Origin of the sequence: Fictibacillus phosphorivorans (assembly GCF_023715845.1) — a bacterium.
GTDB lineage: Bacteria > Bacillota > Bacilli > Bacillales > Fictibacillaceae > Fictibacillus > Fictibacillus phosphorivorans_D.
In genome coordinates this window covers 1-82,683 of record NZ_JAMBOR010000017.1, presented here as the reverse complement: position 1 = coordinate 82,683, position 82,683 = coordinate 1, and the positions used below count along the sequence as shown (strand labels likewise).

The 82,683-nt window shown below is 42.5% G+C and carries 70 protein-coding genes; 23 read left to right on the top strand and 47 right to left on the bottom strand.

The features are described from left to right. Window positions 1-344 precede the first annotated feature (344 nt). From M3206_RS13600 to M3206_RS13580, 5 genes are read right to left on the bottom strand one after another with little or no spacing between them, the layout of a single operon-like run. On the bottom strand, window positions 345-1,406 hold the full coding sequence (locus tag M3206_RS13600; RefSeq protein ID WP_251313077.1) for a BtaManbiosPhlase: 1,062 nt from the start codon (window positions 1,404-1,406) through the stop codon (window positions 345-347). Window positions 1,407-1,420: 14 nt separating this feature from the next. Next, window positions 1,421-2,344 (bottom strand): MTP-1 family protein, encoded by a 924-nt coding sequence (locus M3206_RS13595; protein WP_251313076.1) that lies wholly within the window; start codon window positions 2,342-2,344, stop codon window positions 1,421-1,423. Window positions 2,345-2,361: 17 nt separating this feature from the next. Then, window positions 2,362-3,189, bottom strand: coding sequence for a carbohydrate ABC transporter permease (locus M3206_RS13590; RefSeq protein ID WP_251313075.1), 828 nt, complete (start codon window positions 3,187-3,189; stop codon window positions 2,362-2,364). Then, the gene (locus M3206_RS13585) at window positions 3,176-4,048 is read right to left on the bottom strand and encodes a carbohydrate ABC transporter permease (protein WP_425590737.1); all 873 of its coding nucleotides are present in this window, start codon (window positions 4,046-4,048) and stop codon (window positions 3,176-3,178) included. Before M3206_RS13585 ends, M3206_RS13590 begins: the two co-directional genes overlap by 14 nt. After that, window positions 4,045-5,364, bottom strand: coding sequence for an ABC transporter substrate-binding protein (locus M3206_RS13580; RefSeq protein ID WP_251313074.1), 1,320 nt, complete (start codon window positions 5,362-5,364; stop codon window positions 4,045-4,047). Before M3206_RS13580 ends, M3206_RS13585 begins: the two co-directional genes overlap by 4 nt. Before the next feature lie 356 nt (window positions 5,365-5,720). Between M3206_RS13580 and M3206_RS13575 the strand changes: the two genes are divergently transcribed. After that, entirely contained in the window at window positions 5,721-6,734 is a 1,014-nt protein-coding gene (locus M3206_RS13575; RefSeq protein ID WP_251313073.1) for a substrate-binding domain-containing protein, read from the top strand. Between the two features lie 310 nt (window positions 6,735-7,044). After that, a complete protein-coding gene (locus tag M3206_RS13570; protein WP_251313072.1) occupies window positions 7,045-8,013 on the top strand; it encodes a nuclease-related domain-containing protein in 969 nt (322 codons plus the stop codon). Between the two features lie 208 nt (window positions 8,014-8,221). Here M3206_RS13570 and manA read toward each other — a convergent pair whose 3' ends face one another. After that, on the bottom strand, window positions 8,222-9,181 hold the full coding sequence (manA, locus tag M3206_RS13565) for a mannose-6-phosphate isomerase, class I (protein ID WP_251313071.1): 960 nt from the start codon (window positions 9,179-9,181) through the stop codon (window positions 8,222-8,224). Window positions 9,182-9,395: 214 nt separating this feature from the next. On the opposite strand from manA, the gene pxpB reads away from it, so the two are divergent. From pxpB to M3206_RS13545, 4 genes are read left to right on the top strand one after another with little or no spacing between them, the layout of a single operon-like run. Continuing rightward, window positions 9,396-10,100, top strand: coding sequence for a 5-oxoprolinase subunit PxpB (gene pxpB, locus M3206_RS13560; RefSeq protein WP_251313070.1), 705 nt, complete (start codon window positions 9,396-9,398; stop codon window positions 10,098-10,100). Then, the gene (locus tag M3206_RS13555) at window positions 10,093-11,106 is read left to right on the top strand and encodes a biotin-dependent carboxyltransferase family protein (protein WP_285876972.1); all 1,014 of its coding nucleotides are present in this window, start codon (window positions 10,093-10,095) and stop codon (window positions 11,104-11,106) included. The genes pxpB and M3206_RS13555 overlap by 8 nt, the downstream gene beginning before the upstream one ends. A 15-nt stretch (window positions 11,107-11,121) precedes the next feature. Next, window positions 11,122-12,312, top strand: coding sequence for an NRAMP family divalent metal transporter (locus M3206_RS13550; protein WP_251313069.1), 1,191 nt, complete (start codon window positions 11,122-11,124; stop codon window positions 12,310-12,312). 23 nt (window positions 12,313-12,335) lie between these two features. Then, complete coding sequence (locus M3206_RS13545; protein WP_251313068.1) at window positions 12,336-13,127, top strand: putative hydro-lyase; 792 nt, start codon at window positions 12,336-12,338, stop codon at window positions 13,125-13,127. Window positions 13,128-13,271: 144 nt separating this feature from the next. Here M3206_RS13545 and M3206_RS13540 read toward each other — a convergent pair whose 3' ends face one another. From M3206_RS13540 to M3206_RS13530, 3 genes are all read right to left on the bottom strand, one after another. Continuing rightward, window positions 13,272-14,072, bottom strand: a complete 801-nt coding sequence (locus tag M3206_RS13540; protein ID WP_251313067.1) for a YihY/virulence factor BrkB family protein — start codon at window positions 14,070-14,072, stop codon at window positions 13,272-13,274. 464 nt (window positions 14,073-14,536) lie between these two features. Continuing rightward, window positions 14,537-15,832 carry a hypothetical protein gene (locus tag M3206_RS13535; protein ID WP_251313066.1) on the bottom strand — a complete coding sequence of 432 codons (1,296 nt, stop codon included), beginning with the start codon at window positions 15,830-15,832 and terminating at the stop codon, window positions 14,537-14,539. 119 nt (window positions 15,833-15,951) lie between these two features. Further along, window positions 15,952-16,146, bottom strand: a complete 195-nt coding sequence (locus M3206_RS13530; protein WP_251313065.1) for a hypothetical protein — start codon at window positions 16,144-16,146, stop codon at window positions 15,952-15,954. Window positions 16,147-16,257: 111 nt separating this feature from the next. Between M3206_RS13530 and M3206_RS13525 the strand changes: the two genes are divergently transcribed. Beyond that, on the top strand, window positions 16,258-17,667 hold the full coding sequence (locus M3206_RS13525) for a DHA2 family efflux MFS transporter permease subunit (RefSeq protein WP_251313064.1): 1,410 nt from the start codon (window positions 16,258-16,260) through the stop codon (window positions 17,665-17,667). Between the two features lie 399 nt (window positions 17,668-18,066). Here the strand turns inward: M3206_RS13525 and M3206_RS13520 are convergent, their stop codons facing one another. From M3206_RS13520 to M3206_RS13450, 15 genes are all read right to left on the bottom strand, one after another. Then, window positions 18,067-19,440, bottom strand: coding sequence for a GntP family permease (locus M3206_RS13520; RefSeq protein WP_251313063.1), 1,374 nt, complete (start codon window positions 19,438-19,440; stop codon window positions 18,067-18,069). Between the two features lie 84 nt (window positions 19,441-19,524). Beyond that, window positions 19,525-20,547: a 4-hydroxythreonine-4-phosphate dehydrogenase PdxA gene (gene pdxA / locus M3206_RS13515; protein WP_251313062.1), complete on the bottom strand. Its 1,023-nt coding sequence runs from the start codon at window positions 20,545-20,547 to the stop codon at window positions 19,525-19,527. Between the two features lie 37 nt (window positions 20,548-20,584). Next, the gene (locus M3206_RS13510) at window positions 20,585-21,892 is read right to left on the bottom strand and encodes a four-carbon acid sugar kinase family protein (RefSeq protein WP_251313061.1); all 1,308 of its coding nucleotides are present in this window, start codon (window positions 21,890-21,892) and stop codon (window positions 20,585-20,587) included. A 2-nt stretch (window positions 21,893-21,894) separates the two neighbouring features. Beyond that, window positions 21,895-22,659: a DeoR/GlpR family DNA-binding transcription regulator gene (locus tag M3206_RS13505; protein WP_251313060.1), complete on the bottom strand. Its 765-nt coding sequence runs from the start codon at window positions 22,657-22,659 to the stop codon at window positions 21,895-21,897. Between the two features lie 191 nt (window positions 22,660-22,850). Continuing rightward, a complete protein-coding gene (locus tag M3206_RS13500) occupies window positions 22,851-23,618 on the bottom strand; it encodes a LamB/YcsF family protein (RefSeq protein WP_251313059.1) in 768 nt (255 codons plus the stop codon). Window positions 23,619-23,786: 168 nt separating this feature from the next. Then, complete coding sequence (locus tag M3206_RS13495) at window positions 23,787-24,653, bottom strand: carbon-nitrogen hydrolase family protein (protein WP_251313058.1); 867 nt, start codon at window positions 24,651-24,653, stop codon at window positions 23,787-23,789. Window positions 24,654-24,696: 43 nt separating this feature from the next. Then, a complete protein-coding gene (locus tag M3206_RS13490) occupies window positions 24,697-26,670 on the bottom strand; it encodes a BglG family transcription antiterminator (protein WP_251313057.1) in 1,974 nt (657 codons plus the stop codon). Window positions 26,671-26,738: 68 nt separating this feature from the next. Continuing rightward, a complete protein-coding gene (locus M3206_RS13485; RefSeq protein ID WP_251313056.1) occupies window positions 26,739-29,375 on the bottom strand; it encodes a glycoside hydrolase family 38 C-terminal domain-containing protein in 2,637 nt (878 codons plus the stop codon). Window positions 29,376-29,467: 92 nt separating this feature from the next. Then, window positions 29,468-30,487 (bottom strand): PTS fructose transporter subunit IIC, encoded by a 1,020-nt coding sequence (locus M3206_RS13480; protein ID WP_251313055.1) that lies wholly within the window; start codon window positions 30,485-30,487, stop codon window positions 29,468-29,470. Between the two features lie 27 nt (window positions 30,488-30,514). Next, complete coding sequence (locus M3206_RS13475) at window positions 30,515-30,826, bottom strand: PTS fructose transporter subunit IIB (protein ID WP_251313054.1); 312 nt, start codon at window positions 30,824-30,826, stop codon at window positions 30,515-30,517. Window positions 30,827-30,845: 19 nt separating this feature from the next. After that, window positions 30,846-31,316 (bottom strand): PTS sugar transporter subunit IIA, encoded by a 471-nt coding sequence (locus M3206_RS13470; RefSeq protein WP_251313053.1) that lies wholly within the window; start codon window positions 31,314-31,316, stop codon window positions 30,846-30,848. A 225-nt stretch (window positions 31,317-31,541) separates the two neighbouring features. Then, complete coding sequence (locus tag M3206_RS13465; protein ID WP_251313052.1) at window positions 31,542-32,684, bottom strand: glycerate kinase; 1,143 nt, start codon at window positions 32,682-32,684, stop codon at window positions 31,542-31,544. Between the two features lie 24 nt (window positions 32,685-32,708). After that, the gene (locus M3206_RS13460) at window positions 32,709-34,382 is read right to left on the bottom strand and encodes an alpha-amylase family glycosyl hydrolase (protein WP_251313051.1); all 1,674 of its coding nucleotides are present in this window, start codon (window positions 34,380-34,382) and stop codon (window positions 32,709-32,711) included. Further along, on the bottom strand, window positions 34,383-37,040 hold the full coding sequence (locus M3206_RS13455; RefSeq protein WP_251313050.1) for a glycoside hydrolase family 38 C-terminal domain-containing protein: 2,658 nt from the start codon (window positions 37,038-37,040) through the stop codon (window positions 34,383-34,385). Window positions 37,041-37,273: 233 nt separating this feature from the next. Further along, window positions 37,274-39,235 (bottom strand): fructose-specific PTS transporter subunit EIIC, encoded by a 1,962-nt coding sequence (locus tag M3206_RS13450; RefSeq protein ID WP_251313049.1) that lies wholly within the window; start codon window positions 39,233-39,235, stop codon window positions 37,274-37,276. 166 nt (window positions 39,236-39,401) lie between these two features. Between M3206_RS13450 and M3206_RS13445 the strand changes: the two genes are divergently transcribed. The 11 genes from M3206_RS13445 (at window position 39,402) to M3206_RS13395 (ending at window position 51,685) form a co-directional block, all read left to right on the top strand. Beyond that, window positions 39,402-40,148, top strand: a complete 747-nt coding sequence (locus M3206_RS13445) for a MurR/RpiR family transcriptional regulator (RefSeq protein ID WP_251313048.1) — start codon at window positions 39,402-39,404, stop codon at window positions 40,146-40,148. 165 nt (window positions 40,149-40,313) lie between these two features. Continuing rightward, window positions 40,314-40,976 (top strand): hypothetical protein, encoded by a 663-nt coding sequence (locus tag M3206_RS13440; protein WP_251313047.1) that lies wholly within the window; start codon window positions 40,314-40,316, stop codon window positions 40,974-40,976. 198 nt (window positions 40,977-41,174) lie between these two features. Continuing rightward, complete coding sequence (gene pssA, locus M3206_RS13435) at window positions 41,175-41,903, top strand: CDP-diacylglycerol--serine O-phosphatidyltransferase (protein ID WP_251313046.1); 729 nt, start codon at window positions 41,175-41,177, stop codon at window positions 41,901-41,903. A gap of 128 nt (window positions 41,904-42,031) precedes the next feature. Then, window positions 42,032-43,234 (top strand): M20 metallopeptidase family protein, encoded by a 1,203-nt coding sequence (locus tag M3206_RS13430; protein ID WP_251313045.1) that lies wholly within the window; start codon window positions 42,032-42,034, stop codon window positions 43,232-43,234. A gap of 238 nt (window positions 43,235-43,472) precedes the next feature. Then, entirely contained in the window at window positions 43,473-45,035 is a 1,563-nt protein-coding gene (locus M3206_RS13425) for a histidine kinase N-terminal domain-containing protein (protein WP_251313044.1), read from the top strand. Then, window positions 45,032-45,610, top strand: coding sequence for an ANTAR domain-containing response regulator (locus M3206_RS13420; protein ID WP_251313043.1), 579 nt, complete (start codon window positions 45,032-45,034; stop codon window positions 45,608-45,610). Before M3206_RS13425 ends, M3206_RS13420 begins: the two co-directional genes overlap by 4 nt. Before the next feature lie 117 nt (window positions 45,611-45,727). Beyond that, entirely contained in the window at window positions 45,728-47,191 is a 1,464-nt protein-coding gene (locus M3206_RS13415) for an NAD-dependent succinate-semialdehyde dehydrogenase (protein WP_251313042.1), read from the top strand. Between the two features lies 1 nt (window position 47,192). Beyond that, window positions 47,193-48,614: a glutamine synthetase family protein gene (locus M3206_RS13410; RefSeq protein WP_251313041.1), complete on the top strand. Its 1,422-nt coding sequence runs from the start codon at window positions 47,193-47,195 to the stop codon at window positions 48,612-48,614. Between the two features lie 31 nt (window positions 48,615-48,645). Continuing rightward, entirely contained in the window at window positions 48,646-49,413 is a 768-nt protein-coding gene (locus M3206_RS13405) for an SDR family NAD(P)-dependent oxidoreductase (RefSeq protein WP_251313040.1), read from the top strand. A 117-nt stretch (window positions 49,414-49,530) separates the two neighbouring features. Continuing rightward, the gene (gene eat / locus M3206_RS13400) at window positions 49,531-50,880 is read left to right on the top strand and encodes an ethanolamine permease (RefSeq protein WP_251313079.1); all 1,350 of its coding nucleotides are present in this window, start codon (window positions 49,531-49,533) and stop codon (window positions 50,878-50,880) included. A 475-nt stretch (window positions 50,881-51,355) separates the two neighbouring features. Then, window positions 51,356-51,685 carry a hypothetical protein gene (locus tag M3206_RS13395; protein ID WP_251313039.1) on the top strand — a complete coding sequence of 110 codons (330 nt, stop codon included), beginning with the start codon at window positions 51,356-51,358 and terminating at the stop codon, window positions 51,683-51,685. A 232-nt stretch (window positions 51,686-51,917) separates the two neighbouring features. On the opposite strand, the gene M3206_RS13390 is transcribed toward M3206_RS13395, so the two are convergent. Further along, a complete protein-coding gene (locus M3206_RS13390; protein ID WP_251313038.1) occupies window positions 51,918-52,079 on the bottom strand; it encodes a hypothetical protein in 162 nt (53 codons plus the stop codon). A 194-nt stretch (window positions 52,080-52,273) separates the two neighbouring features. On the opposite strand from M3206_RS13390, the gene M3206_RS13385 reads away from it, so the two are divergent. The 4 genes from M3206_RS13385 to M3206_RS13370 all read left to right on the top strand — a co-directional run bounded on the left by M3206_RS13385 (window position 52,274) and on the right by M3206_RS13370 (window position 56,567). After that, entirely contained in the window at window positions 52,274-52,630 is a 357-nt protein-coding gene (locus M3206_RS13385; protein ID WP_251313037.1) for a tetratricopeptide repeat protein, read from the top strand. A gap of 376 nt (window positions 52,631-53,006) precedes the next feature. Next, window positions 53,007-54,404, top strand: coding sequence for a spore germination protein (locus M3206_RS13380; RefSeq protein WP_251313036.1), 1,398 nt, complete (start codon window positions 53,007-53,009; stop codon window positions 54,402-54,404). Beyond that, window positions 54,391-55,452: a GerAB/ArcD/ProY family transporter gene (locus M3206_RS13375; protein ID WP_251313035.1), complete on the top strand. Its 1,062-nt coding sequence runs from the start codon at window positions 54,391-54,393 to the stop codon at window positions 55,450-55,452. Before M3206_RS13380 ends, M3206_RS13375 begins: the two co-directional genes overlap by 14 nt. Further along, window positions 55,449-56,567, top strand: a complete 1,119-nt coding sequence (locus M3206_RS13370; RefSeq protein ID WP_251313034.1) for a Ger(x)C family spore germination protein — start codon at window positions 55,449-55,451, stop codon at window positions 56,565-56,567. The genes M3206_RS13375 and M3206_RS13370 overlap by 4 nt, the downstream gene beginning before the upstream one ends. A 367-nt stretch (window positions 56,568-56,934) precedes the next feature. Here M3206_RS13370 and M3206_RS13365 read toward each other — a convergent pair whose 3' ends face one another. The 21 genes from M3206_RS13365 to M3206_RS13265 all read right to left on the bottom strand — a co-directional run bounded on the left by M3206_RS13365 (window position 56,935) and on the right by M3206_RS13265 (window position 80,825). Beyond that, window positions 56,935-58,068, bottom strand: a complete 1,134-nt coding sequence (locus tag M3206_RS13365) for a Gfo/Idh/MocA family protein (protein ID WP_251313033.1) — start codon at window positions 58,066-58,068, stop codon at window positions 56,935-56,937. A gap of 19 nt (window positions 58,069-58,087) precedes the next feature. After that, entirely contained in the window at window positions 58,088-59,113 is a 1,026-nt protein-coding gene (locus M3206_RS13360; RefSeq protein ID WP_251313032.1) for a Gfo/Idh/MocA family protein, read from the bottom strand. A gap of 105 nt (window positions 59,114-59,218) precedes the next feature. Continuing rightward, on the bottom strand, window positions 59,219-59,995 hold the full coding sequence (locus tag M3206_RS13355) for a sugar phosphate isomerase/epimerase family protein (protein WP_251313031.1): 777 nt from the start codon (window positions 59,993-59,995) through the stop codon (window positions 59,219-59,221). Between the two features lie 31 nt (window positions 59,996-60,026). Then, window positions 60,027-61,115, bottom strand: a complete 1,089-nt coding sequence (locus M3206_RS13350; protein WP_251313030.1) for a Gfo/Idh/MocA family protein — start codon at window positions 61,113-61,115, stop codon at window positions 60,027-60,029. Between the two features lie 24 nt (window positions 61,116-61,139). After that, window positions 61,140-61,760, bottom strand: a complete 621-nt coding sequence (locus M3206_RS13345) for a ThuA domain-containing protein (protein ID WP_251313029.1) — start codon at window positions 61,758-61,760, stop codon at window positions 61,140-61,142. Window positions 61,761-61,770: 10 nt separating this feature from the next. Next, window positions 61,771-62,754 carry an ROK family protein gene (locus M3206_RS13340; RefSeq protein WP_251313028.1) on the bottom strand — a complete coding sequence of 328 codons (984 nt, stop codon included), beginning with the start codon at window positions 62,752-62,754 and terminating at the stop codon, window positions 61,771-61,773. After that, the gene (locus M3206_RS13335; protein ID WP_251313027.1) at window positions 62,751-63,386 is read right to left on the bottom strand and encodes a D-sedoheptulose-7-phosphate isomerase; all 636 of its coding nucleotides are present in this window, start codon (window positions 63,384-63,386) and stop codon (window positions 62,751-62,753) included. The genes M3206_RS13340 and M3206_RS13335 overlap by 4 nt, the downstream gene beginning before the upstream one ends. A gap of 11 nt (window positions 63,387-63,397) precedes the next feature. Next, window positions 63,398-64,186 carry a DeoR/GlpR family DNA-binding transcription regulator gene (locus tag M3206_RS13330; protein WP_251313026.1) on the bottom strand — a complete coding sequence of 263 codons (789 nt, stop codon included), beginning with the start codon at window positions 64,184-64,186 and terminating at the stop codon, window positions 63,398-63,400. A gap of 33 nt (window positions 64,187-64,219) precedes the next feature. Then, window positions 64,220-65,509 (bottom strand): four-carbon acid sugar kinase family protein, encoded by a 1,290-nt coding sequence (locus M3206_RS13325; protein WP_251313025.1) that lies wholly within the window; start codon window positions 65,507-65,509, stop codon window positions 64,220-64,222. After that, a complete protein-coding gene (locus tag M3206_RS13320; protein WP_251313024.1) occupies window positions 65,506-66,168 on the bottom strand; it encodes a class II aldolase/adducin family protein in 663 nt (220 codons plus the stop codon). The genes M3206_RS13325 and M3206_RS13320 overlap by 4 nt, the downstream gene beginning before the upstream one ends. A 12-nt stretch (window positions 66,169-66,180) precedes the next feature. Next, window positions 66,181-68,646 carry an alpha-mannosidase gene (locus M3206_RS13315; protein WP_251313023.1) on the bottom strand — a complete coding sequence of 822 codons (2,466 nt, stop codon included), beginning with the start codon at window positions 68,644-68,646 and terminating at the stop codon, window positions 66,181-66,183. A 28-nt stretch (window positions 68,647-68,674) separates the two neighbouring features. Then, complete coding sequence (locus M3206_RS13310; RefSeq protein WP_251313022.1) at window positions 68,675-70,465, bottom strand: MBL fold metallo-hydrolase; 1,791 nt, start codon at window positions 70,463-70,465, stop codon at window positions 68,675-68,677. A gap of 44 nt (window positions 70,466-70,509) precedes the next feature. After that, window positions 70,510-71,424: a class II fructose-bisphosphate aldolase gene (locus M3206_RS13305; RefSeq protein WP_251313021.1), complete on the bottom strand. Its 915-nt coding sequence runs from the start codon at window positions 71,422-71,424 to the stop codon at window positions 70,510-70,512. A 14-nt stretch (window positions 71,425-71,438) separates the two neighbouring features. After that, a complete protein-coding gene (locus M3206_RS13300) occupies window positions 71,439-72,935 on the bottom strand; it encodes an FGGY-family carbohydrate kinase (RefSeq protein WP_251313020.1) in 1,497 nt (498 codons plus the stop codon). Next, window positions 72,936-73,601: an aspartate/glutamate racemase family protein gene (locus tag M3206_RS13295; RefSeq protein WP_251313019.1), complete on the bottom strand. Its 666-nt coding sequence runs from the start codon at window positions 73,599-73,601 to the stop codon at window positions 72,936-72,938. A gap of 16 nt (window positions 73,602-73,617) precedes the next feature. Beyond that, the gene (locus M3206_RS13290; RefSeq protein ID WP_251313018.1) at window positions 73,618-74,514 is read right to left on the bottom strand and encodes a carbohydrate ABC transporter permease; all 897 of its coding nucleotides are present in this window, start codon (window positions 74,512-74,514) and stop codon (window positions 73,618-73,620) included. Further along, window positions 74,511-75,473, bottom strand: a complete 963-nt coding sequence (locus M3206_RS13285) for a carbohydrate ABC transporter permease (RefSeq protein ID WP_285876969.1) — start codon at window positions 75,471-75,473, stop codon at window positions 74,511-74,513. The genes M3206_RS13290 and M3206_RS13285 overlap by 4 nt, the downstream gene beginning before the upstream one ends. Window positions 75,474-75,543: 70 nt before the next feature. After that, window positions 75,544-76,875, bottom strand: a complete 1,332-nt coding sequence (locus M3206_RS13280; protein ID WP_251313017.1) for an ABC transporter substrate-binding protein — start codon at window positions 76,873-76,875, stop codon at window positions 75,544-75,546. A gap of 260 nt (window positions 76,876-77,135) precedes the next feature. Next, complete coding sequence (locus M3206_RS13275) at window positions 77,136-77,714, bottom strand: YesL family protein (protein WP_251313016.1); 579 nt, start codon at window positions 77,712-77,714, stop codon at window positions 77,136-77,138. Between the two features lie 36 nt (window positions 77,715-77,750). Further along, entirely contained in the window at window positions 77,751-79,874 is a 2,124-nt protein-coding gene (locus M3206_RS13270; RefSeq protein WP_251313015.1) for a Sip1-related alpha-galactosidase, read from the bottom strand. A 75-nt stretch (window positions 79,875-79,949) separates the two neighbouring features. Continuing rightward, window positions 79,950-80,825 carry an AraC family transcriptional regulator gene (locus M3206_RS13265; RefSeq protein WP_251313014.1) on the bottom strand — a complete coding sequence of 292 codons (876 nt, stop codon included), beginning with the start codon at window positions 80,823-80,825 and terminating at the stop codon, window positions 79,950-79,952. Window positions 80,826-80,975: 150 nt separating this feature from the next. Between M3206_RS13265 and M3206_RS13260 the strand changes: the two genes are divergently transcribed. Beyond that, window positions 80,976-81,773, top strand: a complete 798-nt coding sequence (locus tag M3206_RS13260; protein ID WP_251313013.1) for a phytanoyl-CoA dioxygenase family protein — start codon at window positions 80,976-80,978, stop codon at window positions 81,771-81,773. Between the two features lie 90 nt (window positions 81,774-81,863). Here M3206_RS13260 and M3206_RS13255 read toward each other — a convergent pair. Further along, window positions 81,864-82,683, bottom strand: an 820-nt coding sequence (locus M3206_RS13255; protein ID WP_251313012.1) for an IS3 family transposase, incomplete at its 5' end; no start/stop codon positions are given.

Genomic DNA, 82,683 nt, shown 5'->3' with positions numbered 1-82,683 from the left:
ATAAAGCGCCCATAATAAAAAGCCTCTGTGAAGAGGCTCATTGAGGTTCATATGAAAATCCCTTAAGAATGGGACTCAATTGAATATTTCTCACAAAATTTATCTCCACTTTATTGACAGAAGTCCAGCCTTCTTGTTTTACGGTACGTGTTTTTTTATTTTGTTACACGTTCGCTCAAAAAGTTCGAGCTACGCTCAGAATAGGCCGTTTTCGCTCAAAAACGCTCACCTACGCTCAACTTTTCCGATCTTCGCTCAAAATGCCCCTGGCTCAGAACATCTCGTTACTCATCATTTTCCTATTAAAAAGAAGCCAAAACGTATGGTTTTGGCTCCCTTATCCCTTATACATACGTCAGCGAGTCCAAAATCTCCTGTAAACTGAGCTCTGCGCATGCCATTGATGTATCTGCTACGCCATAATACATCTTCACAACATCGCCTTCTACAAGAACGCCGCATGAAAACACGACATTGCCAAAGAATCCGTCCACTTCATAATCGGCTTCAGGCTCTAGAATCGGTGTTTCAGATCGGGCGATCACTTTTGCCGGATTCTCTAAATCTAGCAAAACGGCCCCCATGCAATAACGGTCTTCCTTTGATGCGCCATGATAGAGTTCCAGCCAGCCCTTTTCCGTTTTGATCGGTACCGCGCCGCCACCGATCCTGCCGTTATCCCACATGCCATCACGTAGTCCGATCAAATGCTTGTGATTGCCCCAATGAAGGAGGTTCGTAGACTCAGCTACCCAGATCTCCGGTGCGCCCGTGCTTTTTGGAACCGGGCGGTGCAACGCATAATAAAGTCCGTTAATTTTTTCCGGAAAAATTAACACGTCTTTGTTCTCCGGGCAGAAGATCATACCGTTATGCTCCACCTCAACAAAATCTTTCGTAGAAACGAGCGACTCCCCTACACCTGCCGGAGAAACGGCACTGTAGTAGATATAATACGTATCCCCGATCTGAGTTACGCGCGGGTCTTCGATTCCAAACGTCTCGAGTTCATTGGATGGATAGATGAAAGGCTCATCCTCGATCGTGAAGTTTCGGCCGTCCGTACTGCGCGCTAAACGAATATAGGAAAGCGACGTTAAATAAGAAAAGCGTTTGCCGTTTTTCTTCTCACAGATCACACGCGGATCAGAGAAATCATAACGTTCATCGTCTAAGTTAAACGAAAGAATCTCTAGTTCTTTCGTCTTCACATTGTAAACAGGCGCTTTTACCACATTGGGATCATCACTAATCGGGCGCTCTGCCACACGGAGTAGCATGATGACTTCGTCGTTATATGTTGCGATTCCGGCGTTAAACGCTCCGATCACTTCAAAATCGTCACGGTGCGGCTTCACGTCACGAGGCGTAACGAGTGGGTTTTCTTCATATCGATACACATTCATGCTAACATGTCCCCTTATTTTTCAAATTGATTGAACGGATCATTGATTGTAATCTTATGGGCTTCAGCGTCACTGATCCCTGCGTAAAAATCAGCAGTTCCATCCATCTTCCGAACAAGTCCGCCGCTGAACACCACGTCCACTAGATCTGGACGTTTAGAAGCTCCGGCTAAAAAGTCATCGCGGATCGCGATAAGCTGAATTTCTGAATGCTTACCTGTTTCTGGCTCTAGCGCAAACACCATCGGATAATAATGACGGTTTCCTTCTTCATCAAAACTTGCGATGTGGCCAAGGACGCCGAGCAGTCCGTTACGGAGAAGATGAAGCTCGTTCGCACCGCCCCATTCGCCTTCTGCAAACTGACCATCTAAAAGGGGCGCTTCTTCAACCACGTCTATCGTTAATTCTTTTAATGAAGGAAGGTGTGCGAATCCAATTTTTCCGCGACCTCCTTTTTCTCCTTGAGGACGGGTGAGAACTGCAACACTTTCGTCTTTTAATTCTGCCAATCGTAAATCTTTCATCCCGTCTGGACCTTTGAAGAACGGCTGTAACGTTTTTACAGAAGAGCCTTTATAGAAGCCAGTACGCCAGCCAAGTGCTCCTTCTTCCGTCGGATGCGGGAAAATCTCCACTCCACCGAGCACGAGCTCTCCAGCGATTCTTGTTACGAACGGATCCTGAAGTTCAAGTACAGGTGCCCCTTCTCTTGGGGTCCAAACCCCATCACGGTTCACGAAAAAGTAAACCTCTGAATGCTCGGTGTCACGAGCTTCAACTCGCCCTGCGATTACCAACTCTCCTTCGTCTTCAAACGGTGCGGTGATGTTGTAAACATCCCGTTCTCCCACACCTGTAAACGTTAGTTTTTCAGGATTTTCCGGGTGGTCTTTTTCTAAATAAATCTCCACTAATTCTCTACATGTTTTTGTCATAAAGTATCTCCTTAAAGCTATTTAAGCGTAAACTGCATACCTTCTTTGAACTGTTTTGAAAAGAACAAGAACAAGATGATAATCGGAACGGTTAGTAGAACGGACGCTGCGTACATCGGACCTGGGTATCCGCCATATGGTCCAAACATTTGAGATAAAAGTACGTTCAGTGTCAGCAAGCCGTCACTTCTGACCACGATCATATCCCACAATAATTCTGTCCATCTTTCCATGAATAGAAAGAGAAAAACAACGGTTGTGATCGATTTTGACATCGGCAACACGATTTTATATAAAATTTGAAAGTTTGAAGCCCCGTCTAGCTTAGCAGCTTCAATAAAGGTATCCGGGATCGCCCTGAAAAAGTTCGTGTACATGAAGACAGCCCATAGACTCATGGCTTTCGGCAGGATCATTGCCGTATAAGTGTCATAAAGTCCAGCGTTTTGGATGATTAAAAACGTTGGGATCAACAAGATGATCGCTGGGAAGAACATTTGGAACAAGACGGCGTTATTGATGAAGTCCCGTCCTTTAAAGTTCATTTTCGCCAGTGCGAAAGCGACCATTGCGCCTGTTACCATCATGAGTGCGGTCGATGCGGTTGAAACGATCACGCTGTTGAAGAAAGCCTTCAGCCACGGTCTCGCAATTCCAGCCTCTCCGCCTGAGAACAGCCACTCGTACGATCTCATCGTGAACTCCGTCGGCACTAACTTATTATCAACTTGCGTCCAGTCGGCAAACGAGTTCAGCACCATATAGAGATATGGAAAGACCATAACGATCAGCAGTGCAAAAGCGATTAAATATCGAAATGTTAATCCTTTTTTAGACCCAACCATTACGTTTCCCCCACATCTCTAGTAATTTTCTGATGACTAAGATGGATGCGAACGTTACAACAGAAGCGATAATCGCAACAGCTGACGCGTAACCTGCGCTTAAGTTTGTAAACGCTTGTTTAAAAATCTCCATCTGCCATGTGTTTGTAGCATAGTTTGGTCCACCGCCTGTCAGCTGGTAAACCTCGGTGAAAATTCCGAACGAAACACCGATCGATAAGATCAACACGGTAAACAATGCTGGATAAAGCAAAGGTAACGTGATTTTCCAAAAACGCTGTGATGGTGTTACTCCATCGATTGCAGCGGCTTCATACACATCTTTACTGATGCTTTCAAAGCCAGCCGTCAAAATAAGTGCATAGTAGCCGGTGAACTTCCAAGCGATAATGGCCGCAACTACCAAGAGTGCGGATAACGGTGTGCTCAACCAGTCGACCTCGATCCCAAACTTTCTTAAAAAGACGTTGAACGCACTGTTATGTGACAGCAATCCTTTTACGATAAGGGATGAAACAACCCCTGATGCCAAATAAGGAAGGAAGAATCCGATTAGAAACAGTCCTTTAAACTTCGGCAGTCCGTGGATGACGAGCGCTACCAAAAGAGAGGATGCGATAACCATCGGGACGAACGCGGCCATAAACTTGAACGTTACGAAAAAGGCGGCCTGTACACCTGGATGTTTAACCGCTTCTATGAAATTATCAAATCCTTTAAAGTAGTAGACTGGCGAAATTAAGTTCCAGTCCGTAAACGATAGATACATTGACCAGATCAGCGGTATGGCGAAGAAAATCACCGCATATAAAAGGTAAGGACTGGCGAATAGCCAGCCCGTCCCGTTTCTCTTCATCATTTTTTAAGTTCCTCCTTTATGGCCTTCTTCATTTCTTTCCAGCCTTTTTCAGGATCAACTTCTCCCTTCACGATAGGGTTTACAGCGTAACGGCCAATATGTGTTTGAAGCTCATTGTATTTTGCGTTATCAATAGAAGGAATAGCATTCGGAATTGCATCTGCATAAGGCTTCAGCTCAGGATTTTTTTCAAAGAACGCTTTGAACGATTCGTTTGATGAAAGGTCATCACGTGCTGGCGGAAGTTTCGTTGTTTCCAGCCACTTCAGGTCGTTTTCTGGATTCGAATAAACGAAATTCATAAACTCCATCGCAGCTTTTCGCTCTTCTTTAGTTGCTGACGCATAAATGACGATTCCTTTTGTATCAGAAAAAGTGTTCACGTTTTCTGTATCAGCACCATCTGGAACAGGAGGAAGCGAGAGTCCAAACGTTTCGTTGTACTTCATTTCAGGGAACTTTTCTTCCCAATAGCTGAACGTCCAAGGTCCGAGATCCGTAAAGATTCCAAGACCGCTTTCAAAAATATCTGTCGCTTGCTTCGTTAAAATAGCATCTTCTTTTTTGAGGTCACTCATAAGTGTTAACGCGTTTATACCAGCTTCATCATCGGCTACAAACTTATCACCTTCGATAAAATGGTTGCCGCCGGATGCTGCGTCATAAAGCATGAAGAAGTCAAACCATCTTAAGTGTGCCGTCGGGTCTGCAAGTTCAGGTTTTGCCCAAACGTACTTATCAGGATATTTTGCTTTTAGCTTTTTCGCTGCATCGAGCACTTCACTATACGTGGCAGGCATCTTATCCACGCCTGCTTCTTTTAAGATGTCGATTCTCCATCCAAAGAGCATGGGGTTCGAGTAGATCGGCATAACATACTGATTATCATCCGAGAATTTCCAAGTTTTAATCGTGTCCGTCATGCTGCGGTTTTTTATTAGCTCATCCCAGCCGTCTACCTCGTTTAGCGGGACAAGCGCTTTACTCTCAGCAAGCTGAGCGGCGAACCCACGATTAATGTTCTCAGACATGGTTGGAGCACTCTTTCCTGCGATCGCAGATTGGATGCTCGCTTCTGAAGTTGGGCTTTCTTTCATGGGACTCACTTTAACGTCAATCTTCGGGTTTTCCTTTTCGAATTTTTCCGCCATCTCTTTCCAATACACTTGCTGCGTCGGATTTGGCGCTGCCCAGAATTCGATTGTTGTTTTTCCGTCAGCCGATTTCCCTCCGCCGTTTCCGGTTGAACAGCCGGCTAATGCAGACGCTGCGATTGTTGCGGTTAAGAAAAGTGATGCTACCTTTTTCATTCTCATCAGAATATCCCCCTTGTTTTTAGTGATGCGTGGTAATTACATACTCAAATTACGGGCCTGAAATGGTAGCGCTATCATTTCAGGTATTAAAAAAAGCGTGGAACTTCATTACAAAGTACTGGTATGTCATTTTAGTAATTGTTTTGTAACTTTATGTAATGTGATTATTACATGTAAATGTAATGTTGTCAATTGATTTATCAGAATATTTTATGAGAATAAATTCCTTTGTTGGATCAAGAGTGGAGAGGTATTTTGAATTTCTTTTTTTGTTTTTATTTACTTAATCTACCTTTTCGTTTATATTTAAATTTGTAACGTGACAAAAATCACTTTTCGGAAGGTTTGTTTAACTTATGGCGAAAAAAGTATCCATGCAAGACATTGCGGATCATCTAAATATCTCAAAAAACTCCGTGTCACAGGCCCTCTCTGGAAAACCAGGTGTGAGCCCTAGTACGCGTAAAAAAATTGAAGAAACAGCAAAGCAATTAGGTTATCAATACAAGAGGACTCCAGCTAAATCAGAGGTCAAAGGTACGGGCAACATCGGACTGATCGCTTCAGACTTCGCTTTTTCGATGCAGAGCTTTTTTGGCAAGATCTACTTAAGTGTGGAAAAAGAGGCGACGAATAAGGGATTGAATATCCTGATCCAGTCTGTTAGTAATGAGGCGAAGGAGAACCTGACCCTCCCTTCTTTTATAGAGAACAAACAAGTCGATGGTGTACTTATCTTGTCTCACATCAGCACGGAATATATCAACAAAGTCATCGAAACCGGCATTCCAACAGTAACGATCGACCATCATCACCCGCTCATTCAGGCTGATGCCATCCTGACGAATAACCGTTTCGCCGCCTATACGGCTGTGAAGCATCTGATCGATCTGGGTCATGAGAAGATCGCATTTGTTGGGGATACCCGCTATTCCCCGAGTTATCAGGAACGGCTTGAAGGATATTTACTTGCGTTTCAGGAACACGAGCTGGAAGTGGATCAGGACATGATCTTTTCATCTGTCGAGGAAAATGAGAACAATGTTCGTGATTTGGTGGATATGGTTGAGGCACAGCCGACTGCTTGGTTCTGTGTAAACGACGGGCTCGGATTTTTCGTTCAGTCTGCCCTCCAGCAAAAAGGGTTGCGTGTGCCCGACGATGTTTCCGTGTGCAGCTTTGATAACGGGCAGCTCTCAAGGTTAGCGAACCCGAAGATCACAACGATGGATATTGATCTCGAGCTGTATGGCAGAAAAGCGATCGAACAGCTCGTTTGGCGGATGGAGCACACAGATGACCCGATTACAGAACTGCTTTTGCCAGCAAAACTACTAAAGCGTGAATCTACTTCGAAAGTGAATAAATAATAAGATGAGGCCCCTTGGTTACAAGGGGCTTTCATTATGATGCGAAGTTTACGGTACGTGGACTTATTGAGGATTGGCCGGTTTTACGGTACGTGTTTTTATAATCTGTTACACGTTCGCTCAAGAAACGCTCACTACGCTCAGAATCGGCGACCTTCGCTCAGAATGCCTCACTTTTCGCTCAAACGGCCCTTCGTTTCGCTCAAAACCACCGAGTTTCGCTCAAGATTTCCTTAAATGCTATGAAACTCACCTCTAGTGAAGGACTCAGACGCCCTCTAAACGAACTTTTAGTAGAAGGAGTGATGTTATGATCATTAAAGAAGCAGCGGAATCTAGTAAAATAAAAAAATTGAGGCTTTTACATAAGCGTTTTTCACCCGAGCACCCTGTAGCATCCGAAATTGAAGGAGAACTGATGAGGAGCGTTGCCGGTTATAAAGGTGAAAAATCCCTCGATTTTCATTTAGATCTACTACCAAAGGACGAAACTTTCATTTTCCACGATGTCCGTCTCCCCTTTGGCTCCAGCCATTTTCAAATCGATGTCCTCATATTAACTTCATCATTTTTTCTGATTATCGAAGTAAAGCATATTTCTGGCACTCTTCTCTTTGATCAAGAATTCCATCAACTTATCCGCACGTATAAAGATATCGAGGAAGTCTTCCCTGACCCCATTTCCCAACTTTATCGGCAAACTCATTTGTTCAAAGAATGGTTGAGCCTCCATAAATTCGCACCGGTTCCGATTGAATCCATCGTGATCATCAGTAACCCCCATTCCAAAATTATGTCCTTGCCGAATGAGAGGAATATCTCCAAGTTTGTCACCCATAGCACGAACCTGCTTGCTAGATTCCACACCTACCAAAATCAGTATTCCAATGAAGTGATTCATAAAAAAGACATCAAGAAGTTAACAAGGCTTCTGCTTAAACATCATAATCAAACCGATCAAGATCTTTTTTCCAAATTCATGATTACGCCGAATAATCTGATTAAAGGCGTGGCTTGTCCCGCATGTAGTAAAATTCCCATGATCCGTGTGAGAAGAAAGTGGTTCTGTTTGAGTTGCGGACATTATTGCAATCGTGCACACATCGAAACGTTGAAAGAATATGCCCTGTTAATTAGCCCAACACTATCCATTCATGAGTGCTGCGACTTCCTTCAGATCTCTTCCCGCCACTTGGCTAAACATCTTTTGAATGACCTCCATATTTCAGCAACGAAACTTGGAAAGTATAAGGTATATCATCTGAATGAGTTAGAGTAGCTATTTTTACGGTACGTGTTTTTATAATCTGTTACACGTTCGCTCAAGAAACGCTCGCTACGCTCAGAATCGGCGATCTTCGCTCAGAATTTCGATTCTTCGCTCAAAACCCCTTCCGTTTCGCTCAAAATCCCGGAGTTTCGCTCAAACCAAACCCCAAACACAAAAAAACAACCGGAATCACACAAGAATCCCGGTTGTTTTCCTATTAAATCGTTGGATGAGACACGATAAACTTCGCATTGCCGTTCATTCCGAAGTTTTTCACAGTAGACGGCACGATAAAGTGATCGCCTTTTTTAAATGTGGAAGAAGATTGACCTTCAATCTTCAACTCTCCTTCTCCTTCTAGCACGCTTACTAAAAGATATGAAGGATTTTCTACAGTGCTTACTGAACCTTCAAGATTCCAGTGGTATACCGTAAAGTAGTTCTCTTTGATCAGTTTCTCGATCTTCAACCCTTCGTTCGCTGATAAAACGGGTTCGAAGTCGGCATCTTGATGCGGAATCATCGCAACTTCGATTGATTTTTCGATATGAAGTTCGCGTGTGTTTCCAGCATCATCTGTGCGGTCATAGTCATACACGCGGTATGTGATGTCAGAGCTTTGCTGCGTCTCAAGAATCATTGTCCCCGCGCCGATCGCATGGATCGTCCCGTTTGGTACATAGACGAAATCGCCTGGTTTTATAGCCACTTTACGTAACAGATCGTTCCAGCGGCCCTCTGCAACCATCTCTTCAAACTGCAGCTTTGAACTAGCATGATGACCGTACACCAATTCTGCGCCTGGCTCGCAATCGATCACGTACCAGCATTCTGTTTTACCGAATGCCTCTCCTTCTTCTTCGCGCGCATATTCGTCATCCGGATGCACTTGAACAGATAAATCTGTCTTCGCGTCTAAAATTTTCACCAATAAAGGAAAGTCTTCTCCCTCTTGATCTGCGAAAAGTTCGCGATGCTCGTCCCACACTTGATCAAGTGTTTTTCCTTTTAATGGTCCGTTCACGACTTCACTTGGTCCGTTGGAGTGAGCCGAAATTCCCCAGCACTCTCCTGTTGTTTCAGACGGAATATCATAGCCGAACTCTTCTCGGAGCTTTGTTCCGCCCCAGATTCGGTCTTTGAATACAGGTTTTAGAAAAATTGGTTCTTTATACACTTTTACAACACTCCCTATCTGGGTTTACTATTCCCCATTTTAAACGTTTGTTCAATGATAAGCCACCTGTATCGAAAATTCGAGACTAGAAATAATTACTATCGGGAAACAATGGGTATGGAGGTTTGACATTAAAGCGTTTTCCTTTATACTAAACCTTTATAAATATCCAAATATTCTGATTTATTTACATATATAGACAGGGGAGAAGATGATGGAATTTAACTTGCAACCTTTAGGTGACAACAGTGTAATCATCGAGCTCGGTGAAGACATCAGCCGGGACATTCAGCAAAAAGTAAAGAAAGTCTCCTCTTTTTTAGAGCAACAGTCCTTTGACTGGATGGTCGAGTACGTTCCTGGGTTTACAACGGTAGCCGTTTTTTATGACCCTTGTAAAATCGAAGCAAAAACGCTTCCTTATGATGAAGTGTGCGAAGAATTGAGCGCACATCTAGAAAAACTAGCCGTAGAAGAAGGAGCAGAACCGCGAATTGTTGAGATTCCTGTCTGCTATGGCGGAGAATTCGGACCGGATCTAGAAGAAGTAGCCGAACGAAACGATTTAACGCCTGAAGAAGTGATCGACATTCATTCAAACGGTGAGTACATCGTTTATATGATTGGTTTCGCCCCTGGCTTCCCTTATATCGGCGGGATGGATGAGCGGATCGCTGCGCCAAGACGAAAGAATCCGAGGCTTAAGATTCCAGCAGGGTCTGTAGGGATTGCAGGCAAACAAACCGGAGTCTATCCGATCGAAACACCTGGCGGATGGCAGCTGATCGGGAAAACACCACGCAAGCTTTTTCTTCCGGAAGGCGAAACCCCAAGTCTACTACAAGCCGGAGACCAGATAAAATTCGTACCCATTTCAGTAGAAGAGTTTCAAAGTTGGGAGGAGAAAGAGAATGATTAAGATTACAAAACCTGGCCTCCTTACTAGTGTTCAAGATTTTGGCCGGTACGGCTTTCAAAAGTACGGTGTGATCGCGAGTGGTGTCATGGACTCAACCGCTCACCGGATAGCAAATCTTTTAGTTGGCAATGATGAAAATGAAGCAACACTAGAGCTTACACTACTCGGACCTGACATGACCTTTACAGAAGACACATTAATTTCGATCTGCGGTGGAAACCTCTCTCCTTCTGTTGATGGAAAGCCCGTAAAGTTGTGGCGATCTGTTTTAGTGAAAGCCGGGAGCAAGCTGAAATTCGGAGGATGTAAAACAGGCTGCCGTGCCTATTTAGCAGTCGCGGGCGGTTTTGATCTGCCTGAAGTGATGAACAGCAAATCAACATACATACGAGCTGGAATCGGCGGGTTTAACGGAAAGCCGCTTCAAACCGATGATGAGCTTCAACTCGGAAAGCCAAGTGAATTCGCGGATCAGATTACAAAAGGACTTGCGGCTGAATTAGATGGCCAAAAATTTGCGGAGATGCAATGGACGATCGCATCCGAATTTACGTCAACAGCTGCTTCAAAACCGAAAGTACGCGTGATGAAAGGCAGACAGTACGACTGGTTCACGCACGAAAGCCAGATGAAGCTTTTTACCGAATCATTTGAGGTAACATCACAATCCGACCGGATGGGTTACCGCTTGAAAGGACCTGAACTTCAACTCGAAAAAGAACAAGAAATGCTTTCAGAAGCGGTGAATTTCGGGACGATTCAAGTGCCGTCTGAAGGGAATCCGATTGTGCTACTAGCAGACCGACAAACGACTGGCGGTTATCCGAAAATCGGGCAGATCGCAACGGTCGACCTTCCGATCATGGCGCAGTTGAAGCCTGGCGACAAAGTACAGTTTACCGAAGTTTCACACGAAGTCGCTCAACAGCTCTATTTAGACCGTGAAAAACAACTCCATCAATTGAAACAAGGAATCTCACTAAAAATCAAACAAGAATTGAAGTAATTTAGGAGGAAAAGGATGAAGAAAGAATCAAAAGCTAGTATACTGCTTGGCGCTGCGTTTTTGATGGCGACGTCAGCTATTGGACCTGGATTTTTAACACAAACGACGCATTTTACGTCCATCCTCGCCGCCAGTTTTGGGTTTGTTATTTTAACATCCATCATTATTGATATTGGTGCGCAGATGAACGTATGGCGGATTATCGCCGTTTCTGAAAAAAGAGCACAAGATATCGCAAACGAAGTCCTGCCAGGACTAGGTATATTCTTGGCGATTTTAATCATCATTGGCGGTCTTGCCTTTAATATCGGTAACATCGCTGGAGCTGGTCTTGGGGTAAACGTGCTGTTTGGTGTCTCACCTGAAATGGGTGCGTTGTTAAGCGGTGTGATCGCGATCTTGGTTTTTGTTGTAAGGGAAGCCGGAAAAGCGATGGACCGCTTCACACAAGTGGCCGGTTTTGTCATGATCGCGTTAACTATTTATGTTATGTTTACCGCTCAGCCACCTGTTGGAGAAGCAGTTGTTAAAACATTCGTTCCTGACACGATTGATATCCTTGCGATCGTAACCTTAGTTGGTGGAACAGTCGGCGGATACATCACATTTGCGGGTGCCCACCGTTTGCTTGATGCAGGAATCAAAGGAAAAGAAAGTTTAGGCGAGGTTACGAGAGGATCTGTTACAGCGATTGGGATCGCGTCAATCATGCGTATCTTTTTATTCCTAGCGGCATTCGGTATCATAGCGCAAGGTTTAACCCTTGATCCAAAGAACCCGCCAGCTTCCGTGTTCCAGTTAGCTGCTGGAAATATTGGATATAAAATGTTCGGTGTCGTCATGTGGGCCGCGGCGATTACTTCTGTAGTAGGTGCTGCATACACGTCCGTCTCATTCATTCGTACGTTGAACCCGATGATTGAAAAATACCATAAGTGGGTCATCATCGGATTTATCGTCATATCCACGATTGTTTTTGTGAGTGTTGGAAAACCCGTTAAAATTCTGATCTTAGTTGGTGCGTTGAACGGACTCATCTTACCGATCTCACTTGGTGTTATGCTCATTGCCGCATACCGTCCGAAGATTGTCGGCGACTATAAGCATCCGAAGTGGATGACAGCTTTCGGCGTACTGATCGTCGTTATGATGGCCGCGATGAGTGTTTATACCCTATACAACGAACTTCCAAAGCTGTTTGCTTAATTTCATAAAAAAGGGGAGTTTTGATGAGCGTTATTAACAAATATAGTCCAGCCGAAGCACGTGAGATGATAAGAAACAAAGAGTGGCGTAAACCGACGAGCGGACTCGCTAATGGTTATACGCAAGGAAATTTGGTCGTTTTGCCAAAAGATTTAGCCTTTGAATTTCTATTGTTCTGTCAGCGAAACCCGAAACCTTGTCCTGTGCTGGATGTGACGGAACCTGGTTCAGCGGTTCCAGCTCTTGTCGCTCCTGATGCAGATTTACGAGTGGATATTCCGAAATACCGCGTTTACCGTCGAGGTCAGTTAGTTGAGGAACGGGAAGACATCACTGACCTTTGGGATGACGAAATGGTCGGCTTTCTGCTCGGCTGCAGCTTCACGTTTGAACATGCGTTGATGAATAACGACATACCGGTTCGTCACATCGAGCGTGGATGCAATGTTCCGATGTTTAAAACGAACATCGAATGCGTTGAAGCCGGTCGATTTAAAGGTCCGATGGTCGTGAGCATGCGGCCGATTCCTGAAAAAGACGTCGTTCGGGCCGTTCAAGTCACAAGCCGCTTCCCTTCTGTTCACGGTGCCCCCGTTCATATCGGAAATCCCGAAAACATCGGGATCTTTGATTTATATCAGCCCGATTTCGGCGATCCCGTACAGATCCATGAAGGCGAAGTTCCGGTGTTTTGGGCATGCGGGGTAACTCCTCAAGCGGTTGCGATGCATGTGAAGCCAGAAATTATGATCACCCACGCACCTGGGCACATGTTTATTACCGATGTGCGTGATGAGAAGTATGGCGTCTTATAAAAAATGTATAAAAGTGTCCCCGAAAAGGTGGCACTTTTTCGTTTTGCGCGAAAAGCAGGGCATCTTGCGCGAACGTGTAACAGATTAAAAGAACACGTACCTTAAAATCCATTTTTTGCTTTTAGTGTGCTTCCTTCATGAGCTTCATTCCGGATACACCACCGAATTCAGCAGCCCGCCCACAATTATGATCATCGCTGACAAGTAAAACCATAGCATCAGCACGACTAAACTTGCCACTTGCCCGTAAAGCGCTGAATAATTACTACCGCTCACATAGGAAGCGAATCCCATCGAGACGAGCTGCCAGCAGATGGTTGCAAAGAACGCGCCTGGAACGGCTTTTCTAAATCCAAGCTTGATGCTCGGTGCGAATGAATAGAGCACGAGGAAAAAGACCAGCAAAAAGATAGTCCCAATCCCCCACTGCACGACGATCCACACCCTTTGGAGCTCCACAATCGAAAAAATATCATCTAAATAAACCCTCAGCACTTTTTCAAAAACCGGAACAATCACCGAAAACAACACCGCGATCATAAAGCCGATTGTCAACATGAGACTTTCGAATAGTTGTTTAACCACATTTTCATTATTTCGAACCTCATACGCATCATTCAATATGCGTTTCATACACTGCAAGCCCATCGAAGACAGCCACAATGTCACCACTAAGCTGAGCGAAAGGAGATTTCCCTCTTGCCTTCTCACCGTATAAGATAGTGTCTTCTCGATCAGCGCGTATGTCGCATCAGGAGCATAAGGCTGGATCAGTTCCAAAATATTGCCCTCATTCAGTGGCAGATACGTCATCAACGAATAGATCACCAACAGAAATGGAAAAACGGACATTAGAAAATAATAAGCCATCTGAGCAGATAAATCGTACACTCTCATCTTAAAAAAACGGTCGCTCAAATGATTTAGGATCTCGACGATATTCATGATGCAGCACCTCTCATCTCATGTAAGCCAGTCCGTAACACTTCTATTCTAGAATACGCAGAGAGCTGTCCGTTTAGGTCACTTTTTTATAGAAAGACAGGTTTCTATGTTACTATTTTGAGAGGAAACATTTTCAAAAGGAGATCACAAAATGTAGAAACTTTACATCCTTTCACTTCTGTTATGGAGGGTTTTTTACTGTTATGGAGCGTTTTTTACTCGATTTCACTCTACCGCTACGCTCAAGGAACCGGTTAAAGGAACAACACCATCCTGTTGTCCTTAAGTTTTTACATACTTGCAATCTTTCTCAACAAAGGCTTTAATAAACCATTAATCAGCGTCGCCTTAGTACATGTGATCTTTATCTTAGATTTTCTCGGTCGATTTTTACCTAAATAGATTGCTAGTCTAGGATCAGAAATTAAAAAGAGGGCCTCCATCAGAGGCCCTCTCTTATCCTATTATTCTATTCCTCGAGCAGCTGCTTTTACTAGCTCAACCGTCTGATCAACCGTGTTTTTACGGAAATTCTTAAACTCATCCGTGATGTAAACGGATTTGTCTTCCGGATAAAACTCCTGCTCTGCGATGTGCAGGTGGCCACCCGGGATATCGGTAGCACCTAGACCGAGTCGCACGCGGTTGGAACGGTACATGCTTTCGTTTGATAAGTAGCTGCCTCCACCGCCTGCTCTTGCTTTTGAACCGGGAGTCGGACCGCCGTCATGACAAACGGCAGGATCATCAAAGTTCGGCGGCAGCCATTCACAAACTTCATCGTTTCGCAGCACCTGCCATGGCCCTGTTCCTGCTGCAATCATCTCTTCATATGGAAGGGTGGTTTCGATGAATTCCGGAAGTGGATCTGGCATCGGCCAATGAGAAACGACCGGAGTTACCTCGGCCCGTTCTTCCAGCTTGTTGTCAGCTCCAGTGTGCCAACGGCCGGCATATCCTTCGATCGCCATTTTACGTGGTCCGCCCTGACTGATCGTCATGATCAAGTCCACGCGCTTTGGCCCTTCTTTTAAAAACGGACCGAACGTATCTTCAACGATTCCCTCTTCAAAATCGTCCCATCGCACCGGAAAATTCGCTGCTTGGATCACTGCTAGTCCATCATCCGTCCATACTAAACGACCATCCAGCTGTAATCCGCTTGCGCCTGAAGGGTTCGAACGCCGAGGTTCCTGCTCCAATCGATACGGATCAAAACCGCTCACGAGAACACGCTTCACTCGTTCACCCTTCGGAAAATGAACGGTTGTGATCCCACGTGATGTGTATTCAAGATTTTTCATTAGCTGTTCGCGTTTTTCTTCATCTACTTTAAAATCAGGATCCCATTGTCTTAGTGCACTGGTCATGCTGAGTCTCGCCCAGTATAACGGACGATCATCATATGTATCGAGCTCTCCTAGATCAGGCCGCTTCCCCTGAGCACGGTCGACCGCTGTATTCCATAGCTTCGTTCCGTGTCTCTCGATTAACTTCTCCGCTTGTTTTTCACTTTTTGCCGAACAAAGATCTTTCTTAAACCTATCGACGTATGGAGTAAACTCGCTTTCTTCTAAAATCTGCTGCGGAATCGGCTTCCCATCCAGAAGCCGTTGTTCCTCTGGAGTTAATGGAACACTTGCATCATAACAGCTTGTCTTGTCTTTTCCTTTTGCCTCTGCGGTTTGAGAACTGAAAACTATCATACTGCACAAAAACGTTATCCCTACAATAAGTAATCGATCAGCTTGTATCCTCACAATAGCCCTCCTCTTTCAACTTATTGTAGAATAACAATAAAATCGTTTAAATAGTATGAATTGTTTAAAAACGATGAAGTGACGATTCGTTCTCCGTCCTCATGCCCGGGTACAATTGATTATATTCCTCCTCCCACGCTCAGCAAGATGACCAATAAAATAAATGCTACCCTTATCAAACGATCTTCCGTTACCGTTTTTAACAAACCTAACAACACAACTCCCGTCACGGGATCTTTATCCACCAATAAAATCACCATGAAATCCAATAAAAGCAGCGCGTTTTCGATTGAAGGCAATTGTTGTTCATCCATGTCATCACCTAAGTTTTTAACTAGTGTATTTCAGCAGGCACTTTTATGTGATTTTCCATTTAAATCATGTAAGCTGTACACATCATAATTTTTGACAGGGATGAGATGTGAATGGAAGCTACACAAAATTATAAACAGTCTACGATCGTAACACTGCTTCTTGCCGGAACATTTATTGCAATATTAAACCAAACGCTGATGATCACCGCGATACCGCCGATCATGGAAGAGATGAAAATCACCGCGAACAGTGCACAATGGCTGACAACGGTGTTTATGCTAGTCAACGGGATCATGATTCCGGTCAGTGCGTTTTTATTAGAGCGCTTCACGACAAGACAGCTATTTCTCTCTGCTATGAGCGTATTCGCTTTTGGAACATTAGTTGCCGGGTTGGCTCCAAACTTTGAGATGCTTCTATTAGGAAGGGTCATCCAATCAAGCGGAGCTGGCGTCATGCTGCCGTTGATGCAGACCGTCTTCCTTATGATTTTCCCCGTGAACAAACGCGGATCTGCGATGGGCTTAGTCGGTCTAGTGATCTCCTTTGCGCCAGCGATCGGCCCCGCTTTATCAGGCTGGGTGACGTCGCATTACTCGTGGCGTTTATTATTTTTCATTATTCTGCCGATCGCAATCATTGATATCGTCATCGCTTATTTTGCTTTAAAAAATGTGACAGAGACAGCTAAAACGAGGGTTGATGTTTTATCCATCATCTTGTCATCGTTCGGTTTCGGGGGACTTCTTTACGGATTTACGTGTGCAGGAAACCTAGGATGGACAGCTTCAAGCACCTTATTGTGGCTCGCGATCGGAGTGGTGGCGCTTGTCATTTTCATCATAAGACAGCTTCGATTAAAGCATCCGATGCTCGAGTTCCGTGTTTTTGCTAATTCCGTCTTTCCGCTTACCGTCGCGATTGGGATGATCACGTTCATGGGACTGATCGGAGCCGAGACGATTATTCCGCTCTTTATGCAGAACATGAGGGATTTTACAGCGTTTGAAGCAGGTTTGGCACTGCTCCCAGGCGCACTGATCACGGGGCTTTTATCCCCGATCACGGGACGCCTCTTTGATAAATTCGGTGCGAGGTGGCTTGCATTTACTGGCTTGACCATTATCACGGGCTCATCTTTTGCATTCGCGACACTCAGTCCATCTACATCCTTTACGTTCATCACGGTTATGTACAGCATCCGGATGCTCGGACTTGGGATGGTGATGATGCCTGTGGCGACCGCTGGTTTAAACCGTTTACCGAAACGATTGATCCCACATGGCGCAGCGATGGATAATACGATGAAAATGATTGCCGCCTCAGTTGGGACGGCGATCTTAGTAACGGTCATGACAACCGTTGCAAATAACGCCGAAAATAACCCTGAAGTTTCTTATCCGGATATGTACGGGGCAAACATGGCGTTCATTGTGGTTGCTGTTTTATCCTTACTCGGACTGATTACTTCGTTTTTTATTAAGAATGAAAAGGCGGAGGAAGAGTCTGCGGAGTCTTGAATCAATTGATTAGGAGGGCTGACAAAAGTCAGCCTTCTTTTTTTGGATGAATGGAGATTTTACGGTACGTGTTTTTTTATTCTGTTACACGTTCGCGCAAGATGACCCACTTTTCGCTCAAAAACCTCGAGTACCGCTCAGAATCGCTGAGCTACGCTCAAGATTCCTGATCTTCGCTCAAAATGGGTGGGTTTTCGCTCAAACTTGCTGTTTCGTAGCTTACTTACCACTTAAAAACACCTTGATACGCGGTCATTTCGCTTGGAGTTCGTAACTTAAATCTAGTTTTGATTCATCAAAACGTCCTTTTTCTCTTGTTTGATATAAAAAGAGGCTTGAACTCTCAAAAGCTTTTGAGGAGTCAGCCCCTATCGTTATGGCAATAACACTAACAATCTTTTAAAAAATCGCATTCGCAACAAGAAGTGAAACCAGCCCGACGAACCAACAGATGGTGGTCGGTACAGACCATACCATGATTTGTTCTTTTACATCTTTTATGCCTAGCATTCTGTTAACAACCCAGAATAGACTATCGTTAAAATAAGAGAAGACCATTGAACCCATTGCGGCAGCTTGTGCGGCTAATGCCATGTTTACGTCAAGCTGTGAAAGGATCGGTGCTGAAATGGATGCTGCTGTGATCATCGCTACGGTTCCGCTTCCTTGAACAAGTCGTACGATCGTCGCTACAAAGAATGGGATTAGAATGGCTGGTAACGTTAAATCAGCGATACTTTTAGCGATATAATCACCTGCTCCACTTTCACGAAGTACATTCCCAAGTGCACCACCTGCACCTGTTACGAGAAGGATGATACCTGCTGTTTGGATCCCCTCTTCCATTCGATTAATAGAATCACTACGGCTTAAATTGCCAGCTAATAAATAGATGGCTGCAAGTAAACCAATGCTGACTGCAATAATCGGTTTTCCTAAGTAAATGAGAATACCATAAAAGCCTGAAGTTAGTTCGAGAGCGGTTAATGTCGTATTTAGAAAGATTAATAGAATAGGCACAACAATCGGCATAAGCGAGCGACCTAGTGAAGGAAGTTCAGTCTCTCTTGTACTCGCTAATTCGACAAATTCTTGATATGCCGCTTGTTTATCTGGTCTCGTAAAACCAAGTTCAGTATCATCTGGAACTTGGTAGATTCTTTTGCCTAGCCATTTTGCATAAAGGACACCCGCAATCATAGTCGGTACAGCAAAAACAAGCCCGAGACCAATCATTAAGCCAATATCCACCCCGAAGATACCTGCTACTCCAAGAGGGCCGGGTGTAGGTGGTACTAAAGAGTGTGTGATGACAAGACCTACTGCTAATGCAACACCTAACGAAATCACGGATTTTCCTGTCTTTTTAGAAAGTGCTTTTACAAGTGGATTTAAAATAACAAACGCTGAATCTACAAAAATAGGAATGGACACAAGATAACCCGCTATCGCCATGGCCCATTCTTCTTTTTTCCTGCCGACAAATTTGATTAATGAGTAAGCTAATGTTTCCGCAGCTCCTGAAACCTCAAGAATTCGTCCGATCATGACACCTAGACCAATGACGATACCAATGGATGCTAACGTGCTTCCGAATCCGGCAGAGATGGTATCCGCCACTTTCCCTGGCTCCATGCCGCCTACGATTCCTGCGATGGAAGCTGCAATAATCAAAGCTAGAAACGCATGTACTTTCGTTTTTAATACAAAAAAGATTAATGCAATAACACCAAGAACTAAACCAGCTACCATTTGTGCTCCTGAAACTTCCATGTTAGTGCCCCCTATTTTGTAAGCGCTTTTATTTCACTTAATAAATAGTGAAGGGCAAAACTGCACCCTTCACCTTATGCATTTTTATAAGCTGTTCGCTGTAAACTTTGGTGCGTATTGAGCGGCAAGCTTGATGCATTGCTCCATACTCGTACTTTCTGCAATGTTCTTACCTGCGATATCAAACGCCGTTCCATGATCTACAGATGTTCGTAGGAAAGGTAAACCGTTTGTGATTGAAATCGTTCCATGGAAATCTGTCATCTTCGCTGCGATATGACCTTGATCATGATAGAGAGATAGAACAGCATCATATTTTCCGTTTAGTGCTTGGAAGAATACAGAGTCAGCCGGAACGGGACCTACTACGTTGATTCCGTCTGCAGCAGCCAGTTCGATACCTGGTCGAATCTGTTCTACTTCTTCCCAGCCGAACAATCCGCCTTCCCCGCCATGAGGATTCAAGCCAGCAACCGCCCATCTTCGGTTCTCAACACCAAGTCGAGCCAGTGCTCTGTCACAGCGGATCAAATAATCATGTACGCGTTCTTTCGTCATCGCGTCAATCGCATCTTTTAATGACAAATGACGGGTTAAGAAGAAAATTCTCATCCCTCTTACTTCAAACATCGTTAACGGGTCGTTTGAACCAGCTAACGCTTCTAGCATTTCTGTATGTCCGATATAAGGAACATTAGCGGCCTTTAGTGATTCTTTATTGATTGGAGTTGTAGCAAGTGCTTTTACTTCTCCTGCCATAGCAAGTTCAACTGATTTTTTGATATATTCAAAAGCTCCCTGGCCGCCTTGTGCCGACACCTGACCGTATTGAAGCTGATCCATATCAATATTGTTTAAGTTGATAACATCAACGGTTCCTAACTCATACTTTCCTTCTTGAGGTGAACTTACTTCATTTATCGTTAGATCTGCTCCAACAATTGCAATGGATTTTTCTAAAACATCTGCATCCCCGATGACCAGTGGTTTACTTACATCATAGATCTCTTTTTTCGTAAGAGACTTCATGGTGATTTCAGGTCCGATACCTGCAGGATCACCCATTGGAATAGCAATGATTGCTCTTTCGTTTGTTGTTGTCGTCATGTTTAGTTCCTCCTCGAAATTTATCTATCTTTTCGTTTTAAAAAACTTGTTTGGTTGATTTTTGATTGGTTAATAGATGCTTAATGATCGTATGGATCGCTTTTTTATCGCCAACCATACCACCCTTTGTGGCTATTGGGAGGCCATCAAAATACCCTCCCATGAACTCTCCATAAGCAACGAGTGGAAGGATCTCGTCTTTTAGTTTGATTCCTTCCGCTCTTCCCACTGAACATAGGGAAGCGGTAACATCTCCTCCACTTGAGAAGCATCCGCCGATTTCATATGAAGTAGATTGAATAACGACGCGCGTAACCTTTCCTAATCCATCCGCGATTCGTTTTGCCAGTTGGTCTTGACTCACACCTTGTTCTGCAGATAAACGTTTAAGATCTAATCGTTCAGCTGCAGGCGAATTGGTCGTGATCACAAGAATATCTTGCAATTGAATTTGTGCTAAAGCTTCTTGTACCACCCGATCCACTTCGGTTTCCCAGCTTTCTGAAAGGCTTGCTAGTTTATGTGCATCTACATAAATAGGTATCGCATCCGTTTTATTGATCAAGTAATCCAGTTGCTCTGCGCTTAACGACGTCACACTCCCAACGGTTACGATAACCTTTTTGCTTTGTGTGTGCTGACTTGTAAAAGCGTTTGAATAGTAGGCAGTTAGCGGTCCCGGGTCGACCGGTACGAGCTGATAATCCTCTATTAAAGCCATGGCATGTGCGATATCTTCAATCTCTTCGTCGGTCACCGCATCCATAACGATAATTCTGTTCCCTTCTTGAATCTGTTTCTTCAGATCTTGTAGGATGACATCTTTGCCTTGAAGGACCGTTTCAAGACCAAGATGAGCTACAGGATGTTCACTTTGTTTTTTTATAATAGAAGGAACATACGATTCAGTCAGCGGTGTTACCGGATCATTTGCTACATCAGTCGCTTGAACAGGTACACCGTTCACAAGAAGATAACCGCCGGATGTGATACGGCTTGAATCAGGAAACGATGCTACAACGATGGCAATTGATTTTTCCCCAAGTTCGTTTAGAACCTTGTCTACTTCAATTCCGATGTTTCCTCTTACCGTACTGTCGATGCGTTTACAGATCACATCTGCTCCCCAAATTTTTAGGTTCTCGATTGACTTTTTGATCCGCATTTCTGCCACATCTTTTCTGGCATATCGACTATCTGTATCAATACAAACGGCGTTATAGCTTCCTGATCCAAGAGGCTGATCATAATAAACCATCGTCGCCGCCTCAAAACCTTGTTTCACAAGTTTAACTCCCGTCGCGTTCGCACCGGTTAAATCATCCGCAATGACACCGACTTTCATGATTACTCACCACCTTCAACGGTTACAACATCGAGATATTCACTCAATTTCTCTTTTAAATCATGTGTAAGACTGTAATCCGTAATGACACCTGAGATCTGTTGTAAATCACATGCTTTTGTAAGAGATTTTTGATCAAACTTGCTTGAATCAGCGACTAGCCATGTTTTTTCAGAGGCTTCGATCATAAGCTTTTTTATGGAAGCCTTTTCAAAAGTAGGTGCGGTCACTCCTGCTTTAACGTCAATCGCATGAGCACCTAGGAAAAAGAGATCAACATGGATGTGTTTCAGTATTTGTTCAGTCACGGGGCCGAATAGGGTTCCAACTTTATTCTGCAATTCGCCGCCTGTCACAATCACCTTTACATTCGAATCGATCAGCTCCGCTGCAATTTTTATATCATTGGTGATCACTGTGATTGTCTTTTTTTCTTTAAGCAATTTTGCGATTTCCAAAGTTGTGGTCCCTGAATCCAAAAGAATGGTTGAATGCTCTTGTATCAATTCAACCGCTTTTTGAGCGATCCATTTCTTTTGCGCATTGAACTTCCCTTCCTTGGAGGCAAATGATGATTCAACAACGAGCGGTTTATTTAAGATCGCACCACCGTGTGTCCGAATAATCTTGTTGTTTTCTTCTAGATAAGCAAGATCCCGCCGAACCGTCATCGCGGAAACATTTAGTTCACGTACAAGATCTTCAATATCTATTTTTCCTTTAGCATTCAATTGTTTAAGAATTTCATTTCGACGCTCTTTAGGCATCTTCATCATCACCTTTGTTTATTTCAAACATTTCTTAATTATTATATTGTTCTAAATGAACATAATTGTCAACTTTTTTTAGAGCGTTTGTTCAAAAGTAACATTAAAGTGTTATTTTTGATTATTTTTTCAAACAAAAAAGCTGGTCTATCGCGTCATTTTCAAACACTTTGGAACCAGCTATCATTATTTTATAGACTTTCGCCAATTTTACGAACCGTAATTTCTGAATCCTCAAGCGTCTGCCTGATTTTTTTTGCGAATGATAGCGCATGAGCTCCGTCTCCGTGGATACAAACGGTATCTGCTTTGATATCTGCGTCGACATTCTGCTGGGTCATGACTTTCCCCTCTTTTACCATGCGGATGACTTGAGCGACTGCCTCGTCGTCATCTTCAATCATACAGTTCGGCAGCTTTCGGGAGGTCAATGTACAATCCTGCTGATACGTTCGATCTGCAAAAACCTCTGATGCTGTTCGAAGTCCTGCTTTCTCACCCGCTTTTACAAGCTCGCCACCAGCAAGTCCGAACAAGATCAAATCTGGATTCACCTTATAAACCGCTTCTGCAATAGCTTCTGACAGGTCGCGATTCACCGCGGCCATGTTGTAAAGTGCTCCATGCGGCTTCACATGCTGGATGGTCCCGCCTTCTGCCTGAACGAACGCCCATAACGAACCAATCTGATACACGACCATCTCATAGGCTTCTTGAGGTGAGACATCAATATTACGGCGGCCAAAACCAGCCAGGTCAGGTAATCCAGGGTGAACACCGATTCCCACGCCATGCTCAAGAGCCAGCTTCACCGTTTTTCTCATAGTCGCTGGATCACCAGCATGAAAGCCGCACGCAATGTTAGCTGACGTTACATACTTTAAAATCTTTTCGTCCGTTCCGAGTTTGTAAGCCCCAAAACTCTCGCCCATATCGCAGTTAATATCAATAACACTCATGCAAAAACCTCCTCGAATTTAAACACATGCTTAATTACCCCAACTGTACGACAAGTTTTATGTATTGTAAAATGATTCGAAACGTACTGATTTGAATCATAAGGTTTCCCATATAGAACGGAGACAAAAACAGAAAAGCTCCTTGATAGCAAGGAGCTTTTCATGAATTCATGTCATTTTACGATGTAATTCTGCAAGCTGGTCATACATTCTTGTTGTTAAGTCTCTTAAAACGGGGAAGTAAGGACGTATTTTATGGTGACGCTGGATATCTATCTCTCCTACCGTGATACATTCTCCTTCATATGGAGCTTTACATACAATCGGTGTTCCTGGTATTTTGGTTTCTTTATCCCCAGCACCGATTATACAGCCTCCACCCCAATACTCGGTATCCCCTTCATTACCAACTAAGTTCGTATAAACAAAATTAACCGTGTTCTCCATAGCTCTGACCTTTACAATGGGTTCAAAAATATCTTTTTCAAAAGAGGGAGAACCTGAAATGCCAACAATGATATCTGCTCCTTTTAAAGTCAGCATTCGAGCCAATTCCGGAAAGAAAATATCATAACAGATCAGTAGACCGATTCTGCCGATTGAAGTATCAAAAACAGGAAGATCTTCTCCCGCTTTAAAATATCTTCGATCAGGGAATGCACCCGGTCCCGTCTGGTCTGTTGCATGTCCCGGCAATGTATTCTTTCTCCACTTTCCTACATATCCTTTTGGACCTACAAGGGCTGCAGCATTATAAAGAACACTGCTTAAACTTCTCTCAGGCATACCCCAAGTAATATAAATATTATATTGAATCGCTAACTTTTCAAAAAAACGTGTGGCATCTCCTGGTATCTCTTCCGCAACTTCAAAAAAATCATCCCCGCAATTGTAACCAGTCAATGCAAGTTCAGGAAACGCTATTAATTTAGCTCCCTTTTCAGCTGCTTCTATTGTAAATTGTTTCATTTTTTCAAGGTTAACTCTCTTATTACTCGTTTCAGGTGTAATCTGACCAATCGCTATTTTAACCATGTTTAACCTCTCCCTGTTCAAACAAAGTCTAGATTCACTCAAATTATTTGATTTTTTCTAGCCTCGTAATGATCTCATTAAAATTAGCCGCCTTACAAAGCTCTGCCACTAACTTTTTATCCTGAACAAGCTTCCAGATTCGATCGAAAAGAGAATTGAATTCATTTTTATCCTTTTCGTTCAATGCAAGAAGCAGTACGAGCTGGACCTTATGTTCTCCCCATTTTATTGGTTTTTTCAAAATACCGATCGCTATACAGGAATCGAGTGCATTTTGTTTTATGGGATGAGGAATCGCTACTAGATTACCGATCGATGTGGGCGATATTTTTTCCCTATCAAGTACTGAATCTACATAGGAATCATCTACAAAGCCTTTGGTATTAAGGGTATATGACATTGATTTTATAACGCCGATCGAATCCTTATTATCGATTTCTGTAAAAAATAATTCCTCATGAAAGAAATTCTGTAGTTTTTCAAAAGATTTTTTTTGATCTTCATTCAAATATTTACTGGATATATAAGCATTAACTTTTTCCACATCATCTTCAGATAAAAGTGCATTTATTTCAAGAACAGGTACAGCACTATCCTCACTCACCGGCACCGTACTTAAGATCAAATCAACTTCTTCCTTTTTAATATCTTTTAAAGAATAGGAAGGATAGGTCCCGACAATTGTTAATCCCGGAAACTTACTCTCAATGCTTGCTGCAAGCAACTTCGCTGTTCCTAAACCTGAAGAACAAACCACGGCAACCCTTCTGACCTGCCTCTTCATCCTATTCTTCATCCGTTCAATCGCAGCTTCAAGATGAACAGCAATATAACCGATCTCATCTTCATTAATAACAATGTTTTGTTTTTGTTGAATAATATCAGATGCAACGATGGCAAGTTCAAATGAAAAAGGATACTTGGATTTTATCTCTTTCAACATAGGATTTTGAAGGTTCATTCCATATTTCATTCGATTCATGGCTGACCTTAAATGCAACCCTAATCCGTATATGAATTCTTTATCTTCCACAAGATCAATCCGGTATATTCGTTTGATTTCAGCCAAGAATTCGAGGATTAGCTCATAATTACTTTCACCGATCATTTCAATAAAATCCTCTTGTTGGAGCTTTCCGTCTTGAAAACGTTTAGCACCCATCAAATGAATCGTAATATAAGCGATCTCTTCATTTGGAATTTGAATAGAAAACGCTGCTTCAATTGAAAAAACGATTTGTGAAGCAACAATATACTCCTGTTGATCTTGTATATGTTTAAGTTCAAGCTTATCAAGTTTTATACTTTTTCCTTTTTCAATGCGCTTAATGCCTATCGCTATATGCATGATCAGGTTATTTAACGGCAGATCAGCAATCTTAAAAGGCAGTTGTTTGATATGCTGCTTCGTGATTTTACTGATTAAGTCAATGTCTAATTCTTCTACAAATGGCTGACTATCATTTTCTTGAAGTGAATGTCCTTTTTTAAAATCCGAAAGGGAAGCAGATAAACAAAAACGAATGTTCATCTCATTGCCCACTAATTTGATTCCGTAATTCGGTTTTTTAAACAGTGATACGTTAAATTTCTTTAATAACGTTTCCACCTGTTTCAAATCATTATCAACAGTTGATTTACTTACAAACAATTCATTTGCCATTTGTTCAATGGTGATAAAGTCATCAGCCATAATAATATTTTTCAATATATAAAGGACCCTTTCTTCAGGTAAAACAGGAAGGCCATTACCAGAGGTGTCATGTAATTGAAACAACTCTTCGATTAATTCCTTAATTTCCTGATCTGGTTTTGGTTCGAGAAAATACCCGACTCCTCTTTGTGCATCAATTTTCACACCGATCTTACCTAATTCTTGATTTAACAACGTAATGTCATTTCTGATCGTGCGAGATGTGACTCCTAGGAATTTAGATAAATATTCGCTTGTGACCGGCTCCTCATAGACTAGGAATTCTTTTATAATCTCTTTTAAACGATTGTTTAATAAAACCAATAGAATGACCTCCCTTCCTTAAAGAATAAAATGTCCTTATTTATCTAATTGTTATCCCTGTTCAAAAGTTATCGGCTTAATTTAAGGGTTATAATTTCGTTGCTCTTGATATCCTTCAATTCAATACGATCATTGTCCCTTATAATTCTTTCATTAGTATGTGATAGGACGTTCTCATTTAAATCGACCATCTCAATATCATTAAAGAAATCCGTGTTAAACTGTGCCTCTATTAAAGGTATTTCACAATCTGTTGTATTATAGATTCGGATAATTAAACTGTCATCATTCTCACATTTCTTTACAGCACTAATTCCGATATCCGCATGGTTTAATTGGAAAAAACGGTTATGATCAGCGAATTCTGATTGAACTGTGCGTGTATTCACTTGAACTGCTGTCAACGAAGTTATATATTCATTCGCTTTTAATCCTACTTTTGCATCTACCACATTTCCGGAATGCGGATGGATTGAATACTCCATCTCATGGATTCCGATCAAACTACTATCTGGCGTTTCAACATGAAGGCCTGATCTTCTGCCTGGTCTGTCAACGAGGTCCTGTTTACCCATATAATCCGTTCCACTTAATAATGTAAGAGCAATGGTTGGTTGCTCGTTATGGAGAATCTCATACTGAGGAAGACCTTTATTAAGGATCGCCAATCCTCTGTTCTGATCAGATACATCTACATATTTCTGCTGAGGATAGATGGGATAGTATTTTTCTTCCCATTTTTCTTCTTCCCAGTATTCGACTTGCGGCAAGTAATTTTCACGTTGGATCAATCCAAACTGTTGATCTGCTGCATGCTTACTTGTTTTAAGTCCTGTTTCAAAAAGTGTACGAATCCTATGATTTTTTACTGTATTATGAATCTTAGTCTTTATATCGATGCGATCTTCATGGCGACTAACGGTAACGAATGTATCTATCATCATTGATTCGTATTCCTTAGTTCGTCCATTCACATCGGTATCCACAGGCACTTCTAGTTCATGCGTAATTTTTACAGTAGCAAATATCGGTCCATTATTAACAACCGAAATAGAAGGAACTGAATCTTTTGTAGTGACGATCACATCTTCTCTTGGAGGAGAAAAGTCATACTCGTCACCAGCATTTCCGCCTTCCTCAAACAGATTTAAATTTTTATATTCTTTGTCGGACAGATGGTCCTTAACCGTTAACGATCCATTTGATTGAATCTCAACTTGGAAGAGATCATTTGAAAATACACCGTCTTGATAAACAAAGGAATCTTCAGTTGAATGTTGGTTACGATCCGTCATATAAAATGTTTTGTATCCTAACCCCTCAACATCAGCCAAGAATTTAATCTTTGAGGTCCAAACAAACTGATCTTCGTTTTTCACTCCGATTTCAATCTGTTTATCGTTTAAGTTTTCGCGGTTCGATTCAATCACTTGGTATGGAATCTCGACGCCATTTTGGTCAATAAGACTAAAACTCTCACTTTTCAACTGCACTGTAGCTTCAACGAGATTGCTTCTTTTATGTCCTAATGTGTTAAATACAATCAACGGAAGTCCTTTATCGTAATCAAAGTTAATTTTTTCTATTAACTCATTCGTTGCGCTGTTTTGAAGTGTTTCACCGATTTGCTTCGCATATTGATAGCGCAACTCCATTTCCTTATGTGTTGCGTCTGTACACACATTACAGATCGAGTCATGTGCATGATTTTGCAGCGTATACTTCCACCCTTGGTTGATCATCGCATTATCATAGGTATTCCCAAGCAAATGGGACATGGCATTTATAGGTTCCAAGTAATTTTCATATAAATTTTGGACTTCGAAATTCAGCTTCTTTAAATCCAACCTAGTAGATGCAATACTTACATGCACACGCATGTTTTTCCCTTTTCTAAATTCACCCTTTAATACTTCTAGGTTTTCAGATTCCCGTTTGACTTCATCGAAATAATCCTGTAGTTTGCTGATCTTTATCGAATACTCATTTTTCTCTGAAGAAAAATGAGCGTTCAGTTCATCCACGATTTCAGGCAGTTCTTTGATCGCACTCCTTTGGTCAAATCCGCACATTAACAGCATATTAGAGGATGTTGTTATCTCTTTTAATTCGCTGATATTTTTATCAATTACTTTTAAATTTTGATCAAGTTTTGTTGAGAGAACTCCATTTCCATACCCTAAAGGTAAATGAGTGGTTAACACTCGAGAGCCATCTGATCCTTCCCACCAGAATTCGGTTTTCTCAGTCTCTTCATTTGTGATACCACGCCAAAAAAGTGCGTTTTTCATTCCGAAGCCATTTAGTACCTGAGGAATCTGAGCTGCCTGTCCAAAAGAGTCGGGAAGATAGCCGATCTGCATGGATGGACCGAAATCCTTAGCGATTTTCTGTCCGATCAAAAGATTTCTGACGAGGGATTCGCCACTTGGAATAAATTCATCAGGCTGGATATACCAAGGGCCAATTAAAAGCCTCTCTTTCTGAACCAGCTTAGCAATCGCTTCTTTCTTATGAGGCTTGATCTCCAGGTAATCTTCCAATACGATTGTTTGTCCATCTAACATGAAAGAAGTATAGGAAGGGGTATTTTCTAACAGTTCGATAAGTTCATCCATAAAACGAACTAGTTTAACGCGATATTGTTGATAGGTTTGATGCCACTCCCGATCCCAATGCGTATGTGATATAACATGAAAATTCATTTTAGAAGCCTCCAAATCTACAAAAAAATTCGTATCTAATGAACAGGAGGGAACTAAAATTAGATCCCTCCCATCATTCTATTTCTATGATGTTAAGCCTCTTCCGTTATCGGCATTTCTTCATCTACTTTTTTCTTCAAAACAGAAGCAGTTATTGCCGTTACAACAATACCAATTACAAATGCAACTACGAACATGACCGGCTTAATGAAGAATGGTACTACAAATATTCCACCGCTTGGAACTGGCGCCTGTGCACCAAAAGCCAAGGCTAGTGCTCCTCCTACTGCAGAACCTATCACAATAGAAGGAATAACACGAAGCGGATCAGTTACCGCAAATGGTATCGCGCCTTCTGTAATACCTGTAGCTCCCATGAAGGTCGTTGGTAGTGCACTCTGTCTTTCGGCTATCGTAAATTTCTTAGGAGCAATTCTAGTAGCTAGTGCAAGTCCGATCGGCGGTGTCATTATTCCAATCCAACAAGCAGCCATAGGTGCGTAGATTTCCTGATTTAACATTCCTACACAGAAAGCAAATGCCACTTTATTAACAGGACCACCCATATCAAATGCCATCATGGCACCGATAATCATTCCAAGAACAATGAGGTTACCTCCGCTTAATGATTTCAACCATGCTTCTAAGCCTTCTGAAAGGGCTGCAATGGGCTGTCCAATAATATACATCAGTAACGCTACAGCACCAGCACCGAGTAAAGGTATAATAATAATCGGTTTTAATTGTACAAAATATCGGTGTACCGGAATCGTTTTGATACCGTTTACAATGTAACCTGCAAGAAATCCGGCCACAATTCCTCCTAAAAATCCTGCTCCGATCTCATTTGCGACCATTCCACCAACCATACCAGGTGCTATACCAGGCCTGTCGGCAATAGAAAACGCCATGTAACCAGCCATTACGGGAACCATTAGTTTGAAAATAAGGACACCTGTATCAACTGTTTTTTTTGCAAATCCTGCTTCTTGCTCCCCACCGCCGAGCAATAAACCGACCGTAAGCAATAATCCGCCGGCCACAACAAATGGCAGCATATAAGATACACCTGTCATAAGGTGTGTTTTGGCTTCTTCAAGAACTTTCTTCATAAGAATTCAACTCCTTATTTTAGTGCATTATTTCTTCGCGAGTTCAATGGCTTGATCGATCAAGCCTTGGGGATTCTTAACCGCTTCTGCAACGGATACTTTCACAGTCGGGATACCATCGAATCGCTCTGATTTTGCTATAGCTGTATCAACTGCTAGGATCAGTGCTTTTGCTTCCGTTACTTCTTTGTCTTTAATCTTGTTTTCAATACCCATTGCACCTTGCTTTTCTACCTTAATCTTTACGCCTGATTTTTTAGCTGATGCTTCTAAAGCCGCCGCAGCCATATGTGTATGTGCAACACCTGCTGGACAAGCTGTAACCGCGATAATATTCATAATAAAATCTCTCCCTTTGTTAGTTGTTATTTTCTATCACACAATCATTTAATAAATGAAGTACGTCTTCTTTTTCATTCGTACTCATTAAACGGTTGCGAAAATCTTCATCAATAAGTTTTCCAGACAGTTTGGAAAGGATTTGAAGATGCGTCGTACCTGCTTCAGTTTCTGGTATTGCTAGCATGATCACAAAATGGACATCATGATCGTCCATTGCCTTCCAATCCACTCCGTTAGCCATTTTTCCGATAACAATGCTCGCTTGCTTAACGGTTCCACTCTTACAATGCGGGATAGCGATCCCATTGCCAAAACCAGTAGTGAAATGTGCTTCTCTTTCTAATACTCCTTCAATAAAAGAGGACTTAGAATCAAGTCGATCTTGCTTAACAAGTAAAGAAGCCAACTCATCGATTACTCCCAGTTGGTCCGATGATTTTAAATCAAGATCGATCAAATCACGATTGATCATAGTTGTTATTTCCAAAGTCTCACCCTCTATCTCTCTGTAGTCTTTTACTATTTAATCCGGATTATTTTATGAAAGCGACAATAGGTGTTTGCCCTTGTTATAAGTATAGAACTACACCATCCGTAATAAAAATTAACTCTTTTCCTAAAGGCTTAGGAAACGCTTACACATTGCTTTTCTCAATAAAAAAAGCGTTGCTGCCATTGACAGAACGCTTTACCTTTTATAAATATTGTTAGGCTATTTTACTTTCAAATTAAGAGTCCGAGCAATATTCTCCGCTGTCTTCTCAACGTTCACTGCTCCGTTCGCGAGTGCTTCTTCCAATGTCACGACACCGTTCACTACACTGAACACCGCATCTATGCCATGTTCGAACACCGCTTCATAATCAGGACCGATGCTGCCTGCAATTGTAATAACAGGAACTTCAGGAGAAACAGCTTTTGCTCGTTTCGCTACACCAACCGGCGCTTTTCCATGAACCGTCTGCGAATCAATCCGGCCTTCACCCGTGATGACGAGATCCGCATCCCGAACGGTCTCTTCAAACTGGATCACATCGAGAACAAGATCGATTCCGCTTTGCAGGTTTCCGTCTAAAAACGCGACAACGCCTGAGCCTAATCCACCGGCCGCTCCGGCTCCTGGTAGCTCATCCACTTGCAGGCCAAGATTTCGCTCGATGACTTCAGCGTATCTTTTTAAACTCGCATCTAAAACACCGACCATCTCAGGTGTCGCACCCTTTTGCGGTCCAAAGACAGCAGATGCTCCAAGTGGACCGGTCAAAGGATTCGTCACATCAGAGGCGACATCTACTTTTACCGATTTCAAACGCGGATCTAAACCTGATACGTCAATCGTAAGCAATTCACTTAGAGACTCACCGCCAGGACGAAGCTCTTCACCATTCACATCTAAAAACTTCGCGCCAAGAGCGGCAGCCATCCCTGCACCGCCGTCATTCGTCGCCGATCCGCCAAGACCGATCACGATGCGTTCTACTTTTTTATCGAGTGCATCTAAGATGAGTTCGCCTGTTCCATAAGTCGTTGTTACTAAAGGGTTTCGCTGTTCTCTTGGGACAAGGTGGAGTCCGGAAGCAGCCGCCATCTCGATAACAGCTGTTTGACCATCACCTGTAATCCCATAAAAAGCATCTACTTTTTCCCCAAGCGGGCCAGTTGCCGTCACGTTAACGATCTCCCCATCCGTTGCATCCACGACAGACTGAACGGTTCCTTCTCCACCATCTCCAACGGGAGCATGACGATATTCAATATCCCCAAATACTTTTTTAAATCCAGCTTCAACAGCGGCACAAACTTCGGCCGCTGTCATGCTTTCTTTAAACGAATCGGGAGCGATGACTATTTTCATTGCGTCCACCTTCTTCTCGTTTCTCTATTTTTTGATCCACATAAATTGATACGGTGCGAGTTCCACAGATTCTCCTACTGTTTCTCCGCTCCATAAGTCTTGTCCGCCAAACGGAAGCTCAACGTTAACCGTGTCATATGCTGCGTTCACGACAAACAACACCGTATCGCCTGTTTCTTCATTTCTTCGCACGAGTGCAAATACCTGCTCGCCAAGCTCTAAGATCAATTGAGCCGCAAAAGGATTAAACGCACTCTCACTCTGACGGGTACGAATCAATTTCTTTAATCCAGTAAAAACTTTCTGTCTGCGCGTTGACGTTTCGAGCTGACCCACGAGATCTTCAAAATCGAATTTTTCACGGTTGATCCGGCGGTTGATGCCTGACGATTCCAAGCCTTCATAGTCATTTTCAGAGCCGAGAAGCGAGTGATAATACACGGCCGGAACACCCATTACTGAAAACAGAACAGAATGAGCAGCAAGCATCTTCTGAACTTGCACATCTTCACTCACGTCTTCGTCCTTGTTGATAAGCGCGTCCATGTAATTGATGTTCAACTCATAAGGGGATTCTGTTCCATCCGGATTACTCTTATAAGAAACTCGGCCACCGTTCTCGAGTACTTTTTCAGCTAAAACTGTACGCTCTTCTTCTGTTAAGATTCCTTCTGTCGGGCGCATGCCGATTCCGTCATGACTTGCTAAGAAGTTGAAATACGTCGCAGAATCTGACACTTTTTCAATCGTTTTCGCCCAACCTGTCAGCTTCGATGCATCATGTGTCGTTAACGTATGAAGCACAAGTGGTGGCAGTGAGAACTGATACACCATGTGCGCTTCGTTCTCTCCGTTTCCAAAATAGCTGATATTCTCTTTGTGAGGGACGTTCGTTTCTGTAATCAGCAGCGTGTTTAGCTCCAGCTCTTCTAAAATCTCACGCCATAATTGAATGATCGCATGCGTCTGTGGCAAGTGGATACACGTTGTGCCTGATTCTTTCCACATAAAACCGATCGCATCGAGACGAATGCTCGTTCCGCCACGGTTCGCGTACTCAAAAAGAATATCTGTCATTTCTTTTAACGCCGGAAAATGTTTGAAGTTCACATCCACCTGGTCTTCAGAGAACGTTGTCCAAGCAGTCTTCCCGCCTTCGTACTCATGGAAAAGAGGTGACGTACGGGGACGAACTACTTTCGATGTGTCGAACCCTTCTTCACGCGGAATGAAATAATCAACGTACTCCGGATCACCTTTCAAATAACCTTGGAACCACTTACTCGATTTGGACATATGATTCGCCACAAAATCAAACATGAGACGGTAATCCTTTGAAAAACGATCAATATCTGACCAGTCGCCAAGCTCTGGATGGATCTCACGGTAATCTACTACAGAGAACCCATCATCAGACGTGTAAGGAAACATTGGCAATAAATGAACATCGGTGATCTCATTTTTTGCGTATTCGTTGATGAACTTGTTCAATGTCTTTAACGTCGGCTGACCTTCTTCTTTAATGATATCGCCATACGTGATCAAATACACGTTTTTTTCAGAAAGGGGAGCTGTTTCACTCCACTCTTTCTGTTTCCACGCCTCAACAAGGTTTAAAAGCTCGTCTTTATATGCAGGTGAAAATTCTTCACCGTAGATCGTTTTTAACAGGTTCTCAACTTTTTCTGGAAAACTCATCTATACATTCTCCTTCATTACCAGTTTCAGTGTCACGTATCCTTTTGGTCGAACGGTTACTTCATCTTTAACATCGATCACACTTTTTTCGTTCAGTTTCGTCTGTGAAACGGATTGGATGTGCTCACTCGATAACACGACGGTTTGTTCTTCTTCACTCGGGTTAAACAAGCGTAGAATAACAGAATGATCATCGTGTGCTTTTTTCAGCGTGCTCAAGAAAACGTCTCCTGTAGATTCGAACAAGCTAAAGCTAGCTGGCAGAATATCAACTGGATACGGGATCTCGAAACGATCCAGACGCTCTTCGAATGTGTTCAGGGATTGCTTTTGATAGCTTAAGGAATGACCGCGATATTCGTCCACGAATTTAAACAACTGTTTAACATCATGACCTTTTCCAACATGAATCGCGTACTCGAACGTCAGCTTTTCCTGCATCTGAGCATCCGGTGTGTATACGACTTTGTTATTGATTCCAGACGCTCGTCCTGGTCTCCAAGCCAAGTTGTCGCGGCCAAGCAGCCCAACACTTCTGAACAATGTTAGCGCCATCTCACCGGTTTCCTTGATCAGCTCATATTCTTTGATTCCTTTTGTCAGGAAAGCAGCCGTACGTTCACCATTCGTCGCACCTGCCACGTTTTCCAACGGGTAGATCGGTACAGGAGCTTCTGCAAACTTCTCTTCACGCCAGTTCTCCATATACGGATTAACCGTTGGTCTTTGAATCAAGCTAAAGCCTTGGTCTCCGAATGAATAGTCAGGTGATTCGATTGATGTTTGAAGCAGCACGCGAACGCGGTGATCCTTCACATCATTGTCGATGTCATGCGTAACCCGGATAAAATCTTCACCCTTACGAAGCTCAAATCGTGTTACAACCTCTAATCCTTTGTTCACGTCGCCCGATTTTCTGTCTTCTAAGTCTCCAGGAACGTTCAATACATGAACGACTTCCATAAATTCAGTTCCAGCACTCGCTTGAACAGATACAGAGAGCACTTTTTTGGAATAGATCGGTGCATCGCCTTCTAGTGGTGAGAAGTCATAAGAATCCCCAGCATCTGCAACATCTTCAAAACGGATAAAATCAGAAATGGTCTGTTCTGATGCTTTTACTTCAAGGTTCAGTACGCCGTTCTCTTCAAGAATACGGAAATGTTCGTTCTCGATTTCATGACTGTTACCTTTTTGAGAAAGAAGGTCGTTCTCTCCGCCCTCAATGACTTCAAACGTTTCATAGCCCATCGCCGGAAGCTTCACGTCACGAAGAAGAACTTCGTTTCTGTAATAACCAGGCGCTTCTACTTCTTTCTCGCCTTCAGCTGTAACAACGATCGTCTTCCCGCCAGAGATATATTCTTGGTTCAACACATCAAGTGCAACCGGATTTCCATTAAGATCACGTACGTTAAATGCATTTCCTCTCGTGAATAGAACGACTTTTTGAGAACCTTTGAATGCTTTCGGAAGCATGTGGAACACGACAAAGATAGAATCTTTTCCTAGCTTACGGCTCACCGCTTCAGTCATCTGCTTTTTCAATAGGTTCAAGCAGCCGTCAGCTATGCGGATGACTTTCGTTAATCGGTTCACGATCTCTTGGTTCGTGTCATCTGAGTTACAGCCGCCGATGCTGTCATGGGCATGGACGTCAAAGAGCATCTTCCACATCTCATCCAGCCACTTCTGTGGATACTTGAACCCGATCGTGCTTGCTAGACTCGCTAGTGGTTCGAGTTCATAGATCACTTTTTCTTCTGCGATATCGTTCAGCTTTTTAATGTCATAGCGCTGAGAACGGATCGTGTTATGGATTCGGGATTTTTGAGTTGCGATCATTTCCCCTTCGATCTCGTTGTCAAAGTTTCCAGTCTCCCACGTGTCTTTCATGAACGTTTCATAATCTGAAAGGACATACTCATGTTTCGTATCGATCTCGTTCAGTTTTTTAACGGTTTCCGGGAAATGTTCGCGGACTAAGACCTGGTCACCACCCGCTGGCAGCAAGAGGTTATCCGTATTTTTGTTTAAATCCGCGATTTTTTCTAAGATCGGAAGCAAACGTTCTTCCATATACTCGTCATCAGCCGCTAAAAACTTCCCAGGGCCGTAGCCGAAATAGATGTTGTTCGCCTTCACTGTTTCTCCGTCTGGAGATCTCCATGTAAAGTTCAGGTCACCATTCAGCTGATCTGTATAAATACCGCGTTGAAGCACGCTATAGTCGATGTCGAACTCTTTGAACATAGACGGAAGATACGTATTCTGACCGAAAATATCAGGCAGATAACCGACATTCATGGAATGCCCCATCTTTTCAGCGATTCTTGTACCGTACATCAAGTTACGAATCAATGACTCCCGGTTTACTAACAACGAATCGGCTTGTGTGTACCAAGGCCCGACGAAGATGCGCTTGTCTGCGATCAACTGTGCTAAACGATCTTTCTCCTCAGGACGGATCTTCAAATATTCATCAAGGATCGAACTTTGCGCGTCAAACACATACCCTGTATATTCCGGGTCGTTCTCCATAACGTCCAGTAAACGGTCCATATTTTCAACGAGTAAAAGGTTTGAATCTTCTATTGTAAAGTACCACTCACGATCCCAGTGAGAATGTGGTACGACATATACTTTTTTCTGTTTCATGCTGATTTCCCTCCCATGATGCTCCACTCATATTTCAAGTTTTAAAAGAAAGAGGGGTCACCTTTTTCAAGATGCGCCCCTTTAAGTTATTGTTTTTAAAAAGTTGTTAACCTCCGTTGCAGATGCACGCTTTCCCGCGGGGCGGGCGGTGATCCTCTTGACGCTTTTCGCCTAAAGGAGTCTCACCTGTCCCGCTCGTCCCGCATCATCCACTTCGGTTAATCAAATCTAATCTATGCTTGTCTCTCTTGTTTCTTTAAGATGCCGAATCGGATAAAGATATTCGCAAAGGCGATGAATGCTGCACCTACTGCTAAACCAAGGAGATACGCCCATAGGTTTTCAACGAGCGGCCAGCCCCAGATTGCCGGTAGCGGCAGCCATTGAACAGCACCTAACAGGACAGCTGTACTTGTACCAAGAATCGCACCGATGATGTTGATCGGTATCGTGATCAATGGGTTACGAAGCATGAACGGAATCGCACCTTCAGAGATCGCAAGGAATCCTAATAATAATGATGTGTTACCTGCGATGCGAAGGTCTGCCGGGAATACACGGCGTCCTACTACATATTTGTCGATGATAACGGCTAGTCCTAGCCCGATCGGCGGAATAACGATTGCCAATACACGAGCGGTTAACGGATATACTTCATCAGCTGCAAGTCCGATCGCGATCGCACCAGCTGCTTTGTTGATCGGTCCACCTAAGTCAAACGCTGTTGCAGACGCGATGATGGATGCTAACACAACATCTCCTGTACCTTGTGCTGCTTCAATCCAGTTACGAAGAACAACATTCAGACCGCCAAACACAGGGTCTACGATATAAAAGTTTAAGAAGAAAATCGATAGAACAGAGACTGCTGGGATGATAAACATCGGTTTCATCGCAGCCAAGTTTTTATTTAACTGTATCTTTTGGTTCAAGAAGCGTGCGATGTAACCCGCTGCTAAACCAAGAATTAATGCACCTAAGAATCCAGACGGAATACCTTCAGGGTTGTCCCAGAACGTATAGTGAAGTCCGCCCGCAAAAGCTCCTCCGATAAATCCAGCTACTAAACCAACACGGTCAGCTAGTGAATAAGCGACGAAGGCAGCAAATATCGGATACATAAACTTAAAGATCAGTCCGCCAAACTTATCTAAGTGATGCAGAATAACAAAAAGTTCATTTGAATGTGTCGCATATTTCGGGTCACCCAGTTCATTTACAAGACCAAACGGCATCGCACCAAGCTTCGCGATCCCCATCATAAGACCACCAGCAACGATAACTGGAATCATGTATGAGATCCCTGTCATTACGGCTTGTACCATGTCTTTGAAGAAGCCGCCACTGTTTGAAGTGGATGAAGATGACTCGTCTTCTTCACCTGCTTCAACGACTCCATCCGGGTTTTCGAGTGATTTTTGGATCAATTCTTTCCCGCGTCTTAGCGGTTCAGCAACACGTGTTGCTACATATTCTTTTCCTGCAAAACGTTCTTTTCTTTTTGGAGCGATGTCTGTTGCGAAAATGACTGCGTCTGCGTTTTTAATCACGTCAGCCGAGAGTTCATCCTCGATTCCGTTTGCTCCTTGTTTTTCAACGAGTACTTTAACGCCAAGTTCACGTCCCGCTTTTTCTAGAGCTTCTGCTGACATGTACGTATGCGCGATTCCTGTTGCACAAGCTGTAACCGCAACAACCATCTTTGTGAACTCTTTTTCAGCTGGAGCTTCTGTTTTTTCTTCCATATCCAGTCTGTTTAAAAATTCTTCAGATGTTTCTGCCGCCATTAACCCCTCTAAGTAGCCATCTTTCATTAAGTTCGTGCTTAATGTAGACAATACTTTCAAGTGGGTTGTACCTGCTTCACTCTCTGGAATCGCGATTAGGAATACGAGCTGAACTTTGTTGTTCGGATCGATGCTTTCCCAATCTTCAAGTGGTGTCTTTAAACGTGCTACAGCGAATACGGCTTTTTTAACCGTAGAAGATTTACCATGCGGAATCGCAAGACCTTTCTCCATTCCTGTAGGGGATTGCTCCTCACGTTTTAGAACCGCTTCCAATAAGGCGTTTTCTGATTCTATATAATCTTGTTCTTTAATTTTTGAAATTAGCTGACGAATGACTTGCTCTTTATTTTGAGCGTCAACATCGAACAACACTAAATTCGGATGGGTCATGTTTCTAAGTTGCATGACATTCACTCCTATCTTTCTTTAGTATGAAAGCACTTCCAACTTCCTATACTTATGTTTTAACACAAAAGTAAGCGGTATCTCTGTACAGTCGCTGTACATTTGTACAGAATAAAAAATGGGCTATACTAGAGGAAAGACATGTGCGGAAAAGAGGAAGTTACGAATGGGGAAAGTCTTAGATCAGTTCGGCAGCAGTCTCGCGGAACTCACACCAACGGAAAAACAAGTGCTTTATTATATTGATGGAAATTTAGAGGAGGCGAAGAAACACTCTCTGACCGAGATCGCAAAAGTAAACAATGTGAGCACCACGACGATCGTCAGGATGTCTCATAAACTCGGATTAGAAGGCTTTTCGGAGCTGAAATATATTCTGAGGACGATCGAGAGCCAGCAATTACTCCTCGATGACAACCCTGTCGACCGCTATAAAGAAGAGTTCGTCTCAGCTTTTGAAACGATTCCGACGGCCGAACTGGAAAAGTTAAGTGAGAAAATGGTGAACGCGAAACGGGTCATCGTGGTCGGAGTCGGTTTGTCTAAGATGATCGCCGAATATTTCAGCAAGCTATTGATGCAGACGAACAAACAGACCCACTATACGTATGAATCACACATGATCGACCTGATGCCGAATATGGTAGAGCCGAACGATCTTGTGTTCTTCATCTCATCAAGCGGTGAAACGAAAACGCTGGTGCAGGCCGCGGAAAAGCTATCGTATAAGGTTGTTGACACTGCCGCGATCACAAACTCGTCCGATTCCACGCTAGGCAAGATGGTGAAGACGAATCTAAGCATGACGGTAGGCCGCGTGCAGTTTGCCGGCTATGATATTACCGCAAGATCCACATTGATGCTGCTGATCGATCTGCTGTTTGAGAGCTATTTGAAAAAAAGTGTTAAATAAGAAGGGACTGGTTTTTGAGCCAGTTCCTTCTTTTACATTTTACGAACTACTTTATTCCGAAACAGGTAGGAAACAGACAGGGTTAGAAAGAAGATAGATGGTATTCGGTTTATTGTCGTATATAAGGTCATGTTTTACCTATTAAAATCATGGAGGTATAAAACGATGAGCAACTATACGTACACGGAACCACGCGGACCTAGACTGTCTGTAATCAAAACATCCCCGAATAACATCATCTTAAAAGAGATCAACAAGAACATCGGATCCGGAACAGATTCTGGAATTAACGGCGGATACTTCTACAGTGGTCAACTACTCTCTATTGCAGTGAACAACGATATCCCAGCTTGTGGAGCCAAAGGCGGATATGGATCAGGGTGGTACAATGAAAAATACGCTCGCGGGACGCTCGTATGGGATAAATCGGCTGGTGTGTACAGCGTTCAAGTAGTGAGAAGTGCAGCGGAATTGAAAGTATCAAACCGTAACAATTATTGGGCACAGGGCGGAATTAGTATGAGCCTAAAAGATGACGCTAATTGGGAAAAGATCGCTATTGCTCAAGGTATACCTGACCTGAAAGGAAGCACATACAGGACCGGCCTCGTATGGAACAGTGGTTTTAACATCTGGCTTGTGATCTCCGAAGAAGCTTGCACAGCAAAAGCATTTCGTGGGGCTGTGAAGTATCTCGTTGGCTCCGGGACTGTTGTGGACGGAATCTTCTTGGATGCTGGGGGCTCCACACAGATGAAATGTAAGGAGAATACGTTCCGTGGCGATGGACGGGCGATTGTCCAGATGATTGCTCTTAAAACACCATAATCCCTATCATAGAAAAGTCCGCTAGTTTCCTTAAGAAATTAGGAACTAGCGGACTTGCTTTTAGAATCAGATGAATACCCGTCGCCTTTTCTCACCTTCAAAACTCTGTTATGATAAGCATTTAACAAAAAAATTAACGTTTTGATAAAAAATGGATTATTATATAAATAGATTACCTACTTTTTAAGGACGTGTACAATGATAAAACATATTCCGAATCTACTAACTTTAGGGAACTTGTTCTGCGGTTTTCTTTCCATAGGATATGCCGCACATGGCGACTTTCGAAATGCAGCGATGCTTATTTTTATCGCGATGATGCTCGATGCCGTTGACGGGAGAGCAGCCCGGATTCTCGGTGTTTCCGGAAATCTCGGCAAGGAACTCGATTCTTTGGCAGATGTGGTTTCATTCGGGGTGGCTCCAGCCTTTATCGCGGCAAACTCCTATTTTGCTGATTTAGGCATGTGGGGTTACGTTCTAGCAGGCTTATTCCCGCTATTTGGCGCTTTTCGTCTAGCTCGTTTCAACATTACGGACCCCAATGAATCCATGAAATACTTTAGAGGCATACCGATTCCGCCAGCTGGTGGTATCGTGGTTTTCTTAGTCTTTTTTGTAAACCTGATTCCGCTATGGATTTTCGTCTTAATCTTTTACGGAGTAGCTGTAATGATGGTCAGCACCATTAAGATTCCGAGTTTAAAGGACATTCCACTCCCAAGATACGGAACGATCATCACGCTGTTTTTATTCTATATGTTCTATCTGGTTGCTAGGAACAAGTTCGAAAGTGTACCGATTTTCTTTTATGTCGCACTTATAACGTATATTTTATTTATCAGTGTAAGGTTCATTAAAGTAAAAGAGATCAAGATCATGAGAAGAAGAAAACGGAAGCCTCGTAACAAGAGAAGAAGGTTTTAAATTGACGAATCATTCAACATCCGATACATTTATGAAAAAGTAAATACAATCAGCAAAGGAGCTTTCCATTGCTATACTCCGGGTCGGGTATAGATGGCAGCTCCTTTTTTGTTCAGGAGGGATAAACCGTGTCTTTTTTACAGTTGGCAGAATCCATCAAACACCGAATCATCGAATACCGCCGTCACCTGCATCAATTTCCAGAACTGAGTTTTAACGAATTCCAAACTGCTGATTTTGTTGCAGACATTTTAGAAGAAAACAACATCGAGGTGTTAAGAAATGTAGCTGAAACAGGTGTTGTCGGACTCATTAAAGGAGACACACCTGGCAGAACCATCGCACTTCGGGCCGATATGGACGCCCTTCCGATCCAAGAACAAACCAATCTCAAATTCAGCTCCAAAAATCCTGGCGTCATGCATGCTTGCGGACATGATTTTCACACTTCCATCCTTCTTGGTGCAGCAATTCTTCTTAACCAGCACCGCCATTTGATCAACGGAACCATCAAACTCATCTTCCAGCCTGGTGAAGAGAAATTAACAGGCGCTAAAAAAATGATCGAAAAAGGAGTGCTGACAAATCCCGATGTGGATGCGATCGTTGCCCTGCACTGTTGGCCGGACCTTCCTGCTGGAAAAATTGGGATAAGAAAAGGGCCGATCACCGCCGCTGCAGTTTTTATTGAGATTACGATTCACGGAAAAGCAGGTCACGCTGCTCATCCGCATAAATGTGTCGATCCGATCGTCATAGCCGGACAAGTGGTTTCGACCTTGCAAACCGTTATTTCACGTGAGGTTGCCCCTACCGACCCTGCCGTTCTGACCATCGGAAAAATAAACGGCGGTACAGCACCGAACGTAATTCCATCAAGTGTGCAACTATCAGGCATGATTCGTACTGTAAGCCCTGACTTACAAAAAAGGATGCCCGACATCATTAACCGGGTGGTTACTAAAACAGCCGAGAGCATGAACGGCGAGGCTGAAGTGTCCTACACGATGGCCACTCCCCCGCTGATCAGCGACGACTCGATGGTTGAACTCATTGATCGGGTTGTAACAGAAACGCTCGGAGAAGACAGCCTCGTCTATCTCGAAAACCCGTCTTTAGGCTCTGAAGACTTTTCGTTCTACGCCGAACAAGTGCCTGGCGTTCTCTTTCGATTAGGGACACATAATGAATCGGAAGCATCCAAACTTTCACTGCACCATGCCGGTGTCCTCTTTGAAGAAGATGCCCTAACAACCGGGGTCTCCGTCATGTGTGAAGCCGCCGTTCACTATTTAAACAGTGAGACCAAAACACGTTCTGGAAATGTTTAATTATTGACAGAATATTAACATTATTTTAGAATCAGTTTATAAGTGAACAGTACGTAAGCAAAGGGGCTATGGATGGGTATTCCTGCAAGGAGCGGGAGTATTTGTGCCGCCTCTTTTTGTTTTTTAATAGGTTATTTTCTAGGAGATTTTAGACTTTTGGATGTTTTTCTTTTTTAAAAATGCCACTTGCAAGTTGATGGAGCGGAAGATGCGAAACTCCTGCGGGACGAGCGGTCAGATGGAGACTGCTAAAGGCGCAAAGCGGCAGGAGGCTCACCGCACGCCCCGCGGAAAGCGAGCATCTGGAGCGGAGATCAACCTACTATCGGAGCAACCTTTTAAAACAAGAGTCAACCTTCATAAATGCGTGAGAAAGGAGACAGCCATGCACCGGACCATTCAAGAACTTTGCACGCAATACACCAACCTAACCCGTTCAGATATTGAAATCATAATTGAAAAATCAAAGTCCCTTCAACTCACTGCCGACCTAACCCAAGCAAACCTTTTTATCGATTGTCCAGCTAAAGACGGTAAGCACGCGATCGTCGTCGCTGAAGCAAAACCTGCCCATGCTCCTTCTCTTTACTCAAAATCTGTTGTTGGAAAGTACGCTTATGCGTCCTTTGAGCCCGCCGTTGCTTTTACCCATAAAACCGGCAAGCCGATGCAACGAATGCGCGCCATCACGCAAGAAGCGAAATACGTGAAACAAAGTGTGGTCCCGATTCAAAATGAACAGGGTGAAACGATCGGTTCACTCATCATGGAAGAGGACGTAAGCGAACAAGTCCAACACGAAAATAAAGTAAAAACTCTTTCCGAAACGAACGAACAGTTGAGTCAGACCTTAATCGGACTAACCGATCAAGACTCCATCATTTCCAACATGATTCAGGAATCCCTTCTGCTCCTCGATCCAAAAGGCAGAATCCTGTATTACAATTCATGTGCAGGTTGCCTGATCAAAGAACTGGCTGGCAAAACGGAGATGCTTGGAACATCGATCCATGATCACCTCCCTTTTATAAAAAATGTGTATGAAGAAACAGAAAGTATCCTGCAGCAAGAAGTAACGGTCGGAAAAAAAGTGCTCGAAGTGAAGCAGATCATACTCGTTACCCAGCGGCAGATTACAGGGATTCTTGTTGTAATCCGCGACTTAACGGAGCTACGGGAAAAAGAACGCCAGCTGATGGTAAAATCAGCGGTCATCCAGGAAATTCATCATCGTGTAAAAAACAACCTGCAAACGGTATCCAGTCTTCTGCGGCTACAGATGAAGCGCGGCGGCGGTCCAGAGGGCATCCAGCAAAGTCTGAATCGCATCTCCAGCATTGCGGCCGTTCACGAAGAACTGCTCGAAAGCTCCAAGATCGATGAAGTCGAGATTAAACAGCTGATCGAGCGCATTGGCCAGATGTCGATCCAAAGCCGGATGTGTGCTGATGCTGAAGTGTCCATCGCGTTTCATGGCGGAGAGATGTATTTGAAGTCAGATGTAGCCGTTTCATTAGCGCTTACCATCAACGAACTCATTCAAAACGGTTTGAAGCACGCTTTTCAACAGCGAACTCAAGGAAATATCCATATTCATTTTTCAGAGGTACAGGGCCATTTTGAAGTGGTGGTCGAGGACGATGGTGTTGGTTATTCAGCCTCTTCCCCATCATCGCTCGGTCTAGATATCGTAAACACGATCGTCTGTCACGACTTAGCCGGAACGTTCAATATCCAAAAAACGCGTTCCGGAACAAAAGCAATCATCACTTTTCCGTTGAAAGAGGTGGAAGCCGTTTGAAACCAAGAATCATTGTGATTGAAGACGAAGCGATCCTGCGGATGGACTTAAAGGAAATCCTCACCGATGCAGGCTATGAGGTAATCGCTGAAGGTGATAATGGTGAAAAAGCCATCGAGCTCGCTTACCAGCTGAATCCTGATCTGATGATCATGGATATTAAGATGCCGAAGATGGATGGGTTAAAAGCAAGCAAGATCATCAAGAAACAAAGCAAAACTCCTATTCTCATGCTCACTGCCTTTAGCCAAAAAGAATTTGTGGAAGAAGCGAAGGAAGCGAATGTGCTCGGCTATCTAGTGAAACCGATCTCTGAAGCGAACTTGATACCAGCCGTTGAAATCGCCCTCTCCCAAGCTGAAAAACGTGCACAATATGAGGATGAACTTTTACAAAAAGAGCAAAAAATGAATGCCCGAAAGCAGATTGAACGTGCTAAAGGTGTTCTCATGAAAGTGATGAAACTGAACGAACAAGCGGCGTATGAGAAGATGCGGAAATTCAGTATGAAACAGCAAGTCTCGCTTGAACGCACAGCGCATGCCATCTTGAAAAAATACGCAAATGACATGTAAATAAATTCCGGCAAAGACGCCTAAGAAATACATCAATCATGTATGTCCTTGGGCGTCTTTTGTCTTTTTTCATAAAGCCAGACACTCTATAAAACTATCTTTTCAGGAGGTATGAAGATGGAAAAGACGACACTGAACTACCTATGGATCAAAGGCGAAAAGGTCAGCACCACGGAGACAATCGATGTTGTGAACCCAGCGACTGGCGAAGTCATCGATCAAGTGCCGAACGGGGGTAAAAAAGAAACGAAGCTTGCGATCAACGCAGCCTATGAAGCTCTAAAACCATGGAAGAAGCTCACTCCCGAGAAACGGGAGTCGTACTTAGTGAAGTGGGCTGATAATTTACTAGAAAACCGTGATGAACTAGCGGCTATTTTAACGGAAGAACAAGGAAAACCATTAAGCGAATCGCGAGGTGAAATTGAAGGATGTGCAACGTTCATCAGATGGTACGCCGAGGAAGGAAAACGTGTTTATGGAGAAGTAATCACGGGCTCGAAAGAAAATCAGCGCATCTCCGTGATCAAACAGCCCGTTGGAGTATGCGGGCTGATCACACCTTGGAACTTCCCTGGCGCGATGGTCGCCCGGAAAACTGCTCCTGCTCTTGCGGCTGGCTGTACGGTCGTTGTGAAACCTGCGAGTGAAACACCGAGGATCGCCATCGCCATTTTTGAACAGCTCATGAAAACCGGTATCCCCGCAGGTGTTGCCAACCTTGTGACAGGTAAAGCTTCTGTCATCGGTGAGACGTTGTTTGAAGATCGACGCGTAAAGAAGATTTCGTTTACCGGTTCAACGGAGATCGGAAAACAGCTCATGAAGCGCGCGGCGGATCAAGTGAAACGAATCTCGCTGGAACTTGGCGGGAACGCACCGGCAATCGTCTTTCCTGACGCGGACCTTGATCTCGCTGCAAAAGCGATCGTCGACAACAAGTTCGAAAACTGCGGACAGATGTGTAACGGCATAAACGTCATTTATGCCCATGGAGAAATCAAGGAAAAGCTCACTGAAAAGATCGTAAATCTAGCAAAAGAGCTAAAAGTAGGCTTGGGGTCTGACCCCGGGACAGACCCCATACAAATCGGACCTCTGGTCAACGAAGCAGCACTCAAGAACGTGGAACACCTTCTTCAAGATGCGAAAGAAAAAGGAGCTAAAGTGGAAACAGGCGGCGAACGAACGGGTGACGCTACCGGCTACTTCTTCCAGCCGACCGTACTCAGCATTGTCACGCTCGATATGAAACTCACACAAGAAGAAATTTTTGGTCCAGTCGCTCCGATCCTCTCTTTCCAAAAAGAACAAGAGGTTGTGGAATTCACCGAGAACAGCCCTTATGGATTGGCCGCTTACTTCTTCACACGTGATGTAAACCGCGTCTACCGCATGGCTGAAGAACTCGATTCCGGCATGATCGGTGTGAACGGAACATCGCTAAGTGTTCCTCAGGCTCCGTTCGGCGGGATCAAGGAAAGCGGCATCGGCCGTGAAGGAGGATTTTACGGATTAGAAGAGTTTCTTGAACTGAAATACATCTCACTCTCGCTCGAAAATGATGAAGGAGGTTATTAAAATGAGCCAAAACACAATCGCGAATCCATCCCAAAAGGAAGAGTCAAAGAAAACAGGATTGATCTCAAAAGAAACCTTGCTTTCCTTATTAGAAGACGGATCGATCGATACGGTGAATCTAGCAATCTGCGATATGCAGGGGCGCCTGATGGGAAAACGTCTGACGGCTGCTTATTGTTTAGAAAACAACCTCGATAAAGGGACACATTTTTGCAACTACTTACTTGGTACGGATTTTGAGATGAACACGCCTGACGGCTACGAAATGATGAACTGGGAGAACGGCTACGGCGACTGGCTCGCCCTTCCCGACTGGTCAACGCTCCGTATCGTGCCTTGGGCAGACCGTACAGCTATCGTTTTCTGTGATGTGTACGATGAGAAGACAGGTGATCCTATCCCGATCGCGCCTCGTACCCTTTTGAAGAACCAGATTGAAAAGGCTGCAACTAAAGGATTCGAACTCTTCATGGCAAGTGAACTGGAATTTTACCTGTTCAAAGAATCATTTGAGGACCTTCATCAAAAGGGCTATGAGGATGTTGAGACAGCGGGACATATCAACGAAGATTACAACCTTCTTCAAGGGACCCGAAATGAACCGTTTTATCAAAAGATCCGCCGAAACATGGCCAAAGCGGATATCCCGATTGAGTCGTCAAAGGGTGAGGCGTTTAAAGGACAGCACGAGATCAACATGCGCTACTCCGACGCACTGAACGCGGCTGATAACCACATCATGTTCAAACACGGCATGAAAGAGATCTGCATGCAGGACAATCTTTCGGTCACGTTCATGGCTAAGCCGAACCACCAATGGACAGGCTCGAGCGGTCACATCCATCTGAGCCTTTGGGACAAGCGTGCGGGCGAGAACGTTTTTTATGATCCAGATAGTGGCAACCATAACATGTCGAAAACGATGCAGCACTTTTTAGCCGGTGTCTTAAAATACTCACGTGACTTTGCTTTGTTTTTCGCGCCTTACGTCAATTCCTATAAACGGTACGCTCAAGAGAGCTGGGCACCCGTCAACATCATCTGGAGTCATGACAACCGTTCATCCGGCTACCGAATCGTCGGTGACGGAAAGAGTCTTCGTATGGAAACACGCATTCCTGGCGCAGATATGAATCCATATCTCGCTTACACAGCCTTGATCGGAGCTGGGCTTCAAGGCATTGAAGAGGAATTAGAGCTCGAACCAGAATTCAAAGGAAACGCTTATAAGGACAAAAACATTCCGCGTATTCCAGGTTCGCTATATGAGGCGATCCAGTGCTGGGAAGATAGTGAAGTCGTTCAAAAAGTATTAGGCGAAAAAGCGGCCTCCCACTACCTTTTCACCGCAAAACTGGAACAAAAACAGTTCGATCGCATCGTAACCAAATGGGAGCGCCAGCGTTATTTCGAGCAGTGCTAATCGATTTTTTGAACTAGAGGAGGAACTTTAGATGAGACTAAAAGACAAAGTATGCATCATAACAGGGGCCGGCGGCGGAATGGGAAGAACCGCTGCTGAAATGTTCGCAAAGGAAGGCGCAAAAGTTGCCGTTTTTGAGATGAATGAAAAAAGTGGTACAGAAGCCGCTGAAGCCATTCGTCAAGCAGGCGGCGACGCAACTTACTTCAATTGCAACGTCACTAACGAAAAAAGTGTCAAAAAAGCAGTCGATGATACCGTAGAAAAATACGGAAGAATCGATGTCCTCTATAACAACGCCGGCGTTATGATCGCTGAGGACCACTCTGTGATCGATACACCCGAAGAGGCGTGGGATCTGGTCATGAACGTGAACGTAAAAGGCATCTATTTTATGTGCAAGTATGTGATTCCGGAAATGCAGAAGAACCAGTCAGGATCGATCATCAACATCGCGAGCTTTGTTGCATTCCTCGGCTGCAGTGTTCCACAAGACGCCTATACCGCTTCAAAGGGTGCAGTTAATGCTCTAACAAAATCACTTGCGATCCAGTTCCGCCCGGAAGGTATCCGAACGAATTCGATCTGCCCGGGACCGATCGAAACGCCTCTATTGATGGAATGGTTGGTAAAAGATGAGGAAGCTAAGAAAGTACGCTTATCTCGTCAGCCGGCTGGCCGATTCGGAAAACCAGAAGATATCGTGTACGCGGCGATCTATTTAGCATCTGACGAATCCGATTGGACAAACGGAGCACTCTTGAACATCGACGGCGGGATCACGTCTAACTATTTTTAATGTCCGATAAAGAACTTAAATTTGAAAGGAGTGTTTAGATTGGGGGAAGTTAATCACGATAAGCAACGCCTTCAAAAAGCGTTAAAGCCGATTCATCTGTGGGCGATCGCCGTGGGTATGGTCATCTCAGGTCAGTACTTCGGCTGGAACTACGGGTTCGAGCAAGGCGGAACGCTCGGTTTAATGGGTGCCGCCATCTTCATCACGATCTTTTACACGGCTTTTATTTTCAGCTATTCTGAGCTTTCGACCTCCATCCCCCATGCCGGCGGGCCTTCCGCTTATGCCAGGCGGGCGATGGGACCCTATGCTGGTTTTATGACGGGGATCTCGGTGCTCATCGAGTTTGTGTTCGCTCCACCCGCCATCGCCGTTGCGACCGGGGCGTACATCAACTTTCTCATTCCGGCGATCAACCCGGTGTATGCGACGGTGGCTGTGTTTGTTTTCTTCATTTTAATCAACATGATCGGTGTAAAAGGTGCCGCGTTGATCGAGTTAGTAGCCACCATTATCGCTCTTGTTGGGCTCGCTATTTATTATGCGGCCGGATCCACACACGTAAAGCTAGATTATATTTTTAACGAGAATGCCCTACCGAACGGTTTGACCGGGATCTGGATGGCGATTCCCTTTGCGATCTGGTTCTATCTCGCAGTTGAAGGCGGTGCAATGGCGGCTGAAGAAGTACGTAATCCAAAAAGAGACATCCCGAAAGGCTTCATCGCCGGCATTTTAACACTTGCCATATGTACGGTCGGAACACTCTTCATCACGGCCGGACTTGGCGGCGGTGTCGGACAGCCTGCCGATAACCCGCTTCCACAAGCGCTCGCTTCCGTCTATGGTGAAGGTCACTACCTTCCTAAGTTAGTCGCGATTATTGGACTTGCCGGGTTGATCGCCAGTCTTCACGGCATCATCATCGGCTATTCTCGCCAGACGTTCGCTCTGTCTCGCGCTGGGTACCTGCCGAAATTTTTATCACGATTATCAAAGCGCCATATTCCAACGTGGGGACTTCTCCTCCCTGGGGGAATCGGTGTCATTGCAGCAGCAAACGCCACATTTGCCGACATGCTCATCGTTCTAGCGGTATTTGGTGCTGCGATGATGTATTGCTTAAGCTTGGTTTCTCTGTTTATCTTAAGAAAAAAAGAACCCAACCTGCACCGTCCCTTTAAAGTATATTACCCGCTCGTCCCTGGGGTAGCGATCGTTCTCGGTGTGATCTCGCTTTTCTGCGTGATCTATTACACCGTGTTAAATCAATCCTTGCCGCTATTTGGAATGGAAGTGCCTCTACTCGGCGTACTGCTCTTCATTTATGGGGCGGGAACGGTTTATTATTTCGCGGTCGGACGACACAAACTTCTTCCGATCGAAGAGGAGTTCGGCGTGTTTGATGAACTGGAGGCAGAACCCGATCGTGAAGATGAAGGTTTAAAAAAGAAGATAGGAATCTAGGTTAAGCTAGAAAGCCAGATGCCGCTGCTGCTCCAAGAAAATAATAGAAAAAACTGACTTCAAAGGTGATTGAACTGTATCCCGAATACCGGGATACAGTTCAAGGTGATATGCTCATCAAGAGTCAGTTTTTTCTTTTTTACAGATGGTTTTTTAACCCTCTCCTATGAAAATGAAGGATTCTGAGCGAAGATAAGGTAATTTGAGCGAAAGTGGGGGTATTCTGAGCGTAGAATTGAATTTTTGAGCGTAGCTCGACGTTTTTGAGCGTAACTCAAAGATTCTGAGCGAACGTGTAACAAATAAAAGAACACGTACCGTAAAACCCACATCACGCTATAAAAAATAGGCTCCCCTTTCCAAATCCTCCTATCATCATCCTCCCTTTCCCTGCATACAATGAGTTAATACAAGAAATATGGTTAAGCCATTACCGAAAGAAATGGACAAATCATGTTTTGAAGGGAGAGAGCATATGAGCGGATATCCGAACATGAGGGAGTTTTACCAGAAGGGTCTCATTCTTATCGGAGAGAATGACAGAGCAGCTCTTTTGCAGAAAGCAGGAGAAAATGCTTCAGTCGAAGAATCCACACACTGGCTTATCGCGATGGAAGGCTCAGAAAAGCAGCCGGACGTTTACCACTGGAAAGTTCTCATTTATCCATCTGATTCTAAAAAAGTAAACTGCTACACGTCACCCTACTTCTCGTCACAGCACTTTGCATCCATACATGACGCCATCAATTATTCAAACGAACTGAGCCAAAAGGCACGCGAAGATCAACTGAACACCCTCGAGTAAACACATAGAAAAAATAGATTACTAGCTTCACCTTTGGTTTTCTTTTTACCCTGGATTGTGAAAAAGTGTACATAAGCCCTGCCAAATGAATAGCACCCTCGCACAATGAAGTGGACCAGATGCCAGTTCATTTTTATTATGTTTTTTGACGGTATAGTGGAAAAAACAAATAAGAGAACAACCTTTTCCAGGTCATCCTCTACCTTTTCCAGCTGTTATAAATTTGTAGAGATTATTCGTGTGGTTCGGTCACTTTCGACTTGTGCACCAAAATCACACGCGAAATAAACCTTTCCCCTACTTTTCTGATTTCTACATAATCGGATGTATACACGTGAACAATCATATGAGGTTCATTCTCATAGTTCACAATATTTCCTTTTTCAATATGCATGATTATCACCTTAGCTGTTCGTTGTCATCGATAATTATACCTAAAAGAAGTGCTAAGAAAATTGGGAAACATTGCGGATAAACGGGTCCTAATTCTGTGAAAATGGTCATTGTTTCCCAACATCGAATGATAATTGCTTCCTTATTAACTATTACCGCTTTGCAAACACGTTTAATGACCATGTTTTACACGATGTGATCTATCACAACTTAGGAAGCGTCGCCACTCAAAAAGGAGACACAGAGCAAGCGATCGAACTCTATTCCAAGAGTTTGGCTGCAAATGAAGAAGACCCTCTTTCCGGAAAAATCATGACAATCTTTGCACTTATAAAGGCATATGAAAAGGCCGATCAACCTGAAAAAGGGTTAGCACTCATCGATTCGTGGCTGGACCAAGTTCAAGCTGACTCGCTAAACCGCGGATTCGAGCTTCATTTCCTGAATGGATTCACCTCGCCGACTATTATCCGATTCTCGCAAAACACTTTGAGAACCAGCAAAAGTACAAACAAGCGAGCCAGTATTATGCACTGGCGTTTGAGGTACTAAAGAATATGCATCAAGTCGGGGTAACCTACATATAAGATGGGACAACTAAATCATTTTTAGTTGTTCTTTTTTTATGTGATGTTTGTTTTTTGATTGAACCTCTGTTGCGTATTACGTTTTTACGGTACGTGTTTTTTTAATCTGTTACACGTTCGCTCAAAAATCTCCAGCTACGCTCAGAATCACCGATCTTCGCTCAGAATTCCCGAGTACCGCTCAAAATCCGCGAGTTACGCTCAAAACACCCTTTTTTCGCTCAAACACGTCCAAAAAGGTGCTCCTCCAGTGGCATTCTCCCCTTTTTGAATCGAATATTCACCTGGATTCACGTCTATACTGCATACTATCGACTTTTATAGAAAGAAGATGGTTGCCAATGGCTGAATCTCATGATGAATTTCTCAGTTCTGACCTAACGGAAAACTTAAAAATAATAGATGAAAAAATGAAGCTGACGGCGGACCTCAAACGAAGAAAGTTAATGTTTCATGATAAAACGTTGTTCATTCTGTATTTGGATACGATCACGGATAAAGAATCCATTGAACTTCATATTATCAATCCGATCAACAAACAAGAATCCGATAGTATTGAGAAAACGCTGGGGGCTATCCAATTTTCGATCATGACCACGTTTAAAGACATCAGCACCTCGCTCGCGGAAGGGAACTCCATTCTACTGACGGAAAACAGCAACATCGCCTATTCCATTACGACATCAGCGGATGAAAACCGCTCTGTTGAGGAATCAGTGAATGAAAAAGTAACGATGGGTGCGCATGATAGCTTTGTAGAAAGCGCAGCTACGAATATCTCGTTGCTTCGGAAACGTCTCCGTACACCTGACTTCAAAGTGGAGTATCACACGTATGGACCGGAAACGAATGTCCAAGTTGCAATTTGTTATTTGGATTCAAAAGTAAATCCGAATGTTCTTCAATCGATTAAGAGCAGGCTAGATAAAATAAAGGATAATGATCTCCTTAACTCCCGACAGATCCAAGAGACGCTTGAAGATTTCCCCTATTCACCCTTTCCGCAATCGTTACGAACGGAAAGACCGGATCGGGCAGTCTTTAATCTCTTGAATGGGAATACGGTGATTTTCCTGAACCATGAACCTTCTGCGTTAGTTACACCGATCTCCTTTTATTCATTTTTACGAAGTCCAGAAGATTATAACTCGCGCTGGTTTGTGAACTTTTTCTATTATTGCTTACGATTGCTGGCTTTTATCTTGTCGGTCACACTACCGGCGTTTTATATCGCTGTTAATGCGTATCATTCCTCGATCTTGCCGGTTAGTACATTTTATACACTGAAGCTCTCTGTACTGAATGTCCCGTTTCATCCTTTTGTTGAAGCAATCATGATGCAGATTGTGTTGGAACTTCTGAAGGAAGCATCGGTCAGGCTGCCGTCAGCTGTTGCCCAAACAATTGGTACGGTAGGGGCGATCGTCATCGGTTCTGCGATTGTTCAGACGAATTTCATTTCTAACACGATGGTCGTCGTCATTGCGATCACAGCAGTCTCATCCTTTATCATTCCGAACGGAGAAATGAGTACAAGCATGAGGCTCATGAGCTTCCCTTTAATTTTCTTAGCCGCCATGTTTGGTTTTATTGGAATTGCGTTCGGTTTGATGGTGTACACGACACACCTTGTGAAGCTGACTTCTGCCGGGAAAGCTTATGTGGAGGCACCAAATATCATTCAATCATTTTTCTCGAGAAAAAACGGAAAGGGTCAGGATGCGAATGCTCTCGAATAAGAATTTATTTTTCTTAATCATACAAGCGCAAGTCGGGATCGGAATTCTTGGCCTGCCTTATATCCTATACAACGATGTCCAGCAGGACGGCTGGATGTCCCTGCTCGTCGCGGGTGTTTTGGCACAGGGAATCTTGATTATCCTTGTCGCATTAAGCAGAACGTCACCGAAGGAAACGTTCTATGAACTCAACCATAGATTGCTCGGAACTTTTTTAGGAAAAATCGTAAACATTCTGTATATCCTGTATTTTATTTCGTTTTCCCTATTGCTCATGATCCTTGTTTCCGATGTGATCAACACCTGGATCCTTCACCGGACACCAAAATGGGCGATTATCTTATTGCTTCTGATCGCCACAACTTATATTGCGAAAGAACAGATCCTTACGATTTCAAGAACGTTTCTCTTTTTTTCCATTTTGTTTATCGGCCTGATTATTTTGCTATTCATGGTCTATCCACAAGATAATCACTTTGGAAGAATGCTGCCTATGGGGTCAAAAGATTTTACAGAGATCGTAAAAGCAAGCCCTGACGCATTCGTTTCACTCATTGGCTTCGAGATCATCCTATTCATCATGCCATTCATCAAAAATCCGAAAAAAAGTTTACTGGTTCTCACGTTTGCCAATCTATTCACCGTTCTGCTGTATGTATTCCTATTTATCACGTGTGTCATTACTTTCAGCGGCGCGCAATTCAGCTTGATCCAAGAGCCATTGTTGTACCTGTTTCGCGGTCTTTCCTTTCATTTCGTCGAAAGGATCGATATTATCTTCCTTTCCTTTTGGATCGTGCCAATATCCACCACACTTGTCGTTCAGCTCTATAATGCAAGCCTTGGCGTACAGAATTTATTTGCTATCCAGAGGAATAAATGCGTGTATCTCCTTGCGGGCATTTTGTTAGGCTTATGTTTACTGCCTGTAAGCTATTCGATAAAAGAATCTCTTTCTAGTTTCATGATCTATTTAAATATTATCTTTGTCTTTATCTTTCCGGCTTTGCTGCTCATCATCGCAAAGGTAAGGGGGATCAAAGCATGAAGAAGGTTACTAGAAAAATAAGCGTATTGCTGGTCATTCTTCCTCTATTAACAGGCTGCTGGGATCAAAGGTTAATTGTGGAACAAGAAGTGGTGAACGGGTTAAGTTTTGATCTAGAAGATAAGAAGATTAAGTCCACCATGGTCGTGCTGAACATCATCCCAAAAGGCACAGGTTTTTTTGACTTTAAAAATCAGATCTCTTCTGCTACCGGCAATTCGTTAGAAGATACCTACCGGGAACTAAGGGCGTATTATACTGGGCCATTGACCGCATCCAAATCCCGCATCGTGCTGTTCGGCGAAAGTTTTGCAAAGAAAAACTTAGATGCCTATCTCGATCTTTTCTTTAGACTGCCTGATCCTTATCTGGGGAGCAAAGTTGCCATTGTAAAGGGCAGCGAAGCGGGTGAACTCTTTACGTTAAAAGAGATCGGAACAAACCCGATCGCCTTTGGCTTGTATGAAATCATCGAAGCGGCAGAAAGCAACTCCACCGTACCAATAGGAAACTTGAACATCCTATTTACTTATTTTAATGAAGAAGGCAAAGATTTCATCCTCCCAGTCATTGAGAAAAAAGGAGAGAAGGTCGCAGTTTCAGGAGCTGGTTTGATCAGTGATAATTCCTATTCTGGAAAGATGATTTCACTAAAATCTAGTTCCTTGCTTCTGTTGTTTATGGATAAGTATGGAGAACGTGTAGATCTAGAAACCTATTTAGATGACAAAAAGAAACTAAACAATCAAGTTGGCTATCGCGTGGTGAAGGCAAAGCGGAAGATGGATTTGAAGAAAGATGGTTCAGGGTTGCCTGTGGTTGATCTTCATCTTGATCTTAAAGTCATGATTCATCAGTACCCGAGAACGGAGAAAATAAGCGATCAGCGGATGGAAGAGTTAGAAACATTAATCTCACGGGATTTAACGAAAAAATCCAAAGCGATCATGAAACAAACACAAGAAGCGAACTGTGATGTGTTAGGAATCGGTCGAAAGTTAAAGGAAACTGATCCGGAAGCTTGGAAAGCTATCGATTGGAGAGAGGCGTATCCAGAGATCAAGATTAATACGAAAGTTGACGTCGCCATTGAGAAGACGGGGATTCTTCAGTGAATTTGGGGTGTTTTGTTGGTGAGTACTGATGCAGAGTGGGTGAACAGCTATCGATGAGCAGGAAACCCCGCTGTGAACCATTTTACGGTACGTGTTTTTTTAATCTGTTACACGTTCGCTCGGAATCTTTGAGTTACGCTCAAAAATGCCGAGTTTCGCTCAAAAATGCCGAGTTTCGCTCAGAATCTTCGAGTACCGCTCAAAACACCCTTCGTTCCGCTCAAAATCCTTCTTTTTCGCTCAGAAGACCTCTAGCTGACCTTGATGAAGCTGCTCTAAGTTATAAAACCCACCACTAATGGAAAAGCACGCGCAGACGTGCTTTTCCATTTTGAATTTAATAATTTTCATTCTAAGATTACGTTTTTTAACTTAATACTTCATTTTCCTTTGTCTCGGAGTGGATCACATCATCTTGCTCGGTGAAATAAACAGCTTGGCCGGTTTTTGCAGATTGATAGATCGCTTCTAGTATTTGGGTTACAACCAAAGCTTCTTCTGGTTTGACTACAGGTTCTGTGTCGTTCTGGATACTTCCAATCCACAGTCTTGCTTCCAGATCGGCATCGCTTTCCTTTTTACCATCATAAAATGCTACCCCACCTGTATTTAAGTCTATTTGATTGGTGTACAGTCTGCCCCGATTCTCACCATTAATACGCAGGCCATCTTTCATGTCTGCACCGCCCTCTGTACCGCTTAAGGAACACTTCGCTTCATCGACTTCTAACGAGTTTAGTGCCCAGCTCGACTCTAAAAGGATTGTTGCTCCGTTTTCCATTTTAATAAAACCAAAAGCAGAATCTTCTACAGTGAATTTTTCCGGATCCCATGGTCCCCAAGCGTTTGCAGCATTTTCTTTTTGCCCGAGCTTATGGTACGCGCTTCCTAAAACCACTCTCGGCTTATAATTGTTCATCATCCAAAGGGTCAAATCCAACGCATGGGTGCCTATATCAATTAATGGTCCTCCCCCTTGCTTTTCTTCATCTAAAAATACACCCCATGTCGGGACAGCTCTACGGCGAATGGCATGTGCTTTCGCAAAGTAAATTTCCCCAAGATCACCCGCTTCACAGATTTCCTTTAAATACTGACTGTCCTTACGAAAACGGTTATTATATCCAATAGTCAATTTTTTCCCTGTTCTTTTTGCTGCTTCTATCATTCTTCGGGCTTCTTCTGTGGTTTTGGCCATCGGCTTCTCACACATCACATGTTTACCTGCTTCAAGGGCAGCAATTGAAATTTCAGCATGCGAACTGTTTGGCGTACAAACATGGACGGCATCAAGGGATTCATCATGAAGTAACGCTTGATAGTCTTCATAAACTCGAGCTTCTACAGTCCCGTATTTTGCAGCTGATTCTTCGGCTCGTTCTCTGACAATATCGCAAAAAGCTACTACCTCAACAGCATCGAGCTTTGCTAAGGATGGAAGGTGCTTTCCGTTTGCAATTCCTCCACAACCGATGATTCCAATTCGAATTTTCTTTTGCATAATGTTCTCCTCCTTTATGTTATGAATGTTGGAGAGTCGATTTCAGCTCTGTTACTGAAATTCGTCTACCCTCTTTGTTTGATAAAGCTGCTGCCTCATTTATTATCGTTAAACCTAGTACATCCTCTTTTTGAATGGAAGGCTCTCCATTTTTCCTAATACTGTCTGTCCATTGCTGGATTGGCATCGGCAACGCGGGTGGAAGCTGTTCGGGCTTGAACCAGCCGACTTGGTCACTCATCAATGAACTTTTTAAACGAATGTTACTTTCTTCAATGAGAAGAGTTCCTTCTGTTCCATAAAGCTCTAGCTGGAACGGACTAGACTTGGATAAAAAACCTGTTTCCAGTGTTCCGAGTACACCAGATTCATATTCGACTAGGACTACTGCATTATCATCTACTTCAAGACCGAGGGTATTTTGCAGATGACCAAAGACCGAAACGGCTTTGCCTGCTAGCCGGTTTGTTAAGTAAATTGGATGAGCACCTAAATCAACTAATGCTCCTCCTCCACATTGCTCTTTATTAAAAAAGTGCTGTGGCAGCCATCCTGATGACTCTTCATTAAGTGGGACCGCTCCATTGTGCGCAAGCCGACACCGAATAGTGGTTAAGTTTCCAAGCAATCCTTGATCTAAGACTTCTTGTGCATATAAATAGTAATTTTCAGTTAACCGTGGCAAAGACACCATTAGTTGAATATTCGCCTTTTCTACAGCTTTGTATATTTCTTCGCAGTCAGAAAGTGTAAATGCTAATACTTTTTCGGTAAAAATATGTTTTCCATTTTCCGCAGCAGCCAGAATTACTTCTTTATGTAGATTCGTCGGTGTGTTCACGATAACCGCATCAATGTCATTACGTCTAAGAACAACGTCAAGATCTGCCTCGAAAGGGACGGAAAGCTCTTTTGCCCACTGTTCTCCCCTTTCCTGTTGTTCATCCCATACTAGTTTGGTAGAAATATGATCGTTGTTTTCTGCTTGCTTTGCATAATCGTCTGCATGGACATGCCACCTGCTTAGTAGTGCAACATTTATCACCGTTATCACTCCTCCTTTTTGTTTTTGAATCTTTGTATTCTACTTTTCTATGACTCTTTCATCCTTGTATTCCATTACGTAAACCAAATATAAAAATGGCTAGGATTAAAATCTCTTCGCGCCTGCTCTTTCAATCATATTTTTTGTATTAGTGGCGTTTATTTTTAGTGCCTCAAAACGATCGATTTCAAATTCTTCTTGTTCAACAATAAGCCATTCCACCCCATACTTTTTACCAGCCTCAACAAATGATTCTACATCCAATTCCCCTCGTCCAACTTCTGTACTAACCTTCTTTCCATCAATGGTCTTCATATCTTTTACGTGCAGGGTAACACATTGATCCGGATAGGTATTGAGAATGTCAACCGGGTCATAACCCGAGTAAGACGCCCAATATCCATCAAGCTCTATTTTAACGAGTGAAGGGTCTACGTTCTCAAACAATAAGTCGAATCCCGTTTTCCCATCAAAAACATCAAATTCAAACTCGTGATTATGATAGCCGAACGTAAAGCCTAGTTCTTTACACCTTTCACCAACTTTATTTAGCACTTCTGCCGATCTTTTATAATCATCTGCATTCTTTCGCATCTCTTTTGGCAAGTCCGGACAGATAATGAGTTGATTGCCTATAATTTCGTGATATCCTACCATCTTTTCGAACTCACCATTCGTTAATTGATTTAGACTCACATGAGCCCCAGCACTTTTTATACCTTTTTCATCCATCACCCTTTTTAAGTCTTGAACGGGTGTATTATAAAAACCTGCGAATTGAACACCTTCATAGCCTAGATCCGCAACTCTTGATAGCGTTTTCAAAAAATCTAATTCTGCATCTTTCCAAACTGAGAACAACTGCAATCCTAATTTACCCATAAAAAACCCTCCATTCTTATTCTTCTTTCGATTAAAAATGTTTATCTTCTTTTAATGCCGCTGGTCTCTTATTCAGACGAGCTAGATGATAATGTTGTCCTTGGTTTGATGAGATATGAAATCCATGCATAATCTCCAGAACATGATACATTAACCCTCCACTTGCCCGATGATTTGTACCATTTAAGATAGCCTCCGCCATATCGGCTGCCCCAATCCCTCTGCAATTATCCGTATATGGATGTGTTAATGGAACCTCTCGCCACTCCTTTTCTCCTGCCTTCTTAAGTTTCACTGGACCGCCAAAGGTATTGGGATCAGGTACACTCACCGTCCCTGTCTCCCCATAAATTTCAATAAATGGTACATTTGCTCCCCAGATATCGAAACTAGTAATTATGGTACCTACTGCTCCATTCTCAAAATCCATAACACCGGAAATATGCGTAGGAACCTTTACAGGAAACTTTCGACCATTCTTGGTTTCACGTTCTAAAAAAGAAGTACTTGTTGAGCCCGTTACTCGTTTGACCGGTCCGATCAATGATACGAGCGCCGATAAATAATATGGACCCATATCAAACATAGGGCCGCCGCCTTCTTGATAGTAAAAATCAGGATTTGGGTGCCAGCTTTCATGACCGTGATTCATCATAAACGCTGAAGCGGCAACTGCCTTTCCAATTACACCCTCATCGATCAGCTTTCGGCATGTTTGGAGCCCACCCCCTAAAAAGGTATCAGGAGCACCGCCAATGAAAAGCTGCCTTTCATCCGCAACATCCAGCATTTTTTTAGCATCTTCGAGAGAAACAGCAAGCGGTTTTTCAACATACACATGTTTCCCAGCTTCTAATGAAGCGATTGAGACTTCTGCATGTGCTGCAGGTATCGTTAAGTTGATAATCATGTCAATGCCGGTATCTGCAAGCATATCTTCCACGCTGTACGCTTTTGATACACCATACGTCTCGGCCTTTTGTTTTGCCCGATCCACATCAAGGTCAGCACATGCAATGATTTCTAAAGATTGATAGTGAGAGACATTTTTAAAATACGTATCACTAATCACACCGCATCCAATGATTCCTGCTTTTAACTTCTGTTTGACCTGTTCCATTTTTTCACCCCTTTCACTGCAACTTTACTTGGCTGCCCATACCATTCCCTGAGTCACCATTTTGGTTACTTCTTCCCGTTCGACGAGGTCAATGGAATGGCCAAGAGCACAATAGAAAATACGCCCCTTACCAAACATCTTCGTCCAGGCAACTGGCATTCTAATATCTTCAATCGTCGTGTAAGCAATTATTTCTATCACGGGATCCACATGCATGTAATAGAGCTCAGATGTTACCGTAAAATCATGAATCCCTTCTGTCGCAGGATGAGGATGCCCCATATGGACGGTATATTCCACATTATCACCGCCAGGATGTGCTACAAATTGGCCTCCAACCATAAATTGATAGTCAGTTGCATTCCGGAACGCGTCTCCCATTCCCCCATGAATACCCGCAAGTCCAACACCGTTCCTAACTGCTTGTAATAAAGGCTGCAGCTGACCATCTGTTAGATCACCCATCGTCCAGTTTGGAACGATAAGATCTACTTGATTGATCTTTTCTTCATCTAAAAAGATATCCAGCGTATTTGAAATTTCAGCTTCAAAATCATTCTTTTTTAAAAATGCTGCAAGAATCTCTGATATTTCTTTCGGCTTATGTCCACTCCAGCCGCCAGAAACAATGAGTGCTTTTTTCATTTTTTATCCCTCACACTTTTGTTGGCAGATTTTCAAGTTCATACAAGGCAACGGAAAGACTGGCATAATCACCAACTTGTTCTCCCAGTCCGGCTGTCACAATGTCACATACAGCTAACGATTGAGGAAGCGCCTCTTTTTTTAGTGTTTCGATTACCATTGGCTCTAAAAGAGATTGCTGACGGCCATAAATACTTCCGATCACAATGCGCTCTGGATTTAACAGATCAACAAGCATAGCTAATCCACGGCCGAGCTGTCTTCCCACGTTTTTAAAAATATCAACAGCTAGAGGGTCACCCCTTTGAGCTGCTTCTCCTACTATTTTCGTAGTAATGGCAGAAAGGCAGTCTAGCGAAGAACAGATTTCAGTGGATTTTCCTTCTTGAATCCATTCCTCTGCTTTCGATTGGGCCATTAATGCGATACCGCCTCCGCTGCAGAATCCCTCAAAAGAACCCCGTTTACCATAACCAACCGGTCCATCGTGTTCTAGACGGATATGACCAACTTCTCCTGCATTATCATTTGTCCCTGTGTATAGATTGCTATTTAAAATCAGCCCTGCACCCATACCTGTTCCGAAGGTGAGGAAGATCATATTTTTGCAGCCTTTTCCTGCTCCCCACTTCCATTCTGCGAGTGCACAGGCATTTGCATCATTTTGCAATAATACTGGAACAGAAAACCTGTTTTTAATAGGCGTTATGACATCAATACGATCCCAATTATGCAGGTTTGGAGGTGATAGAACGACTCCTTTTTCACTATCAAGAGGACCACCGCAGCTAATCCCAATTGCATCAACTGACTCCATTTCCAAACTTCCTATGAGTTTCTCTAAACTATGAATCATTTGTTCCAATACCTCTTCTGGTTTCGAAGGCGTAGGGAATTGAGTTTTTCTTAAAATTTTGATAGCTTCATTCGACCATACCCCGACAGACACAGCACATTTTGTTCCACCGATATCAAAACCCGCTAAAACCTTCATTCTTCAAAAAATTCCTTTTCTAGCATCAGACATAAGGCATGATATATTAGGATATGATGTTCTTGTATATCAGGCGTAGACTCAAAAGGAACAGCGATTAACACATCGCATAGGGGTGCCATCACTCCACCCTTGCTGCCAGTAAGTCCAATTGTTTTCATCCCTTTTGCTCGTGCCACTTGCAGCGCATGAACAACGTTTGCAGAATTACCCGATGTACTTAATCCAATCAGCACATCCTCTTTGTTGCCATAGCCGAAAACTTGCTGTGCAAAGATCATATCTGCTGCTACATCGTTTGCAAATGCTGTAATCATTGCAGAGTGGCTGACGAGTGAAATCGCGGGCAATGCTCCTTGCAAGTGCCTAGACAGATAATCACCATCTTCTGGAAAAGCCTCGAAAAGTTTTTGCTTAAATGATGTATCTATAGGTCTTTTTAAGAAAAAACCCTTCATGAGTTCTCCCACAATATGTTCACAATCTGAAGCACTTCCGCCGTTTCCACATAATAGAACTTTTCCGCCTTGTCTATACGAATTTTTAAGTAGAGTAAATGCCTTTTGAACTTCAGTGATACAAACTTCTAGTTCAGAATGTTTACGATTCAGTTCATTCAGCACGGTTTCCATTCTCTTCCCCCTCATGAATGTATCGTTGATGTGATGATTACCTCTACACCGTATTTTTCGATTTCTTTTAATACAAGTTCATCTGCTTTATCACTTGTGATTAGATAATCGACATCTTCAAAGCTGCAAAATGAGACAAGGCCTGTCTTTTGAAGCTTACTATGGTCGGCCATCAATACAATTTTTTTCCCGGCTGCAGCCATCGCTTGTTTGATCTGTGCTTCATACAAATCCAAACTAGTGAACCCTTGGCGTAGTGAGATGCCAGACGCTCCTAGAAACACATAATCGGCATTATATTTTTGAATTTCCATCTGTGTTTGAGGACCTATCATACTTTTGGAATTTCTTCTTAGTTCCCCGCCAAGCATAAAGATGGATGCGCTTTCATTTTTACTGCATTCTTCAATGACATTCAAAGCATTTGTAATGACCGTTAATTGTTTAATATCGTGCAAATGTCTAGCCATGCACCACGTCGTGGATCCCGCATCCAAGATAATAATTTGACCTTCTTGAACAAATTGTGCAGCTCTTTGTCCAATCGCATCTTTCTCTGTAAAAAATTGAAGCTCCCGGAGCTGAACAGGCATAATAATATCTTGTGTTTTCTGCAAATCTTCCATTAATATAGCTCCACCGTAATTCTTTTGAACCAAGCCTTCCTTTTCGAGCTGAATTAAGTCTCTGCGGATTGTTTCCTCTGAGACTTGAAATTCATGAACCAATTCGGTTACTTTAACACTTCGTTTTTTAAATAAAATTTCTCTGATTTTATTTCGACGCTCGATGACTATCATTTCAATCCCGCCTTTTACACTGAAAATTTGCTTTCATTCGCTTTTTAAATGGGTTATGGCTTGTTCAAAAAAGTTTGGCTTTCCAAAACTCCCTGATTTTAAAACAAGAAGCAGCGGGGGTTCTGACAGGGAGATACAGGACGGGAGACCGGGTTCAATCTCCTTCCAAACTCTCATACCACGAATGTTTATCTTGCTGCATACCGCAGCTGACGTATCACCACCTGCAACCAGCAAGCGATTTTGACCTGTTTCGTGCAAGACTGTTGCTGTAATATCGGCAAGGGTCCGAGAAATAAATTGTGATAACTCTTTATTCGAAACCCCTTTTTTCAGCGCAGATTCCTTCGTCTGCTTCACCGTCTCTTTGTCATTCGATGTATGAAGTAATACATCTGATCCATCATTCAAATTCGTCATTATGTCGGAGAGTAATGCTTGAATGAAAGACGTTTGCTCCTGTGCCTCTATTAAATGCAATGTGCGTAGTTCTTTTATTTTCATTCCTTTTTCTCTCAAATACTCAATTTGGTTAGCTGTTTGAGGCATTAAACTTCCTGCTACACTAAACATGCCTTTTCGCGCAGGTAAACGCGGTAGGTTTAAAGAAACTCTTGATTTATTTTTTTCTTCTGACCATGTTTTCGGCAGTTCTTCAGCTAATGCAGAACTTCCGCAAAACACCTTAACATCTTTCGTTGCCTTCGCGATCGTTATCAGATCATCCTGAGTCGTTACATCTAAAATGACATAATTACATTGTTTTTTTATCTTTGTTAATTCCAATTGGAGCGCTTTATGTCCTTTTTGAATGACATTATAGTGAATAGATCCTACTTTTCGCTTTGTTTGGGCTTTTAATATATCTATTAAACTAGAATCATTCATCGGATGCATCGGGTCGTTTCTAAATTCAGAGTTCTCCAGCCTGTTCCCATATACATAATGAATACCGTCAATGGTTTGTCTCCCGTTCTTGGGAAATCCTACAACGACAATAGCGAAATCCTCTTCTAAAGCATCCAGCATCGCATCGAATTCAATACCGATGTTACCTCGAAATACAGAGCACGTTTTATTATAAAAATGGGTGACTCCTCCACGCTGAAGTTCTTTCGTTGCCTTGTACACCTTTTTATAAGCCGTCTTGGAATCATCAAATCGGGAGTTCGTATCCAGGATCACTACATCTGCATAAGGTTGTGATCCTGAAAAAGAAATAGATTCATCATAGGGAAAGACATCTGTTACATAGTTTGATTTCGCAAACATGATGCCTATGTCGTTTGCACCTGTTATATCATCCGCTACAACACCAATCATTTCTCTCCCCACTCCCTTCTTGGCTTATAACCGGCATAATGAAGAAAATCATCTATGGTTTTATTTGATAAAGGCTGCAATCGTATCTTATCGTGGTTTACTTTAATGTGCATTTTACAAGCCATCTCAAGAGTTTCAAGAGCCATTATTGCTTCTTTTATGTTCGTATCAAAAACAAGTACCCCATGGTTCTCTAAAAGAAGAACGTTTGCGCTTTTTGCCTTTTTTCTTACTGCTTCCGCTAAATTGTTAGAACCTGGATGATGATAAGCTACTCGTTCAACACGCTCTAAGTAGTACATGGATTCAATGAATAAATCATTCTTTACTTCCAGATTAGAACAAGCAACGAGTGTACTATAAAAGGGAGAAGCGTGAAGAACGGCTGAAATATCTGGCCGTTCCTCATAGATCGCACGATGCATCGGAAGTTCCTTTGAGGGCTTTCGCTTATAACCCTCAGACTTATCAAACGTACATTCTACAAAATCATGCTCTGCAAGCTCTCCAAGGTAAGTTCCGCTCGCCGTAATCAAAAGGGACTCCTCTGATGTCCGGGCGCTTATATTCCCTGCTGTCCCCCATGCAAGGTTATTTCCCATCATATATCGGCCGACTTGCTGCAACTGTCCACGAACTTGGTTTGTTTCCACAATCATGTTGATTCTCTCCTACTCACTCCATTCCAAAAGGTTTGTTTCGATCACCGCTTGTCTTTTATCTTTTGGAATGCGGAAGGTTTTAATTTCACAAGGATGGAACGATGCTTCAATGGTACGCTCCCACTTTGGCAATTCAATCGTTGCATCCGTAGCGCGATTTGTGGTCTCATAACAGCGAATGATTAAGTCATCATTATCCTCTGCTTTCTTGATGACAGAGACAACGACATTTTCCACGTCCACATACAAAAAGGAATCACTTTGTGGCAGATCACCTTTATGGTATGTCTCTATAATACTTACCGGTTTTTGATTCAGCTCAGCAGCTCGTTGTACGGTTCCTGCGGTTTCCCAGTTTCCTTCATGCGGGAACAGGGAGTAAGTGAAGTTTTGTATGCCTTGGTCAATAAAGGAATAATGGCCATCTTCTTTAGGAATGAGCGGATCATGATGTGCATAAATCGGACTTCTAAGTACGGTTATGCTCATCTCTTTATTGTGAATATCAAAGCTGTACTTTCCGTCGTTCAATAAACTAAGCCCATACATTTCTCCTGTAGGCTGATGTGTGCCGGAGAGATCAATCCAGCTTTGTCCAGGCTCTTCTTCTCCATTACATTCTCGAACGATATGACCATATGGAATTTCATACGTCCCCTTCCGGAAAATAAGATTCACCGGAAATTTCAGCTTCAGCATTTTAAATTGTTCTTGCCAATTTACCGTGACCGAGACGTCAATTTGATTGATTTCTCGATACATCGTGAAATTTTGTACCAATGTCGATTTACCGTATTCACTAATGACCCGGATGACTGATTTAACAGGTCCATGCTCAACACGTTGAACGCTCTTCGCTTTAAACTCACCTATTTCCTTGTGGAAGTGAAGCACATTGTGAGACCACGTATCACTTTTATCCTCAATCACAACGGGTCTTGCGGCAGGTCCATCCAGTAACTCCACATTTTTGTTTTTGTCATAAAGATTTGTAACAAATCCGGTCTTCGGGTCAATCTCCACTCGGTATGTTTCGTTTTCGAGTAGATGATCGTTCGCCTTAATGGTTGGAAAATCGGTTATGGATGGCCCTTTAACAATCTTGTAAACGCGATATCCGACTGGTGGCAGATCAGCCAAAAAGCTAATACGGTATCTTCCACCAGAAGTTGCCCATGACTGGACAGTTTGTAAAGCGATCTCGTTTCCTTTATCATCGACTAATCGATCGGTTGGCTTTAAGCCACCTACCTCAAGTTCCACATTCACTTTGCAGTTCCACGAATGCGGGTTGAATACCACAATTGGCTTCATACCCTCTTCTTCTTCAATATCAATGTGCCATGAAAGGGATTGAACCGCATAATTTAAACCTCGGCTACCAATCGACATCGCTTCCCCATGCATGTTGCGAGCATCTTCATAGGCTTCTTCGAGACTCGTCCCTGCCAAAATATCGTGAAATTGGTTAAAAAGAACGTTCTTCCAAGCTAGATGGAAGTCTACAGGATAACATTGACCCGTAGTCCACTTTGCAACAGCAGAAAACTTTTCTGCTGAGGCTAAGAGATTCTCTGCTTCGCGGTTCCATTTTTTTATGCCTGAATGAACGGCATAACAACCACTCGCATGATGTTGAAAATCATCATGAACAATCGGCAGCGGCAAGTCCTTTTCAGAAACCTCTTCAAAAAACCGATTAGGGGTGCTAAACACAAGTGTCGGAAAGGCTGAATCAGCGTTTAACCGGTATATGCTTTCAATATTTTCTTTAGTTGGTCCTCCACCGTGGTTACCTACGCCATAAAAGCACATTAAATCATCAAAAGGTGCCCGTAACTCTCCTGCTGTTCGGCGAACATGAACGTCTAATTCCTTGCCCCATGTGCAATATTCAAACGGTATCCGGTACGTTAGTACACGGGACCCATCATCTGATTCCCACCAAAACACTCTGTTTGGAAGACCTTTTTCCTGAGGCGAGGGTCTCATGAACACATAATGGTCCATCCCGCTCTTCTTCAAGATCTGCGGAAGCATCCCGTGGTGGCCGAAGCTATCCACGTTATAACCTACTTTAGCGGTTACCCCAAACTTTTCTTGAAAATAATGCTGCCCGTATAGTCCTTGACGTACAAAGGACTCACCACTAGGAATATTACAGTCAGGCTGAACCCACCAACCACCTACGATTTCCCATCTTCCTTGTTTGATTCGTTCTTTAATTTCTTCAAACATGTCAGGTTCATTGTTTTCAATCCATTCATAGTTAGCAGCTGAGCTTGAGGTGAAAACGAAATCGTCATATTCATTCATCCGGTCTAAAGCAGAACGAAAAGTTGCTTTTGTTTCCTGAAAGCCCTCTTGCCACTGCCATAACCATACCGGGTCTAAGTGAGCATTGCCGATCATATGCAGTGTTTGATTGTTCGTTTGTTGCGACTGTTTTCTTTTTTCTACCGTAAGTTTGTTCACGTCCATATACCTCCTTTATTTCCTTTTGTTATTTCACGGTAACGAGTGCTTCAGCCAGTTGACCAAACGGCCGCTCCCCGATTGTGATATCTGCTGCGATTCTCGCCCTTCTCATTGTTTGACCAGATGCAGGGGTGATCGTAACCGACACACTCTTTCGTTCCAGTCCGCCGATTCGAATAGGGAAATTCCCTTTTTGAACGTTCCATCCAGCAGGAACAATCACTTGGATATCTACGTCACTTTCTGAAGTAAAGGGATTTTTCACATCAATCCCGATGTTAAACGGTTGTCCGCTATAAACATAAGACTGATAGGGAGTAATTCTGGCACCGATTCCTCCAGCTCCCAAGTCTACTTGTTCTAACGGCAGCAGATCCTGATGGAGACGTTCAAGAGCATGGCCACTTTCTAGAATCCTGTTTAAATACTCCTGTGTAACAAATACTGGATCTGAGTGCCCCGAGATAAGAAGATCCGGGCGAATTGCTTGATAAAGCTCTGCACTTTGACGATAATCCCAGATTCGAAAGCCATTTTGATACACATAATTCCATTCTTCACCTTCATATTGGTCTCCCATAGCGAGTACACGTTTTCCATCCACTTCAAAAACAATGGCGACCGCATAAAGGGTATGGCCCGATTGCTCATACAGTGTAAATTCGTATTCTTCCCACTTTATCGTGGTTCGAAGGGGAAGTATTTGATCCACTTTAATGGAATCGTACCAAAGGCATGGAAGATCATAGTTCTTAGGATTTTCTAATACATCAGCAAAATTTTCAGGACACCAGACTTTTGTTCCCTCCACATCACGCAGTAGATTCATCCCCGCCACATGATCATCATGGTAGTGAGTTGGTATCACAACGTCGATCTTCTTAACACCGTAATCTTTCTTTAACTTTTGTATCGTATACAGCCATGGTCTTCTAGCGGCCCTGTCACTTCCTGATGCTATGCCGCCGATAAAGTCATATCCAAAATCAATGATGAGAGCGCTCCCACTTTTAGATAAAAGCACATAGGAGTTTGCAAGGCTTGTCCGATTCTTTAGCAAGTGAGGTGTTATGTTTTCATAAGGCTTTTCTCTAAACTTAAAAAGTCTTGGATTTTGGTTTCGGTATCCCAAAAGTTCACCAAACCGTTCAACGAGAAGATCAATTGCTGCATTCGGCTCTCTCATGATATCTCCATGTGAAGGAAGCAGCATATCTGGCTTTTTCTCCTTCAAATCTAGTAAAGATAAAATACTAAAGGGTACACCTTCTGCTCCGTTATACGACCATTGAGTAGCAGCCATTGACCATACCTTTCCTGGAGATGAAATCAGATCACCTGTAAAAGCTAGCTTCGTTCCATCAATTGTTGTAAGCAAGCTGATCGAACCTGTCGTGTGACCAGGAGTAGGGACGATCGCAAAGTCATAGCCTGCAAATGAGTAAGTGGCATAGTCTTGTAAAGTTCCTGAGACAAAAACCGAGTTTAATAGAGAGAAACGATCCTGCCTCATGTTGTAATTATTATCAATTTCGCGGGATTGCCAATGAGCATCTACGTCTGAAAATAAATCCTGCTCTGCATGAGGTACCCAGATTTTTATCCCCTCAGCTTCAGCCCGCTCTAGACCTTGTCCTTGATCACGGTGATGATGGGTCATAAGCACATCTGTCACTCTCTTAACCCCAATCGAAACCAAATGATCCAGCACATCACCTTTTCCAAAATCGATAAGTATAGCATTTTCTCCTTTTTTGACCACATACACATGACACGTATCCGAATAGAGGTAAACGTTCTCAGTAATTCTTATCAAGGAAACCACCACTTCTTTTAAAGAATATTGCTTTAGCTCTTTCCTTACTCTTGAAACTCAAAGGCTTTGTTTTTGCTGCCGAGGAAGTTCTCAATTTTATCATGCACCGTTACTTCAACTGCCTGCTGAGCAATTTGCATTTGTTCACTTGTAAGGTCCTTACATGCTGCATTTGTCATTCGTTCCTCTTTTCCAATCGCCTCTAACAAAGCCACTTCAAGATCGGTCGCGATGTTCACCTTACTGATTCCTCCGTTAGGCAGCTTAGTCGCCTTTTTTATCATTTCGGCAGGAACACCTGATCCTCCGTGTAAAACAAGGTGAACCGGTGTCAACGCTCTAATTGCTTCTAATCGTTTATAATCGATCTTTGGCTGTCTGACCAGATAAACACCATGTGCTGTACCAACAGAAACTGCTAGTGCATCCGCTTCTGTTTCCCTTACAAAGCGCTCAGCTTCTACAGGATCGGTATATAATTCTTCATCAGAATCCGTCTCAACAAAATCAGTTGTCCCAATCTTTCCAAGTTCAGCTTCAACAGAAACTCCATGTAAATGGGCGTATTCGGCAGCTTCTTTACTAATTGCGATATTTTCCTCCAACGGCTTTTCTGAAGCGTCAATCATAACGGATGTGAAACCGGCTTCTATCGCTTCCTTGATCACCTGCAAATCCTTTGTATGATCCAGATGAAGAACAACAGGAACAGATATCTTTTCACTTTCTACTGAACGATAAAATTCAGAGGCAAATTCAGCGGGCGTGATCCCATAACGAACCAGTTCCTTTTGAGAAATTTGAACGATTAGAGGAGATTGTGCCTTTTCTCCTGCGATCAGAATCGGCCGAATCATGGTTGTATATCTCGGTGCAAAAGATCCAACTGCATATCTGCCTTTTTCAGCCTTTTCCAGCATTGTTTTTAAGGTAATAACATTTTTATTTTTTGTTTTCACTGGTTTCTCATCTCCTATTGTTCTTCTATTTTGTATGAACGAATAGCATTTTGAAGTTTTATATAACCATCTTTATATAAACGTTGATAGCTTTCATGATGGGAATCCGTTGGGACGAATTCTTTTCTTTTTATAAAAGGAAATACCGAAATCGACTCTTCTTCCTTATAGATTCCGCATTCGATTGCTGCTGTCAGGGCTGCACCGATCAATGTTGCCTCTGTTTCTTCTGAAACGATAAGTCTGCAGCCAGAAACATCTGATTTAATCTGCAGCCACTGACTATTATGGGTTCCTCCCCCTACGACTGCCTTTTCATCAATGTGTACCCCTGTAGCTCGCTCTGCAGCCTTTCGGATACATTCCATTTCAAAAGCGGTCCCTTCTAAAACAGCTTTTAAAAGGTCCTCCCGTTTATGGCTTGTTTGAAGACCTATAAACGCACCTTTTACTGAAGCATTCAGCAATGGCGCTCCGCTTCCTGATAAGTAAGGAAAATAAAGAATACCTGTTGGTCCTTCTTTCACTTTGGTCAAGAGATCCAGAATCTCGGTATACGAGATAGGCTCAGATCCAAGTTGTGATCGTATCCATTCGATAGAGCCTCCCGAATTTGGATTACCTCCCATCCAAAACATACGATCTTTTAGCACATGACAACCATATGATAGACCTGACTGGAATTCATTTTCACTTAAACACTGACTCCGAAGTATACCGACTAACGTCTCGGCTGTTCCCATGGAGTCAAAGACTTTACCTGGTTTCACAACACCTGCTGCAAGAGAAGCGCAAACATGATCATGTCCAGAGACAGCAACAGGAATTCCTTTTCTTAGTCCGATCGACATCAAGTCGTTTGATTGAACTTCGCCTAGCTTGGCCCCACTTCTCTTTACATCAGGGAATAGATCTTCGTTAAAGCCAAAGTTTCGAATCCAAGGTACATCCCAAGTTTTTTTATTAATATCGAAGGCGAATGTACGTGCAGCTAATGTATAATCGGTCCCAAATTTCCCCGTTAGTTTATACGCGATAAAATCGGCGACCGAAAGCCAAACAGCTTCCCGGGTGACATCTACATCTTGGTTTCGTAACCACAGTAATTTGGCTAATCCATATTTAAAACTATTATGCAAACCTGTCGCCTGAAACCGTTCAAAAGGGTCGGATTCCTTCTCAATAAACCGAGCTTCTTTTTTTGAGCGGCTATCAAACCATGGAATGATTTCCGTTTTGGGTGTTCCTGTTTTCCTATCTATTAAAAGTCCTGCTTCCGCCATACTCGTAATACCTATGACTGCAATTTCTTCTGAAGCCTCTTCTGTTACTTCTGTTATAGCTGCGCATATCGTATCCCACAGTCCTTTTGGATTGTAATAAACATGGCCTTCACGGTTGTAATGTGTGATTGTTTTTTGTTTAGAGACTTTTGCTGTTGTTCCATCTGTATGATATAAACCTGCTTTAGAATGGGTAGTTCCAATATCGATTCCCAGAAGGTAAGCCATTTACGTTAATCCCTCAATCGTTTGTTTCACGCGCTCCATCCCAAGTTCTGGACTTGTTAAGAATTTTTTTTGTTGCTCTTCCGGCAGTTTGGCAACTGCGCGTGCCATGGAAGCTTGTGCGAGTACAACAATATCAACCTTTTTTGCAAGTTCCGATAATTGCTCCGCAAGAATGAGATCATGTTCATCAGGATCCCCTTGAATCAAATACTGATAAGCTTCTTCAGCTAGAACGGAATGAATATCTACTGTTTTTTTGTATTCAATAGCGATCTGCTCGAGGAGCTTTACAGTTGGATTGAGCGTTGTAGAGAGAGTAGCAATCACCCCTATCTTTTTCCCATGGTTCATAGCCTCTTCTCCCATTGCCTCATCAATTCTAATAATGGGCACGCTTAGCTGTTTTCTTGCTTTATCAACTACTTCTCCAACAGATGAACATGCATTTAAGATGATTGATGCTCCCGCTTGTTCTGCATATTTTGTATATTGAATAAGTCTTTCCTCTACTTCTTCTACCTTTCCGCCATTACGCCTTAACTGAGGCAATATGGAGTCATCTACAAAGTTAATGACTTCAAAGCTCGGTAAATAATCTTGTGCTAAACGTTTTAAAGGCTCAATCGTGAGTGGTGTGGTGTGTATAATAGCAAGTGTTTTCCCCATGTAATAAACTCCTTTTTTACCCTTTTGATCCTGCTGTTAAGTTCATACCTTCAATAAAGTAACGTTGGAAAATAAAGAACAGAATAATAACCGGAAGCAGTACCATCAAAGATCCAGCCATCAATAAGTTCCATTGTGTTGCATTTTGGCCTTTAAATACTTGAAGACCTAGTTGCAGCGTGTACATGGTTTCATCATTTATAAATAATAGAGGTCCCAAAAAGTCATTCCATGCCCCATTAAAAGAGAAGATAGCTACGGTAGCGATAGCCGGCATTGCTAATGGAATGAAAATTTTCCACCAGATAAAAAAGTGGCTGGCTCCATCAATCTTGGCGGCCTCGATCAACTCATTCGGAATGGTTAAAAAGAACTGACGCAGCAAAAAGATATTAAACGCACTTCCAAAGAAAGCTGGGACGATAAGAGGAAGATACGTATTTAACCACCCTAACTTTGCATAAAGTACATATTGCGGAACCAAAGTAACAAATCCAGGAATCATCATCGTTGCCAGGACTATAGCAAACAGGACATTCCTCCCTTTAAACGGAATCTTTGCAAACCCATAAGCGATAAAAGAGTTAGAAAGAACGTTTCCAATCACTACAAATACAGTAATAAACAACGTATTCATCGTATATCTAGCAAAAGGTGCTGATTGAATGGCTTGAATATAGTTATCCCAATGCCATTCTTTCGGTAAAAAAGTTGGTGGATAAGACATGACTTCTTTCATACTTTTTACTGAAGTAGCGACCATCCACCAGATCGGGGAGAGGATGAGGAGACTCCCTAAAATGAGAATGACCATAACAATCGTTTTTACCATTCTTTTTTTGAAAGTTACACTTTGGAAATAGCTACTTTTCTTTTGAACAACGGTATTTTCCTTATGAACAATCGTACTCATTTTCGATCCTCCCCATCATAATGCACCCATCTCGGTGCAAGTTTTAGATTAATCACAGTTAGTACTAGAATGATAATGAAAAGAATCCAAGACATCGCCATCGCATAGCCCATATCAAAAACCTCAAATGCTTTGTTCCACATGTGGAGGTTATAGAAGAGCAAAGAATTCGCTGGCCCTCCGTTTCCACTGTCACTCATAACATACGCTTCTTGGAAAATTTGAAAGCCGCCGATGAAGCTCGTTACGAGATCAAAGAAGATAATAGGTGTAATCATTGGAAGAGTAATATGGAAGAACTTACGGAAAACATTGGCACCATCGATCTCCGCAGCTTCATATAGAGACTTAGAAACACCTTGCAGACTTGCCAAATAAAGCAGCATTCCTCCGCCTAAACTCCATAATTTCATAAAAATGAGTGCCGGTTTGGTCCATGCTGGATCTGACAGCCAAGAAGGACCTTCAATCCCCACCCATGAAAGCAGTGTGTTAACTAAACCCGATGAAGGACTCAAAAGCTGCATCCATAATAGGTACACTCCTACTCCTGACAATACAGCCGGTAAATAGTAGATTGTTCTAAACAATCTTGTACCTGGTACATTTTGATTTAAAAGGACAGCTAGTAAAACGGCTCCAGCAGTAGTTAAAGGAACAGAAATGGCAACATAATATAGAGTGTTCCATAGAGATGTCCACATAAGCCCATCATTCGTAAACATACGTTTGTAATTATCAAGGCCAATAAAACTCAGGCTGGACGTAATATTGAAATTCGTAAAACTACCGTATAAGGAAAACAACAACGGACCCGCTGTAAAAATAAGAAAACCGATTACCCATGGAGCAATAAAGATATAACCTTGAAACTCTTCTTTTTGATTCATGGAAAATAAACGTTTTGGTTTCTTGTTCGGTGCTTGTCTTTTTATATTTTTTTGCAGATTTGTCTGCATAGAGTTGCCCCCCTTTAATGAAACAATAAGGGGAGTGAAAACTGCGCTTTCACCCCCTGCCTAGCTATATTTATTTGTTGTTTTTCACGAGTTGTTCAACTGCCCTTTGAGCTTTCTTTAATCCTTCCTTAGGACTTTGCTTGCCCAAAAGAACCTTTTCCAGTTCCGGGTTAATTAAGTTGGTAAAGTCCGGAGCTTGTAATGGAACGGGCGTAATGATCGTTTCTTCTAAGTTTTTAACAGAAGCAGTATAGACCATTTTTCCATCTTCCGAGAACTCTGGATTCTCCGCAGCCTTTTTGGATGCTTCAATGTTTGCTACATTGTCAAAGCCTTTTACAGCCCAATGTTCCTGAGCTTGTACATCTGTTAAATACTTCAGGAATTCCCAAGCCTCGTCAGGATGTTCGGCTCCTTTTGGAATTTCAGCAACAAAACCTCCGCCCCAGCTCGTTTGGCTCTTACCTGGTTCTTTTGCAGGAAGTGGGGCGATGCCAAAGTTAATATCTTCTCCATAATCTCTAATTTTTGTGAAAAAGTTTGTCGTTTCTGTTGTCATAGCCAGCTTTCCGCTAATGAATGGATCTGCCGTTTCTTCCCCGAATTCTGCCTGAAACTTGTTGATGACATTCGAACCGTAATAATCATAGTAATCTTTGAACCATGTTAATGCTTCTATATTAGATGGATCATCGATGATCGGTTTTTCCTTTTTATAATCCCAATAGCTCTTTCCATCGGCATTGATCATCCATACCTCTGCACCCATTTTGTAGTTTGGCAGATAGCCGATACGATCGTAATTCTTGCCGTTTTTAATATCGAGCTTTTTCCCATATTCCTCTAATTCTTCCCATGTTGCCGGTGGTTTGTTCGGATCAAGTCCCACCTCTTTGAACATGTCTTTGTTATAAAAAAGCATTCGCGTATCCGTATTGAATGGCAAAGCGTAAGGTTCTCCTTTATAAAGACTAGCTTTATATAGTTCCGGAAAGAATCGATCCTTCACCTCTGGATCCTTCTCCATATATTTTGATAAGTTGGTATTTTGATTGTTCTGCGCACGATGAGCAACTTGATTAATATCGTTAATAATTACATCTGCGGGCTTTCCTGCCGCAATCGAGGCTAAGTTCTTCGTCCAAATATCCCCAAAAGGAAGATATGTATGCTTTACTTCGATTTTATCTTGAGAATTATTAAAGTCTTGAATAATCTTTTCAATAACCGGTCTTCTTATTTCAGAACCCCAAAATGTCCAAAAATCAATAACTACTTTACCCTCACTATTTTTATCACTGTCTGCACCTTGACCGCCGTTACTTGAACAAGCTGTTAAAAGCAAGGTTAAACTCAAGATTAAACTCAAGAGTAGCTTAATAGATTTTGTTGCCGCCTTCATTCCATTTCCCTCCCATAAGTTTTCATTTCTTAGACAAGTGTTTTGTGATTGTTTCATAATGTTAGTGATCTCGATGTGTTTTCTAGAGGAATTTATTGTTGAGTTTTGTGGGGTCTTGTTGACTTAACCTATTATTAAATGAAATCGCTTTCAAGTCAACATCGTATTCTGAAAATTTTATATATTTAATGTATTTTGAGTATTTCGAACTACAAAAAAGAGAAACCCTTAAAAATAAAGGTTTCTCTCTTCTATTTTGTTTAAATTTTATTGATTCCTATTTTAGCAGCCTTGCTTGTGATCAGTGCGATCAAGCTTCCCATTACACAAATTCCTATACCTGTTGCAAACAAAACCAACATGACAACCAACAATATTCCACAGAGCATAAGGAATGTTGTGAGGGGTTGGCGTAATCCTATCATAAACGAAACGAACAAAGTCTTATACCATGAAAGCCCATAATGAATATAAATGGGGATACTGTAACTTGCCGTGACCAAAAAGAAAAACATTACTACGATTAAAGCATATCGTACAGTTAACCAATAAGTAGAATGTAAGTCTTTTAAAATCAACAAGTCAGCTGTTAAAAAGGCTCCTAAAACAATAAGAACTATTCCTAGAGGGTAGCTTTTCCAAAAATATGATTTAAACTCTCTTATAAAAGTTGAAAAGAGATTTGGATCCTGATCTTCTGTTAACCATTTATTTACGATAGAAAACATCACAAACGTTGCGGGAATTAACGTTATGAGCGGTAAGGAAAAAAGAATCCAAACAATATTTAAATACACAAGCTTCCAGATCCACTCCATTAAACCATTTAAAAATTTCACTTCTCGAGTACCTCTCTTTAGATGTTACTTTTTAATCTATAAATCTATCATTTCTAAGAGAATGTCTCCCTGAACCTGCTTGCAATCAACCGTAAAGAGGCCATCCTCCTGCTCTTTTACGTCAACCTTTTCACCATTAACCAGCACGTGAATAGGCTTTTTTTCTTTCACGAAAAATGCAAACTCTCCGCCTTCATTCAAATGCACAACTGCTTTATTATGAAAATAAAAGGACTTAGACAAGGTCTTGGGAGTGAGATACTTATGTGTTAATCCGATTGGTGTTATATGGTGTTTGATCGGTATCACAATGTATAAAGCCACACCATCCTTTTCAAGCCAGAAATCAAATGACTCATGATGTGCAAGGACGCGGGCTTTCTTTTTAAAGTAATCATAGACCAAATAAGTCTCTCCATTCATCTTCTCTATATGCGAGGGTGAAACAGAACCCTCAACCATACTTCCCTCTAAGTGAATGTTAAAAGAAGCTAAAACCCCTGCCTCTCCAACCTTGTTCCATATCTTCAAAGGAACTTTTTCAATGTTTGGATTTTGAAAAAGACAATCTTTTGTAGGCAGACCTGGTTGATCAGCACGCAAAATCCTGCCATCCTCCAAGATCAGTGGCCAGATTTTATCTGCGTCCGTTTCCCCTGGCCGATCACTAAAATAGACAGGTCCTCCACTTACAGCACGCAAAACGGCATTTTGAATATCTTCTTCATGATTGGTCCAGAACATATCCCAATCACCCCAATAAAATTGGCCGTGATAATATGAATTATACGCATTCTGCAAGGCATGTTCTTTGAAACTAATTTCTTCTCCAGGGACAAAGTCATCACTGTTTCTCGATACAGAAGACATCGGCCGGTTCCAAATATTTTCAGCAGCCATTCCCATACAATTTATGAGAGCTTGATCAAAATGAATACCCACAGATGCTTCTAAAGCCGTATGGGCAGCATGGGCAGACTCTCCAACAGCTTCTTCAGTCATCAAAAAGTTATTAACGGCACTCTGACTATCTACTTTTACAAAATCAATGCCTTGCTGTTTCAGTTTAGAATGCCAGCTATTCCAAAACCCAAACCCTTTCTCCGTTATAGGATAAGGAACGAGCTTACCACTGCTTGTCCGATACAGATACTTTTCCATCTCGCTAGCAAGTGCACTATTTGGATGAATGCCTCCCCAATAACCAGCGATTGTATGCCAGACGCCTACCCAGTTCACTCCATATTTTTGTTTTAAAAGATTTGTTGTATGGTGTAAGCCTTCAGGGAATTTTTCAGGATCCGCTTCAAAAGATGTTAATCGATTATCTTTAACGGAAAGCCATCCGTCATCAATCATCACCCACTTTACAGGAAGATCTTTTTTATGAAGCTCATCCATCTTCTCCAATAATCCTGCTTCATTCACTTTGTGATAAAAGGCGTCCCAACTGCACCAGCCAAGGTAATCCAATACTTCTGGGTACCGTTTTTGATCACGAGGCAGCGTTTTATATCCTAAGATTTCTATTGCTTTTTTAATCGTTTGTTCACTTAGCTGAAATGGCTCATCTAATACTCCGATCACAAAGGACATCGTTTCACAGCGATCGAATCCTCCTTTGAAGGAAGACAATGAAAGAGTGAGGTCCGTACCATTGCCTGCAAGCTGCGTTCGATAGACTGAATCAACTACAGGCAACAGATAATAAAAACTTTCGTCTGTTTCCCATAATAATGATTGTGTTCTTTGGGGAAGGTTTGCAACATCTGTATGAAAATACGGCCTCGTCCACCAGTCCTTATGCTGATAATGGGCTAATACGTTTTTCAACCCAGGCAAGTTCTTAATCGTAATCGTAATACCATTTTCAGGAGCGAAATAGATATGTCTGTTTTGAATCCGCTCATTTTTTACCTCGGCTTGTACCGATCCAATAATAGTTTCTTTTTCTGTCTTGAATGTTAAACAAACGTTTACTTTCTCACCTGCGTCTTTAAATTGATAGCTGGTTACAGAGGAAGATTCATTTTGAATGACATGTTGAAGCGTTAAGTGGTCAAGTACTTGATTGTCTAATAAAACAGAAACACCGATGTCATCTAATATAGTTGTGTTGAACCCTTTTAAGTCAATCTTTTGCGGGGTGATTTTCTGCAAGTCAGTTACCTCCTATACAAATTTCTCAAAATACATAACCCTTATAATGAATTATTTTTTAATCATTGTAAATTTTCAGAAATTATATGACAAATGAAAATCTTTTCGGAAACGCCCTGGCGGCAGTCCGATTTCTTGTTTTAACACCCTGGTGAAATAGTGTACACTTTTAAATCCAGTTGCGTCCGCAATTTCCTTTATCGATAGGTCTGTTGATTTTAATAGATAAGTAGCTTGTTTGACACGTTCTTTACGAATAAAACCTACGAAATTTTCATGGATTCCAGATGAAAACAAGCGTGATAAGTGCCGTGTGGAAACATTAAGATATTGTGCCACCATCTCTAGTGACAGTTCTTTATCTAAATTATCAATTATAAAACTTTTTGCTTGCTGCAAAACCATGCTCTGCGTGTCTGAATTTCTTTTTATCGAATCGTTTAGGGGGAGAAAAAGGGGAAGAAAAGATACAAGAAGGGCATGAGCCAGTTGTGGTATACATTCTGGTGCTAATGCCCATCGTTTCTCTTCAGGAACAAGTAACGACTTCCAAAGAGTTACTGCAGGAGATGTATTCCCCTCATGGATGACGACTTGTTCATGTTGAGCCAACAACTGAAAAAGTTCATTATACCTTCTAGTCGATTTTCCTTCATCCACTTCAAAACAAACGAATAACAAAAATAGACCTTTCTCACTTCTGATTTGATGATCAATGCCTGGTCTAGAAACAAATAACATTCCAGAAGTAAGGGGATAGATCACACCGTCGTCTAAATACGTTCCGTCCCCTTTTAAAACATAACAAATCTCAAATGATGAATGCCTGTGGACGGGATTGTACGTTAGTTTAGAATCGATCCCCCAATAGTTAATACGAAAGGTAACATCCTGTCCCTTTATTAACAAATGCTGATTCAGTCGTGTGACGCTTTCCTTAATAAGGTACATTGCCCATGAAGCCTCCCTGTCCTCTTATTGAACATTCATGGCGTAAAAAGACAAAAACATGGCGTTTCTTTACAAATACAAAAGAACTTATCCCTATTATAATCAAGGTGAAAGCGGTGTCAATTTTATGAAAATGGGGAGGATGAGGATATGATACAGTCCAAAGATGCTGATTTTTACAAAAATCAAGGCTATCTGTTAGTAAAAGGAGTTTTCAATAAGCAAGAAGTAGATGAAATGCGTGCGGGAATTGATCAAATTCTTAAACGGGCAGTCAAAGCTAACAAGGATCACAATGCCACATGGGATGGCGATTATTTACCAAAAGAAAAACTAAAGAAGCTTGTTTTAAAAGGATTTCATAACATTCATTATCATGATCATGTGTTCTTGAAGGCATTAACTCATCCAAACATGAAAGCTGTTTTACAAAAAATAATCGGACCTAATGTACAGCTTCATCATTCTAAAATGTTAGTAAAACCTCCTGAAAATGGTGCTGCTTTTCCCATGCATCAAGATTATCCATACTTTCCTCATGAAAAGCACACTATGCTGGCAGCTAGCATCCACTTGGATGATAGCAACGAAGAGAATGGCTGTCTCTCTGTTATTCCTGAATCCCATAAACTCGGGGCCCTTCCGCATATGGGCAGTCACTATTTAAACCAAAAAGATTACCCGCTTACTATGGGAACACCATGCCCTGCTGAAGCAGGAGATGTCCTGTTCTTTAATTATTTAACCATTCACGGATCCGGTGTGAATAACAGTAACCGAGTAAGGAGAAACCTACTTTTCCAATACCGGGATGCATCTGACTTCCCAACGAACTATGAACATTATGACTGGGGTATGGGATTAATGGTAAGCGGTGAGAACCCACATTTTGAAAGGGTAACGCCGAAATATAAGATTTTGCAGAATGAACCATCACCCGTTGTATAATTTCACATTTTCTTTTAAAAATCGAAAAGCTGACACTAGAAAAGATTGAACTGAACCCCGTCAAGTAGACAGCTGAAATAATAAAACACTCTAAGCGGCTTCAACTCTATATTCTATAGGGCTGAGGCCGTTTAGTCGTTTTTGATATCTTTCATAATTATAAAAATGAATATATTCATCTATTGCTAGAGACAAGTCTTCAAATGTCTCATACTTATGTAAATAATACTTCTCGCACTTGAGGGTTCCCCAGAACGATTCCATGGGACCATTATCTATACATCTACCTACACGTGACATGCTTTGAGTCATCTTTGCTTGAACTACTCTGTGTTTGAAGCCCTGTGAAGTGTATTGATACCCACGATCACTGTGAATGAGGGGGTGTTCTCCCTCTAACTGTTCAATTGCCTGGTCTAGTGTCTTGAACACTAGGCTATTATTATTTGAGTGTCCTAATACATAGCTAACAATGGATCCATCATACAAATCCAAAATGGCACTTAAATAAGCTTTCTTTTGAGAACCATATTTAAATTCCGTGACATCCGTTACCCATTTTGTATTCTTCTTTTCTGCTGTGAATTCACGATTTAGCACATTTTCCGCCACATGTTGGGGAATCGAGCGCTTAAACATCTTCTTCTTTTTTCGAATTACGGACTGTATACCTGCAACACCCATCAGCCTATAAATACGTTTGTGATTAAAGTTCTGTTTAAGGGTTCGGTTTATATTCATTGTCATTCGACGATAGCCGTAGATTCCCTTAACTTTCTCATAGAGAGCTTTCAGCTCTTTTATAATCTCGTTATTCTGAAGCTCTTGTGTAGAAGGTGTACGGTTCAGCCACTTATAATAGGCAGCTCGTGAGAGATCTGCGATCTCACAAAGCAAAAGAATACTTAAT

Excerpts from the sequence above, each read along its gene's own strand:
- M3206_RS13530 (WP_251313065.1), bottom strand. The coding sequence starts at position 16,146 with ATGGATGAACAACAATTGCCTTCAATCGAAAACGCGCTGCTTTTATTG.
- M3206_RS13405 (WP_251313040.1), top strand. The coding sequence starts at position 48,646 with ATGAGACTAAAAGACAAAGTATGCATCATAACAGGGGCCGGCGGCGGA.
- M3206_RS13410 (WP_251313041.1), top strand. The coding sequence starts at position 47,193 with ATGAGCCAAAACACAATCGCGAATCCATCCCAAAAGGAAGAGTCAAAG.
- M3206_RS13365 (WP_251313033.1), bottom strand. The coding sequence starts at position 58,068 with ATGCAAAAGAAAATTCGAATTGGAATCATCGGTTGTGGAGGAATTGCA.
- M3206_RS13280 (WP_251313017.1), bottom strand. The coding sequence starts at position 76,875 with ATGAAGGCGGCAACAAAATCTATTAAGCTACTCTTGAGTTTAATCTTG.
- M3206_RS13370 (WP_251313034.1), top strand. The coding sequence starts at position 55,449 with ATGAAGAAGGTTACTAGAAAAATAAGCGTATTGCTGGTCATTCTTCCT.
- M3206_RS13450 (WP_251313049.1), bottom strand. The coding sequence starts at position 39,235 with ATGCAACTTAGAAACATGACCCATCCGAATTTAGTGTTGTTCGATGTT.
- M3206_RS13425 (WP_251313044.1), top strand. The coding sequence starts at position 43,473 with ATGGAGACTGCTAAAGGCGCAAAGCGGCAGGAGGCTCACCGCACGCCC.
- M3206_RS13495 (WP_251313058.1), bottom strand. The coding sequence starts at position 24,653 with ATGGTTAAAATAGCGATTGGTCAGATTACACCTGAAACGAGTAATAAG.
- M3206_RS13485 (WP_251313056.1), bottom strand. The coding sequence starts at position 29,375 with ATGAATTTTCATGTTATATCACATACGCATTGGGATCGGGAGTGGCAT.
- pxpB (WP_251313070.1), top strand. The coding sequence starts at position 9,396 with ATGGAATTTAACTTGCAACCTTTAGGTGACAACAGTGTAATCATCGAG.
- M3206_RS13510 (WP_251313061.1), bottom strand. The coding sequence starts at position 21,892 with ATGAAAGTCGGTGTCATTGCGGATGATTTAACCGGTGCGAACGCGACG.
- M3206_RS13380 (WP_251313036.1), top strand. The coding sequence starts at position 53,007 with ATGGCTGAATCTCATGATGAATTTCTCAGTTCTGACCTAACGGAAAAC.
- M3206_RS13525 (WP_251313064.1), top strand. The coding sequence starts at position 16,258 with ATGGAAGCTACACAAAATTATAAACAGTCTACGATCGTAACACTGCTT.
- M3206_RS13395 (WP_251313039.1), top strand. The coding sequence starts at position 51,356 with ATGAGCGGATATCCGAACATGAGGGAGTTTTACCAGAAGGGTCTCATT.
- M3206_RS13295 (WP_251313019.1), bottom strand. The coding sequence starts at position 73,601 with ATGGGGAAAACACTTGCTATTATACACACCACACCACTCACGATTGAG.
- M3206_RS13575 (WP_251313073.1), top strand. The coding sequence starts at position 5,721 with ATGGCGAAAAAAGTATCCATGCAAGACATTGCGGATCATCTAAATATC.
- M3206_RS13445 (WP_251313048.1), top strand. The coding sequence starts at position 39,402 with ATGGGGAAAGTCTTAGATCAGTTCGGCAGCAGTCTCGCGGAACTCACA.
- M3206_RS13595 (WP_251313076.1), bottom strand. The coding sequence starts at position 2,344 with ATGACAAAAACATGTAGAGAATTAGTGGAGATTTATTTAGAAAAAGAC.
- M3206_RS13480 (WP_251313055.1), bottom strand. The coding sequence starts at position 30,487 with ATGAAGAAAGTTCTTGAAGAAGCCAAAACACACCTTATGACAGGTGTA.
- M3206_RS13325 (WP_251313025.1), bottom strand. The coding sequence starts at position 65,509 with ATGATTGGTGTTGTAGCGGATGATATAACAGGTGCAAACGACATAGGC.
- M3206_RS13500 (WP_251313059.1), bottom strand. The coding sequence starts at position 23,618 with ATGAGTGTTATTGATATTAACTGCGATATGGGCGAGAGTTTTGGGGCT.
- pdxA (WP_251313062.1), bottom strand. The coding sequence starts at position 20,547 with ATGACGACAACAACAAACGAAAGAGCAATCATTGCTATTCCAATGGGT.
- M3206_RS13320 (WP_251313024.1), bottom strand. The coding sequence starts at position 66,168 with ATGATTGTGGAAACAAACCAAGTTCGTGGACAGTTGCAGCAAGTCGGC.
- M3206_RS13340 (WP_251313028.1), bottom strand. The coding sequence starts at position 62,754 with ATGAAGGTTTTAGCGGGTTTTGATATCGGTGGAACAAAATGTGCTGTG.
- M3206_RS13545 (WP_251313068.1), top strand. The coding sequence starts at position 12,336 with ATGAGCGTTATTAACAAATATAGTCCAGCCGAAGCACGTGAGATGATA.
- M3206_RS13505 (WP_251313060.1), bottom strand. The coding sequence starts at position 22,659 with ATGCCTAAAGAGCGTCGAAATGAAATTCTTAAACAATTGAATGCTAAA.
- M3206_RS13290 (WP_251313018.1), bottom strand. The coding sequence starts at position 74,514 with ATGAGTACGATTGTTCATAAGGAAAATACCGTTGTTCAAAAGAAAAGT.
- M3206_RS13440 (WP_251313047.1), top strand. The coding sequence starts at position 40,314 with ATGAGCAACTATACGTACACGGAACCACGCGGACCTAGACTGTCTGTA.
- M3206_RS13335 (WP_251313027.1), bottom strand. The coding sequence starts at position 63,386 with ATGGAAACCGTGCTGAATGAACTGAATCGTAAACATTCTGAACTAGAA.
- M3206_RS13600 (WP_251313077.1), bottom strand. The coding sequence starts at position 1,406 with ATGAATGTGTATCGATATGAAGAAAACCCACTCGTTACGCCTCGTGAC.
- M3206_RS13540 (WP_251313067.1), bottom strand. The coding sequence starts at position 14,072 with ATGAATATCGTCGAGATCCTAAATCATTTGAGCGACCGTTTTTTTAAG.
- M3206_RS13345 (WP_251313029.1), bottom strand. The coding sequence starts at position 61,760 with ATGAAAAAAGCACTCATTGTTTCTGGCGGCTGGAGTGGACATAAGCCG.
- M3206_RS13375 (WP_251313035.1), top strand. The coding sequence starts at position 54,391 with ATGCTCTCGAATAAGAATTTATTTTTCTTAATCATACAAGCGCAAGTC.
- M3206_RS13285 (WP_285876969.1), bottom strand. The coding sequence starts at position 75,473 with ATGCAGACAAATCTGCAAAAAAATATAAAAAGACAAGCACCGAACAAG.
- M3206_RS13350 (WP_251313030.1), bottom strand. The coding sequence starts at position 61,115 with ATGGAACAGGTCAAACAGAAGTTAAAAGCAGGAATCATTGGATGCGGT.
- M3206_RS13300 (WP_251313020.1), bottom strand. The coding sequence starts at position 72,935 with ATGGCTTACCTTCTGGGAATCGATATTGGAACTACCCATTCTAAAGCA.
- M3206_RS13330 (WP_251313026.1), bottom strand. The coding sequence starts at position 64,186 with ATGATAGTCATCGAGCGTCGAAATAAAATCAGAGAAATTTTATTTAAA.
- M3206_RS13260 (WP_251313013.1), top strand. The coding sequence starts at position 80,976 with ATGATACAGTCCAAAGATGCTGATTTTTACAAAAATCAAGGCTATCTG.
- M3206_RS13475 (WP_251313054.1), bottom strand. The coding sequence starts at position 30,826 with ATGAATATTATCGCGGTTACAGCTTGTCCAGCAGGTGTTGCACATACA.
- eat (WP_251313079.1), top strand. The coding sequence starts at position 49,531 with ATGGTCATCTCAGGTCAGTACTTCGGCTGGAACTACGGGTTCGAGCAA.
- M3206_RS13580 (WP_251313074.1), bottom strand. The coding sequence starts at position 5,364 with ATGAGAATGAAAAAGGTAGCATCACTTTTCTTAACCGCAACAATCGCA.
- M3206_RS13585 (WP_425590737.1), bottom strand. The coding sequence starts at position 4,048 with ATGATGAAGAGAAACGGGACGGGCTGGCTATTCGCCAGTCCTTACCTT.
- M3206_RS13265 (WP_251313014.1), bottom strand. The coding sequence starts at position 80,825 with ATGTACCTTATTAAGGAAAGCGTCACACGACTGAATCAGCATTTGTTA.
- pssA (WP_251313046.1), top strand. The coding sequence starts at position 41,175 with ATGATAAAACATATTCCGAATCTACTAACTTTAGGGAACTTGTTCTGC.
- M3206_RS13555 (WP_285876972.1), top strand. The coding sequence starts at position 10,093 with ATGATTAAGATTACAAAACCTGGCCTCCTTACTAGTGTTCAAGATTTT.
- M3206_RS13415 (WP_251313042.1), top strand. The coding sequence starts at position 45,728 with ATGGAAAAGACGACACTGAACTACCTATGGATCAAAGGCGAAAAGGTC.
- M3206_RS13390 (WP_251313038.1), bottom strand. The coding sequence starts at position 52,079 with ATGCATATTGAAAAAGGAAATATTGTGAACTATGAGAATGAACCTCAT.
- M3206_RS13455 (WP_251313050.1), bottom strand. The coding sequence starts at position 37,040 with ATGAAACAGAAAAAAGTATATGTCGTACCACATTCTCACTGGGATCGT.
- M3206_RS13460 (WP_251313051.1), bottom strand. The coding sequence starts at position 34,382 with ATGAGTTTTCCAGAAAAAGTTGAGAACCTGTTAAAAACGATCTACGGT.
- M3206_RS13550 (WP_251313069.1), top strand. The coding sequence starts at position 11,122 with ATGAAGAAAGAATCAAAAGCTAGTATACTGCTTGGCGCTGCGTTTTTG.
- M3206_RS13570 (WP_251313072.1), top strand. The coding sequence starts at position 7,045 with ATGATCATTAAAGAAGCAGCGGAATCTAGTAAAATAAAAAAATTGAGG.
- M3206_RS13590 (WP_251313075.1), bottom strand. The coding sequence starts at position 3,189 with ATGGTTGGGTCTAAAAAAGGATTAACATTTCGATATTTAATCGCTTTT.
- M3206_RS13355 (WP_251313031.1), bottom strand. The coding sequence starts at position 59,995 with ATGGGTAAATTAGGATTGCAGTTGTTCTCAGTTTGGAAAGATGCAGAA.
- M3206_RS13520 (WP_251313063.1), bottom strand. The coding sequence starts at position 19,440 with ATGGAAGTTTCAGGAGCACAAATGGTAGCTGGTTTAGTTCTTGGTGTT.
- M3206_RS13465 (WP_251313052.1), bottom strand. The coding sequence starts at position 32,684 with ATGAAAATAGTCATCGCTCCCGATTCGTTTAAAGAAAGCATGACAGCG.